At 69.8% G+C, this 115,343-nt stretch carries 92 protein-coding genes and 1 tRNA gene (2 of these 93 cut by a window edge); 42 read left to right on the forward strand and 51 right to left on the reverse strand.

What is annotated here, in order from left to right:
* Positions 1-432 carry the 3' portion of a glycosyltransferase WbsX family protein gene (locus tag AC07O8_RS16920; protein ID WP_495049156.1) on the forward strand. The gene continues 801 nt to the left of window position 1, outside the view, so only the last 432 of its 1,233 coding nucleotides appear in the window; the start codon falls outside the window, past its left edge; it ends in the stop codon at positions 430-432.
* A gap of 374 nt (positions 433-806) precedes the next feature.
* Here AC07O8_RS16920 and AC07O8_RS16925 read toward each other — a convergent pair whose 3' ends face one another.
* From AC07O8_RS16925 to AC07O8_RS16965, 9 genes are all read right to left on the reverse strand, one after another.
* The gene (locus AC07O8_RS16925) at positions 807-2,150 is read right to left on the reverse strand and encodes a 3-deoxy-D-manno-octulosonic acid transferase (RefSeq protein ID WP_495049157.1); all 1,344 of its coding nucleotides are present in this window, start codon (positions 2,148-2,150) and stop codon (positions 807-809) included.
* Entirely contained in the window at positions 2,143-3,597 is a 1,455-nt protein-coding gene (locus AC07O8_RS16930; protein ID WP_495049158.1) for a lipopolysaccharide biosynthesis protein, read from the reverse strand. The genes AC07O8_RS16925 and AC07O8_RS16930 overlap by 8 nt, the downstream gene beginning before the upstream one ends.
* The gene (locus AC07O8_RS16935; protein ID WP_495049159.1) at positions 3,594-4,754 is read right to left on the reverse strand and encodes a GNAT family N-acetyltransferase; all 1,161 of its coding nucleotides are present in this window, start codon (positions 4,752-4,754) and stop codon (positions 3,594-3,596) included. Before AC07O8_RS16935 ends, AC07O8_RS16930 begins: the two co-directional genes overlap by 4 nt.
* Entirely contained in the window at positions 4,751-6,004 is a 1,254-nt protein-coding gene (locus AC07O8_RS16940) for a glycosyltransferase (RefSeq protein ID WP_495049472.1), read from the reverse strand. Before AC07O8_RS16940 ends, AC07O8_RS16935 begins: the two co-directional genes overlap by 4 nt.
* A 25-nt stretch (positions 6,005-6,029) precedes the next feature.
* The gene (locus AC07O8_RS16945; protein WP_495049160.1) at positions 6,030-7,253 is read right to left on the reverse strand and encodes a DegT/DnrJ/EryC1/StrS family aminotransferase; all 1,224 of its coding nucleotides are present in this window, start codon (positions 7,251-7,253) and stop codon (positions 6,030-6,032) included.
* Between the two features lie 16 nt (positions 7,254-7,269).
* Positions 7,270-8,112 carry a hypothetical protein gene (locus AC07O8_RS16950; protein WP_495049161.1) on the reverse strand — a complete coding sequence of 281 codons (843 nt, stop codon included), beginning with the start codon at positions 8,110-8,112 and terminating at the stop codon, positions 7,270-7,272.
* Positions 8,113-8,151: 39 nt separating this feature from the next.
* On the reverse strand, positions 8,152-9,165 hold the full coding sequence (locus tag AC07O8_RS16955) for a hydrolase 1, exosortase A system-associated (RefSeq protein WP_495049162.1): 1,014 nt from the start codon (positions 9,163-9,165) through the stop codon (positions 8,152-8,154).
* Complete coding sequence (locus AC07O8_RS16960; RefSeq protein WP_495049473.1) at positions 9,162-10,097, reverse strand: hydrolase 2, exosortase A system-associated; 936 nt, start codon at positions 10,095-10,097, stop codon at positions 9,162-9,164. The genes AC07O8_RS16955 and AC07O8_RS16960 overlap by 4 nt, the downstream gene beginning before the upstream one ends.
* Before the next feature lie 130 nt (positions 10,098-10,227).
* On the reverse strand, positions 10,228-10,479 hold the full coding sequence (locus tag AC07O8_RS16965) for an acyl carrier protein (RefSeq protein WP_088382204.1): 252 nt from the start codon (positions 10,477-10,479) through the stop codon (positions 10,228-10,230).
* A gap of 119 nt (positions 10,480-10,598) precedes the next feature.
* On the opposite strand from AC07O8_RS16965, the gene AC07O8_RS16970 reads away from it, so the two are divergent.
* The 5 genes from AC07O8_RS16970 to AC07O8_RS16990 all read left to right on the forward strand — a co-directional run bounded on the left by AC07O8_RS16970 (position 10,599) and on the right by AC07O8_RS16990 (position 17,832).
* On the forward strand, positions 10,599-12,275 hold the full coding sequence (locus AC07O8_RS16970; protein ID WP_495049163.1) for an acyl-CoA ligase (AMP-forming), exosortase A system-associated: 1,677 nt from the start codon (positions 10,599-10,601) through the stop codon (positions 12,273-12,275).
* A gap of 149 nt (positions 12,276-12,424) precedes the next feature.
* Positions 12,425-13,630: a pyridoxal-dependent decarboxylase, exosortase A system-associated gene (locus tag AC07O8_RS16975; RefSeq protein WP_495049474.1), complete on the forward strand. Its 1,206-nt coding sequence runs from the start codon at positions 12,425-12,427 to the stop codon at positions 13,628-13,630.
* Entirely contained in the window at positions 13,627-14,661 is a 1,035-nt protein-coding gene (locus AC07O8_RS16980) for an acyltransferase family protein (protein WP_495049164.1), read from the forward strand. Before AC07O8_RS16975 ends, AC07O8_RS16980 begins: the two co-directional genes overlap by 4 nt.
* Before the next feature lie 280 nt (positions 14,662-14,941).
* A complete protein-coding gene (locus AC07O8_RS16985) occupies positions 14,942-15,829 on the forward strand; it encodes a sialate O-acetylesterase (RefSeq protein ID WP_495049165.1) in 888 nt (295 codons plus the stop codon).
* Between the two features lie 203 nt (positions 15,830-16,032).
* Complete coding sequence (locus AC07O8_RS16990; protein ID WP_495049166.1) at positions 16,033-17,832, forward strand: aspartyl protease family protein; 1,800 nt, start codon at positions 16,033-16,035, stop codon at positions 17,830-17,832.
* A 64-nt stretch (positions 17,833-17,896) separates the two neighbouring features.
* On the opposite strand, the gene AC07O8_RS16995 is transcribed toward AC07O8_RS16990, so the two are convergent.
* Positions 17,897-18,367, reverse strand: a complete 471-nt coding sequence (locus tag AC07O8_RS16995) for a DUF1203 domain-containing protein (protein WP_495049167.1) — start codon at positions 18,365-18,367, stop codon at positions 17,897-17,899.
* A 210-nt stretch (positions 18,368-18,577) separates the two neighbouring features.
* On the opposite strand from AC07O8_RS16995, the gene AC07O8_RS17000 reads away from it, so the two are divergent.
* Positions 18,578-19,228, forward strand: coding sequence for a GAF domain-containing protein (locus AC07O8_RS17000; protein ID WP_495049168.1), 651 nt, complete (start codon positions 18,578-18,580; stop codon positions 19,226-19,228).
* Between the two features lie 400 nt (positions 19,229-19,628).
* Here AC07O8_RS17000 and AC07O8_RS17005 read toward each other — a convergent pair whose 3' ends face one another.
* Together AC07O8_RS17005 and AC07O8_RS17010 are read right to left on the reverse strand one after the other, a co-directional pair.
* Positions 19,629-28,409, reverse strand: a complete 8,781-nt coding sequence (locus AC07O8_RS17005) for a GH36-type glycosyl hydrolase domain-containing protein (protein ID WP_495049169.1) — start codon at positions 28,407-28,409, stop codon at positions 19,629-19,631.
* 155 nt (positions 28,410-28,564) lie between these two features.
* A complete protein-coding gene (locus AC07O8_RS17010; protein WP_297528776.1) occupies positions 28,565-28,804 on the reverse strand; it encodes a hypothetical protein in 240 nt (79 codons plus the stop codon).
* Positions 28,805-29,298: 494 nt separating this feature from the next.
* Between AC07O8_RS17010 and AC07O8_RS17015 the strand changes: the two genes are divergently transcribed.
* The 4 genes from AC07O8_RS17015 (at position 29,299) to AC07O8_RS17030 (ending at position 33,081) form a co-directional block, all read left to right on the forward strand.
* Positions 29,299-29,919: a hypothetical protein gene (locus AC07O8_RS17015; protein ID WP_495049170.1), complete on the forward strand. Its 621-nt coding sequence runs from the start codon at positions 29,299-29,301 to the stop codon at positions 29,917-29,919.
* A gap of 144 nt (positions 29,920-30,063) precedes the next feature.
* On the forward strand, positions 30,064-30,807 hold the full coding sequence (locus tag AC07O8_RS17020) for a hypothetical protein (protein ID WP_495049171.1): 744 nt from the start codon (positions 30,064-30,066) through the stop codon (positions 30,805-30,807).
* Positions 30,808-30,830: 23 nt separating this feature from the next.
* Positions 30,831-31,907: a hypothetical protein gene (locus tag AC07O8_RS17025; RefSeq protein WP_495049172.1), complete on the forward strand. Its 1,077-nt coding sequence runs from the start codon at positions 30,831-30,833 to the stop codon at positions 31,905-31,907.
* 88 nt (positions 31,908-31,995) lie between these two features.
* Complete coding sequence (locus tag AC07O8_RS17030; protein ID WP_495049173.1) at positions 31,996-33,081, forward strand: MauE/DoxX family redox-associated membrane protein; 1,086 nt, start codon at positions 31,996-31,998, stop codon at positions 33,079-33,081.
* A 43-nt stretch (positions 33,082-33,124) separates the two neighbouring features.
* Here the strand turns inward: AC07O8_RS17030 and sodC are convergent, their stop codons facing one another.
* The 5 genes from sodC to AC07O8_RS17055 form a co-directional block, all read right to left on the reverse strand.
* Positions 33,125-33,652, reverse strand: a complete 528-nt coding sequence (gene sodC / locus AC07O8_RS17035) for a superoxide dismutase [Cu-Zn] SodC (protein ID WP_495049174.1) — start codon at positions 33,650-33,652, stop codon at positions 33,125-33,127.
* Positions 33,653-33,764: 112 nt separating this feature from the next.
* Positions 33,765-34,391: a LysE family translocator gene (locus AC07O8_RS17040; RefSeq protein ID WP_495049175.1), complete on the reverse strand. Its 627-nt coding sequence runs from the start codon at positions 34,389-34,391 to the stop codon at positions 33,765-33,767.
* 122 nt (positions 34,392-34,513) lie between these two features.
* A tRNA-Ser gene (locus AC07O8_RS17045) sits at positions 34,514-34,604 on the reverse strand.
* Between the two features lie 111 nt (positions 34,605-34,715).
* Positions 34,716-35,642, reverse strand: a complete 927-nt coding sequence (locus AC07O8_RS17050; protein ID WP_067274606.1) for an SPFH domain-containing protein — start codon at positions 35,640-35,642, stop codon at positions 34,716-34,718.
* Positions 35,643-35,721: 79 nt separating this feature from the next.
* A complete protein-coding gene (locus tag AC07O8_RS17055) occupies positions 35,722-36,153 on the reverse strand; it encodes an NfeD family protein (protein WP_495049176.1) in 432 nt (143 codons plus the stop codon).
* Positions 36,154-36,431: 278 nt separating this feature from the next.
* Here AC07O8_RS17055 and AC07O8_RS17060 point away from each other — a divergent pair, with 278 nt between their 5' ends.
* Positions 36,432-38,711, forward strand: a complete 2,280-nt coding sequence (locus AC07O8_RS17060; RefSeq protein WP_495049177.1) for an Orn/Lys/Arg family decarboxylase — start codon at positions 36,432-36,434, stop codon at positions 38,709-38,711.
* A gap of 164 nt (positions 38,712-38,875) precedes the next feature.
* On the opposite strand, the gene fabI is transcribed toward AC07O8_RS17060, so the two are convergent.
* The gene (fabI, locus tag AC07O8_RS17065; RefSeq protein ID WP_495049178.1) at positions 38,876-39,658 is read right to left on the reverse strand and encodes an enoyl-ACP reductase FabI; all 783 of its coding nucleotides are present in this window, start codon (positions 39,656-39,658) and stop codon (positions 38,876-38,878) included.
* Between the two features lie 199 nt (positions 39,659-39,857).
* Here fabI and rimP point away from each other — a divergent pair, with 199 nt between their 5' ends.
* From rimP to typA, 6 genes are all read left to right on the forward strand, one after another.
* Positions 39,858-40,550, forward strand: coding sequence for a ribosome maturation factor RimP (gene rimP, locus AC07O8_RS17070; RefSeq protein ID WP_495049179.1), 693 nt, complete (start codon positions 39,858-39,860; stop codon positions 40,548-40,550).
* On the forward strand, positions 40,547-42,025 hold the full coding sequence (gene nusA / locus AC07O8_RS17075; protein WP_297528754.1) for a transcription termination factor NusA: 1,479 nt from the start codon (positions 40,547-40,549) through the stop codon (positions 42,023-42,025). Before rimP ends, nusA begins: the two co-directional genes overlap by 4 nt.
* Before the next feature lie 80 nt (positions 42,026-42,105).
* A complete protein-coding gene (infB, locus tag AC07O8_RS17080) occupies positions 42,106-45,066 on the forward strand; it encodes a translation initiation factor IF-2 (protein WP_495049180.1) in 2,961 nt (986 codons plus the stop codon).
* A 75-nt stretch (positions 45,067-45,141) separates the two neighbouring features.
* Entirely contained in the window at positions 45,142-45,522 is a 381-nt protein-coding gene (rbfA, locus tag AC07O8_RS17085; protein ID WP_297528750.1) for a 30S ribosome-binding factor RbfA, read from the forward strand.
* A 49-nt stretch (positions 45,523-45,571) separates the two neighbouring features.
* Positions 45,572-46,531: a tRNA pseudouridine(55) synthase TruB gene (gene truB, locus AC07O8_RS17090; RefSeq protein WP_495049181.1), complete on the forward strand. Its 960-nt coding sequence runs from the start codon at positions 45,572-45,574 to the stop codon at positions 46,529-46,531.
* A gap of 85 nt (positions 46,532-46,616) precedes the next feature.
* On the forward strand, positions 46,617-48,440 hold the full coding sequence (gene typA / locus AC07O8_RS17095; RefSeq protein WP_297528746.1) for a translational GTPase TypA: 1,824 nt from the start codon (positions 46,617-46,619) through the stop codon (positions 48,438-48,440).
* A gap of 287 nt (positions 48,441-48,727) precedes the next feature.
* On the opposite strand, the gene xdp1 is transcribed toward typA, so the two are convergent.
* From xdp1 to AC07O8_RS17110, 3 genes are all read right to left on the reverse strand, one after another.
* A complete protein-coding gene (gene xdp1 / locus AC07O8_RS17100) occupies positions 48,728-49,573 on the reverse strand; it encodes an exosortase-dependent surface protein XDP1 (protein WP_495049182.1) in 846 nt (281 codons plus the stop codon).
* Between the two features lie 190 nt (positions 49,574-49,763).
* The gene (prsT, locus tag AC07O8_RS17105; protein WP_495049183.1) at positions 49,764-52,604 is read right to left on the reverse strand and encodes an XrtA/PEP-CTERM system TPR-repeat protein PrsT; all 2,841 of its coding nucleotides are present in this window, start codon (positions 52,602-52,604) and stop codon (positions 49,764-49,766) included.
* A gap of 121 nt (positions 52,605-52,725) precedes the next feature.
* Positions 52,726-53,220 carry a YajQ family cyclic di-GMP-binding protein gene (locus tag AC07O8_RS17110; protein WP_495049184.1) on the reverse strand — a complete coding sequence of 165 codons (495 nt, stop codon included), beginning with the start codon at positions 53,218-53,220 and terminating at the stop codon, positions 52,726-52,728.
* A 94-nt stretch (positions 53,221-53,314) separates the two neighbouring features.
* Between AC07O8_RS17110 and murB the strand changes: the two genes are divergently transcribed.
* A complete protein-coding gene (gene murB, locus AC07O8_RS17115; protein WP_495049185.1) occupies positions 53,315-54,385 on the forward strand; it encodes a UDP-N-acetylmuramate dehydrogenase in 1,071 nt (356 codons plus the stop codon).
* A gap of 6 nt (positions 54,386-54,391) precedes the next feature.
* Here murB and AC07O8_RS17120 read toward each other — a convergent pair whose 3' ends face one another.
* The 4 genes from AC07O8_RS17120 to AC07O8_RS17135 form a co-directional block, all read right to left on the reverse strand.
* On the reverse strand, positions 54,392-55,234 hold the full coding sequence (locus AC07O8_RS17120) for an HNH endonuclease family protein (protein ID WP_495049186.1): 843 nt from the start codon (positions 55,232-55,234) through the stop codon (positions 54,392-54,394).
* Entirely contained in the window at positions 55,231-56,661 is a 1,431-nt protein-coding gene (locus AC07O8_RS17125) for an AAA family ATPase (protein ID WP_495049187.1), read from the reverse strand. Before AC07O8_RS17125 ends, AC07O8_RS17120 begins: the two co-directional genes overlap by 4 nt.
* A gap of 94 nt (positions 56,662-56,755) precedes the next feature.
* Positions 56,756-58,681, reverse strand: coding sequence for an ATP-binding protein (locus AC07O8_RS17130; protein ID WP_495049188.1), 1,926 nt, complete (start codon positions 58,679-58,681; stop codon positions 56,756-56,758).
* Between the two features lie 2 nt (positions 58,682-58,683).
* Positions 58,684-59,214 (reverse strand): putative pterin-binding protein, encoded by a 531-nt coding sequence (locus AC07O8_RS17135; RefSeq protein WP_495049189.1) that lies wholly within the window; start codon positions 59,212-59,214, stop codon positions 58,684-58,686.
* Between the two features lie 255 nt (positions 59,215-59,469).
* On the opposite strand from AC07O8_RS17135, the gene AC07O8_RS17140 reads away from it, so the two are divergent.
* Positions 59,470-61,182, forward strand: coding sequence for a long-chain fatty acid--CoA ligase (locus AC07O8_RS17140; protein ID WP_297529597.1), 1,713 nt, complete (start codon positions 59,470-59,472; stop codon positions 61,180-61,182).
* A gap of 169 nt (positions 61,183-61,351) precedes the next feature.
* On the opposite strand, the gene AC07O8_RS17145 is transcribed toward AC07O8_RS17140, so the two are convergent.
* The 3 genes from AC07O8_RS17145 to AC07O8_RS17155 form a co-directional block, all read right to left on the reverse strand.
* The gene (locus AC07O8_RS17145; protein WP_495049190.1) at positions 61,352-62,200 is read right to left on the reverse strand and encodes a DUF924 family protein; all 849 of its coding nucleotides are present in this window, start codon (positions 62,198-62,200) and stop codon (positions 61,352-61,354) included.
* Complete coding sequence (locus tag AC07O8_RS17150) at positions 62,197-64,410, reverse strand: prolyl oligopeptidase family serine peptidase (protein WP_495049191.1); 2,214 nt, start codon at positions 64,408-64,410, stop codon at positions 62,197-62,199. Before AC07O8_RS17150 ends, AC07O8_RS17145 begins: the two co-directional genes overlap by 4 nt.
* Before the next feature lie 95 nt (positions 64,411-64,505).
* Complete coding sequence (locus AC07O8_RS17155; protein ID WP_495049192.1) at positions 64,506-65,066, reverse strand: YaeQ family protein; 561 nt, start codon at positions 65,064-65,066, stop codon at positions 64,506-64,508.
* Between the two features lie 197 nt (positions 65,067-65,263).
* Here AC07O8_RS17155 and AC07O8_RS17160 point away from each other — a divergent pair, with 197 nt between their 5' ends.
* The 6 genes from AC07O8_RS17160 to AC07O8_RS17185 all read left to right on the forward strand — a co-directional run bounded on the left by AC07O8_RS17160 (position 65,264) and on the right by AC07O8_RS17185 (position 69,909).
* The gene (locus AC07O8_RS17160) at positions 65,264-65,944 is read left to right on the forward strand and encodes a hypothetical protein (protein ID WP_495049193.1); all 681 of its coding nucleotides are present in this window, start codon (positions 65,264-65,266) and stop codon (positions 65,942-65,944) included.
* Positions 65,945-65,963: 19 nt separating this feature from the next.
* A complete protein-coding gene (locus AC07O8_RS17165; RefSeq protein ID WP_495049194.1) occupies positions 65,964-68,015 on the forward strand; it encodes a M3 family metallopeptidase in 2,052 nt (683 codons plus the stop codon).
* A 206-nt stretch (positions 68,016-68,221) separates the two neighbouring features.
* On the forward strand, positions 68,222-68,497 hold the full coding sequence (locus AC07O8_RS17170; RefSeq protein WP_495049195.1) for a hypothetical protein: 276 nt from the start codon (positions 68,222-68,224) through the stop codon (positions 68,495-68,497).
* Positions 68,494-68,748 carry a hypothetical protein gene (locus AC07O8_RS17175; protein WP_495049196.1) on the forward strand — a complete coding sequence of 85 codons (255 nt, stop codon included), beginning with the start codon at positions 68,494-68,496 and terminating at the stop codon, positions 68,746-68,748. Before AC07O8_RS17170 ends, AC07O8_RS17175 begins: the two co-directional genes overlap by 4 nt.
* The gene (locus tag AC07O8_RS17180) at positions 68,703-69,533 is read left to right on the forward strand and encodes an SDR family oxidoreductase (protein ID WP_495049197.1); all 831 of its coding nucleotides are present in this window, start codon (positions 68,703-68,705) and stop codon (positions 69,531-69,533) included. Before AC07O8_RS17175 ends, AC07O8_RS17180 begins: the two co-directional genes overlap by 46 nt.
* A gap of 58 nt (positions 69,534-69,591) precedes the next feature.
* The gene (locus AC07O8_RS17185; protein WP_495049198.1) at positions 69,592-69,909 is read left to right on the forward strand and encodes a hypothetical protein; all 318 of its coding nucleotides are present in this window, start codon (positions 69,592-69,594) and stop codon (positions 69,907-69,909) included.
* A gap of 132 nt (positions 69,910-70,041) precedes the next feature.
* On the opposite strand, the gene rsgA is transcribed toward AC07O8_RS17185, so the two are convergent.
* Complete coding sequence (rsgA, locus tag AC07O8_RS17190; protein ID WP_495049199.1) at positions 70,042-70,947, reverse strand: ribosome small subunit-dependent GTPase A; 906 nt, start codon at positions 70,945-70,947, stop codon at positions 70,042-70,044.
* Positions 70,944-72,206 carry a M48 family metallopeptidase gene (locus AC07O8_RS17195; RefSeq protein WP_495049475.1) on the reverse strand — a complete coding sequence of 421 codons (1,263 nt, stop codon included), beginning with the start codon at positions 72,204-72,206 and terminating at the stop codon, positions 70,944-70,946. The genes rsgA and AC07O8_RS17195 overlap by 4 nt, the downstream gene beginning before the upstream one ends.
* Positions 72,207-72,363: 157 nt before the next feature.
* On the opposite strand from AC07O8_RS17195, the gene orn reads away from it, so the two are divergent.
* From orn to AC07O8_RS17260, 13 genes are all read left to right on the forward strand, one after another.
* A complete protein-coding gene (gene orn, locus AC07O8_RS17200) occupies positions 72,364-72,975 on the forward strand; it encodes an oligoribonuclease (protein ID WP_495049200.1) in 612 nt (203 codons plus the stop codon).
* A gap of 16 nt (positions 72,976-72,991) precedes the next feature.
* Positions 72,992-75,031, forward strand: a complete 2,040-nt coding sequence (locus AC07O8_RS17205; protein ID WP_495049201.1) for a chorismate-binding protein — start codon at positions 72,992-72,994, stop codon at positions 75,029-75,031.
* On the forward strand, positions 74,973-77,219 hold the full coding sequence (locus tag AC07O8_RS17210) for a DEAD/DEAH box helicase (protein ID WP_495049202.1): 2,247 nt from the start codon (positions 74,973-74,975) through the stop codon (positions 77,217-77,219). Before AC07O8_RS17205 ends, AC07O8_RS17210 begins: the two co-directional genes overlap by 59 nt.
* A 528-nt stretch (positions 77,220-77,747) precedes the next feature.
* A complete protein-coding gene (locus AC07O8_RS17215; RefSeq protein WP_495049203.1) occupies positions 77,748-79,718 on the forward strand; it encodes a DEAD/DEAH box helicase in 1,971 nt (656 codons plus the stop codon).
* A 33-nt stretch (positions 79,719-79,751) separates the two neighbouring features.
* Positions 79,752-80,522: a DUF1294 domain-containing protein gene (locus tag AC07O8_RS17220; protein ID WP_495049204.1), complete on the forward strand. Its 771-nt coding sequence runs from the start codon at positions 79,752-79,754 to the stop codon at positions 80,520-80,522.
* Positions 80,522-81,040, forward strand: coding sequence for a GNAT family N-acetyltransferase (locus AC07O8_RS17225; RefSeq protein ID WP_495049205.1), 519 nt, complete (start codon positions 80,522-80,524; stop codon positions 81,038-81,040). Before AC07O8_RS17220 ends, AC07O8_RS17225 begins: the two co-directional genes overlap by 1 nt.
* 43 nt (positions 81,041-81,083) lie before the next feature.
* Positions 81,084-82,508: a hypothetical protein gene (locus AC07O8_RS17230; protein WP_495049206.1), complete on the forward strand. Its 1,425-nt coding sequence runs from the start codon at positions 81,084-81,086 to the stop codon at positions 82,506-82,508.
* Entirely contained in the window at positions 82,505-83,218 is a 714-nt protein-coding gene (locus AC07O8_RS17235) for a hypothetical protein (RefSeq protein ID WP_297529563.1), read from the forward strand. The genes AC07O8_RS17230 and AC07O8_RS17235 overlap by 4 nt, the downstream gene beginning before the upstream one ends.
* On the forward strand, positions 83,218-86,037 hold the full coding sequence (locus AC07O8_RS17240; RefSeq protein ID WP_495049207.1) for an ATP-binding protein: 2,820 nt from the start codon (positions 83,218-83,220) through the stop codon (positions 86,035-86,037). Before AC07O8_RS17235 ends, AC07O8_RS17240 begins: the two co-directional genes overlap by 1 nt.
* A 177-nt stretch (positions 86,038-86,214) precedes the next feature.
* Positions 86,215-86,610, forward strand: coding sequence for a type II toxin-antitoxin system RelE/ParE family toxin (locus AC07O8_RS17245; protein ID WP_495049208.1), 396 nt, complete (start codon positions 86,215-86,217; stop codon positions 86,608-86,610).
* Between the two features lie 22 nt (positions 86,611-86,632).
* The gene (locus AC07O8_RS17250; RefSeq protein ID WP_495049209.1) at positions 86,633-86,914 is read left to right on the forward strand and encodes a helix-turn-helix domain-containing protein; all 282 of its coding nucleotides are present in this window, start codon (positions 86,633-86,635) and stop codon (positions 86,912-86,914) included.
* Between the two features lie 3 nt (positions 86,915-86,917).
* Positions 86,918-87,298: a type II toxin-antitoxin system RelE/ParE family toxin gene (locus AC07O8_RS17255; RefSeq protein ID WP_495049210.1), complete on the forward strand. Its 381-nt coding sequence runs from the start codon at positions 86,918-86,920 to the stop codon at positions 87,296-87,298.
* Positions 87,291-87,623 (forward strand): helix-turn-helix domain-containing protein, encoded by a 333-nt coding sequence (locus AC07O8_RS17260; RefSeq protein ID WP_495049211.1) that lies wholly within the window; start codon positions 87,291-87,293, stop codon positions 87,621-87,623. The genes AC07O8_RS17255 and AC07O8_RS17260 overlap by 8 nt, the downstream gene beginning before the upstream one ends.
* 64 nt (positions 87,624-87,687) lie before the next feature.
* Here AC07O8_RS17260 and AC07O8_RS17265 read toward each other — a convergent pair whose 3' ends face one another.
* The 8 genes from AC07O8_RS17265 to AC07O8_RS17300 form a co-directional block, all read right to left on the reverse strand.
* Positions 87,688-88,458 carry an ABC transporter ATP-binding protein gene (locus AC07O8_RS17265; protein WP_495049212.1) on the reverse strand — a complete coding sequence of 257 codons (771 nt, stop codon included), beginning with the start codon at positions 88,456-88,458 and terminating at the stop codon, positions 87,688-87,690.
* A complete protein-coding gene (locus AC07O8_RS17270) occupies positions 88,458-89,594 on the reverse strand; it encodes a succinylglutamate desuccinylase (protein ID WP_495049213.1) in 1,137 nt (378 codons plus the stop codon). Before AC07O8_RS17270 ends, AC07O8_RS17265 begins: the two co-directional genes overlap by 1 nt.
* A gap of 25 nt (positions 89,595-89,619) precedes the next feature.
* Positions 89,620-90,306 (reverse strand): ABC transporter permease, encoded by a 687-nt coding sequence (locus AC07O8_RS17275; protein ID WP_495049214.1) that lies wholly within the window; start codon positions 90,304-90,306, stop codon positions 89,620-89,622.
* A 12-nt stretch (positions 90,307-90,318) separates the two neighbouring features.
* Complete coding sequence (locus tag AC07O8_RS17280) at positions 90,319-91,011, reverse strand: ABC transporter permease (protein ID WP_495049215.1); 693 nt, start codon at positions 91,009-91,011, stop codon at positions 90,319-90,321.
* Positions 91,012-91,110: 99 nt separating this feature from the next.
* Positions 91,111-91,917 (reverse strand): ABC transporter substrate-binding protein, encoded by an 807-nt coding sequence (locus AC07O8_RS17285; protein WP_297530747.1) that lies wholly within the window; start codon positions 91,915-91,917, stop codon positions 91,111-91,113.
* Positions 91,918-92,056: 139 nt separating this feature from the next.
* Complete coding sequence (locus AC07O8_RS17290) at positions 92,057-93,031, reverse strand: alpha/beta fold hydrolase (protein WP_495049216.1); 975 nt, start codon at positions 93,029-93,031, stop codon at positions 92,057-92,059.
* Positions 93,028-93,825 (reverse strand): sulfurtransferase, encoded by a 798-nt coding sequence (locus AC07O8_RS17295; protein WP_495049217.1) that lies wholly within the window; start codon positions 93,823-93,825, stop codon positions 93,028-93,030. The genes AC07O8_RS17290 and AC07O8_RS17295 overlap by 4 nt, the downstream gene beginning before the upstream one ends.
* 56 nt (positions 93,826-93,881) lie before the next feature.
* Positions 93,882-94,979, reverse strand: a complete 1,098-nt coding sequence (locus tag AC07O8_RS17300; protein ID WP_495049218.1) for a peptidylprolyl isomerase — start codon at positions 94,977-94,979, stop codon at positions 93,882-93,884.
* 59 nt (positions 94,980-95,038) lie between these two features.
* Between AC07O8_RS17300 and dnaE the strand changes: the two genes are divergently transcribed.
* Positions 95,039-98,602: a DNA polymerase III subunit alpha gene (dnaE, locus tag AC07O8_RS17305; protein WP_495049219.1), complete on the forward strand. Its 3,564-nt coding sequence runs from the start codon at positions 95,039-95,041 to the stop codon at positions 98,600-98,602.
* 144 nt (positions 98,603-98,746) lie between these two features.
* On the forward strand, positions 98,747-100,057 hold the full coding sequence (locus AC07O8_RS17310) for a patatin-like phospholipase family protein (RefSeq protein WP_495049220.1): 1,311 nt from the start codon (positions 98,747-98,749) through the stop codon (positions 100,055-100,057).
* Between the two features lie 89 nt (positions 100,058-100,146).
* Here AC07O8_RS17310 and AC07O8_RS17315 read toward each other — a convergent pair whose 3' ends face one another.
* The 6 genes from AC07O8_RS17315 to glf all read right to left on the reverse strand — a co-directional run bounded on the left by AC07O8_RS17315 (position 100,147) and on the right by glf (position 107,507).
* Positions 100,147-101,553, reverse strand: a complete 1,407-nt coding sequence (locus AC07O8_RS17315; protein ID WP_495049221.1) for an ATP-binding protein — start codon at positions 101,551-101,553, stop codon at positions 100,147-100,149.
* Positions 101,550-102,254, reverse strand: a complete 705-nt coding sequence (locus AC07O8_RS17320) for a response regulator transcription factor (RefSeq protein ID WP_495049222.1) — start codon at positions 102,252-102,254, stop codon at positions 101,550-101,552. Before AC07O8_RS17320 ends, AC07O8_RS17315 begins: the two co-directional genes overlap by 4 nt.
* 137 nt (positions 102,255-102,391) lie before the next feature.
* Positions 102,392-103,279 carry a dioxygenase family protein gene (locus tag AC07O8_RS17325; RefSeq protein WP_495049223.1) on the reverse strand — a complete coding sequence of 296 codons (888 nt, stop codon included), beginning with the start codon at positions 103,277-103,279 and terminating at the stop codon, positions 102,392-102,394.
* Positions 103,280-103,492: 213 nt separating this feature from the next.
* Positions 103,493-105,391 (reverse strand): ATP-binding cassette domain-containing protein, encoded by a 1,899-nt coding sequence (locus AC07O8_RS17330; protein WP_495049224.1) that lies wholly within the window; start codon positions 105,389-105,391, stop codon positions 103,493-103,495.
* An 8-nt stretch (positions 105,392-105,399) separates the two neighbouring features.
* Complete coding sequence (locus AC07O8_RS17335) at positions 105,400-106,308, reverse strand: DUF707 domain-containing protein (protein WP_495049225.1); 909 nt, start codon at positions 106,306-106,308, stop codon at positions 105,400-105,402.
* The gene (gene glf, locus AC07O8_RS17340) at positions 106,305-107,507 is read right to left on the reverse strand and encodes a UDP-galactopyranose mutase (protein WP_495049476.1); all 1,203 of its coding nucleotides are present in this window, start codon (positions 107,505-107,507) and stop codon (positions 106,305-106,307) included. The genes AC07O8_RS17335 and glf overlap by 4 nt, the downstream gene beginning before the upstream one ends.
* A gap of 112 nt (positions 107,508-107,619) precedes the next feature.
* Between glf and AC07O8_RS17345 the strand changes: the two genes are divergently transcribed.
* Positions 107,620-108,753, forward strand: coding sequence for a glycosyltransferase (locus tag AC07O8_RS17345; protein WP_495049226.1), 1,134 nt, complete (start codon positions 107,620-107,622; stop codon positions 108,751-108,753).
* A gap of 120 nt (positions 108,754-108,873) precedes the next feature.
* On the opposite strand, the gene AC07O8_RS17350 is transcribed toward AC07O8_RS17345, so the two are convergent.
* From AC07O8_RS17350 to AC07O8_RS17380, 7 genes are all read right to left on the reverse strand, one after another.
* Entirely contained in the window at positions 108,874-109,944 is a 1,071-nt protein-coding gene (locus tag AC07O8_RS17350; RefSeq protein WP_495049227.1) for a glycosyltransferase family 2 protein, read from the reverse strand.
* 10 nt (positions 109,945-109,954) lie between these two features.
* Entirely contained in the window at positions 109,955-110,716 is a 762-nt protein-coding gene (locus AC07O8_RS17355) for a glycosyltransferase (RefSeq protein ID WP_495049228.1), read from the reverse strand.
* 15 nt (positions 110,717-110,731) lie between these two features.
* A complete protein-coding gene (lapB, locus tag AC07O8_RS17360) occupies positions 110,732-111,889 on the reverse strand; it encodes a lipopolysaccharide assembly protein LapB (protein WP_495049229.1) in 1,158 nt (385 codons plus the stop codon).
* Positions 111,879-112,178, reverse strand: a complete 300-nt coding sequence (locus AC07O8_RS17365; protein WP_297530720.1) for a LapA family protein — start codon at positions 112,176-112,178, stop codon at positions 111,879-111,881. Before AC07O8_RS17365 ends, lapB begins: the two co-directional genes overlap by 11 nt.
* A 138-nt stretch (positions 112,179-112,316) precedes the next feature.
* The gene (locus AC07O8_RS17370; RefSeq protein ID WP_147242418.1) at positions 112,317-112,631 is read right to left on the reverse strand and encodes an integration host factor subunit beta; all 315 of its coding nucleotides are present in this window, start codon (positions 112,629-112,631) and stop codon (positions 112,317-112,319) included.
* Between the two features lie 174 nt (positions 112,632-112,805).
* Positions 112,806-114,491: a 30S ribosomal protein S1 gene (gene rpsA, locus AC07O8_RS17375; RefSeq protein ID WP_377161851.1), complete on the reverse strand. Its 1,686-nt coding sequence runs from the start codon at positions 114,489-114,491 to the stop codon at positions 112,806-112,808.
* 219 nt (positions 114,492-114,710) lie between these two features.
* A protein-coding gene (locus AC07O8_RS17380) for a bifunctional 3-phosphoshikimate 1-carboxyvinyltransferase/cytidylate kinase (RefSeq protein WP_495049230.1) crosses the window boundary here: on the reverse strand, positions 114,711-115,343 show its end. 1,389 nt of this gene lie beyond the right edge of the window; only the last 633 of its 2,022 coding nucleotides appear in the window; its start codon lies off the right edge, out of view — the gene reads right to left on this strand; the stop codon is at positions 114,711-114,713.

The raw sequence follows: 115,343 nt of genomic DNA on the forward strand, positions 1-115,343 counted from the left end.
GCGCCGGACTGGCGGCGCCTGGGCGGCAGGCACTTCACCGGCTGGAAGTCCAAGCTCGCGATGAAGCTGGGCTTCCTGCCCAAGGCTTATGGCAAGCACAACTTCTTCGATTACGACCGCATGGTCGACGGCGTGCTGGCCAAGCCCGTGCCGGACTATCCGTTCCTGCGCTGCGTCAGCCCCGGCTTCGACAACAGCGCGCGGCGCGCCAGCGGCGGTGCGACCATCCTGATGAACAACACGCCGCAGCGCTATCGCCGCTGGCTCGAGGCCGCGCTGGCGTGGACGCGCAAGCATCAGCCGCCGCGGCGTCAGGTCGTGTTCATCAACGCCTGGAACGAATGGGCCGAAGGCAATCACCTCGAGCCCGACGCGCTGAACGGCCGCGCGCTGCTGGAAGCGACGCGTGACGCGTTGAAGCAGAAGGGCTGAGCGGGTCCGTCGGTCCGGCCGACGAGGACTGCAGAGGCCGCTGGCCCTCACCCCCACCCTCTCCCGCAAGCGGGAGAGGGAGTCCGACCGGCTCCACTCGCAGCGCTTGCTCCTCTTTCCCCCTCTCCCGCTTTCTGGAGAGCGCCGCCTCCTCTTTCCCCTCTCCCGTTTTCTGGAGAGCGCCGACTCCTCTTTCTCCCTCTCACGCTTTCTGAAGAGCGCCGACTCCTCTTTCTCCCTCTCACGCTTGCGGGAGAGGGCAGGGGTGAGGGGCGCGCGCAGCGCGCGGGGTCCAGGCAGTCATGCGGCCTCTGACTCCCTCTCCCGCTTGCGGGAGAGGGTTGGGGTGAGGGCCAGCGGCCGTTGAAGGACGTTCAGCGCCCGATCCGGGCCGCGCACGCGGCCTGGTGCCGCGCCACCGACCCCCGCATCGACGCCAGCGCCTCTTCGGTGCGCCGTAGGTCGTCGGCAATGCGCGGCGCGCCTTCGATCGCGGCCAGCCAGTAGTCGCACATCGAGGTCGCGTCGTCGCACTCGTGCAGCACGCCGCGATCGCGCAGCAGTCGATAGACCGGGTACGACGGATAGGTCGTGTCCCAGCCGCCGCGGATCGTCAGCGGCTTGTTCAGCCCCAGTGGCTCCAGCACGTTGTGATCCACGCCCACATGCGCGACGCTGGCCGCCGCGTAGAAATCGCGCAGCTCGCCGACGGTGTCCAGCACCAGGCACTGCACCTCGGCCGCGAGCGGCGCGTCCTCGATCTGCGAGCGCCGCGTGACCCGCAGCCCAGCCCCGCCGAGCTGGCCCAGCAGCTCGCCCATGCGCTCGAGGTTCTCCGGATGCCGCGGTGCCAGGATCAGCAGCGCGTCGGGATGCGTGCGTCGCAGGCGCTCGAAAGCGGCCAGCACCTGATGCTGCTCGGCGAGCTCCGTGACGCAGCCGCCGACCACGATGGGCCGGGCCGAGGCGAGCAGATGGCCGAGCAGCCGCGGGCTGCGCGTGGCCTGCTCGACGCCCCAGTCGGCGCGGCGCATCGCGTCGAACTTCATGTTGCCGGTCACCTGCAGCCGCTCACGCGGCGCGCCGCGCGCCTCGAGCTGCCGCGCGGTCTCGGCGTCCTGCACGCACAGCACGTCGAAGGCATTCAGGAAGTCCCGCTCCAGCAACCGGCGCTCCATCTGGTCGAGTCGCGCCGGCGGGTCGTAGTGGTACAGCCAGCCGTTGAGCATCAGCGTCGCCGCGTTGTGGCGGCGGGCCTCGCGCAGGAAGGCGTAGGAGAAGCGGCAGGGCGCCTCCGACGGCAGGCAGGGGATCTCCGCCACCGCCAGCATCGCCGGCGGCAGCAGGCGGGCCAGACGGCGCGCGTCGGCGCTGTGGCCGCGGCTGGTGCAGACCACCGCCTGCGGCAAGCGCGCGAGGTAGGCGTCGCGGTAATGCGGATGCTCGGTGATCAGCACGGGCCGCAGATCCGGCCGCTGCGCGATCAGCCATTCGATCATCGGCGCGACCGCGTTCAGCTCGCCGATCGTGGTCACGTAGAACCACAGCGCCGGCCCCGACGCGTCGGCCGGCGTGACCGAGAACGCCCCCAGCGTGTTGTTGCCGCGCAGGTCGCTGAGGCGCTCCAGCGCGCGGAACATCGCCCAGCGCAGCGTCTCGCCGGGACGGATCGGCGCGGCGGTGGCGGGCGCGGCCAGGGACGGGGTCAGCTCAGGCATGGCGGCTCCGCAGATGGGTCAGGGCGCGACGGACCTCGGTCATCGCCGGATGCCGCAGCAGCGCGGCGCAGACCAGCCAGGACCCGGCGCCCGCGACGACGCACAGGGCGATGCGCGGGATCAGCGGCAGGCTCAATTCGTAGCCGACCAGCTGCGCCAGCCCGAGGCCGGCGCAACAGCCCAGCGTCAGCTGCACGCTGACCCAGCTGGGCGCGAACAGCTCGCGCGGCGTGGCCTTCAGCACCTCCGTCAGGTGGCGCGTGTACATCGCGACCTGCACCAGGTTGCCGATGACGAACACGGCCGCCACCGCATGCAGGTCCCAGAGCGCGGCCAGGCCGACGCAGGCCAGGTGCGTCGGTCCGTACCAGAGCGCCACCGACAGCCGGCGGCGGATCTGGCCGGTGGCCGCGAGCGCGTTGGGCGCGAGCATCGTCAGCGCGTAGGGCAGGCCGGCCAGCGCCAGTAGCGTGGCCAGCGGCGCGGCCTCGTGCCATTGCGGGCCGAACAGCAGCGCGATGATGTCGCCCGACATCAGCGCCACGCCGCCCATGAAGGGCCAGGCGATGCCGGTGAAGATGGCCGTGCCCTTCGCATACGGACCGACCAGGCTGTGCCCGGCGCGGTGGTCCGCCGCCAGCGCCGGCGTGGCGACGCGCAGGATGGCCGAGCTCACCGTCTGTCCCAGCAGGTCGATCAGCCCCGTCGCGCGGCTGAAGAGCCCCAGCGAGGTGAAGCCGAAGACCTTGCCGATGATCAGTTCATGGCCGTTGCGCGAGCCCGATTCCACCAGCCGCGAGCCGGTGAACATCGCGCCGAAACGCAGCTGCCGGCCCGCGCCGCGCAGGCGCGGCATCAGCAGCGCGTCGCGCGGCCTCAGCCAGACGAGGATCGCCACCTGCACCGCGATGCCGGCCACCGGCCCCCAGGCCAGGCTCATCGCGCCGTGGCCGCTCCAGGCCAGCGCGATGCTGGTGGCCGAGTTGGCGGCGTTGGCGCTGACCTGCACGATGAAGACCTTGTGGAAGGCCATCTCGCGGTTGAGCAGCGCGAAGGAGGGCGAGGCCAGCGGCAGCATCACGAAGTTGAGGCTCAGCACCAGCAGCAGGTCGGCCAGCAGCGGCTCGTGGTACCAGTCGGCCAGCAGGAAGCGGCCGCCCAGGATCACCAGCGCGATGCTCCAGGCCATCAGCAGCGTGATGGTGAAGGCGCTGCGCAGCTTCTCGCGGTCGAGCTCGCGCTCCTGGATGAGGTACTCGCTGACGCCGAAGTCGCGCAGGATCGAGGCCAGGTTCGTGACCACCGCGCACAGCGAATACACGCCCACCTGCGTGGGCGTCAGCAGCCGCGCCAGGATCATCGTGGTCGGCACGGTGATCAGCAGGCTCAGGTAGCGCTCGGCGAAGGACCAGGCCAGCGCGCCGCGCACGGTCGGGGCTTTGCTCATGCCGGGGCTTCTTCCGTCTTGGCGGTCGCCTCGTCCGTCTTGGCCGCCGGATCGGTGTCGCCGCGTCGCAGCAGGCGCTTGAGCGCCGGCACCCAGCCCCAGCGGTAGAGCGTGGCGTGGTAGACCGGCCGCGCGTCGGCGGTCCAGCGCGTGTGCCACTCCATGACCTTGCCGTAGAACTCGATGCGGCGGATCGGACCGCCCGCCGCCGCCGCGTCGAACAGCTGCTGGAACTGCAGCTGGCGCATCAGCGTCGACGGCGACACGGCCTTGTGCGCCTCGTCGTAGGCGGTCTTCAGGATCACGATCTTGCCGCCGGACTCGATGCACAGGTCCATCGCGACGACCGCGTCGTCGAACCAGTACTGGTACAGCCGGACGCGGCCAGCGCGCGCGAAGCCTTCCAGCATCGCGCGATAGAACGCGTACTGCGGATGGCCCGGCGCGATCGCCGTGCCCTCGGAGCCCTTCCAGCCGCTGGCCTCGAGCCGGCCGTAGTTCGCCAGCGCGGGTGCGACGTCCTCGGGGCGGGTCAGGCATTCGAGCCGCGTGACCGTGCCGGCGGTGTCCAGCTTCTTCTGCTGCTTCTTCAGGTTCTGGCGCAGGTTCTTGCCGCGCGCTTCCCAGTAGGTCTCGAAGTCGCCGCCCAGGTCGACCCAGGCGGTGGCGATGTAGTCCTGGCCGCGCCAGCGCGCGTTGTCGGCGCCGCGCGGATGGAACAGGCTGTCGATCTGCGTCAGGCCCAGCGCGAGGGCCGGCAGGGGCAGCGCACGCAGCAGGCCGTCGGCGAGCGGCTCCAGGGGCTCGCCGCCCGCGCTCAGCCAGGCGCCCAGCGGCAGCTGCGACGGCTGGAAGGTCGCCCATTGCGCGGTGCCCGCGGGCGTCACGATGGCGGCGGCCCGCGGCGCCTTCGGGTCGCCGAGCAGCGCCAGCCGTTCGCGGCCGGTGCCGAAGACGGTCAGCAAGGGCGCGAGGAAGGCGCTCTCCAGGAACGGCAGGCCGGCCACGCGCGCCTGCAGCGCGTCCCACGCGGCCGCATGCGGCGCGAAGGCGGCGGCGTCGGGCAGGGGCACCAGGGTCCAGCGCAGGGCGGCGGCCGAAGTCGGGGAAATCTGGGAAGTCGGTGGCGTCGGGGACATCGGGGACGGGGGGGTCATGGGCGCGCCTCGGCGATAGGCATCTGGGGGACGCAGGCCTCGTCGAGCACGCGGGCGAGTTCGCCGGTGCGGGACTCGCGCGAGGCCGCGGCGATGGCCGGCGGCGCGGGCAGCGCGGCACGGTCGTGGAACAGGTCGTCAAGGAAGCGGTCGAGCGCGGCGGCGACGCCGGGGCCGTCCTCCAGCGCCGCGTTGTAGGGCAGGCCGGCGCGGCGCATCAGCTGCGCGGTGTCGCCGGCCGGATCGGCCAGCGTGAGCACCGGCCGGCGCGCGCGCAGGTACTCATAGGCCTTGGCGGGGATCTGGTCGTTGCAGTCGTTGGACTGCAGCAGCAGCAGGCCGTCGGCGCGCAGCATCTCGGCCAGCGCGTCGGCGTAGGGGATCGGCGGGGCGATCTCGACCAGATCGCCCACGCCCAGCCGCTCGGCGAGGGCGCGGACGAAGTCGTCGTGCGCGGTCGCGCGCAGCCGCAGCCGCAAGGTCGAGGCATCGATGCGGCCCGCGGCCTTCGCGGCGGCCAGCGCCTCGAACAGCCGCGCCGGGCTGCGCCAGTCGGGATAGACGACGCCGCTGTGCAGCAGCACGCGCGGCCCGGCGGCGCCGTGCCCGGAGCGGACGCTGCGCTCGGCCTGCTGGAAGGCTTCCTCGCTGTAGCCGTTCTCGATCACGCGGATGCGGTCGGCGGCGGCGGGAAAACGCTTCGCGTAGAGCCGCGCCGCGCCGGGGGTCGTGAAGGTGAAGCGCGCCGCGCGCGCGAAGACCTTGCGCTCGACCGCCGCGAAGCTGCGCCACAGCACCGGGTCGGCCGGATAGCCGTCATGCGCCATCGGGTCGCGGAAGTCGGCCACCCAGGGCAGGCCGCTGAGCCGCGACAGCCAGTAGCCCACGAGGTGCGCGGTCGGGATCGGGTAGGTGCTCCAGATCGCGTCGGGGCGGGTCTCGCGGATCAGCTTCAACCCGGCCGGCACGGCGCCGAGCAGCCAGCTGTGCCAGCGGTCCGGTCGCGCGAGGAAACCGGGATACCGGCCCGCGATCGACAGGTGCCGCGCGGCGTCCAGCGCGAAGGCGCGCCGCACGACCAGCTCCGGCGGGATCTCCTCGAGCAGGTCGGTGCCCGTCTGCGCGTGCACGCGGGGATGCGCGGTCAGCAGGCTGGGCGCCCATCCGGAGGCGGGCAGCTGCTGCGCGAAGCGCAAGGCGCGCTGCACGCCGCTGGTCCCCGCCATCGGCGGGAACTGGAAGGAGACCATGAGCACGCGCCGCATTCCCCGGCTTTCAACGCGGCGGTGCCGAGGCGGGCGTGATGAACAGGCGCTCGACCTGCTCGACGATGCGGTGCAGGTCGGCCTCGCTGAGGTCCTGGTGGCAGGCGAGCTGCAGCACGTGGTGCGACCACGACTTGCCGGCGTCGCCGGGCAGCGCCGGCACGCCGGGCCAGAGCCGGTCCCAGCGCGACACCGGCACGCCGAGCCGGCGCATCTCCGCATAACCCGGATCCGGCGTGCGCACCCACAGCGGGAAGACGTAGGGCGCGCAGTCCGCGGGCAGCGTGGGCAGCAGCGGACGCACGCCCTCGCGCCCCGAGAAGGCCTCGGTGAAGAACGCGTAGTGGTGGCGGCGCGCCTCGACGATGCGACGCCGCGGCACGCGCCGCGAGATCCATCCGCTCGCATGCGTCAGCGCGCGGTGCGACAGCGGCAGGTCGATCAGCGCCATGTTGGCGTCGATCTCCTGGGCCTCGTCGAGCTCGCCGTGGCGGCTGGGCGGGGCCTGCGTGCCGGCGGACGGCGCGCCCTTCACCAGGCGGCGCAGGGCGCTCTTGAGCGCGAAGGCGCCGCGGATGAGCCGGTTCAGTCCGGTCAGGCGGTCGTGCGCGGCGCCCATGTGCAGGATGTCGGAGCCCGCCTTGATCTGGTCGATGCGGGAGGCCGGCGTCAGCGCTGGCATCGTCAGCCCGGCGCGGTTGAGCGCGAGGATGCCGCCCTCGGGCGTCGGGAAGAACTTGGTCAGGCTGGCGATGGCGACGTCGCCCCAGGCGCCGATCGGCCGAGAGCCGGCGCGACCGAACATCGCATGCGCGCAGTCCTCGATCAGCGCGATGCCGCGGGCGTCGCACCAGGCACGCACCGCCTCCATCGGCTGCGGCAGCCCGAAGTAGTGCGGCACCAGCAGCGCCTTGGTGGCCGCCGGCACATGGGCGGAGAGCCAGTCCAGGCGCGGCGCGCCGTGCTCGTCGATCGGATAGAAGGCGGCGTCCGCGCCGAGCGTCTTCACCGGCGAGACCATCGTCGGGCAGTGGTAGGTCGGCAGCAGCACGAGGTCGCCGGGACCGACGTGCAGACACTCCAGCGCCAGCAGGATCGCCGCGCGACCGCTGGTGGTGGGCAGGTGGCGCGGATGGTCGAGCAGGCTGTGCTGGTCGATGTGCGCGGCGCCCGCGAAAGTGGACCAGCCGATGACCGGAAGTCGCGGCGCGAGCAGGGTGGGCGGGGGGCTCAAGTCGACGGCCTCCCGGTCAGCGCGCCGTCGCCGGCGCCGCGGATTCGGGGGTGGAGGCGGAGGCGGCCGAGCCGGCGGGGGCCGACGCGGGCGATCCCTCCGGCGCCGACGCCGCCTCGCCCGGCATCCGCAGGTCGGCGGGCCAGCGGTTGATCGCCATCAGCCGCTGGCGCAGGATGGGATGCGTCATGCCGGCGCCGTAGGCGCGGCGCGCGGCGTCGACGGCCAGGTCGACCTCGTTGAGGTCCAGCGCGACCATGCCGACGTTGTAGACCGAGAAGGCGTTGTCGCCGCCCGCGGTCAGCTTGTTCGCGGCGTCCAGCTGTTCCTTGGCGGCGGCGGTCTTGCCCTTGCCGTTCAGGAAGCCGGCGTAGATCAGGCGCACGATGACGTCGTCCGCCTTCCAGGTCAGCGCGCGTTTGAAGTAGCAGTCGACGGTGAACAGCGCCTCGGGCGGCTGGTCGCGCTTGGTGCGCTCGCCGTAGAGCATCATCGCGATCAGCGCGCGGTGGTGGTTCGGGAAGGCGCGCAGCGTGTAGTCGATGTCGCTGCCGATGCTGCCGCGCTTGCACTTGACCAGCGCCTCGCAGGTGTCGATGAAGTGGGCCCCTTCCACCATCTGCAGCGGCGACATCTGCTTGGTCACCGGATCGATCTCCGGCATGTCCTTGTACTGGCGGTAGTCGTAGGGGCCGTAGTTGTTGGCCAGTCCGCCGCAGCCGATCCCCTGCGCGACGGCGGCATGGGCGGCGACGGCGCCGGCCAGCGCCAGGGCGACGGCGCGCCAGCGGGCGCGGGGGGCGCGGGGAGCGCGGAAGGAAGCGTGGACGGGTGCGCGGACGGGTGCGGGAACGGACATGGCGGGGCTCCGGTGGGGCCGGGTGTACCGGTCTGGCGGTCAGGCGGCGGCCGGCAGGCCGCGGACGAAGGCGGCGGTCAGCCCTTCGACGTGGGCGCGCCAGGCGGCGGTCGAGAAAGTATGGTCCGCGTCGGGCAGGTCTTCGCGGCGCAGTCCGGGGCGGTCCAGCAGGCCCTGCCAGGCAGGGCCGCCGTCGCGGCAGCGGTCCAGGAATTCATTGGCGCAGACGTCGTCGCCCGACAGGATCAGCAGCACCGGGCCGCCGAACGCGCGCAGGCCGTCGGCCATCTGCTCCGTGTAATGGCGGGTGTCCGCCGCGCGCGCCGCGTTCGACGAGCGCGCCGTGTTCGACGAACCCGCGGCGGACGCGGGCGCGCGGCTCTGCGCCAGCTTGCCCAGCAGTTCGCGCACGGCGCCCAGGCCGACGCGGCCGCTCAGCAGCTTGCGCCAGAAGGCGGGCTGGCGCAGCCGGTCGAGGTAGTAATGCTTGACCTGCGCGCGGGCCAGGCTGGTCGCGGTGCGGACCCAGGGATTGGCCAGGCACAGGCCGGCGACGCGCGGGTCGCGGCGACGATGCACGTACAGCAGCGCGGCGGACGCGGCATCGCAGAGGCCCCAGAGCACCACGCGCTTCAGCGTCGGGTGTTTGCGCTGCCAGGCGTCGATCGCGGCGGCGATGTCGTCGTCGACCGCCTCGAAGTCGCGCTGATCGCCCTGCGCATCGCCCATGCCGCGATAGTCCAGGCGCAGGCAGGGGACGCCCGCACCGGCGAGCGCGCGGCCCAGCAGCGTGAACTGGCGGTGACTGCCCACGCGGTATTGCGGGCCGCCGACGATCAGCAGCACGCCGGTGTCGGGGGCAGGTGTTGCGATGAGGTCGGATGCGGATGCGGATGCGGATGCAGATGCGGGCTCGCTCAACAGGCCGACCAGCGCCTGGCCGTCGCAGTCGATGCGCAGCACGCTGTCGCGATGCGCGGGTTGGATCGACGTGAGCGGCGTGATCCGCGTCAGCGGCGTCAGCGGCGTGGTGGGCGTGATCGTTGCGTTCATGCCGACACCCCCTCGACCGGTCGGGTCGCGAAGTCCGCGTCGGCCCCCAGCGCGGCGAGGCTGGCCTCGATCAGGCGCGGCGCCTCCTCGATCTCGGTGGCCGCCCAGAACGACGGGCCTTGGCAGACGGCGGCGCGCACCTCGGCGCCTTGCGCGGTCCAGGCCTCGACGGCCATCGCCGCGGCGGGAGTGAGCGTCGCGTCCTCGCGCGGCGAGACTTCCAGCCACGCGACGCGGCGCACGCGCGCCGACGGTTTCAGCTGGGCGGCCTCCAGGCCTTCGGCCAGCGCGGGCGCGAGCAGGTAGCCGGCGATCTCGACCGGCTCGCCGCGCGCGAGCTGGTCGCGCATCGCCTGGACAGCGCCCTTGGCCTGGCCGCCGATGAGGTCGGCCGCGACGCGCAGGCGCATGAATTGTTGGAGCTGGAGCTTGCCCGCCGTCATCGGCTGCCAGAGCAGCAGGTTCAGCGGCCGGTCGATCGATGCCTCGAAGGCTGCCGGCGCCAGCAGCGCGCCGGCGCGCAGGCCCCACAGCCACAGCGGCGGCTTCGCGCCGTCGGGGCCAGGTCGGGCGCGGGCGTCGAGCCAGTCGAGCGCCAGGCGCACATCGTCGTGCCAGGCCGCCCAGGAGGCGTCGCCGAAATCACCGCTGCTGTCGCCGCAGCCGAGCAGGTCGATCGTCAGCACCTCGAAGCCGGCGGCGGCGAACGCGCGCGCGGCGAGGGCGGTCATGCGGCGGGACTTGTTCATCTCCTCCGCGAAGGGCGGCAGGAGCAGGATCTGGCCGCGCGGGGCCGCGCCATCGCCAGCGTGAGCGACTGCGGCTGCGACTGCGGCTGCGGCTGCGGCTGCGGCTGCGCCGTGCGCGCCAGCGCGGTGGTCGGCGGCGGGATAGTGGACGCACAGCCGCTGACCGCCCGCGCCGTCATCCAGGAAGAACGGCGTGGATGGGGTCGGGGGCGGGGCGGCGGCGGCCATGGGCGGTTGACGCGGCGGGCGGGCGACGGGCGGGCGACGGTGGCTGCAGTGGCTGCTTGAACGGCGGCGGCGGTCGTGGCGCCCGTCAGGCGGCGAGCTTGCCGTTCACGAAGTCCAGCAGGGCGCCCACGGTGGCGAAGGTGGCGCCGTCGATCTCGTCGTCGTCGACGACGATGCCGAACTGTTCCTCGAGCGCGGTGATCAGGCTGACGACCGCCATGGAGTCGAGCTCCGGGATCGCGCCCAGCAGCGCGGTGTCGACGGTGAAGTCCTTCGCGCGGCCTTCCAGGCTGAGGACGTCGTCGAGGATGGCGAGCAGGTGTTGTTGGGTGTTCATGGTCGGGGAGGATCTTAACTGTCGCCCTCTGGGGGAACCCCGGCGGCGCCCCCTCATCCCAAGGGGATCCACCCGGCTCCGTGAGGGATTGCCGCGGGGCCGCGTGAGATACTTTTTTCATGACCGCCGCCACCGACAGCCACCTGCTTGCGCACCTGATCTGGCACAGCGCCGAACGCGATCCGGCGGCCCCGGCGCTGCGCGACGGCGCCCGCGCGCTGGACTACGCCGAACTCGCCGCGCAGGTGCGCGCGCTGGCCAACGGCCTGCTGTCGCTGGGCCTGGCGCGGGCCGAGCGCGTCGGCATCTACCTGGACAAGCGGCTGGAGACGGTGGTCGCCAGTTTCGCGGCGCCGGCCGCGGGCGGCGTGTTCGTGCCGGTCAACCCGATCCTGAAGCCGGAGCAGGTCGGTTTCATCGTGCGGGACTGCGATGTTCGCGTGCTGATCACCTCGCGCGACCGCTTCGCGTCGCTGCGCCCGGTGCTGGCGGCGTGCCCGTCGGTGCGGCACGTGGTGGTGGTCGATCCGGCGCCGGAGGCGTCCTCCAGTGCGTCCTCCGATGCGTCATCCGATGGGTCATCCGATAGGTCATCCGATAGGTCATCCGATGGATCAGCGGCCGGCTGGGTCCGCTACAGCGACCTGCTGGACGCGCCGGCGCAGGCCGCCCACCGCGTCATCGACACCGACATGGTGGCGATCCTCTACACCTCCGGCTCGACCGGCCGGCCCAAGGGGGTGGTGCTGTCGCACCGCAACATGGTGGCCGGGGCGAAGAGCGTCGCCAGCTACCTGGGCAACCGGCCGGAGGACCGCCTGCTGGCCGCGCTGCCGCTGTCCTTCGACGCCGGCTTCAGCCAGCTGACGACGGCCTTCCACGCGGGCGCGTCGGTGTCGCTGCTGAACTACCTGATGCCGCGCGACGTGCTCAAGGCCCTCGAGCGTGACCGCATCACCGGCTTGACGGCCGTGCCGCCGCTGTACATCCAGCTCGCGCAGCTGGAATGGCCGGTCGCGATCGACCAGCAACTGCGCTACTTCGCCAACACCGGCGGGCGCATGCCGCGCGAGACGCTGAACCTGCTGCGCCAGCGCGTGCCGTCGGCGCAGCCCTTCCTGATGTACGGCCTGACCGAGGCCTTCCGCTCGACCTACCTGCCCCCGGAGGAGGTCGACCGCCGGCCCGATTCGATCGGCAAGGCGATCCCGAACGCCGAGATCCTGGTGCTGCGCGAGGACGGCACACCGTGCGCGCCGGACGAGCCCGGCGAGCTGGTGCACCGCGGCGCGCTGGTCGGGATGGGCTACTGGAACGACGCCGAGAAGACGGCCGAGCGCTACAAGCTGCTCCCGCCGGGCGCGGCAGGCCGCGAAGCCGGGCTGCAGCTGCCCGAATACGCCGTGTTCTCCGGCGACAACGTGCGCATGGACGCCGAGGGCTTCCTGTACTTCATCGGCCGGCGCGACGAGATGATCAAGACCTCGGGCTACCGGGTCAGCCCGACGGAGGTCGAGGAGATCCTGTACGCGACGCAGCTGGTCGGCGAATGCGTGGCCTTCGGCGTCGACCACGCGACGCTGGGCCAGACCATCCAGGTGATCGCGACGCCGCCGGCCGGCGCCGACGCGCTGGACAGCGCCGCGCTGCTGGCGCAGTGCAAGGCCCGCATGCCCGCCTACATGATCCCGGCCGGCATCGAGGAGAAGGCCGGCCCGCTGCCGCGCAACCCCAACGGCAAGATCGATCGCAAGCTGCTGAGCACCGAGTGGGTGGCGCGACGGGAAGCCCTGTGAGCCCGCTGAAGAACCCGCTGAAGAACCCGCTGACGGACCCATTGACCCACCCGCCGACGACCCCGCTGACCAACCCGGTGACGACTCCCGTGAGCCACGACGACAAGATCCCCGCAGCGCCCGCCAAGGCCGCGCCGCAGCATGCGCCCATGGACCAGTTCGTCGCGCGCGACGGCGTGCTGCAGATCGGCGGCCAGCCGCTGACGCGGCTCGCGGACCGCATCGGCCGCACGCCTTTCTACGCGTACGACCGCGCGCTGCTGACGCGCCGCGTCGAGGAGCTCCGCGCCGCGATGCCGGCGAAGCTGGAGCTGCACTTCGCGATGAAGGCCAACCCGATGCCGGCACTGGTGGCGCACCTGGCGACGCTGGTGGACGGCATCGACGTCGCCTCGGCCGGCGAGCTGCAGGTCGCGCTGGACGCGGGCGCCGATCCCCGCGAGATCAGCTTCGCCGGTCCGGGCAAGAGCGTGCTGGAGCTGAAGCAGGCGCTGGCCGCGGGCATCCTGATCAACCTCGAATCGTTCCGCGAGGTCGAGCTGCTGCGCACGCTGTGCGCGGAGACCGGCTACGCGGCGCGCGTGGCGGTGCGCGTCAATCCGGACTTCGAGCTGAAGTCCTCCGGCATGAAGATGGGCGGCGGTCCGAAGCAGTTCGGCGTCGACGCGGAGCAGGTGCCGGAACTGCTGGCGCGCATCGGCGAGGCGGGTCTCGGTTTCGAGGGTTTCCATCTCTTCGCCGGCTCGCAGAACCTGAAGCCGGAGGCGATCGTCGAGGCGCAGCTCAAGAGCTTCGAGCTCGCGCTCCGCCTGGCGAAGGACGCGCCGGCGCCGGTGAAGGTGCTGAACCTGGGCGGCGGCTTCGGCATCCCTTATTTCCCCGGCGAGCAGCGCCTGGACCTGACGACGATCGGCGCCAATCTTGCCGCGTTGATCGAGCGCGCCGCGGTCGAGCTGCCGCAGGCGAAGCTGGTCGTGGAGCTCGGCCGTTACCTGGTCGGCGAGGCCGGCGTCTACGTGTGCCGCGTGGTCGACCGCAAGGTCTCGCGGGGGCAGGTCTTCCTCGTCACCGACGGCGGACTGCATCACCACTTGGCGGCGTCGGGCAACTTCGGCCAGGTGATCCGCAAGAACTATCCGGTCGCCATCGGCAACCGCATGGGCGGCGAGCCCGAAGCCGGCGTGTCGGTGGTCGGGCCGCTGTGCACGCCGCTGGACCTGCTGGGCGAGCGCATGACGCTGTCGCACGCCGAGCCGGGCGATCTGGTCGTCGTCTTCCAGTCCGGCGCCTACGGCATCACGGCCAGCCCGCAGGGCTTCCTGAGCCATCCCGGCGCGGCCGAGGTCCTGGTGTGAGTTCCGCCCCGCGCCTGGCGCAGCTCGATGCCCTGCGCGGCATCGCGGCGCTGGCGGTGGTGCTGTTCCACTACACGACGCGCTACGACCAGCTCTTCGGTCACGCGCAGCCGCCGGCGGTGTCGTTCCCATACGGGTACCTCGGCGTCAACCTGTTCTTCATGATCAGCGGCTTCGTCATCTTCATGACGCTGGAGCGTACCGCGCGGCCGATGGACTTCGTCGTCTCGCGCTTCAGCCGGCTCTATCCGGCGTACTGGGGCGCGATCCTGCTGACCTTCGCGCTGACCCATGCGATCGGCCTGCCCGGCAAGACGGTCGGCTGGGACGTGCTGCTGGTCAACGTGACGATGGTGCAGGGCTTCTTCGGCGTGGCGCACGTGGACGGCGTGTACTGGACGCTGGAAGTGGAACTGCTGTTCTACGCCTGGGCGCTGCTGAGCTTCCGCTTCGGCGGCGCGGCGGGGCTGAGGAACTTCCTCTTCGCATGCCTGGCGCTGCGGCTGGTTTATGCCGCGGCGAAGAGCTTCTGGGGCGTCGATCTGCCCTGGGTCGGGCAGCGCTGGCTGCTGCTGCCCTACATCTGCTGGTTCGCGCTCGGCGTCACGGTCTACCGCCTGAGCCGCAAGGACTTGGCGTCCCTGTGGGACTGGACCCTGGCCGCCGCCGCGCTGCTGGTGATCGGGGTCGTCGAGGCGTGGGGCCTCGCGGCGCTCGCGGTCGCGTTCTACACGGTGCTGTTCGGCGCGGCGCGCGGGCGCTGGACCTGGCTGGAGCACCGGGTGCTGCTCTGGCTGGGCGCCATCTCCTACACGCTGTACCTGCTCCACGAGAACATCGGCTGGGCCGTGCTGCGCCGGCTGGAAGCCTGGGGCGTGGAGGTCCACCTCGCCATCGTGTTGACCATGGCCGCATCGATGGCCCTGGCCCATGGGCTGACGACGCTGGTGGAACAACCAGGAATGCGTTGGATCCGCGACCGCTATCGCGCCCGGCGGCAGGGCGCCGCAACAGCCGCCGCGGGAGGGTGAGGCGCACTGCGCACTGCGCACTGCGCACTGCGCCCGCTTGAGGGCGCCGGTGCCCCTCTGCGCTCAATCGCCTGCGCATGCTCGGCATTCGCTTCGAGGGGCACCGGCGCCCTCAAGCTCGGAGCAAGGCGTGCAGCATGCAGCATGCAGCATGCAGCATGCGGCGTGTCTCGTGTCTCGTGTCTCGTGTCTCGTGTGGCGTGGGGCGGCCGGGGTGCGGCATGCCATTGCTGGGGCGGAGACAATGGGCGCTCCCCCTGCTCAGTCGACGACGCTCCTGATGACCGAAGAACGGAAGAATTCCCTGATCCCGCTGGCGATCGGCGCGGTGGCGCTGCTGTCGTGCGGCGGCATGATCGCGGCGGGCGTGGCGATGCTGCGCAACGGCAAGCCGTCGACGCCCGCGGACGACCTCGCGCAGCGGATCGCCGCCATCCACGACATGCCGGTGACGGCGCCGGACTGCGGCGCGGTGTTCAAGGACGAGCAGCCCGTGGTGATCGTGGTGATGGGCCAGTCCAACGCGGCGAATCACGCCGATCCGATCCCGCCGGCAGCCGCGCCGGTGCCGCCGATGCCGGTGCTGCACCTGGGCGGCTGCGGTCTGGCGAGTTCGCCGGTGCCGGGCGCGACGGGCACCGGTGGCAGCGTCTGGCCGGCCGTGAACCAGGCCCTGGGCGGGCGTTGGCAGGGCCATCCGATCGTGTGGGCGGTGGTGGCGGTGGACGGCAGCTCGATCGCCGAATGGACCGACCCGAACAGCGCGCTGCGCAGTTACTGGCAGACGCAGATGGACCGGATCAAGGGCACCCGCTGGCCGGTGGCCGCGGTGTTGTGGCAGCAGGGCGAGGCCGACGCGCGCGACCGCACGGCGATGGCCGATTACCGCGATGCGCTGGCGGCGCTGCGCGCCGGGGTGGCGATGCGGGGCATCGATGCGCCGTGGTGGATCGCGCGCTCGACCTACTGCCCGCCGCACGACGGCGGCCAGGTGCGCGAGGCGGTGCGGGAGCTGCTGGCGATCCCCGACAGCGGCTTCCGCGCGGGACCGGACACCGACACGATCAGCTTGCCGTTGCGCAACGGCTGCCATTTCACCGCGGAAGGCACGGCGCGCGCGGCAGCGCTGTGGGCGGAGGCGTTGAAGCCTGTGGCGACGCGGCGATAGGTCTGCAGACGGCGTGCGTGTTGCGACGACGTCGCGGGCGTGTGGAGCCGGCGTTGGAAAGCCGTTGAACCACGCCGTGCGCGTGTGGCACGCACGCCGATTCCCCCCTCGGTAGGAGCGTGTCCGGGCGGCGAGCCGGGTATCGTCGCCAGTCGCGACGGGCGGAGCACCGCCTGCGCGACTTCACGCCCAGGGAGGGACGATTGAACACACGCCGACTCGCACCGTTGCTGGCCGCCATCCTCGCGGTGCCGGCCCTGTTCATGGCGATGTCCACCGCCATGGCCGCCGAGGACGCGAACCGCTGCCGCATCGAGACGATGAGCATCCCGGTTCGACTGGTCGACCGCCGACCGGTCGCCACCCTTCAGCTCAACGGGGTCGCCGTGCCGATGCTGGTGGACAGCGGCGCGTTCTACAGTTTCCTGAGCGCCTCGACGGCCCAGCAACTGGGCCTGCCGCTGCGCAAGCCGCCGTCCCACCTGAAGGTGCAGGGCGTCACTGGCCCAGTGGAGGGCCTGCGCGTCACGACGGTCAAGAGCGTGCGCCTCGAAGAGGCGGAGCTGGAATACATCGAGTTCCTTGTCGGCGGCAGCGAGAACGGCGCCGGCATCATGGGCGTGCTGGGCCGCAACTTCCTGTCCATCGCCGACACCGAGTACGACCTGGCGCACGGCGTGGTGCGTCTCGTCTTCCCCAAGGGCGACTGCGACAAGGCGTCGCTGGCGTATTGGGCCGGCGATGCGCCGGTGATCGAGGCGACGATGCTGAGCTACAGCCGGTCCGACCGCACCGTGCGGGTCGAGGTGCAGGTCAACGGTCGCAAGCTCGAGGCGGTGATGGACACGGGCGCGACGAACACCGTGCTGACCTTGGGCGCGGCGCGCAAGGCCGGCATCGAGGAGAAGGACATGACGCCGGCGGGTCGCACGAGCGGGGCGGGCGCGGACCTGGCGCAGGCCTGGCTCGCGAACGTGGAGCGTTTCGAGTTCGGCGGCGAGAAGGTCCGCGACAACCGGCTGCTGGTGACGGACGTCAGCAGCCGGGATCAGGACATGCTGCTGGGCCTGGACTACTTCCTGGCGCACCGGGTGTATGTGTCGCGTCTGCAGGGCAAGGTCTACGCGACCTGGAACGGCGGCCGGGTCTTCGCGCCGAGCAGGCCCGGCAGCGAGGCCTACAACGCCAGTTATGCGGCGAAGGCCGACGAGATCGCGGCCGACGATGCCGACGGGTTCGCGCGACGGGGCAACGCGTCGCTGGTGGCGGGCGATGCGCCGCGCGCGCTGGAGGACCTGAACCGCGCGATCCAGCTGGCGCCGGCGGTGGCGGGCTACTTCGATGCGCGCGCGCGGGTGCGGATCGCGCTGAAGCAGGGGAAGGCGGCGCTGGCCGATCTGGACGAGGCCCTGCGCCTGGATCCGACGATGGCCGAGGCGCGGTTGCGCCGGGTGCCCTTGCGCCTGGCGGCCGGCGATCGCGAGGGCGCGGACGCCGACCTGAAGGAGCTGGACGCGAGCTTGCCGCCGGCGTCGAACCTGCGCGCGTCGATGGCGGTGAACTATGCGCGGCGCAACCTGGTGCCGGAGGCGATGCGCCAGTTCGATCTCTGGATCGGCAGCCATCCCAGGGACGTGCGTCTGGCCTCGATGCTGGGAGAGCGCTGCTGGATGCGGACGCGGCTGAACCTGGAAGCGGACAAGGCGGTCGACGATTGCAAGTCGGCGATCGATCGGGACGACGAGGAGGCGGCGTACCGCTGGCAACTGGGCTGGGCCTGGCTGCGCCAGGGCGACGCGTCGCGGGCGCGCAAGGCCTTCGACCAGGCGATCGAGAAGAAGCCGTCGGCCTGGGCCCTCTACGGACGGGGTGTGGCGCTGACCCGGCTCAACGAGACGGACAAGGCGCGCCAGGACCTGGAGGCCGCGCGCAAGTTGACCCCGGCGATCGATGAGAACGTGAAGAAGGCGGGGTTCGCGGCATTGGCGGAAGCCGCGCGCTGAGTCCGATGCCTCGTGAGAAGGGAACATCGATGGCGATACTTGGCACGAGGCACCTGATGTCGAGTCAGGTGCACCGTTCGATCCGCGCCGCATAGCAGCCACGCTTGGCGAAATGCACCTGGAGGTAGCTCGCCTCCGGATCACCGAAGAAGCGGTTGATGAGGACCTCGAGGCCGTCGCCGTCGACGAGGTCCGCGTCGACCATCATCCCGGCCGCGTCGAACGCCCGGACCGACAGCATCCGCCCGCGCAGCGCCTTCGGCACCTCGTTGACGCGATCGAAGCGTTCGGCGTCGGCCTCGCGGACGTAGATCGCATGCGTGCCGCGGTACGGTGTGTCGACGTCCAGGTGGACGTAGTTGAGCAGCAGCACCGTCTCGCCCGGCGCGGCGTCGTCCAGCGTGACGCGATCCGGCGCCGAGCGCGGGCTGTCGATGCGCACCCGTAGCACGCCTTGCTCGCGCAGTGTCGCGTCGGTCATGCGGAACATCGGGCGGAACGGGGCGGGGTCCAGGCCCAGGATTCGGAAGTCCATGTGAGCGCGGCGCGGTGGCCGTCCAAGTGGTCGAGGCGTCCACGATAAGGAAGCGGCCGGCCCCGGTCGCGCCGTTTCCGGACATGGAATTGCACGCCGCCTCACCGCTTTGCCGCCCTTCGTCCTGGGGGCTGGTCCAGTTCCCGGGATCGCGCGATCATGGGTGCTCATGCACGCTGATGCATATGCGCTGCCGCGCCGGAGGACTGCATGCCGACCCATTGCCTCGCCGATTCGGAACGCCTGTATGGCCGCTGGCAGCGCATGCTGGAAGTCCTGGCCCAGCAACTCGACATGCCGGTCGCGATGATCAACCTCGTCGACGGCAGCGACCTCGTGTTCTTCGGCGTGCGCGACGAGCAGCAGCGCTTTCCGCGCAACGGGCGCCTCGAACTCGCCGTCAACAGCTATTGCGCCAACGTGATCCGTCGCGGCGAGCACCTGCTCGTCGGCGACGTCCGCCGGCTGCCCGCGATCAGCGACGGCAACCCGACCGCGGCCCTCGGCCTGGTCCACTACTATGGCGAACCGATCCGCGATGCCGAAGGCACGGTCGTCGGCACCGTCTGCGTGATGGACGAGCGCCCACGCGAGACCTCCTCGGGCGTGCGCATGCTGGTCTCGCTGATGCGCGACGCCATCGAGGACGACCTGCGCGCCTGCACCGAGGTCGAGCGCTTCGAGGCGCGTCACGCCGAGCTGAAAACCTCGGCGCGTCGACTGCTGGACGCGATGGCGCGCTCTGGCCTGGGCGAGGCGAGGGCGCTGGAAGCGCTCGGATTCAGCGCCGACGATCTGGAGAACCACGAACGTCTGGCGCAACTGGCCCAACCGGTGCAGCCCTCCCAGCCGGCTCAATGAGCGGGACCGGTCTCTACGCGGGCAACTCGATCGTCAGCCAGGACCAGCGCCGCTGGTACGACGCCGCTTTCCGTTCGAAGAGCTGGCGATGCGGCCCCAGCGGATTCATCGTCAGCCTCCCCCGGTACGGTGTTCGATGGACATCGTGCCATTCTGGCCGCGCCGCCTGAGGCGCTCCGGTCAGTGGAATCCCTCTCTGGCGGGGGTACAACCCGTGTCCAGCATTCTTTGACTGCCACGGCCGCTGGCCCTCACCCCCGCCCTCTCCCGCAAGCGGGAGAGGGAGTGAGAAAGCACCGAGCCGGTCGGAGCAGGAGCACTGGGGTGGCTCCCTCTCCCGCACTGCGGGAGAGGGTGGGGGTGAGGGCCAGCGGCGGTGGAAAAGCTGAATCCCTGCGCCTCAACGTCCTGTCGTTCGCAGCTCCGCCGCTTCCGGCAGCCGCACCATCTCCGGCACGCTGACGACCACCAGCGCCTGGTCCGGCGACAACGAGGACAGCTCGATCGACTCGCCCGCGTTCTCGCGTCGCGCGCCGGGCTCGCGCGTCTGCGCGGCGCGGCAGGCCGTCTCATTGGCACAGACGATGATGCGCAGCCAGCGGCCCTCGTGACGGATGCGCACCTCGGCCTGGTCCCAGTGCACCGGCAGGCAGGCGTCGACGCGCAGGCGGCCCTGCTCGACGACGACGCCGCAGATCGACTCCAGCGACGCCCGCAGCAGCCAGCCCGCCGAACCGCTGTACCAGCTCCATCCGCCGCGCCCGACCCAGGGCGCGTGCGAGTAGATGTCGCCGGCCATCACGTAGGGCTCGATCGCGTAGATCGGCCCCAGCCGCGGATCGGCCCAGCGATGCGCTGGGCTCAGTCCGGTGTAGACCTGCCACATCGTGTCGCGCTGTCCCAGCCGCGCCAGCGCCATCAGCGCCCAGACCGCGGCATGGTTGTACTGGCCGCCGTTCTCGCGCACGCCGGGCGCGTAGGACTGGATGTAGCCCGCGCTTGGCTGCGCCGTCGCCAGCGGCGGATGCAGCAGCCGCGCCAGCTTCGCCACCGGATCGAGCAGGTGCGCGCAGGCGCTGGCCATCGCCTGGCGCGCGTGCGCCGGGTCGGCCGCCGAGGTCAGTACCGCCCAGCTCTGCGCGATCAAGTCGATCTTGCACTCGGCGTTCTCCGACGATCCCAGCGGCGAGCCGTCGTCGAAGAAGCCGCGCCGGTACCACTGGCCGTCCCAGCCGGGACCGTCCAGCGCCGCGACCCAGCCGTCGCGCGCCGCCTTCCAGCGCTGCACGCGTTCATGCTCGCCGCGCGCCGTGGCGACCGGCGCGAAGTCCTCGATCACCTGCGCCAGGAACCAGGCCATCCACACCGATTCGCCCTTGCCCTCGTGACCGACGCGGTTCATGCCGTCGTTCCAGTCGCCGGTGCCGAACAGCGGCAGGCCGTGCGGCCCGCTGCCCAGGCTGCGGTCGATCGCGCGGGCCGCGTGCTCGTAGACCGAGGCCATCGGGCCGTCGGTGCGCGGGCTCTCGTAGATGTCCTCGGCGCCCTCGGGCACCTGCTGCCCGTTGAGGAAGGGCACCGCGTCCTCGAGCAGCGTCAGGTCGCCGGTCCGGGCCAGGTAATGCGCGAGCGCGTACGGCATCCACAGGCGGTCGTCCGAGAAATGCGTCCGCACGCCCGCGCCCCCCGGTTCGTGCCACCAGTGCTGCACGTCGCCTTCGGGGAACTGGCGCGCCGCGCTGCGCCGGATCTGGTCGGCCAGCAACTGCGGCGCGACGTCCGTCAGCGCCATCGCGTCCTGCAGCTGGTCGCGATAGCCGAAGGCGCCGCCCGCCTGGTAGAAGCCGGCGCGCGCCCACATGCGGCAGACCAGCGTCTGGTACGGCAGCCAGTGGTTGGTCAGCGCGTCGAAGCGCGGATCGGGCGTGGACACCTGCATGCCGCCCAGCAGCTCCGGCCACTGCCGTCGCTGGCGGTCCAGCCGCACGGCCGGATCCACCCTCCAGGCCGATTCCATCAGCGCATGCGTCGCGTCCGGCGACGGGCCGTGACCCAGCAGCACGGTCAGTTCCGCCGGCTGCGACGCGTCGAGCTCGATGCGCGCGGCCAGCGCGGCGCAGGCGTCCAGGCCGCCGCCGCCGCGACGGCTCAAGGTCTTGGGCAGCACCATGCGGCCGGCGCTGTCGAAGAACTCCCGGCGGTCGCAGGTCCAGTCCTGCTGGTCGAGGCGCACCCGCAGCGGCACGGTGTCGGCGCCGCCCCGCGTGCCGGCGACGCGGTCGGCCGGTTGCCGCGGCCGGATGCACAGCGCCGCCGTCGCGTCGCCGAAACCGCCGAGATGATCGAGCTGCGTCGCCTGCAGCGTGAGCGCGCGTTCCGGCTGCGGCAGCCCGGCACCGAGCTCACCCACCGTCAGCCAGGCGCTCTGCGTCGCGACCGACAGCCGCTCGCTGCGGGCGCTGCCGAGTTGCCACTCGGCCAGCGCCACGAGCCGCAATCGCCGGCGCGATCGGGCCGCGGAGTCGATGCGCACCTGCACCTGCTTCACCGAGGCGTCGCGGTCCACGCACCAGCACAGCTCGACCTGCAGGTCGTCCAGCCGTTGCCGGCTGCGCGAGTAGCCGATGCCGTGCTCGATCGACAGCGGCGCCTCGCGGCGCAGTTGCCGACCCAGCGGCCACACGCGGTCGTTGTCCAGATCGTGCAGCAGCAGCCATTCGCCGGGCGGATCGATCAGCGGATCGTTGGACCAGGGCGTGACCTGGTGCATCCGGCTGTTGCCGGCCCAGGTGTAGCCCGCGGCGATCTCGGTGACCTGGCAGCCGAAATCACGGTTCGCGAGCACGTTGACCCAGGGCTTGGACGGATGCCGGTCCGGCGAGACCTCGAAGGAGAAGCCGCCGTGCTCGGGGTCGAAGCGGCCTTCCGGCGGACGCGGCGTCGCTTCCGGACGCGGACGCTCGGCCAGCGCGTGCGCCACCGGCAGCCGCTCCGAGTCGTTGGTCGGGGCCGTGTCCTCGATCCAGCGCTCGAGCTGCTGCGAGAGCGGGCGGCCGTCGGCCTGCAGGCGCAAACGCGTCAGCGTCTGCAAGGTGAAGCGTTCGTCGGGTTGCAGATCGCTCTCGCGCAGCACGTGCAGCGCCGAGCACAGGTGCCCCGGCCGACCCTGCGCCTGGCCTTGCAGGCGCGCCTGCAGGGCTTGAAGCGCCTGCTGCACCGGCGCGTTGTAGGAGGAGGGCTCCTCGTTGAGCACGACGAGGTCGATGCCGACCGCATGCGTGGTCCACATGCGCAGCGCCTTCTTCAGCGCGCGGATCAGGTCGATGCCTTCCTCGCCGGTGACCGTGACCATCAAGATCGGCCGGTCGCCGGAGATGCCGAAGCGGTAGAGCGCGCGGCGGTCGCAGCGGCCTTGCGGCGCGCGGACGTGCGCGGGCTCGCGCACCGCCTGGCCGGTGACCAGCGTGTTGAGCTGCAGCAGCGCGCCCCAGGTGGCGGTGTCGAACTGCAGTTCGCGCAGCCGGATGCCGCCCATCGTGTGCGACATCGACGCGGACCGCTCCACATGCGCCGGCTGGCGGTACTTGTCGACCAGCGCGCGCAGCAGGTCGCCGTCGCGGGCGGCCGCCGTGCAGAAGGTCAGCCGCACGGTCGCGCCCGGCGCCAGGTCCAGTCCCACCCGCAAGCCGGCGATCGGATCCAGCCCGGTGTCGAGCAGGCGACCCGGTTCGCCCGCGGCGGTCACGTCGGCCTCGTCATCGACGAACTCCGGCCGCGCGTCACCGACCGGACGCGTCGAGCTGCCGTAGCGGCCCAGCCAGCGCCCGCGATCGGCGATCGGCAGCACCTCGCGCACCGTGTAGTCCTCGGCGCGGAGGTCGCCCTCGGCGCCCGCGGCGCCGTTTGCGCCGCTTGCGCTGTTTGCGCTGTTTGCGCGCGCGTCGCGGCCATCGAGTGCGCGGTTGGCGGATGAGCCTCGTCCGTCGGCCCCGCGCGCGCCGTCACGACGCGCCGCCTTGCCGGAGGACGCCGAGCCGCCGTCCACGCGGGCCAGGAAGAACACCGCGCGCATCGCGGCCTCGTCGAAGAGCCGCGGCCGGCGCCGCAGATGCAGCGCATGTTCCGCCTCGTCCCACCGGGCCTGGATGAACAGGTTGGAGAAGGCCGGGTGCGCCTCGTCGCCGCGTTGCGGTGCCAGGGTGGCCTCGAAGGAGGACACCAGGTCCAGCACCAGCGGCTTGGCGCCGCGGTTGGTGAGCTCGATCTGACGCAGCTCGCAGTCGTCCTCCGGGCTCACCCACACCGTGGTGCTGCTGCGCAGGTCGGGCCAGGCGGCTTCGAAAAGCACGCGCTCGGCCTGCATGCGGGTCTCGTAGCGGGCGCGCGGATCGGGCGCCGGCCGGGCGGTGTTGCTGAACCAGTCCTCCTCGCCGGCACGGCGCAGCATCGTGAAGCTGCCGTGCTGGTCGCGCAGCAGGTCGTCGCGCCAGCGCGTCACCGCCACGCCGTCCCAGTTGCTGTAGCCGCCGCCGTGGCTGCGCAGCACCACCGAGTAGCGCCCGTTGGTCAGCATGTGCGTCAGCGGCAGCGTTTCCTCCAGCGGCGCGCTCTCGCGCACCATGCGCGTCTTGCGGACCTGGCGCGCGCGCGGCGTCGGATTCGTGATCTCGGTGGACAGCGGGGCCACCTCGCGCGGCGCGCGCTCGTGCAGCAGCGTGGCGACGGCCTTGACGTGCGGATCGCTCATCAGCCAGCGGCGTGGCGCGTCATCGGCCAGCAGGTTGGTCAGCGCCACGAAGCCCATCGCCTGATGGTGCGCCATGTAGGTCTGCACGAGCGTGAAGCCGGCGCCGGCGGTCTGCCGCTGCGGCGTGTAGTCGACCGCTTCGATGAAGCCGAACGCGCCGCGCGCGCCGAGCCGCTCGAACTCCTGCAGGTTGGCCACGACCCGCACCGGCGCCACGATCGCGGCCATCACCGCCGCGTAGGGGGCCAGCACGCGTTCGTCGACGGCCAGCCGCGCCAGCGCCAGCGTCTGCACGCCCTGCGGTCCGTACTGGTAGGCGAGGGTGTGGTCCTGCCCGGCGATCGCCGATTCGGAGATGCCCCACGGGGTGCCCTTGCCGTGGGCCTCGAAACGCTGCTCTGCCACCGCCGTGCGGATGGCGCGGCCCAGCGCGCTGTTGGCCGGCTCCCGCAGCACCAGCGAGGGCATGAGGTACTCGAACATCGAGCCGGTCCAGGACTTCAGGCCGAGCGAATCGCCGGCGCCGTCGCGCGAGAAGAACGGCCGGCCCAGGGCGCGCCAGTGCTCGGGCGGCAGGTCGCCCTTGGCGATCGCGATCAGGCTGGTGAGGCGCGCCTCGCTGGCGAGCAGGTCGTAGTGGTTGTCGTCGAGCTGCTGGGCGTCGCCGCGCCAGCCGATGCGCAGCAGGCGACGTTCGGGGTCGAACAGCGGGCGGTAGTCGGCCTCCAGGCCGAGCCGGCGTGCGCGCTGCGCGAGCTCGCGCAGCCGCAGGCGCGCCTCGGCGAAGCCCGCGCCGTGGTCGCGCCAGAACGATTCCAGCTGCGCGATCAGGTCGCGCAGCAGCCAATGCGCCGCGGTCGCTTCGTAGCCTTCCGCGCTGGCGAGGCCGTCGAGTTCCGCGCGGGCCGCCGCGACCTGCGCGCGCAGCACGGCCTGCTGCTCCTCGGCCCCGGCACCGGCGTTCTCGGGATCGATCAGGGACGCCACCAGCGCGGCGCCCGCGCCCAGCACCCCGTCGTTGGCCAGCGGCGGCTGCATCACGCGCAACCGGCGCAGCGTCTTCGTCAACGCGTCGCGCGGCGCGATGGCGAGCTGGTCCGGCGACATCTCGGCGGCGAGCTCGCAGGCCCGTGCCACCGTCAGCAGATGCGCCGAGCAGTTGCCGCTGTCGACCGCCGACACGTACCCCGGCGCCAGCACGGCCAGGGACTCGGTGTCGTACCAGTTGTAGAAATGGCCGTGCCAGCGCGGCAGGCGCTCGAGCGTGTCCAGCGTCGCCGACAGCCGCTCAGTCATGGTCACGACGCCGATGAAGCCCATCTCGCGGGCGCAGGCGACGGTCAGCAGGTACAGGCCGATGTTGGTCGGCGAGGTGCGGTGCGCGACGAGCAGGTGCGGCGTCAGCTGCACGTTGTCCGGCGGCAGGTGGTTGTCGGCGGCGCCGACGTGGGTGTCGTAGAAGCGCCAGGTGTCGCGCGCGAGCTGCCAGAGGTAGTCGCGGCCCTGCGGGTCGAGCTCGGCCTCGCGCTGCAGCAGCGGCGCGCGCGGCGCGCTGGTCCACCAGATCCACAGCGGCGAGAGCGCCCACACGGCCAGCAGCACGATCGCCACCGTGGCGTCGACCGGCGCTCCGGACAAGGCCGCCGCCGCCAGCAGGCCGCCGAGCACCCCGGCCGCGACCGGCACGCGCAGGTGCTGGCGGACGAGCGCGGACAGGTCCCGCTTGGCCGCGGCCTGGGCGGCGGCCGCGGTGGTCCATTCGAGCATGTGGCGGCCCGACACGGTCTGGCGCCACAGCGCGCGACCGATCGCGTCGAGGTACAGCAGCGACAGGTGCAGCAGCAGCGCGACATGCCAGGCCGCGAGGCCCAGCGCGCGGCGCAGGTCGAGCGCGGTCTCGCGGTAGAAGTGCCGCCGCGCCAGGCCGTCGCGGCTGGGCACCAGGCCGGCCAGCGCGCCGACCAGCGGTCCGATCGCGAAGGCGCCGGCGACGACCGCCAGCGTCAGCCCGAAGGGCAGCACCTCGGTGCCCAGCACCAGCAGCATCAAGCCCAGCGACATCGGCGCGACCAGCGAGCGGCGCAGGTTGTCGATCAGCTTCCAGCGGTTGATCGGCGCGATGCCGTAGCGGCCCGCGCGCGCGATGAAGGGCAGCAGCTGCCAGTCGCCGCGCGTCCAGCGATGCAGCCGCGCGTGCGCGACGTCCGCATGCATCGGCGAGTCCTCGACCAGCGTGATGTCGGAGACGCCGGCGCAACGCGCGATGCTGCCTTCCAGCAGGTCGTGGCTCAACACCTGACCCTCCGGCAGGCGGGCGTCCAGCACCGCATGGCAGGCGCGCACGTCCAGCAGGCCCTTGCCCGTGAAACTGCCTTCGCCGAACAGGTCCTGGAAGATCTCCGAGCTGACCGCGCTGTAGGGGTCGATGCCGAACTGGCCGACGAACAGGCGGTGGTACGGCGTGCTCTCCTTGTCGTCGGGCATGGGCGCGAGCACGCGCGGTTGCAGAATGGCGTAGCCCTCGGCGACGCGGCGCCGTTGGGCGTCGACGCGGGGGCGGTTCATCGGATGCGCGGCGGTGCCCACCAGCGCGCGCAGGCGGCCCGGCGGCATGTCGGTGTCCGCGTCGAGCGTGATCAGGTGGCGCACGCCGGCCGCGGGCTGCGACAGGGGACCGAAGTCGACGAAAGGCGAGGTGCCGGCCGGCGATGCCAGCGTGCGCAGCAGCAGCTCGATCTTGCCGCGCTTGCGTTCCCAGCCGATCCAGCGGCGCTCGGTCGAGGACCACTCGCGCTGTCGATGCAGGAGCAGGAAACGCGGCTGGCCGTCGGCCAGCGGCCCGTGGCGCTCGTTGAGCGCCGAGATCGCGTCCGCGGCGGTGACGACGATCATCGTGTCGCCGGGCTGGTGTTCCTCGTAGGCATCGGCGTGATCGCTCAGCAGCGCGAACTGCACCAGGCGTTCCGGGTTCGCGAGGTGGTGCTGTTCCAGCTGCGCGATCAGCGGCGCGATGGCGTCTTCATTGGGCAGCAGCACCGGCATCACGACGAGCGTGCGCTCCGCGTCGGGCAGGCCGGCGGAGAAGTCCAGGCGCGGCAGCCGCGCGGGGCGCGCGAGTTCGCTGATCCAGCGGTTCATCAACGCGACCACGGCCTCGCTGATCGGTCCGGCGGCGAGCACCGCGGCGGTCCACAGCAGCCAGGTCGCCGCGCCGGGGCGGGCCTGGCTCATCAGCCAGTACAGGCCGAGCAGCCCCAGCAGCGCCAGACCGCCCAGGTAGGCGACCGCCGCCCAGCGCTGGCCGGGCGCGGTGTCGTGCGGCGGCCAGCGGCGCTCGCGCAGGCCCAGCGCGGCGAGCAGCGTCGGCCGGCCGGCGCCGCGCCACCAGTAGACCGGCGCGCTGCGGCGGTCGGGCTCGCCGTCCTCCGGCGGGCCGGCGCGTTGGGTCAGTTCCAGCAGCTGGCGGGCGATGTCGAGCTCGCTCTTGTCGCATTTGCGCGCGAGCTCCTCGATCTCGTGCAGCGTCATGTCCTGCGTGTCCGCGGCCTCGGCGGCGAAGACCGGCGACTGGCCCAGCGTCTGCATCACCGGACTGACGGCCTGGATCAGCCGTCGCCAGTCGGCCTGGTCGATGTGCCGGAGCGCGGTGATCGCGTTCCGGATGCTCTGCAGGTCCCGGATCGATTCGTCCTGCTGGCGCGCGAGCGCCTGCGCGGGCGCCGGCTGTCGCGTGCTGAGCCAGGCGGCCAGCTCGCCCATCAGCGGCTGGGGCAACTCCTCGAGGCGATGGTCGAGTTGCAGCCAGAAGGCCTCGACGACGCCGCGTTCCTTCATGCGCGGCTCGAGCCGCGTGATCGCCTCGATGCCGGTCTGCGTCGGATGACCGTCGAACCAGTGGTGGACCACGTCGCGCGCGGCCTGCAGCGTCGCGAAGCGCTCCGCCAGCCGGCGCAGGTTCTCGACCAGCACCACGCGCAGCGTCGTCGGCAGCGCCCACAGCTCGGCCAGGGACAGCGCGCGCTCTTCCTGGTAGGCGCGCAGGTAGGCTTTCAACAGCTCGGTGTCGAAGCCGCCGTCCGTGTGCGCGACCCAGGCCCAGGCGACGCCGTAGATGCGGGGCAGACCGGCCAGCGGCTCGTCGCGCAGCCGCGGCAGCAGCCGGAAGAAGCCGCGCGGCAGGCCGCGTCGCACCTGGTGGGTCTGCTCGTCGATCAGCGCGGCGTTGTCCAGCAGCCATTTGCCGGCGGCGCCGAGGTGGCGGAAGTCGCGATGACGTTTCTCGATCAGGCGCCGCGTCTGCTGCAGCATCGCGACGTTGTCGTCGAGCCGCGGGAAGAACTGGCCGGCGCCGGCCGTGCCCTGCACCGCCTGCGCCTGCGCGAGGCTGCGGCCGTGCTGCTCGAAGCGCGCCTGACCGAACAGCACGGACCGCACCGGCGGCTCGATCGTGCCGAGCGCCGGGTCGAGTAACGCAAGTTCTTCCGCAATTTCCGGGGAGCGCTCGGGCCCCGGTTCGGTAGAGCGATCCGACGGGGGCTCCGGCGCGGCCGGAGGCGGTCGGGGGAGGTCGTTCGCTCTCCGGACTTCGCTCATAGCCAATGGGCGAACAGACCGAGGGTGATGGCGCTCAGGGCGGCGGTGGTGGCCAGACGTGGCAACACGAGGCCACGTGCACGTTCAGCGAACAGCGCGAGGCCGAACCATCGCCCTCGGGCCTTCGCGCACTGGATCAGGTGGCGCTGCAACGCCTGTTCGTAGAGGTGCGGGACGGCGGTGCCGACCGGGCCGACCTGGACGATCGGACGGAGCGGGCCGACTGGGCTGTTCATGGTGGGAACCTCTCTGCAAGTGGATGAAGCGGTCTGAAACCGGACGTGTCAGAGTGGCAAGCACCATGCCTGCGCAAGCATGTCGTCCGGCCCGCCGCCGATGGCCATCCACCTACCCATGCCAGGGCATGAATCCGCGCGCGATGTCAACCGCGGGCGAAGACCCTTCGTGTCCCTGCCTTGTCCCTTGAAGGGACATCGGCCGTCCCTGGCCTGTCCCCGGCTTGTCACCCAGCGGATGGTCGCGCCTGTCCCTTCCGCGCGCCGTCCGGCTCGCGCCGCTCGTCCAGCCGCCCAGGGTGTCGAGGCACCGTTCCAGAGGAGAGGCGATGCCCTGCAACCCCGATCGGCACGGGCTTCGGCGGCAGGTTGCCTCACTTGAGGGGGGCTGTCCCCGCTTAAGAGATAGGGGGTGCTGCGGCCGTGCATCGACTCCTAGACTTCGCAGCAATCGCATCGCAACAGGGGCGCCATCGGCGCAGAGGAGGGTGATCATGCTCATGACGACCTGGTTCCAGGAAAGTCGACACATTGGCACGCGACTCTGGGCACGAGGGGCCCTCCTGGCCGCCGCCGCCTCGGTGGCCGGCCTGCTCGGCCTGTGCGCTGCGCCCGCGGTGGCGGCGCCGATCACGCTCACGCCGACGCAGACCTCGGTGGTGCTGGACGCCGGCGACAGCGTCGTCATCACCGGCCAGATCACCAACGTCAGCGGCGGCCCGCTGCTGACCACCGACTTCTTCCTGTCCCTGAGCGGCTACCCGTTCCCGTTCGTGGACGTGACGCCGCTGCTGGGCGATCCCGAGATCGTGATCCCGGACCGCACGATCAGCCCGGTGCTCGATCTGCTGATGATCGCGACGCTGCCCGACCTCCTCGCGGATCTGAACTTCAACCTCGCCATCCTGCTGTCGGACATCAACGGCAACTTCGCCGACGAGGTGTCCGTGGCGGTGACCGTGCGCGCCGCGGCGGCCAGCGAGGTGCCGGAACCCGGCACGCTGGCCCTGGCGCTGATCGCGCTGGTGCCGCTGGTGGTGCGACGCGCCGGACGCCGGCCGGGTTCGTCCGGCCCGTCCGCGACGCTGTCGTCGCCGCCACGCGCCGGCACCTGAGAACGGACCGTCGGCGGCCATCGCGCCGCCGACCGGTTTTCTCTCCCGTCCCCAGCAGCGACCGGCCACCAGGCATCAGGCGGACGCGCCCGGACACGACGGGTCCACATCGACTCTCTCTTCGAGACATCACAAGGGGCAGGCATGGCCACAGTCGTCTCCGCGCGCGTGACCCTCGGCGCGCCATTCATCCAGCGCTTCGCCGGTCAGGTGAGGTTGAACATCCCGTTGATGAACATCGGTGAATCGGCGCTGCAGGGCGTGCAGATCACCAGCATCACCTACGGCAACGCCACGCGGCAGAGCCCGCCCAACGCGCCCATCGTGCTGGGCACGCTCGGGGCCTCGTCGTCCACGACCTTCGCCGGACGTTTCTCCGACGCCGGCCTGGTCGACAACGCGAACCTGCTGCTGACGGTGCGCGGCTCCTACCTGGTCGCCGGCGTGGCCTACGGCCTGACGGTGAGCCGCTACGTGAAGGTGCCGCCGGCGGGGAGCTTCCCGGCCAGCGAGCTGCGCGCCACGCTCGCGGTCACGACCACGCCCAGCTACTGGAGCTATGCGCTGACCAACAACGAGTCGGCGGGCAGCGGCCAGTACATCGCGACGCTGTCGCTGTCGGTGAACGCGCCGGTGACGGTGACGGGCACGCCGCCGGGATGGGAGGCGGACACCGACGGCATGACCTACGTGACCTGGGTCGCCTCGGACCTGGTGCCGCCGTATCCGAACCACGTGGCGCCGGGGGCGTCGCTGTCCGGGTTCCAGTTGATGAGCCCGCGCACGAGCTCCGAATCGACCGGCGCGAGCCTGGTCGCCTGGGACCACGCGGCGGACGACGCCGGCAAGGTGGCGGCCGACTACACGCTGACGCCGTCGCGCGCCTGAGCGGCGCCAGCAAGGAGTGATCCATGACAGAACGCACCTTCGGTTTCGGGCAACGCGTCGCGGCGCTCTTGCGGCGCGGCATGGGCGGTTTCTCCGCCAGCGATTCGCCCGCCCTGCGCTCCGATGACGCCATCGATGTCCAGGGGCTCCAGGGACATCTGGCCGACAACGCCTTCGACAACTTCACCCGCTCGCTGGGCAGCCAGGGCTCGCGCCGCGACGTGCTGAAGGTGTCGGTGCTGGGCGTGTTCTCGACGCTGGCGGGCGGCCTGCTGCCGCGACCGGCGCAGGCGGCGGCCGACTGCCTGTGCGGCCGCCAGCTCTACGACCCGGCGCTGCAGTGCTGCCTGCCCAGCGGCGCCATCGCCAACAAGCATCCGGTGGCGGATCTCGCGGCGTGTCCCAACAAGGTCGCGCATCCCGGGTACAGCTGCACGCCCAACGGCTGCGGCGCCGCGGGCGGCACGCAGTACCCGTCGCAGTACGGCGCGGCCAGCTTCCTGGGCTGCTGCAACGGCCATGACTGCTGCTACGGCGAGTGCAACCAGGCCAAGGCCGGCTGCGACAACACCTTCTACAGCTGCATGACCGGCTCCTGCGACGCGGCGTACCCGGTCACCCTGGTGCAGGTCGGACCGATCACGGTGGACAGCAACAAGGTCAAGCGCGCCGCGTGCAAGGCGGCCGCGGGTGCGTACTACCAGGCGGTCAACCAGGCCGGCGGCGATGCCTTCACGGCCGCGCAGCAGGCCGGTTGCGATTGCTGCGGCACGCAGCCTTGCCCGACCTGCCCGGGCGGCACCTGCGGCGCGCTGCCGAGTTGCCAGGACCCCGGTTGCGTCTGCTTCCAGACCATCGAGGGCCGCGGCTTCTGCCACCTGCCGCAGTCGTGCGCGGGATTGCCGACCTGCTCGTCGTCGGCCGGTTGCCCGTCCGGATGGGCCTGCGTGAGCGTGACCTGCTGCGGCTCGACACCGATCTGCATCCGACCGTGCTTCGTCGTGGGATCGAGCCTGGCCAGCCGCTCGGCGTCGGTGCCCAGCTTTGGCATGACGACGGCCGGTCCGGCGCAGGGCTCCGGAGAAATGCGGGCGAAGTAACGCAGGGCCTTGTCATGTCGCCCGGCCGCTCGGCCGGGCGCAACCTTTGGTGGCGACACCGGAATCGGAACGGGAAGGGAGACGCATCGTGGACATCCTGATCGTGTTGGGGGGCTGGTTCCTGGCGGGCGTGTTCGCGCTCGCGGCGTGGTCCAAGCTCGCGGAGCCGGATGCGACCGCGCAGGCCTTGCGCAGCTTCGGCGTGCCGGCGGCGGTGGCGCGTTCGGGTGCGTGGCTGCTGCCGCTGCTGGAATTCGCGGTGGCGCTGCTGGTGGTGCTGCCCTGGGCCCCGGCGCTGGGCATCGCGCTGGCGGCCGGCCTGCTGACCGTGTTCGCCGCGGCGATGGCGGTGCAGCTGGCGCAGGGCAACAAGCCCTCGTGCAATTGCTTCGGCCAGACGCGTTCGCAGCCGATCTCGTGGGCCAGCGTCGTGCGCAACGGCCTGCTGGTCGCGCTCGCGGCCTGGCTGCTGGCCAGTGCGTTGGCCGTCGAAGGGGCGGCATCGTTGACCGGCACGCTGGTCTCGGGCGGGCGGGGGCAGGTCTTGCTCTCCACCGTGCTGGTGCTGGCGGTGGGGCTGCTGGGCTGGCTGGTCCTGCACCTGGCGCGCCAGCAAGGCCGTCTGCTGCTGAAGATCGACCACCTGGAACTGCGGCTGCAGTCGCTGGGCATCGAGCCCGCCGGCGGCGTGCCTAGCCTGGAGACGCTGGTGTCCAACCAGGTGCTGCATGTCGGCCAGGCCGCGCCGGCCTTCGCCGCGCCGACGGTGGCGGGCAACACGCGCACGCTGGCGGAGTACGTCGCGCAGTCGGGCTCGCAGCTGCTGGTCTTCGTCGGGCCGCAATGCGCGCCGTGTCACGAGGTGATGAAGGAGATGGCGTCCTGGCGCCGTCAGGACGGCGAGCCCGTGCATTGGCTCACCATCAGCAGCGGCAGCGCCGAGTCGAACCGCACGACCTTCAACAACCTCGCGCCGGATCGCGTGGTGCTGCAATCGGGGCAGGACATCAACCAGCTCTTTGGCGTGATCGCCACGCCGAGCGCGCTGTGGGTGGGCGCCGACGGCCGCATCCTGAGCACGGTGGCGGTGGGGCGCGACGCGATCCGCGCGTTGTACGACGCGCCGGTGCTGTCGCATGGCGAGGGGCACGCGCTGCCGCTGGCCTCCGCGTGATCGGCTGGCCCCGGCACAGGCCGGGGCGGTCTTTCTTATCCGATCATTGGATCACGCCGCAGGCGATGCGGGCGCCGCCACCGCCCAGCGGGGCGGGATGGTCGGCATGGTTGTCGCCGCCCGCGTGGACCATCAGCGCATGTCCCTTGACGTCCGCCAGCTTCAGGCGCGGCGCGAGCACGGGTTGGCTCGCTTCGCCTTCCCCGTTGACGAACATCGGCGGCAGGTCGCCCAGGTGGCCGTCGCCCCAGGGCTCGCCGTGCTTGCCCGATTTCTTCGGATCGAAATGGCCGCCAGCCGCTTCGGCAGGCGAGGGCTTGCCGTCCTTGTCGGCAGCCGCGCAGGACGCATTCGCATGGACGTGGAAGCCGTGCAGCCCGGGCGGCAGGCCGGTGAGCTTGGGGGTGAACACGAGGCCGTACTTCGTGTCCTCCATCGTCACGGTGCCGACCGGGCCGCCGTCCCCCTGAGGGGTGGCGACCTTCAAGGTGACGGTGGCTTCGGCCGCGAACGCGGCGGTCACGGGCAGGCAGGCCACGAGGGCGGCGGCCAGCAAGGGGCGAAGGGTCATGCAAGTCTCCTGACGAGGGGGTAGGGGGCGGACGGCAATCCGTGTGCCGCCGATGCCGACGGCACCGGTGCCGGTGGGCCGCGCCCGTCGTCCGATTCCCCTTCAGCGGGGCTCAGCGCGCCACGATCAGGCGCAGGCCCAGCGCCATGAACACCGCGCCGGCGATGCGGTCCAGCCAGAGTCCCGCACGCGGCTTGCGCTGCAGCCACTGGCCGATCGCGCCGGCGAAGTAGCCCAGCAGTCCGAACAGCACCGCCGCCTGGAGTGTGAAGGTCAGCCCGAGCAGGGCCGTCTGCGCCGCGACATGGCCTTGGGCAGGCACGACGAACTGCGGCAGGAAGGACAGGAAGAACAGCACGACCTTCGGGTTGATCGCGTTGGCGAAGACGCCTTTGAAGAACAGGCGCGAGAGCGAATCCTCGACCTGCGACGCGTCGCCGACCGTCGCCCCGCCGCGGCTGCGCAGCGCCTTGATGCCGAGCCAGATGAGGTAGAGCCCGCCGCAGACCTTCAACGCGGTGAAGGCCACCGGCGACGCCGCGATCAGCGCGCTGACGCCGATCGCCGCCAGGACGGTGTGGCTCAGGCAGCCGAGCGCGCACCCGAGGCCGAAGGCCATGCCGTGGCGGCGTCCCTTCGAAATGCCCATGCCGAGCACCATCAGGTTGTCGGGGCCCGGCGACGCCGTGATCAGCGTGGCGGCGAGCAGGAAACCGAAGAACTGTTCGAAGGTCAGCATGGGGCGGGATGATAGATCGCGCCCTCAAGACTGCGGGGAAGAGCACCCTGCAAACTGCGCCTGAACAGCGCCTTGAAAAGCAAACGGGCCTCGATCACTCGAGGCCCGTTGTACTGGATGTCTGGCGGAGAGAGAGGGATTCGAACCCTCGGTAGGCTATTAACCTACACACGCTTTCCAGGCGTGCGACTTAAACCGCTCATCCATCTCTCCGAAGCCTGCCATCATAGCGCAGATTTTCAGGTCCGAATCAAAGTTGCGGAGCAAGTTGCCCGCGCACTTCGCAGAGGTCCGTCGACGGGCTCAGGGCAGGGCGGTCGACGCTCAGCGGCCCGGCTGGATCACCTTGTCGCTCTTGATCAGCGCCATCGCCGTGCCGATCAGTCCCGAGACCTCGCTCATGTTGGCCGGCACGATCATCGTGTTGTTCTTCTGGGCCAGTTGCGAGAAGGCTTCCACCGCCTTCTCCGCGACCTTCAGCTGCACCGCGTCGCTGCCGCCGGGCTGCTGGATCGCGGCGGCGACCTTGCGGATCGCCTCCGCGCTGGCCTCGGCCACGGAAAGGATCGCGGCGGCCTCGCCCTGCGCCTTGTTGATCTCGGCCTGCTTCTCGCCCTCGGAACGGGCGATCGCGGCCTCGCGTTCGCCGGTCGCGATGTTGATCTGTTCCTGGCGGCGGCCTTCCGAGGCCGCGATCAGCGCGCGCTTCTCGCGCTCCGCCGTGATCTGCGCCTGCATGGAGCGCAGGATCTCCGCCGGCGGCGTCAGGTCCTTGATCTCGTAGCGCAGCACCTTCACGCCCCAGTTCAGCGCGGCCTCGTCCAGCGCCTGCACGACGGAGCTGTTGATCACGTCGCGTTCCTCGAAGGTGCGGTCCAGCTCCATGCGGCCGATCACCGAGCGCAGCGTCGTCTGCGCCAGCTGGGTGATGGCGATGATGTAGTTGCTCGAGCCGTAGCTGGCGCGCATCGCGTCCGTCACCTGGAAGTACAGGATGCCGTCCACCGTCAGCTGGGTGTTGTCGCGCGTGATGCAGACCTGGCTGGGGACGTCCAGCGGGATCTCCTTGAGCGAATGCTTGTAGGCCAGCCGGTCCACGAAGGGCACCAGGATGTTCAGGCCGGGCGTCAGCGTGCCGTGGTACTTGCCGAGCCGTTCAACGACCCACGCGTTCTGCTGGGGCACCACCTTCACCGACTGGATGACGAAGACGATGGCGACGATCAAGATGACCAGGGCGATGATTTCCATGAGCGGGTGTCTCCTCCGGGGATTGGAACCAAAAACGTGTTCGAGCGTATTCAGGCAGCTTCAGGCGGGTCAGGCAACTTCAGGCGGGCTCGACGAGCAGGCAACTGCCCTCGATGGCGCGGATGACATGGCGACCGACCGCCGGCGCGCCCGTGCCGACGAAACGCGCCTGCCAGGCGGCGCCGCGGTAGCGGACCTCGGCGGTGCCGTCGGCGCGCCAGTGCGCCACCTCCAGGCTCTGGCCGATGTCGAGGTTGACGTTGGGGTTCTCCGCGGCCGGCAGTCTCGGATGGCGACGCAGGCGCAGATGCCACCAGGTCACCGCGCCGCCGCCGATCGCTGCGGCGACGACGAGCTGCGCCCAGAACGGCGTGCCGACATGGGCGGTCAATGCCGCCGCGGCGGCGCCGAGCGCCAGCATCAACAGGTAGAACGTCGTGCCCGTCGCGAGCTCCGCCGCCACCAGCACGCCGCAGATCACCCACCACCAGGTGGCGAGACTCCAGTCCATCGGTTCCTCCTAGCTGCACGCCGGGCGATCCGTGAATCGCCCGGTCCTTCGAGTCGGGTCAGTGTACGCCCGGGGTCGGTGCTTGCCAGGGCGCTCCAAAGGGGGCTTGCCGCCTGCTTTTCCGGGCTATCGCCGTGTCATGCACGGGCCATTGACGGGGCGCGCACGGCATGGCCGTTCTGTTTCTGCGACAACGCCCGATCAACACTTGCGTGACACGGCTGTAGCCCTACACTTCGCGCCTTTCTTGTTTGACCTGCCCCGATCCGGAGGCCTTCATGACGCCGCGTTTCCGCTTTCCCATCGTCATCATCGACGAGGACTATCGCTCCGAGAACACCTCGGGTTTGGGCATCCGCGCGCTCGCGGAGGCCATACAGAAAGAGGGCTTCGAAGTCCTGGGCGTCACGAGCTACGGCGACCTGAGCCAGTTCGCGCAGCAGCAGAGCCGCGCCAGCGCGTTCATCCTGTCGATCGACGACGAGGAGTTCTCCGGCAACGGCGACGGCGCGGAGCTCGACCCGGCGGTCCTGAACCTGCGCAAGTTCATCCAGGAGATCCGGTTCAAGAACGCGGACATCCCCATCTACGTGTACGGGGAGACGCGGACCTCGCAGCATCTGCCCAATGACGTCCTGCGCGAACTGCACGGCTTCATCCACATGTTCGAGGACACGCCGGAATTCGTGGCGCGTCACATCATCCGTGAATCGAGAAGCTACCTCGACGGCCTGGCGCCGCCGTTCTTCAAGGCGCTGATGGCCTATGCGCAGGACGGCTCGTACTCGTGGCACTGCCCGGGGCACTCCGGCGGCGTGGCCTTCCTGAAGAGCCCCGTCGGCCAGATGTTCCACCAGTTCTTCGGCGAGAACATGCTGCGCGCCGACGTCTGCAACGCGGTCGAGGAACTCGGCCAGCTGCTGGACCACACCGGCCCGGTCGCCGAGAGCGAGAAGAACGCCGCCCGCATCTTCAATGCGGACCACTGCTTCTTCGTCACCAACGGCACCTCGACGTCCAACAAGATGGTCTGGCACCACACGGTGGCGCCGGGCGACATCGTGGTCGTGGACCGCAACTGCCACAAGTCCATCCTGCACAGCATCATCATGACCGGCGCGGTGCCGGTCTTCATGACGCCCACGCGCAACCACTACGGCATCATCGGCCCGATCCCGGAGAGCGAGTTCTCGCCCGAGACCATCCGCAAGAAGATCGCGAAGAATCCGCTGCTCAAGGGCGTGGACGCGAAGAAGGCCAAGCCGCGGATCATGACGCTGACGCAGAGCACCTACGACGGCGTGCTCTACAACACCGAGACCATCAAGTCCAAGCTGGACGGCTGGATCGACACGCTGCACTTCGACGAGGCGTGGCTGCCGCACGCGGCCTTCCACAACTTCTACGGCTCGTACCACGCGATGGGCAAGCACCGCCCGCGGCCGAAGACCGCGATGGTCTACGCCACGCAGTCGACGCACAAGCTGCTGGCCGGCATCTCGCAGGCCTCTCAGGTGCTGGTGCAGGACTCGCAGAACGTCAAGCTGGACAAGCACCTGTTCAACGAGGCGTACCTGATGCACACCTCGACCAGCCCGCAGTACTCGATCATCGCCAGCTGCGACGTCGCGGCCGCGATGATGGAGCCCCCGGGCGGCACGGCGCTGGTGGAGGAGTCCATCAGCGAGGCGCTGGACTTCCGCCGCGCGATGCGCAAGGTCGAGAAGGACTACGGCAAGGACTGGTGGTTCAAGGTCTGGGGTCCGGACAAGCTGGCGACCGACGGCATCGGCAAGGCCGCCGACTGGATGCTCAAGGCCAACGAGAAGTGGCACGGCTTCGGTCCGATCGAGGCCGGTTTCAACATGCTGGATCCGATCAAGTCCACGGTCATCACGCCGGGGCTGGACATGAGCGGCAAGTTCGCCAAGACCGGCATCCCGGCGAGCATCGTCACCAAGTTCCTGGCCGAGCACGGCGTGGTGGTGGAGAAGACGGGGCTGTACTCGTTCTTCATCATGTTCACCATCGGCATCACCAAGGGGCGCTGGAACACGCTGCTGACCGCGCTGCAGCAGTTCAAGGACGACTACGACCGCAATGCGCCGATCTGGCGCATCCTGCCGGACTTCGTGGCGGCCTTCCCGCGTTATGAGCGCATGGGCCTGCGCGACCTGAGCCAGAGCGTGCACGAGGCCTATGCCTCGGGCGACATCGCGCGCCTGACCACCGAGGTCTACCTGTCCGAGCTGGAGCCGGCGATGAAGCCGTCGGACGCGTATGCGCACATCGCGCATCGCAAGACGGAGCGCGTCGAGATCGACAAGCTGGAAGGCCGTGTCACGACCGCGCTGCTGACGCCGTATCCCCCGGGTATCCCGCTGCTGATCCCGGGCGAGCGCTTCAACAAGCGCATCGTGGACTACCTGAAGTTCACCAGGGACTTCAACGCCAAGTTCCCGGGCTTCGCCACTGACGTCCACGGCCTGGTGGCAGAGAAGGGCGAGGACGGCATCACACGCTACTACGTGGACTGCGTGATCGACACGAAGCAGTAATCTGCGCCCCACAAACGCCAACAGGCCCCGAGGGGCCTGTTGTCGCTCGTGAACCTCAATCGGAGCCGGCGGAAGCCGGGCCGGGGTCGACGATTTGTGGAGCCTGCGAGACGTATGAGGAGACCCCGGCCCGGCTTCCGCCGGCGATCGGAGTCAGCCGACTCTCACTCCGTGCCCGCCATCGCGCCATGGCTGAAGCCGCCATCGACGTAGACGATTTCCGAACTGATCCCACCCGCCAGGTCCGACAGCAGGAAGGCGGCGGTATTGCCGACGTCCTCGATCGTGACGTTGCGCTTGATGGCGGCGCTGTCGGCGAACTGCTTGAGCAGCTTGCCGAAATCCTTGATGCCCGAGGCGGCCAGCGTCTTGATCGGGCCGGCGGAGATGCCGTTCACCCGGATGCCCTTGCCGCCCAGGCCGTAGGCGAGGTAGCGCACGCTGGCTTCCAGAGAGGCTTTGGCCAGGCCCATCGTGTTGTAGTTGGGAACGAAGCGATCCGCCCCCAGATACGACAGCGTCAGCAGCGCCGAGCCCGCGCGCAGGCGCGGCTGGGCGGCCTTGGCCATGGCCGGGAAGCTGTAGGCGGAGATGTCGTGCGCGATGCGGAAGTTCTCGCGCGTCATGCCGTCCAGGAATTCGCCGGCGATGGCTTCGCGGGGCGCGAAACCGATTGAATGGACGAAACCGTCGAATTCCGGCCAGTGCTGGCCGAGGTCGTCGAACAGCCGATCGATCTGGGCGTCGTCGCTCACGTCGCAATCGAACACCAGTTTGGAGCCGAATTCGGCGGCGAATTCGGTGATGCGATCCTTGAAGCGCTCGCCCTGGTAGCTGAAGGCCAGTTCAGCGCCTTCGCGGTGGCAGGCCTTGGCGATGCCGTAGGCGATCGAGCGGTTGGACAGCACGCCCGTGATCAGCAGTCGCTTGCCAGCGAGAAATCCCATGTCTGCTCCTGGTATTCATAGATTCGAGGGAGGCAGGGATTCTCGCACGCCACGCTGTGACGGATGACGCAGCCTTGTCGGCATGCTGTTTGCATAGTACACTTCTAGCTTCGCTGAAAAGTGAACGGTGGGCGGATTCATCCAGCCCATTTTTTTTGGCTGTTCCTACGCGCCTGTTACAAGGCAAATACTTTCGTCGATGAATTTGAGCTGGCAAGCCGTTGTTGAGAAAACCGTGACCGGGCTGGGTTACGAGGTAGTGGGCTGCGAACGCAGCGCCGGGGGCTTGCTGCGCGTGTACATCGACAAGCCGCTCGTGAACGGCCAGGAACCGGAGACGCCGGTCAACGTCGAGGATTGTGAGCGCGTCACGCGCCAGCTGCGCTACGTGATGGAGGTCGAGGAAGTCGACTACACGCGCCTGGAAGTGTCGACCCCCGGTCTCGACCGTCCGCTGAACAATGCCGGCGACTACGCCCGGTTCAGTGGTCACGAAGTGGAAATCACATTGCGCGAGGCTTTCCAGGGTCGCAAGAAGTACCGGGGTGTCCTGGTCGCGGCCGAAGGCGTGGCGCAGGACGACTTTGACGCGCTGGCGCGCAATACCGCCTGGCGCGTGATCTTCATGGACGGCAAGACCGAGCAGGTGCTGGACTTCGCGCTCGACGAGGTGCGCTCGGCCAAGCTGGTGCCGGAGATCGTTTTCAAGGGTCGCCCGCCGAAGCCGGCGGGTGGCGCTGCCGCGGATGCGGCGGCAAAAAAGAACACGGGCTTGGCGCCCGGATCGGAATCGGCTGACGGAACGGCTGCGAAGCCCAAGGCGTCGAAGAAGAAGAGCAATGCCAAGTCCCGGCAGACGGATGACAAGGTTGACGGAGGTCTCGATCAATGAACCGCGAACTGTTGATGCTGGTGGACGCCATCTCGCGCGAGAAGAGCGTGGAGCGCGATGTGGTGTTCGGCGCCGTCGAGGCGGCACTGGCCTCGGCCACCAAGAAGTTGTATGGCGGCGAGGTCGATATCCGCGTGGCCATCGATCGCGACACCGGCGAGTATGAGACCTTCCGCCGTTGGCACGTCGTGCCCAACGAGGCCGGCCTGCAGAACGCCGATTCCGAGATCCTGCTGTTCGAAGCGCAGGAGCAGATCGCCGACATCGAGGTCGACGACCACATCGAGGAAGGCGTCGAGTCCGTGCCGATCGGCCGGATCGGCGCGCAGGCCGCCAAGCAGGTCATCCTGCAGAAGATCCGCGACGCCGAGCGCGAACAGCTGCTGAACGACTTCATGTCGCGCGGCGAGCGCATCTTCGTCGGCACGGTCAAGCGCCTGGACAAGGGCGACATCATTGCCGAGTCGGGCCGCGTCGAAGGCCGACTCAAGCGCAACGAGATGATCCCGAAGGAGAACCTGCGCACCGGCGACCGCGTCCGCGCGGTGATCCTGGGCATCGACCCGACGCAGCGCGGTCCGCAGATCATGCTGTCGCGTTCGTCCGGCGAGTTCATGAAGGAACTCTTCGCGCAGGAAGTGCCGGAGATCGAGCAGGGCCTGCTCGAGATCAAGAGCGCCGCCCGCGACGCCGGCAGCCGCGCCAAGATCGCCGTCGTCTCGTACGACAAGCGCGTCGACCCGATCGGCACCTGCGTCGGCGTGCGCGGTTCCCGCGTCAACGGCGTGACCAACGAGCTGGCCGGTGAACGCGTGGACATCGTGCTGTGGTCGGAAGATCCGGCGCAATTCGTGATCGGCGCGCTGGCGCCGGCGAACGTCCAGTCCATCGTCGTGGACGAGGAGCGCCATGCGATGGACGTCGTCGTCGACGAGGAGAACCTCGCGATCGCGATCGGCCGCGGCGGCCAGAACGTGCGCCTGGCCTCGGAGCTGACCGGCTGGAAGATCAACATCATGACGGCCGAGGAATCCGCCGCCAAGCAGGCCGAGGAATCCGACGGCGTGCGCAAGCTGTTCGTCGAGAAGCTGGACGTGGACGAGGAAGTCGCCGACATCCTGATCGCCGAAGGTTTCGCCTCGCTGGAAGAAGTCGCCTACGTGCCGATGCAGGAAATGCTCGAGATCGAGTCCTTCGACGAAGAGACCGTGAACGAGCTGCGCACCCGCGCCAAGGATGCGCTGCTGACGATGGAAATCGCCCGCGAGGAAAAGGTCGAGGAGGTCTCCCAGGACCTGCGCGACCTGGACGGCGTGACCCCCGAGCTGATCGCCAAGCTGGCGGCCGGCGACATCCATACCCGTGACGACCTGGCAGACCTGGCCGTTGACGAACTGGTCGAGATTTCGTCCCTGGACGAGGCAGCGGCACGCGCTTTGATCATGAAGGCGCGCGAGCACTGGTTCAACGCATAACGCCCGAGCAGACACGCTCTGAAGCGAATTCAAGCGAAACCAGACCGCTCCGCCCCACACAAGATTTAAGGATTTCAACAATGGCCGTGACCACCGTCGCCCAGCTGGCCGCAGAGCTCAACAGGCCTGCGACCACGTTGCTGGAGCAGCTCCAAGCTGCGGGCGTCAAGAAGGCGTCCGCCGAGGACACCTTGAACGAAAGCGACAAGGAACGTCTGCTGGATCACCTGCGCACCGCGCACGGGACCGCCGGCGGCGCCGAGCGCAAGAAGATCACGCTGACCCGCAAGTCCACCAGCGAGATCAAGCAGGCCGATGCCTCGGGCAAGGCGCGCACGATCCAGGTCGAGGTGCGCAAGAAGCGCGTCTTCGTGAAGCGCGAGGACGGTGTCGATGACGCCACCGCCGCCGCCGCCGAGGAAGCCGAACTGAAGCGCCGCGAGGAAGAAGTGCAGGCCCAGGCCGAAGCGCTGCGTCAGCAGGAAGAAGAACTCGCCCGCAAGGTCCGCGAGCGGGAGGACGCCGAGCGCGCCGCCCGCGAAGCCGAAGAGAAGCGTCGCGAGGAAGAGCGCGCCGCGCGTGAAGCGGCTGAACAGGCTGCTGCCGAAGCCGCGGCCAAGGCCGCCGCCGAGGCGGAAGCGCGCAAGATCGCCGACGCCGCCAAGTCCAAGGCCGAGAAGGCCGCCGACAAGGCCGCGGAGAAGGCTGCGGCCGCCGCCGCGGCCCCCGCGCCGGCCCCCGTGGTCGCCGCGCCGGCCCCGGCGCCGGTCGAGCCCGCCAAGCCCGTGCTGCGCGTGGTGAAGGCCGCGGACGTCGCCGCCGACGAGAAGGCCCGCCAGAGCGAGCTGGAGCGCCGCCGCAAGGCCGCCGAGGCCGAGGCCGCCGCCATCCGCGCGATGATGAACGCGCCCAAGAAGGTGCTCGTCGCGAAGAAGGAAGAACCCAAACCCGAGGCCGCGCCGGCCGCCGGCATCAAGGGCACCATCCACAAGAAGCCGGGCGGCGCTCCTGGCGCTGCCGGCACGACGGCCGCCGCGGGTGCGAAGCCGGGCGACAAGAAGTCGGTCAAGTCCGAGAAGCTGTCGTCCAGCTGGGCCGATGACGCCAAGAAGCGTGGCGCCGCCGGCAAGCCGGGTGGCGGCCGCACCGACGGTCCGGCACGTCCGGGCGGTGGCACCAGCTGGCGCGCGCCGGGCCGTGGCGGTCCTTCGGGCCGCCGTGGCGGTCGCGACGATCGCGGCGCCTCGCCCTCGAATTTCCAGGCTCCCAACGAGCCGGTGGCGCAGGAAGTCCACGTCCCCGAAACCATCTCGGTCGCCGATCTGGCGCACAAGATGTCGGTGAAGGCCTCCGAGGTCATCAAGCAGCTGATGAAGCTGGGTCAGATGGTCACCATCAACCAGCAGCTGGACCAAGAGACGGCCATGATCCTGGTCGAGGAAATGGGCCACAAGGCGTTCGCCGCCAAGCTGGACGATCCGGACGCGTTCCTCGAGGAAGAGGGCGCCGCCGCCGAAGGCCAGCACGAGCTGCTGCCCCGCGCGCCGGTCGTCACCGTCATGGGTCACGTCGACCACGGCAAGACCTCGCTGCTGGACAGCATCCGCCGCGCCCGCGTGGCGGCTGGCGAAGCCGGCGGCATCACGCAGCACATCGGCGCTTATCACGTCGACACGCCGCGCGGCATGATCACCTTCCTCGACACCCCGGGTCACGAGGCCTTCACGGCCATGCGTGCCCGCGGTGCGCAGGCGACGGACATCGTCATCCTGGTCGTGGCCGCGGATGACGGCGTCATGCCGCAGACCAAGGAAGCGATCCACCACGCGAAGGCTGCCGGTGTGCCGATCGTGGTCGCGATGAACAAGATCGACAAGCCCGACGCCAACGCCGAGCGCGTCAAGAGCGAGCTGGTCGCCGAGCAGGTCGTGCCGGAAGAGTTCGGCGGCGAATCGCCGTTCGTCCCGGTGTCGGCCAAGACCGGCCAGGGCATCGACGCGCTGCTGGAGCAGGTCCTGCTGCAGGCCGAAGTGCTGGAACTGAAGGCCGCGAAGGATTCGATGGCCAAGGGTCTGGTCATCGAAGCCAAGCTGGACAAGGGCCGCGGCCCGGTCGCGACGGTGCTGGTGCAGTCCGGCACGCTCAAGCGCGGCGACGTGGTGCTGGCCGGCTCGACCTACGGTCGGGTCCGCGCCATGCTGGACGAGGACGGCAAGAACGCCACCGAAGCCGGCCCGTCCATCCCGGTCGAGATCCAGGGTCTCACGGAAGTGCCGCGCGCCGGTGACGAGTTCATGGTGCTGAGCGACGAACGCCGCGCCCGTGAAATCGCGACCTTCCGCGCCGGCAAGTACCGTGACGTCAAGCTGGCCCGCCAGCAGGCCTCGAAGCTGGAGAACATGTTCGCCGACATGACCGCTGGCGACGTGCAGACGCTGCCGCTGATCATCAAGGCCGACGTGCAGGGTTCGCAGGAAGCGCTGGCGTCCTCGCTGCTCAAGCTGTCGACCGACGAGGTCAAGGTGCAGATCGTGCACGCCGCGGTGGGTGCCATCAGCGAGTCCGACATCAACCTGGCGATCGCCTCCAAGGCCGTCGTGATCGGCTTCAACGTGCGTGCCGATGCCGGCGCGCGCAAGGTGGCCGAGCACAACGACGTCGACCTGCGCTACTACAACATCATCTACGACGCCGTGGATGAGGTGAAGGCGGCGATGGCCGGCATGCTGGCACCGGAGCAGCGCGAGGAGATCATCGGTACCGCCGAGATCCGCACCGTGTTCGTGGCGACCAAGATCGGCACCATCGCCGGTTCGATGATCACCAGCGGTCACGTGACGCGCAACGCGCGCTTCCGTCTGCTGCGCGACAACGTCGTGGTCTACACCGGCGAGATCGAGTCGCTCAAGCGCCTGAAGGACGACGTCAAGGAAGTCCGCGAAGGCTTCGAGTGCGGTATCAAGCTGAAGAACTACAGCGACATCAAGGAAGGCGACCAGCTGGAAGTCTTCGAAATCAAGGAAGTGGCGCGCACGCTGTAACCCAGCCTGCCGTCGCTCCACGCCCGGCGGGTCGTACCGCCGGGCTTTGTTGTTTGAGAGAGTGAGGAAAGAGCCATGCGTCACAAGCGATCTATCCCCAACCGCGGTCTGCGCGTGGCGGACCAGATCCAGCGCGACCTGGCCGAGCTGATCCGGGACCTGAAGGACCCGCGCGTCGGCATGGTGACGATCAACGCGGTGGAGGTCACGCCCGACTATGCGCACGCGAAGGTCTACTTCTCGCTGCTGGTCGGCGATCCGGAAGCGACCGGCGCGGCGCTGAACGAGGCGGCGGGATTCCTGCGCAACGGCCTGTTCAAGCGGCTGCAGATCCACACCGTGCCCAGCCTGCATTTCCATTTCGACCGCACGATCGAGCGCGCCGCCGAGATGAGCGCGCTGATCAACCAAGCGAACCTGTCCCGAGCCAAGGACGACGAGACCACCGAGGACTGAGGTCCTCCGAGCCAGAAAGACGGCGTCCCGAGAGGGCCGCCGCGTAGTGATGAGCGCAGTAGCCCCCCGCCCCAAGATCGTGAAGCGCGCCGTGCACGGCGTGTTGATGCTGGACAAGCCCATCGGCCTGACCAGCAACGACGCATTGCAGAAGGTCAAGCGCCTGCTGCGCGCGGAGAAGGCCGGCCATACCGGCACGCTGGATCCGCTGGCGACCGGGCTGCTGCCGCTGACCTTCGGCGCCGCGACCAAGTTCAGCCAGGTCTCGCTGGAAGCCGACAAGGGCTACCGCGCGACGCTGCGCCTGGGCATCACGACCACGACCGGCGACGGCGAGGGCGAGATCCTCGAGCAGCGCGACGAGGTCGCGAAGTCGCTGGACCTGGACGCGATCCGCGCCGCCTGCGAAGGCTTCCGCGGCGCGATCTCGCAGCTGCCGCCGATGTATTCGGCGCTGAAGCACCAGGGCCGTGCCCTGTACGAGCTCGCCCGCGAAGGCGTGACCGTCGAGCGCCAGCCGCGCAACGTGACGATTCATGCGCTGGACATCGTCGAATGGCATCCTGCCGAGTTGCTGCTGGTGATCGACGTGCGCTGCACCAAGGGCACCTACATCCGCACGCTGGGCGAGGACATCGGCGCGAAGCTGGGCTGCGGCGCGCACCTGGCCGGCCTGCGCCGCACGGCCAGCGGCCCGGTGTCGATCGAGCGGGCGGTGACGCTGGAGCAGATCGAGGCGCTGGACGAAAATGCCCGCCTGTCCTTGCTGACCGCGCCGGACAGCCTGCTGGGCGAGTGGCCCGAGGTCGAGCTGAGCAACGACGAGGCCGGCCGTTTCCTGTCCGGCATGCGCCGGCGCGTGACGCTGACCGACATGCCGCAGGTGCGTGTCTACGGTCAGGCGCCTCGCGCCTTCCTGGGCAGCGCCCACGTGGCCGGCGGCGAGCTGATCGCCGACCGCCTGCTGAGCCCGACCGAAATCGCTTCCATGCTGATGCAGGCCGCCTGAGCCCGCATCGCCTAAAAGATCCGAGACATCCCGAGTTCCCCGACTTCCTCCGAATCCAGAGAAAGCCCCTAGCGAAAGCCGCCCCATGAGCAAGCAAATCCGCAACATCGCCATCATCGCCCACGTCGACCATGGCAAGACCACCATGGTGGACCAGCTCCTTCGCCAGAGCGGCACCTTCGCCGAGCACGAGAAGGTCGTCGACACCGTGATGGACAACAACGCCATCGAACGCGAGCGCGGCATCACCATCCTGGCGAAGAACTGCGCGGTCAGCTGGGAAGGCACGCACATCAACATCGTCGACACCCCGGGACACGCGGACTTCGGCGGTGAAGTCGAGCGCGCGCTGTCGATGGTCGACGGCGTGGTGCTGCTGATCGACGCCCAGGAAGGCCCGATGCCGCAGACGCGCTTCGTGACCAAGAAGGCGCTGGCGCTGGGCCTCAAGCCCATCGTCGTCGTGAACAAGGTCGACAAGCCGGGCGCCAAGCCGGACGCCGTCATCAACGCCGCGTTCGACCTGTTCGACAAGCTCGGCGCCACCGACGAGCAGCTGGACTTCCCGGTCGTGTACGCGTCGGGCATCAACGGCTGGTCGTCGCTGGAAGAGGGCGCGCCGGGTGAGAAGTGGGGCGAGGACATGTCCGCCCTGTTCAACACCGTGCTGAAGCACGTGCCGGCCCAGAAGGGCGATCCGGACGCGCCGCTGCAGCTGCAGATCTCCGCGCTGGACTTCTCGACCTTCGTCGGCCGCATCGGCGTGGGCCGCATCAGCCAGGGCACGATCAAGCCGTCGATGGACGTGGTCGTCATGGAAGGTCCGGACGGCAAGGCCACCAAGGGCCGCATCAACCAGGTGCTGACCTTCCAGGGTCTGGACCGCGTGCAGGCCACCGAAGCCGGCCCCGGCGACATCGTGCTGATCAACGGCATCGAGGAGATCGGCATCGGCGTGACCGTCACCAGCCCGAGCAACCCGGCCCCGCTGCCGATGCTCAAGGTCGACGAGCCGACGCTGACGATGAACTTCTGCGTCAACACCTCGCCGCTGGCCGGCCGTGAAGGCAAGTTCGTCACCAGCCGCCAGATCTGGGACCGTCTGCAGAAGGAACTGCAGGCCAACGTCGCGCTGCGCGTCAGCGAGACCGACGAGGACGGCATCTTCGAGGTGATGGGCCGCGGCGAACTGCACCTGACCATCCTGCTGGAAAACATGCGCCGCGAAGGCTACGAGCTGGCCGTGTCGAAGCCGCGCGTCGTGTTCCAGGACATCGACGGCGTGAAGTGCGAGCCGATCGAACTGGTCACCGCCGACGTGGAAGAAACCCACCAGGGCGGCGTGATGCAGGCGCTGGGCGAGCGCAAGGGCGAACTGGTCAACATGGAGCCGGACGGCCGTGGCCGTGTCCGCCTCGAGTACCGCATCCCCGCCCGCGGCCTGATCGGCTTCTCGAATGAATTCCTGAACCTGACGCGCGGTTCGGGCCTGATCTCCAACATCTTCGACGGCTACGAACCCCACAAGGGCGACATCGCCGGTCGCAAGAACGGCGTGCTGATCTCGATGGACGCGGGTGAAATCTTCACCTACGCGCTGGGCAAGCTGGACGACCGCGGCCGCATGTTCGTGAAGCCGAACGATCCCGTCTACGAAGGCATGATCGTCGGCATCCACAACCGCGACAACGACCTGATCGTCAACGCCACCCGCACCAAGCAGCTGACCAACTTCCGCGTCAGCGGCAAGGAAGACGCCATCAAGGTGACGCCGCCGATCGACCTGACGCTGGAATACGGCGTTGAATTCATCGAGGACGATGAGCTGGTCGAGATCACGCCGAAGTCGGTGCGGCTGCGCAAGCGCCACCTGTCGGAAAACGAGCGCAAGCGCGCGTTGCGGAGCTGATCTCCGGGGCGCCTGGACTGCGAAGGTCCGGGCGCTGGCCGCCAGTGCATGGGGCCTTGCCGGCAAGCGGCAAAACCCCAAGCACAGCCGTCCCCAACCACTGTCTCACTTCCTCGGTTTTGCGACCGAGGACGAGGGGAAATGAAAACGCCCGGTGCATCGTTGCATCGGGCGTTTTCTTTTGAGCGCATCCACATCCGCATTCGCATCCGCATTCGCGGATGGGGGGCGGGCTCGGGCAAAAAGAAAGGCGACCCATCGGGTCGCCTTTCGCGGAGCAGGGAGGCTCAGCTTTGGGATTGCTTGCGGCGACGAACGCCGACCAGGCCGAGCAGGGCGACGGAGGCCAGGGCCAGCGAAGCCGGTTCCGGGACGTTGCCGTTGTTGCTGCCGCCGCCGGGCGCCTTGTTGCCCGAGACGGAGAACAGCTTGACGAAGTCGTAGCCGTTAGCGGTGCTGGTGCCCAGACCGCGGGTCAGGCCGTTGATCGTGCCGTCGGCCTTGGTCGTCGTGCCGCCCAATTGCGTGTTGTACGCGGTGACGATCCACCAGCTCGAGGTCATCGAGGTGTTCAGGTTCAGCGTGCTGGTGCCAACGTCCGCGTAGCTGTTCACCAGCGACCAGCCGTTGGCCGACTTCAGGTTCGCCGCCGTCTTGTTCAGGAGCGTGTTGGCGACGTCCACGCCGCTGGTCGTGCCGGTGTAGGCCAGCACGGTGATGTCGCTGTCGGTCTCGGTCCAACCCAGCTTCAGCTGCGTGAGGTTCACAGCGGTGTCGAACTTCAGCAGGATCAGGTCCTGGTAGCCGTAGTTGTCCATCGAATGCTGCGGCGAACCCGTGTCGGTGCCGGACGCCTGCACGCCATACCCGCCGTCGTAGTACTGCAGCGTGCTCTTGTAGAAGCCGTTGGTGCTCGAGTACGCGGTCGAGCTGCCGGAGCCCGTGGTGTTGATGACCGCGGAGTAGGCGGAGAAGCTCACGTTCGGCGCCGGATCGCCGGATTCGCTGCAGCTGCTGCCGTTCGCACAGCCGGAGCTGGCCGTCCAGGTGGACAGCGCGTGCGCGCTCAGCGGGAGCATCGACGCCGCCGCCAGGGCGGCCATCCCGATCAGGCGTTGTTGAACTTTTTGCATGGTTTCCCCTCGATGCCCCCGACTCGGTCGGAGTGTCAGATTCGTTGGACCCACTGTTAGCAAGGCCCGGGCCAACGTCTTGAATCCCTTGCGGCACAAGCACTTGCCGTGGCATGTGTCCGTCTCTGGAACAGGACTGTAAGTTCTTCCGACAGGCGCAGGAACCCCTTACCAGAGGGGCTTTGCGGTGTCAGCGCAGCGTCTGGCTCAAGGCCAGCGCTTCCTTGTGACTCTCGAACGCCGTGCTGCGCAGTGCGGCGTCCAGTTCCTCCTTGGCTTCGCTCTTGCGGCCGGCCTTGGCCAGGGCCGCGGCGAGGTGATACCGGATGTCCGGGCTGTCCGGTTCGCGCAGGCGTGCATCGCGCAGCAACTGCAGCGCGCGGTCGGCGTTGCCGGACAGGTGATAGGCCCAGCCGGCGGTGTCGATCGCTGCCGCGTGGCGTGGATCCTTGGCCAATGCGCGTTCCGCCACCACGGCGGCGGCGGCGGGCTCGCCCTGGCGGATCATCGTGCTGGCCAGGTTGTTGAGCGACTCGACGTCGTCGGGCCGCAGCTTGAGCGCGGTCTCGTAGCTGCGTCGCGCCGCCGGGAACGAGCCCGTGCGCGCCTGCGCGTCGCCCAGCGCCTTCCACGCGGCCAGATCGGCAGGATGTGTCTTGAGCCAGCGCTCGGCGACGTCCTGCGGCGCCTTGCTGGCGGGATCCTGCAGGCCGAGACCGCGCATCAGCGCGAGCAGGCTGCCGCTGGTGGGTTGCACTTCGTGCGCCTTGCGTAGCGCCTCCACAGCCTGCGCCGGCTGGCGACGGGCCTGGGCGACGTCCGCCAGCAGCGAATACCCGATCGCCGCCTGAGGCCGGAGCTGGACCACCAGCCGCGCCTGCTTCTCAGCCTGCGCGACGTTGCCTTGCCGCAGCGCGACCGTCGACGAGAGGGCGAGCGCCGAGACATGCTGCGGCGCGGCCTGCAAGGCCTTGTCCAGGCTGTAGGCGGCGCCTTGGAGATCGCGCGCGTCGAGCTGCAGCGCCGCGATCTGCGCCAGCGGATCGGCGCCGAAACCGGAGCGCCGCGCCGCGTTGGTCAAGGTCGCGCGCGCACCGTTGACATCCCGATTGGCGAGTTGCGCCTGGGCGTAAGCGATCAAGGCCTGCGGATCGTCCGGCGTCTTGCCCAGCAGCCGCTTGGCTGCCTCGAGCGCGGGTGCCGGCTGGTCCTGCCGCAACTGCCATGCGATGAGCGCCAGGTCGGCGCGCGTGTTGCGCGCGGTGCTGACGTCGGTCGCCTTGGCCAGCCAGCGCGGTACCTCGGCCGTCTGGCCGCGTGCCTCGCTCAGCAGCGCCATTTCGTAGAGCACGTCGACGTTCTTCTCATTGGCCGTGAGCAACGCGGCCAGCCGCACCTGCGCCGCATCGAACTTGCGCTCGCCGATGTCGACGCGGGCCTGGCCCAACTGGGCCTCGACCAGGTTGGGATCGAGTTCCCCGGCCTTGCGATAGGCCTCGCGTGCGCCCGCCAAGTCGCCGACCGCCCGGCGCGCCATGCCCAACTGCATCCACATCGTCGGATTGCCCGGCGACTGCCTGACCAGCTTGTCCGCGGTGGCGACCGCCTTGGCCGACTGACCGCCGCGCAGGTACAGCGACACCAGCGCCATCCCGGCATAGGTCTGGCGCGGGTCGCGCTGGAACGCCTTCTCCAGTTCGCCGATCGCATCGCCGGACTGGCCGCCTCGCAGCAGCGACAGCCCCAGCGCCGTGCGGAATTCGGGCGCGTCTTTGGCCTTGAGCGCCTCCTGCATCAGCGTCGCGGCGCGCGCATGGCGGCCCTGCGCCATCTGCAGCGTGGCCATCATCACCAGCGCCTGGCCGTCGCCGGGGTAGGCCTTCAGGTAGGACTCCAGCACGTCCGCGGCGCGGTCCAGGTTGGGCTCGGCCACATAGACCTGCGCCAGCAGCTTGGACAGCGGGCTGTTGGGTGTCTGGCGCTGCGCGTATTCGAGGTAGGGCTTGGCCTTCTCCAGTTGACCCAGCCCGAAATGCGCCAACCCGTTGAGCATCAGCGCCTGGGGACGGTAGCGAATGAATTCGATCGGAACCGGGTCAAGCGCCTCCGTGACCGACTTGAGCGCCTTGCGGGCGTTGGCTGCGTCGCCGCGCCGCTCGGCCAGCACCGCGGTCAGGTAGAGCGCGCGTGGCTCGGTCGGCGCGAGCTTCAACGCCGACTGCGCTTGCGCGAGCGCATCGGCATCGCGGTTCAGGTCGATCAGCAGGCCGGCGCGCGCGAGCTGCGCCTCCAGATGGCGGGGATCGGCGGCGAGCGCGCGGTCGTAGGCCTTGAGGGCTTCCTCGAGCCGGCCCTGCACATGAGGGATCGTGGCGCGCTGGTAGAGCGCCTCGCCGCTGCCGGGCGCCAGTGCCAACGCGCGGTCGGCGGCAGCCGTGGCGGGTTCGAACTGGCGCGCACGCAGTCGCAGCGGCACTTCGGCCAGCCAGGATTCGGCATTGTCGGGCGGGATGGCGCGCGCCTGCTCGATCTGCGACTGCGCGCGCACGGGATCGCCCATGTCGGACGACGCGCCGGCGCGCACGAGCAGCAACTGCTTGCGCACGGCGTCGGGCAGGCCGTCGGGCACCAGCGCCGGCTGCTTGAACACCTCGGCCTGCTTGCCCTGCGCGACCAGCGCCTGCGCCAGCGGCACGGCCACTTCGGCGCGGTTGATGCCCTGGGAGAGTGCCTCGTTGAACTCGATCTCGGCGGCCGCGGCCTCGCTGCGCATCAGCAGCGCCTTGCCCAGCAGCACGTGTACGGACAGCATCCGGGTGTCCTGCTGCAGCGCGTTCTTGAGCTGGATGACGGCGCCGTCGAGGTCCTGGCGCTCGAAGCGCTTGAGCGCGTCCTCGTAGTAGCGCGCGGCCTTGACGCTGTCCGCGCGCGCGGTCGAAACGCCCATCGCCAGCAGCGCCGCCACCGCGGCCAGCGTCGTGAACGCGGCGGCGACGGGACGTCGCCGGCCGGTCCTGCGAAGAGTGTTCATCTCGTCCCCCGGGAATGTTGTTCTGACGCGCGGCCGATGCCGTCGCGGCGCGCAGGCGGGCAGGGCGCCCGCGTGGCGGAGCGGGACCGGCGCCGGATCGACGCGCGGTCCGCGCCGAGGATCACTTGCGGTAGTTGTCGAAGCTCAGCGGCAGGTCGGGCAGTGCCTTGCGCAGCGCGGCCTGCGCACCCTGCAGGTCGTCCAGCGACTTGCCGGTGATGCGCACGATGTCGCCCTCGATCTGGGCCTGCACCTTGAGCTTGCTGTCCTTGATCGCGGCGACGACCTTCTTGGCCTCCGGCGCCTCCAGGCCGTTCTTGATCTTGTAGACCTGCTTGACGCGGTCGCCCCCGAGCTTCTCGATCTTGTCCTGCTTGTCGACGAAGCCGAGCACGACGCCCTGCTTGGTTAGCTTCGAATACAGCACGGCCTCGATCTGCTCGAGCTGGAACTCGGCGTCGCCGGTGGCGTGGACTTCCTTTTCCTTGTCCTTCCACTCGATGGCGGCGCTGGTGCCCTTGAAGTCGAAGCGGGTCGCGATCTCCTTGGCGCTGGCGTCCACGCTGTTGCGGACCTTCACCATGTCGGGTTCGAGGACGGTGTCAAAGCTGGGCATGTGTGTACGACTCTTTCAGAGGGGCGGGCGACGACCGATTGTCGGGCGCCGGCCGCCGAAGGGGTCCTGGGGGATATGGGCGAGAATTCTAGCCATGCAGTCTCCCGCCATCCCCCCCTCGACCGAGCGCCGCGACGGCGTCGTCATCGAGCACGACGTCAACCTCAAGCCGTACAACACCTTCGGCCTGCCCGCCACCGCGCGCCGGCTGGTGCGCATCCGCGAGGAACTGGACGTCCGTCGCGTCGTCGACCACCCCGAGCTGGGCCGCGCGCCGAAGTTCGTGCTGGGCGGCGGTTCGAACCTCGTCCTGACGAAGGACGTCGATGCGGTCGTGCTGAAGATGGAGATCCAGGGCCTGAGCGTCGAGGAGCGCGACGACTGCTGGATCGTCGAGGCCGGCGCGGGCGTGCCCTGGCACGAGGCGGTGGCGGGGGCGCTGGCGCTGGGCGTGCCGGGACTGGAGAACATGGCCCTGATCCCCGGCACCGTCGGGGCGGCGCCGGTGCAGAACATCGGTGCGTACGGCATCGAGCTGAAGGACCGGCTGGAGAACGTGGACGTCGTCGACCTGACGACCGGCCGGCGCGTCACGCTGCCCGCGGCGGTGTGCCGCTTCGGCTACCGCGACAGCGTCTTCAAGCAGACGGGCTACGGCGGCTTGGCGGGCAAGAGCGTGATCACCAAGGTGCGACTGCGCTGCCCCAAGCCCTGGCAGCCGCAGCTGGGTTACCTGGATCTCGAACGCAAGATGGCGGAGACGGGCATCACCTCGCCCGACGCACGGCAGGTGTTCGAGTGGGTCTGTGAGATCCGCCGCGCCAAGCTGCCGGATCCGGCGCGCATCGGCAATGCGGGCAGCTTCTTCAAGAACCCGGTGGTCAGCGCGGAGCAGTGCCGCGACATCATCGCCCGGGACCCGCACATCGTGCATTACCCGATGGCCGACGGCAGCTTCAAGCTGGCCGCGGGCTGGCTGATCGACGCTTGCGGATGGAAGGGCAAGAGCGTCGGCGGCGCGGCGGTCTACGAGAAGCAGGCGCTGGTGCTGGTGAACCGCGGCGAGGCGCGCGGCGCCGAGGTCGTCACACTGGCACGCGCGATCCAGGAAAGCGTCTACGGCCGTTTCGGCATCCGGCTGGAGCCGGAGCCGGTGGTCGTCTGATCGGGCTCAGGACGAGAGCAATCCCCACGTCCGCAGGAAATGCCGCGTCATCCCCGCGAACGGCTGATCGCCGTCCGCGCGGCGGCGGATGCCGGCGAGGACCTTGGCCGCGGTCGGTGACACCGGGTCCATCTCCTGGAACGCCAGCGCCAGGGTGCGCAGCAGGTCGTAGTGGTTCCAGCGCAGCCGCAGCAGCTCCGTGCGGTTGAGGCCGAGCACCTCTTCAGCGGCTTTCGCAGCGGCCTTGGCTTTCGCCGAGCGTCCGCGCGCGATGAGCCAGACCTCGTGCGTTTCCTCGATCGCGTTCCACGACAGCAGCTTCTCGGGATCGACGAGGTAGGGGTCGGGCAGATGCGGCTGCTCGCCGGCGAAGAAACGCTTCAGCGTCGCGTCCGTGGCAATCGCCGGATCGAGGCAGAAGGTGGCCGCGAGCGCCGCCGCCTTGGCGGCATCCGCCGGCTGCGCCGCGGGCATGCGCGGCGGCTTCAGGCGCGCGCCGGTGACCGGGAAGGTGTTGCCCTTGTAGACCTGGTTGCAGACCTGGCAGCTGAAGGTGTAGTTGTCGACGCAGTAGGCGAGCCACCAGTACAGGTCCTTGGGGCGGAAGTGCTCGACGTCGCCATGCGCGACGACGGTCGTGTCGGCCTCGCAGTACGCGCACTTGCCGGCTGAATCGAGCTTCAGCGCGGCCTTGGCCGTCGACCAGATCTGGCGCGCTTTGGGCTTGAAGTCGACCTTCCCGCCGTCCTCGTAGAAGTAGCCTTCGAGCTTGAGCAGCCGCTGCTGCAGCTTGGCGCCGGTGAACGCGCCCAGGCTCGCGGCATCCCGGCCGCGCCGCAGCCGGATCACTTCGAGCGCTCCACCCGCTTCACTGCCGCCTTCAGCTTGGTCGGCGACAGCGCGGGCGCCGGCGCGGCGGGCTTCGTCGGTCCCTTGGCAGCGGACTTCTTCGCAGGCGCTGCCTTCGCTGACTTCGTCGATGCCGCCACCTGCTTCGCGATCGTCGTCTTGAGTTCCTTCAGCAGCGCGGTCTGCTGGCGCGCGTAGTCGGGCACGGCGTCCCACTCGGGCGCGGCGCGCAGGACCTCGGCGCTGCGCTGCAGCTGCGAGCGCTCGCGCGTGGTCAGCGCCTTGCCTGTCGTCTTCGTCTTCGTGTGCAGCTTGCGCGCCGTGTTCCGCGCGGCTTCCACCGCCACGGAGTCCATCGACTCGAGTCCGAACATCGGGCTCATCAGCAACTGATGCAGCATCATGAGTCGCGGCTCGCCGACGAAGGGCACCAGCGTGGGCCGCTGCGTCGGGCCCTCGCGGCGGATGACGAAGAGCTCGCCTTCGCCGCTCTGCTGCGCGGTCAGCGCGGAGTGCGTCGTGGCGATGAACTGGAAGTGAGGCAGCAGGGCCGACAGGAAATCCACCAGCTGCCGGCGCCAGACCGGATGCAGGTGCAGGTCGATTTCGTCGATCAGCAGCACGCCGCGCGTGGCCAGCGGGTCCTTGCGATCGGGGAAGGCCTCGGTGATGCGGAAGAGCAGGTCGCCGCACCAGGCCGCCATGTTCTGATAGCCGTCGGACAGCTGGTTCAACGGCACCTCGCCGTCGACCGTCTTGAACATCAGCTGGCCCGACGCCTTGTCGATGCGGGAGAAGTTCATGCCCCGCATCAGTTGGTTGAGCGCCGCGCGGATCGGCGCCAGCGCCGCCTCGCCGCGCCGGTAGTCGAGGTCCATGGCCCAGCGCTGCAGCGACACCAGCGACGCCTCCGGCGAGAACATCGAGGCCAGCGCGCGGGCCCGCGACGAGCGCGCCGGATCGTCCAGCGGGCCGCTCATGCGATTGCCGCCTTCGGGCGGCCGGCGCGAGACGCCGTAACCCAGCACGAAGTAATTGCGGTCGGCGTGGCGGATCGCCGCGTCCAGCGCCTCCAGCGTCTGCGCGTTGCGCTCGAAGATCTGGCGCAGGCCGTCGCCGCGATGCAGCTCCAGCGCGATCTCGCGCGGCTCGCCCTTGGCGGTCACCAGCGTGCCGGCGATGCGGCATTGCCGCGCGCCGTTGCGGATCCAGGCGTCCGCGTCGCCGAGCAGGTCCGGCAAGGCCTCGCTGCCCGCGAGCAGCAGGCCGATCGCGCGCAGCACGGTGCTCTTGCCACAGCCGTTCTCGCCGAGCAGCAGCGTCCAGCGCCGGTTCGTGCCGGCGGGCGCGCCCGGACCGGCGCCGAAGTCGATCGCCAGCGACGCCATCGAGCGCACGTTGGTCAGCGCGATCCGGGACAGGTACATGGGCGGGGCTCTCCGTGGTGGAGAGCAACTATAAGAGACCGATTGCCGGCTTCAGCACAGGTGATCGGCCGTGCGCTCTCCGAGGTGGCGCGAATCAGGCGGCCTCGGGCCGCGCCGGCGACGCCGTCAGCGTCTGCAGGCACGCGCGCAGCGTCTCCAGCTCGACCGGCTTGGCGAGGAAGGCGCTGATGCCGGCCTCGTCGGCCTTCTGGCGCGACTCCTCGAACGCGTCCGCCGAGAACGCGACGATCGGCAGCCGTCCGCGCGGCGCCGGCAGTTCGCGCATCAATCTCGTCGCCTCGAAGCCGTCCATCTGCGGCGTGTGCAGGTCCATCAGCACGAGGTCGAAGGGCTGCTGCCGCAGCGCATGCAGCGCCTGCAGGCCGTTCTCGCACAGCGTCGGATGATGGCCGAGCCGCTCCAGCATCGCCTCGATGACGATGCGGTTGGTCGGGTTGTCTTCGCTGACCAGCACGCGCAGCCCGCTGACGGGCACCTCGGGCACAACGGGCGCCGCCGGCGCCGCGGTGGTCGACACCGCCGGGCCCGCGTTGGCGGCGGCCTTGCCGCCCGGCAGCATGCGCCCCGGCGGCAGGTCCGCGCCGGCGCGCAGCGGCAGCGCCAGCGTGAAGCGCGCGCCCTGGCCGAGGGCGCTCTGCACATGGATGTCGCCGCCCATCGCACGCGCCAGCCGGCGCGAGATCTCCAGCCCCAGCCCCGCGCCGCCGTGTCGCCGGGAGGTGCTTGCGTCGCCCTGGCTGAAGCGCTGGAACAGCCGCGCCTGCGTTTCCGCGTCGATGCCCGGGCCGGTGTCGCTGACCTCGACCATCAACAGGTCCTCGCCCAGCGCGCCGACGCCGCGCCGCATCTGGCAGCCGACGTGACCCCGGTCGCAGAACTTCAGCGCGTTGCTCAGCAGGTTCAGCAGGATCTGGCGCAGCCGCGTCGGATCGGCCAGCACCCAGCCGGGCACGTCGTCGTCGACGCCGAAGTGCAGCGACAGCCGCTTCGCCGCGGCCTGCGGCCGGCTCAAGGCCTCGAGCTCCTTCATCAGCGCGCCCGGCTGCAGCGGCTCCGGCGCGATCGACAGGCCGCCCGCCTCCATGCGCGTCACGTCCAGGATGTCGCCGAGCACGGCCAGCAGATGCCGCGCGCAGTCGTTCGCGGCCCTCAACTGGTCCTGCTGCGCGGTGGTCAGCGGCGCGTCCTTGATCAGGCCCAGCATGCCCAGCAACCCTTGCAGCGGCGTGCGCAGCTCGTGGCTCATGTTGGCGAGGAAGACCGTCTTGGCGCGGTTGGCGGCGTCGGCCTCGCGCTGCGCGTCGATGAGCCGCGCGGCCAGCGCCTTCTGCTTGTCGCCGTAGCGCTCCAGGCCGCGGAACTGGCGGTAGATGACGGCCGCGAACAGCAGCGTCATCGCCGACAGCACCGCCGTCAGGCCCAGGCTGATGCGGCTCTGGTTACGCACGATCTCGTTGCGCTGCGTCACGTCCTCGGCGACGTGGTGGGTGGAGGTCAGCGACAGGTCGCGGATCGGGTCGGCCAGCGGCTCCAGCCGGTCGATGATCTCGGCGATGCGCTCCGGGTGCTCGCGGATCAGCGCGCCGTTGAGCGGCAGCGCATCGGCCCAGCGCACGAAGTCCTGCGTGCGCGTCAGCGTGCGCTGGTAGTCGGGGTGATGCGCCAGCACGAGCGCGGCGTGTTCGCTCTCCACCAGGTTGAGCCGGCTGACGAAGATCTCATAGCGCTGCGCGACCTGGTCGGGATCGACCGCCACGCTCGGCCCGGCGGCCTGTTCGAGCGACAGGCGCAGCTTCAGGTATTCGGTCTCGAACTGGAACAGGCTCCAGACCAGGTAGTCGTCCTGGTAGCGCCGCGTGCCGTTGAGCGCCTCGTACTGGCGCGCCTGCAGCCAGGCCACGCCCGCGAGCGCCAGCACCAGCAGCAGGCCCATCGAGGAGACGGCGATGCGCCAGCGGCGCTGCTTGGCCGAAACGATGCGGGCGGCGTCGCGCGACATGCTCAACGCAGCTCCAGGTGGGTGAGCTGCCACGCCGAGCGCCCGTAGAAGACGCTGTTGCGCAATTCGGGCGCGCGGTCGAACGGATAGATCAGGAACAGCGGGCCCTTGTCGCGCACGGCCATCGGCTTGTCGTCGATCAGTCGCGCGACGATGACGTCGTAGCGCGCGCTGTCGTCGATGGGGATGCTGACGCGGTAGTCGTTGAGCGCGCGCGCCTCGATGGTGCGGCCCTGCGCGCCGGCGGCGGCCAGCACGTCGCGCAGCAGCGGACCGGTGAACTTGCGCGGGCTCGGGTACCAGGGGGTCTGGGTGCTGAAGCTCACCTGCGGGAGCTTCTCGAGCATCGCCATGTCGAAGGCCGCGCGGCCGTCGCGGTTGGCGTTGCGCAGCGCACCGCCGACGGTCAGCACGACCGGGCCGGCGGGCAGGTCCAGCGTCTGCTCGGCGGGAATCGCCCACGCTGTGGCGGCAGTGGATCCCAGGACACAGGTCAGCAGCCCCAGCAGGGCGGAACGGCGCGCGATCAGCATGGACGGAGGCACGGCCCGATGGCACGCCAAGGCCGCCGGGTCGGAGGCGCGTGCCGCAGGGGCATTGGTAAAAGCCCGCATGCTACGCGCGGGGGTGGGGAGGAGCATCTACGGGACCACCCCAATGGCGGGGACCAGTCTGCTTTACGCCACACCGCCCAGCGCCCGGCTTGACCGGTCCCTTGTCGCTGCTGTGACAAGGCAGGCGGAGAGACCGACTGAAGATCGGTCCAAACAAAGACAGGAGACAGATCGATGACGCGCGTGGTCACCCCCCGTCCCGAGAACGCCGACGTGCAGTACAGCCACTGGCCGGCCCGCTTGCCGCGGCGGCTGGCGATCCCGCGGACCTCGCTGTGGTTCAACCTGGAGGTCGCCGCGAACCGCTATCCGGACAAGGCGGCGACGCAGTTCCTCGGCGCCACGCTCAGCTTCCGCGAGATGCGGCGGCAGGCCGAGGCGCTCGCCGGCTGGCTGCGCGCGCAGGGCGTGGGCAAGGGCGATCGCGTCGCGCTGTTCCTGCAGAACTGTCCGCAGTACCTGATCGCGTTCTATGCGATCAACCGCGCGGACGCGGTCGTGGTGCCCGTCAATCCGATGAACCGGGAGGACGAGTTCGGCCATTACCTGACGGACCCCGAGACCAAGGTCGTGATCTGCAGCGGCGAACTCGCCGGCATCGTCGCCCGGGCCGCGGAGAAGCTGCCCGCGTCGCAGCGGCCCCGCGCGGTGCTGGTGACGCAGTACTGGCAGATGCTGCCGCCCGCCGGCCCGGATCCCGCCTGCGATGCGCCGGAGGCGATGCGCCAGTGGCTGACCGCCGTGCACGAGTTGCCGCCGGGCGCGACCGACTGGCGCGAAGCGATCGCCGCCGGCCTGACGCCGGGACCGCACACCGCGGGTCCGGACGACCTGGCGATGCTGCCTTACACCTCCGGCACCACCGGGCTGCCCAAGGGCTGCGTGCACACGAACGCGACACTGATGTCCAACAGCTGCGGCGGGTGCCAGTGGGGCTACGCCAGCGCGGAGTCGGTGGGCCTGGCGGTGGTGCCGATGTTCCACATCACCGGCACGCTCTACGGCGTGCTGGGCCCGGTGTTCATCGGCATGACGCTGGTGATCATGCCGCGCTGGGACCGCGAGCTCTGCGGGCGGCTGATCTCGCGCTACCAAGTCACACACTGGACCTGCATCCCGACGATGATCATCGATCTCTTCGCGAGCCCGAACTACAAGTCCTTCGACCTGCGCAGCCTGCGATACCTCAGCGGCGGCGGCGCGGCGATGCCCAAGGCGGTGGCGGAGCGGCTGCAGGCCGAGTTCGGCCTGACCTTCGCGGAAGGCTACGGCCTGACCGAGACCGCCGCGCCCAGCCACGGCAATCCGCCCGAGCGCGCGAAGCTGCAGTGCCTGGGCATCCCGATCTTCGGCGTCGACTCGCGCATCGTGGATCCGACGACGCTGGAGGAGCTGCCCGTCGGCGAGGTGGGCGAGATCATCACGCATGGCCCGATGGTGTTCCAGGGCTATTGGCGGCAACCGGAGGCGACCGACGCGGCCTTCGTCGAGCTGGACGGCAAGCGCTTCTTCCGCACAGGCGACCTCGGGCGCATGGACGAGGAGGGCTACTTCTTCATCACCGATCGCCTCAAGCGGATGATCAACGCGAGCGGCTACAAGGTCTGGCCGTCAGAGGTCGAGATGCTGCTGTACCGCCACCCGGCGGTGCAGGAGGCCTGCATCATCGCGGCCAAGGACGCTTACCGCGGCGAGACGGTGAAGGCAGTCGTGGTGCTGCGCGCCGAAGCCAAGGGCAAGACCACCGACAAGGACATCATCGATTGGGCCCATGAGCACATGGCCGCCTACAAGGCGCCGCGCATCGTCGAGTTCGTCGATGCGCTGCCGAAGTCGGGCTCGGGCAAGGTCATGTGGCGGCTGCTGCAGGAGTTGGAAACCAGGTAGAGGACTGCGCGGACCGCCCTCGGGCAGGGCCGGGGCAGGCGACTCGCGTCGTGCCTGGGGCGCTCAACTCCCTTCGCTCACCTTCGGTTCGCTGCGGTCAGACAGAACGCGCCCGGTCAGTGTTTGATGGCACGACTTCGTCGCCTGCCCCGGCCCTGCCCGAGGGCGGTCAGAACCGCGAACCGGGCTGCGTCAGGAATGCGCGTTCCTCGTCGGTGCTGGCGCGGCCGAGGATCTCGTTGCGGTGCGGGAAGCGGCCGAAACGCGCGATGACGTCGCGGTGCTTGTGCGCGTAGTCGAGGGCATCCTTGAGGCGCTCGTCCTCGGCGGCCAAGGCCTCGAAGGTCGCGACGCTGCGATCCTGCATCGCCAGGTCCTCCGCATGCTCCAGCGGCATCGCGACGAACCAGCGCTCCAGCGTGCCGAGGTCTTGCGCGCGAGGGAGCAGCGCCAGTGAGGCCTCCAGCGCAAGCGCGTCGCCGGCGAAGGACGTGGGCGTGTCGCGATGGACGTTGCGCGTGAACTGGTCCAGCACCAGGATCCTCGCCAGCGCACCCCAGGCCGTGGAATCCCATTCGCGCAGACCGCCTTGCAACGCCTGGTCGATGACGGGGCCGAAGCGCTCGCGCAGCGCCGCGTCGAAGGCGGCATCCTTCTTGAACCACTTCATCTGGACCTGGCCGTCCTGCGCGCTGCCCGGCAGGCCGAACCATTCGTTGAGCACGCGCTGCGCCGGCGCGGGCGTCAGCAGACGCTGCCAGCGCGGATGCCGCAGCAGCCAGTGCCGCACGTAGCTGCAGCCGGGCACGAGCTGCAGCGGGAATTCCGCCAGCCAGCGCGCCGCCGCCTCCACCAGCGCGGCGGCGAGGCCCTGCCCCGTCAACTGCGCCGGCACGCCGGTGTGCGTGATGATCAGCTGCTCGCCGTGACGTTCGTAGTCGAGCCGGCATTGCAGCCCAGGGTGCGGCTGCGCCAGGAAGCATCTCGCGTCAGGATGATGCTGGATGACGAAATTCAAGATGCGTCTCCACGAGAGGCCTCCCTGCCGAGTTGACGCCACAAGTAGGCGAACTCGAGGGCTTGCAACAGCGCCCGCTGCTGGTTGTCCGCAGCGCCGCCATGGCCGCCCTCGATGTTTTCGTAATAGAAGCACGCCTGCCCCAACGCCTGCAGGCGAGCCGCCATTTTCCTCGCATGGCCGGGATGCACGCGGTCGTCGCGCGTCGAGGTGGCGAAGAGCGCCCTCGGATAGGTCACGCCCGGCTTCAACTGCTGGTACGGGCTGTACGCGGCGATGTGCGCCCAGTCGTCGGGCTCGTCCGGATCGCCGTACTCGGCCATCCACGACGCGCCCGCCAGCAGCAGGTGGTAGCGCTTCATGTCGAGCAGCGGCACCTGGCACACGACCGCGCCGAACAGTTCCGGCCGCTGCACCATGCAGGCGCCGACCAGCAGCCCGCCGTTGCTGCCGCCCATGATCCCGAGCCGTTCAGGCCGCGTCAGGCCGTGGGCGATCAGGTCCTCGGCCACGGCGATGAAATCGTCGAAGCTGCGTTGCTTGTGTTCGAGCGTGGCCGCCTGGTGCCAGCGCGGGCCGTATTCGCCGCCGCCGCGGATGTTGGCCACCACCAGTTGCCCGCCGCGTGCCAGCCACGCGCGGCCGTTGCCGCCCGAGTACCAGGGCTGCAGCGAGACCTCGAAGCCGCCGTAGCCGTAGAGCAGCGTCGGCGTCTCCTTCTGCGCCCGTGCGTCGTTGCCGCGCTTGCCGATCACGAAGTAGGGCACGTTCTCGCCGTCCGCGCTGGTGGCGAAGCGCTGCTCGACCGTCATGCCGTGGGCGTCGAACTGCGCGCCGCGCTGCTTCAGCGTCTCACGCGCATCAGTGCCGGCCCGCGCCAGGCAGACGACGTCCGGCGTCAGGAAGTCGCAGTAGTGCAGCAGGTAGGCGTCGCCCAGCGCGTCCTCGCGCAGCTCGGGGTCGTGCAGGCTCTGCACGCTCAGCGTGCCGGGGAAGGGCGCCTTGACCTGGCGCAGCGTCGGCGGCCGGTGCGACAGGTCCCACTCCTCCAGCCGGCTCGCGACATGCTCGCTGACGTTGATCAGCAGGTGATGGTGGGTCAGCGTGTAGTCCTCGAGCGAGCGCCCCGCCGTCGGCGAGAACATCACCCGGATGTGCTTGTCGTGCCGCTCGTTCTTCCAGAAGGCGGCCTCCTCCATCAGCAGCAGCGAGCCCGACGGGTAGGTCGGTCCGTGCGGGATGGCCCAGTCGGTGCGCGGACGCAGCAGCATCCACGGACCTTCCAGGTGGACGCTCATGTCGCTGGGCAGGTCGATCGGGACGAACTCGCCGTCCTTCCAGAGGAAGCGCGACTCGTTGTAGAAATCCAGCGCGCGGCTGAAGACGACGCGCTCGAAGCCCGGTGTGCGGTCGACCGACACGGACACCGACACGTCGGCCTTCTCGCCTTCGAAGATCACCGGCGCCGCCGCCAGCGGCGTGCCGCGCGCCCAGCGCCGGACCTGCCTCGGATAACCCGACTCGGTCAGCGAATCAGGCCCGAAATCGCTGCCGACCAGCAGCGTGTCGACGTCCAGCCACTCGACGTCGCTCTTCGCCTCGGGCACGAAGAAGCCGCCCTCGGCCGGCGCCACGAAACGCAGCGTCTCGAGGTCGAACTCGCGCAGCTCGTGCGCGTCGGCGCCGCCGTCGGACAGCGAGACGAGGCAGCGCCGGTAGTCGGGCGCCAGCGCCGTCGCGCCGTGGAAGACCCAGCTGCGGCCCTCGTCGCGGCCCAGCGCGTCCAGGTCCAGCACCAGGCGCCAGGGCGGCTCGGCGAGCTGGTACTCCTCCAGCGTGCAGCGCCGCCACAGGCCGCGCGGATGGGCCTCGTCCTGCCACAGGTTGTAGAACCAGTCCCCGCGCCGCGCGACATGCGGGATGCGGTCGCGGGCGTTGAGGATCTGCAGCAGCTCCTCGCGCAGCGGTTCGAACTCGGGCTCGGCCTTCAGCGCGGCGAGGGTGGTCTCGTTGCGCTCGCGCACCCACTGCAGCGCGCGTTCGCCCTCGTCGCCCTCGAGCGCTTCAAGCCACAGGAACGGATCGTCCCCGGCCAACGAGGCCGCGGTGTCGTCAGCGACGGAGCCGGAGGCCGCGAAGGACGCGGTGGGTTCGGTGGGCTCGGTGGCTTCGGTGTCTTCGGTGGAAGAGGACGGCACGGATTGCGGCACAACGAACTCCTGATCGATGTCTTGCTCCCTCTCCCGCTTGCGGGAGAGGGCGGGGGTGAGGGCTGGGGTCTCCGCACCTCACCTTACTCCAGGTCTCAGGCCTCGCGTTCCTTCAGCACCTGCGGCGTGATCTCCACCGCGCCCTTCTCGGTGCTGACGTACGCCGTCCCGTCCTGGATGCTGACCTGCCACTGCATGCCGCGTTCGGCCAGGGCGGCCAGGGCCTGCGCCTGCTCCGCCGGGATCTGCCACACCGCCAGATTGGGCGTGCGCTGCAGCTTGTTCTGGATGCCGGCCCACCACACCGGCGTGCTGGACGCGTAGCCGATGACGGTGACGCGATCCGCCCGGCCGTGCGCCTGGCGCAGCCGGCGCTCGTCGGGCTGGCCGAGTTCGATCCAGTGGACGACCTGACCGGTCAGGTCGAGCTGCCACAACGGCGGCTCGTCGACATCGGACAGGCCCTTGCTGAACTCCAGCTTGCCGTGCAGGTCGTCGGCCGGCACGTTCAGCGCGTAGGCGAGGATGCGCAGCATCATCCGCTCGTCGGTCTCCGACGGGTGGCGGGCGACGGTCAGGGAGTGCTCGCCGTAGACATGGCGGTCCATGTCGGAGAGTTGCAGCTGGGCTTTGTGGATGGTGGCCTTGAGCGCCATGGTGGGGTGCCGCCTGAGGCGGTCGTGGTCGGGGTGGACGGCCTGCCGTGCGGGCTGCACGCGGGCCGGAAACGATCTGAAGCGGCGCATTATCCGGGTCGTGGCATCATGCCGACCCGCACCTCGGACCGGCCGCGAGCCGGACGGTCCGTACCGACGAGACAGCGCCCCTGCGGCGCAATGACTTGAGAGACGACATGAACACTCTTCGCACCTCCCTCGCCGTCGCGGCACTGCTGGCCTGCGGCCTGGCCTCCGCCCAGACGAGCGGCCAGACGGGCACGCCCGCCAAGCCCGCCGCCAAGCCGGCCACGTCGACGCCCGCCGCTGCCCCGGCCACGAAGGGCGGCAAGGGCAAGCTGATGACGCGCGACGAGCTGCGCACCTGCATGACTTCGAACCAGCAGAACGAGGAAGCCGCCGCCGAGCTGGACAAGAAGAAGGCCGTGGTCCTGAAGGAGCGCGACGAACTGAAGGCGTCCAAGGCGGAATCCGACAAGTTCGAATCCGACATGCAGGCGCAGGGCGCGGCCTTGAAGGCCGAGATCGACGCGGTCAAGGCCTTCGGCGCCGAGATCGAGGCCGGCGCGTCCAAGATGGAGAAGGCCGACCTGAAGGCCAAGCAGGAGGAGTACCAGGCCCGCGCCAACGCCCTGCAGCCGAAGATCGACGCCTTCAACAAGTCGCGCAACGACCGCGTCGAGGTCAACAAGGCCTTCAACGCCCGCGTGGATGCGCACCAGAAGATCGCCGACGACTTCAACGAGGCTGTCGAGGACCTGAACGACAAGCGCAACGACTGGAAGTTCAAGTGCGCCAGCCGCTCGTACGACGAGGCCGACGAGATCGCGATCAAGAAGGAACAGAACAAGAAGTGATGAGGCAGGGGCAGACCCGATGAGCACCAATCCGCTGCTGTCCGCCTGGACCGGCCCGTACGGGCTGCCCCCGTTCGACGCGATCCGCGCCGAACACTTCGAACCCGCCTTCGAGGCCGCGCTCGCCGCGCATCGCGCCGAGCTCGACGCGATCGCCGCGAATCCGGCCGCGCCGGACTTCGACAACACGCTGGCCGCGCTCGATCGCGCCGGCCGCGCGCTGACCGCGCTGGAACACCTGTTCTCGACGCTGAGCGCCTCGGCCAGCTCGCCCGAGCTGCAGGCCGTGCAACGCCGCATGGCTGCGCCGTTGGCGGCGCACACCAACGCGATCTACCTGAACGCCGCGCTGTTCGAGCGCGTCGAGCGGCTGCACGAGCGGCGCGCGTCGCTGGGCCTGCCGCCCGAATCGTTGCGGCTGCTCGAGCGCGTGCACCTGGACTTCGTCCGCGCCGGCGCCCGGCTGCAGGGCGAGGCCCGCGCGCGCTACGCCGCCAACATGGAGCGCCAGGCGGAGCTCAACACCCGCTTCGCGCAGAACGTGCTCGCGGACGAAAGCAGCTACCAGCTCGTGCTGCGCGGCGAGGCCGAACTGGCCGGCCTGCCGGACTTCGTCCGCGCCGCCGCGCGCCAGGCCGCGCTGGACCGCGGACAGACGGAGGCGGACGTGCACGTCGTGACGCTGTCGCGCTCGCTGATCGTGCCTTTCCTGACCTTCAGCGAACGCCGTGACCTGCGCGAGTCGGCCTGGCGCGCCTGGGTCGGCCGCGGCGAGATCGCCGGCGAGACCGACAACCGGGCGCTGGTGCGGGAGCTCCTCGCGCTGCGCCATGAGCAGGCCGCGCTGCACGGGCATCGCAGCTTCGCGGACTACGCGCTCGCCGACACGATGGCCGGCCGTCAGTCCGCCGTGCAGGGCCTGCTGGACCAGGTCTGGGAACCGGCCAAGGCGGCCGCGGCGCGCGAGCGGGCGATGCTCGACGAAGTCCGCGCGCAGCTCGGCCACGACCTGACGATCGAGGCCTGGGACTGGCGCTGGTACGCGGAGAAGGTCCGCCAGCAGCGCTTCCAGCTCGACGAGGCCGAGGTCAAGCCCTACTTCCCGCTGGACGCGATGGTGCAGGCGATGTTCGACTGCGCCTCGCGCCTCTACGGCCTGCGCTTCGTCGCACAGCCGCAGGTCGCCGGCTACCACCCCGACGTGAAGGTCTACGAGGTGCAGCGGCCCGACGGCTCGCTGCGCGGGATCTTCGTCCAGGACAACTTCGCGCGTCCGACCAAGCGCAGCGGCGCCTGGATGAACGCGCTGCGCTGGCAGGCGCGCAACGGCATGGCCGCGCTGCCGATCATCCTGAACAACAACAACTTCGCCAAGGGCGCGCCGGGCGAGCCGACGCTGCTGTCCTTCGACGACGTGCGCACCCTGTTCCACGAATTCGGCCACGGCCTGCACGGGCTGCTCTCGGACGTCGAGTTCGAGCGCCTGTCCGGCACGCAAGTGCTGCGCGACTTCGTCGAGCTGCCTTCGCAGCTCATGGAGCACTGGATGGCCGAGCCCGAGGTGCTCAGGCGGCATGCGCGGCACTGCAAGACCGGCGAGGCGCTGCCGGGCGCGCTGCTCGACCGCCTGAAGGCGGCGGCGACCTTCAACCAGGGCTACGAGACGGTGCGTTACTGCGCGTCGGCGCTGGTGGACCTGGCGCTGCATGGCCGGGAACAGGCGGACGTACCAGATCCGGTCGCCTTCGAGCGCGAGACGCTGGAGCGCCTGGGCCTGCCGCCGGCGATCGGCCTGAACCACCGGCTGACGCATTTCCAGCATCTGTTCTCGGGCAGCTATTACGCATCCGGCTACTACGTCTACCTGTGGGCGGAAGTGCTGGACTGCGACGCCTTCGAGGCCTTCGTCGAGGCGGGCGACCCGTTCGACGCGGCGACCGCGCAATCGGTGCTGGACAACATCCTGTCGGTCGGCAACAGCCGGGAGCCGGGCGCGGCCTATCGCGCCTTCCGCGGTCGCGATGCGAGCGTCGTGCCCATGCTCAAGGGACGCGGCCTCGTTCCTGCCTGATCAGGCACCGCATCCGTCCGACGAGGGGCCCCGGAAGGGGCCCCTAATTCTTGGCGTAAACCCTTTTGAAGGGGGTCATTCATCGCGTCCAGCCGCAGTTCATCGCCGGCAGGCACGGATTGGTCGCAGCCGGCTTTCGTTCGGGGTTAACCCTTGGAATCATTCGTCCCGTGCCGCAAGAACAACCCGCGGCCCCGGAGAACGAGATGAACACCATTCGCTGCTACGACCGATTCACGAACGTCAAGCGCGTCGCCGCGCTGATCGGCGTCGCGACCGGCATCGTCGCCGGCCTGTTGCTGGCGCTGCCCAGCCGCGCCGAAGCGCCGCAGCGACTGCCCACGGTGGTCATCAACGGCAAGTCCACCACGACCCTGGCCGCGCTGCGCGCTGCCGGCGAGCTGCAGACGCTGCCGACGGTGGTGGTCACGTCCCGCCGCGCGGACCGCGCGATGGATGGCGAACAGGTGGCCGCGCGATGAGCGAGCACGACGCGCTGTCCGGCATCCGCCTGTCCTGGCCGGCTCCGCTTCAGGCGGTGATGCAGGGCGTGGCGCAGGGGGTGGTGCGGGGGGTTGTGCTGGGGGTCGTGCAGGACGCGATGCCCGGGATGACTGCGGGCGCAGATCGCGCCGCCGCTTCAGCCTCGGGTCAGCCGATGTCCGCCGTGCTCCCTATGATGCGGGGATGGACTCTGCCCACGCCGCCCTCGATCCCGTCGCTGCCGACGTGACCGCTTCGCCCGAGGTCGTCCCGCTCGCCGCGGCGACGCCCTCCAAACTCCGTTTCGCCGCCGTCACCGGGGCCGGTTCGGGCATCGGCCGCGCCGCCGCGCACGCGCTGATGCAGGCCGGCTGGCAGGTCGCGCTGCTCGGCCGCCGCGACGAGATGCTGCGTGAGACCGCCGCGTTCGCGCCCGAGCGCGCGCTCGTGCTGCCCACGGATGTCGCCGACGAGGCGCAGGTGGCGGCCGCCTTCGATGCGATCGAGCGCCGCTGGGGCCGGCTCGATTTCCTGTTCAACAACGCCGGACGCGGCGCGCCCGCGTCGGACATCGACGAGCTCAGCATTGAGACCTGGCGGGCCGTGGTCGACATCAACCTGACCGGCAGTTTCCTGTGCGCCCGCGCGGCCTTCGGCCTGATGAAGCGGCAGTCGCCGCGCGGCGGACGCATCGTCAACAACGGCTCGATCTCGGCGCACGCGCCGCGGCCCGGATCCATCGCCTACACGGCGACCAAACACGCCATCACCGGCCTGACGAAGACGCTGGCGCTGGACGGTCGCCGGCATGACATCGCCGCCGGCCAGCTCGACATCGGCAACGCCGAGACCGACCTGACCGAACGCTTCGTGCACGGCGTGCCACAGGCGCACGGCGGCACGATGGTCGAACCGCGGATGGACGTCGCCCATGCCGCCAGCGCGCTGCTCTACATGGCGGAGTTGCCGCCGTCGGCCAACGTGCCTTTCCTGACGGTCATGGCCACCAAGATGCCCTACATTGGCCGAGGCTGACCCCGGGGGATCGTCGCGCGCACTTGAAACCGCCCGATCGCCCCGATCTGAAAGACCGATGAACCTGCTCTCCACGCTTTTCTCGATCGCCGCCCGCCTCGTGCTGGCGGCGGCTTCCATCGTGCTGTTCCTGGTGGTGCTTGCCGCCGGACTGGTGATCTTCGGCGTCGTGCTGCTGTGGAGCCTGATCCGCGGCCGCAAGCCGACGCTGCACACGGCCACGTTCCGCCGCGCGGCGCAGTTCCGTTCGCAGGCCTTCCGGCCGGGCGGGATGAACGGCATGAGCGGCATGAACGGCAGTCGTGCGCCGCAAGGTGAAGTGATCGACGCGGAAGTCCGCGAAGTCCCCAACGTCGATCCGCGCCTGGAACGCTGACGGCGTGAGGCCGCTGGCCCTCACCCCGCCCTCTCCCGCAAGCGGGAGAGCGTGTCCCACCGAGCGCCGTTCTTACGCCCTCTCCCGCTTGCGGGAGAGGGTGGGGGTGAGGGCCAGCGGCCGTCGCCCCGCTCAGTACTTCGGCGGCGCGCTGAGCTCGTCCCAGAGCTCGTCGTAGATGCGGTAGCGCGACGGGCTGATCTTGCCCGCTTCGACCGCGACCAGCACCGCGCAGCCCGGCTCATGCCGGTGGCTGCAGTTGTGGAAGCGGCACTCGCCCAGATACGGCTGGAAATCGGGCATGTAGCTCGCCAGGTCCGGCGCCGCGATCTGCCGCAGGCCGAATTCCTGGAAGCCCGGCGAATCGAGCAGCGCCGCCTGCCGCTGCGCGTCCATCCAGTACCACTGCGTCGTGGTCGTCGTGTGGCGCCCGGAGTTCAGCGCCTGGGAGATCTCGCCCACCTGCGCCTTCGCGTCGGGCACCAGCAGGTTGATCAGGGTGCTCTTGCCGGTGCCGCTGGGACCCAGCACCAGCGTCGCCTGGCCGTGCAGCAGTGGCCGCAGCGTGTCGCTCGCCTCGTCGGGGCGGCCCTTGAAGCTGAGCTCCATCACGCGCTGGCCCATCGCCTTGTACGGCGCCAGGCGCTCGCGCGCCGCGTCCGCACCGGGCAGGTCGGTCTTGTTCAGCACGATGTCGGCGGTGATGCCGGCGCTGCGCGCCGCGATCAGCGCCCGCGTGAGCTGCGACTCGGAGAACTGCGGATCCACCGCCACCAGGATCAGCAGCCGGTCCAGGTTGGCCGCGAAGCTCTTGGTCTTCCACTCGTCCTGGCGGAACAGCAGGTTGCGGCGCGGCTCGACCTTCTCGATGACACCTTCGTGATCGCTGCTGCGCAACCAGCGCACGCGGTCGCCGACGACGCAATCGCTCTTCTTGCCGCGGGTCAGGCAATGGATGCGCTGGCCCTCGCTGTCCTCGATGACGTAGTGACGGCCGTGTCCGCGCACCACCAGCCCGGTCTGGATGTCCTTGCTCATGCCGCATGCCCCGCGGGGGAGGACAGCGTCGAGGGCCTCGTGAGCGAGGCGATCGCCGCCAGCCGTTCGCTGGCCGGCGGGTGCGAGTAGTAGAAGCGCGCAAACACGGGGTCCGGCGTCAGCGTGCCGGCGTTGTCCTCATGCAGCTTCAGCAGCGCGTTGGACAGGTCGGCACCGCTGGCCTGCGCGCAGGCGTAGGCGTCGGCCTCGAACTCGTGCTTGCGCGACCACAGCGACATCAACGGCGTCAGGAAGAAGGCGAAGGGCGGCAGCGCCAGCATGATCAGCAGCAGCGCCAGCGCGTCGTTGGGGGCGTCCAGGCTGGGGTGCACGCCCAGGCCGAGGTAGAAGCCCGCCCGTGCGCTCAGCCAGCCCAGCAGCGCGAAGCCCGCCAGGCTCAACGCGAACATCAGGACCATCCGCTGCGGCACATGGCGGCGCTTGAAGTGGCCCAGCTCGTGCGCGAGCACGGCCTCGACCTCCGGCGGGTTCAGCCGTTCCAGCAGCGTGTCGAAGAAGACCACGCGCTTGGCCGCGCCCAGGCCGGTGAAGTACGCGTTGCCGTGCGCCGAGCGCCGGCTGCCGTCCATCACGAACAGTCCCTTGGCCGCGAAGCCGCAGCGCTGCATCAGCGTCTGGACGCGCTCGCGCAACGCGGCGTCCTCGAGCGGCTGGAACTTGTTGAACAGCGGGGCGATGACGGTGGGATAGACCACCAGCATCAGCAGGTTGAAGCCCATCCACGCGCCCCAGCCCCACAGCCACCAGAGACTGCCGGCCTGGGCCATCAGCCACAGGATCAACGCCGCGATCGGCAGGCCCAGCAGCGCGCCGACCGCCAGTCCCTTCGCGCCGTCGACCAGGAACAGCTTCAGCGTCGTGCGGTTGAAGCCGAAGCGCTCCTCCAGCCGGAAGGTGTTGTAGAGCGTCCAGGGCAGGTCCAGCACGCCGGAGAGCAGCGAGAACACCGTCAGCAGGCCGAGCTGGTAGCCCATGTCGCCGAGCGCGGGCCGCCACGACAGCGCCCACTGGTTGAGCAGGTCCAGGCCGCCCAGCAGCGTCCAGCCGATCAGCAGGGCGGTGTCCCAGGCCAGGTGCAGCGTGCCGAAACGACCGCGGGCGATCGTGTAGTCGGCCGCCTTCCGGTGCGCCGACAGCGGCACGGTGCCGACGAACGCGGCCGGCACCGCGCCGCGATGCCGCGCCACATGGCGCATCTGGCGCGAGGACAGCCAGAGCTTGACCAGGAAGGACAGCATGACCGCAGCGACGAAGGCCGCAGTCAGCACCAGCGGGGAGGGGCTCAGCGCCGAGGGCGCCGGAGCGGCGGCGAACGCCGCGGGAGGGATCTGCATGGACGCAAGTGTAGAGGGGCCCGACTCGGCGACAATCGCGCCCAATCTGAAGGACAACCCCATGACCACCGACACCAGCGCCGCCCCCGCCACCCCCGCCGCGGGCTCCGGTGCCAATCCCGTGCTGCCCCTCAATGACCAGAACCTGATCTGGATCGATCTGGAAATGACCGGCCTGTATCCGGACAAGGACCGCATCATCGAGATCGCCGTCGTCGTGACCGACGCCCAGCTGACGGTGCGCGTCGAGGGCCCGGTCTTCGCGGTCCACCAGTCCGACGCGATGCTGGACGGCATGGACGCGTGGAACAAGGGCACGCACGGCAAGAGCGGCCTGATCGACCGCGTCAAGGCGTCGACGATCAGCGAGGCCGACGCCGAGCAGCAGGTCATCGATTTCCTCAAGGCCTACATCCCGGCCGGCAAATCGCCGATGTGCGGCAACTCGATCTGCCAGGATCGCCGTTTCCTGGCCAACTACATGCCCAAGCTGGAAGACTTCTTCCATTACCGCAACCTGGACGTGTCGACGCTCAAGGAACTGGCGCGCCGCTGGAAGCCCGCCGCGATGGAAGGCTTCAAGAAGGCCCAGAAGCACACGGCGATGGCCGACATCCACGAATCCATCGACGAGCTGCTCCATTACCGCGAGCATTTCCTGAAGCTGGATTGAGTCCGGCGAGGCACCGATGGACACCTCGCGTCGCCCGCAAGACCTGTGGGCGGCTTTCGACTTCCCGCGCCATCCGCTGGCGCGCGAGGACGGCGAACGCCTGCGTGGCGCCTTCTTCGCGCCGCCCGCGGAGCGCCTGATCGCACGCGACCCCGATCGGCTGCGCGCCGTGCTGCGCCTGGCGCATGCCGCTGCGCGCGCCGGGGCGTGGGTGCTGGGCGGGCTGCGGTACGAGGCGGCGGGGGCGCTCGACGCGGTGCTGCGCACGCGGCCGGCGGAAGAGGCGCCGCTGGCGGAATTCCATGTCTGGCACGACGCGCCGGCGCCCTGGCCGGAAGACCTCTCGGCGGGAGGCGCCAATCGCGCGCACCCGATGACGGCGTGGCGCGACACGCAGGCCGACGCCGATGAACAGGCGCAGGTCGAGCGCATCCGCGACTACATCCAGGACGGCGACTGCTACCAGGTCAACCTCACGACGCGACTGGGCGCCGAGGCGCTCGACGGCTTCGACGAGGTCGCCCACTTCTTCGCGCTGCACGCGTCGCAGCCGGGCGGGTTCTCGATGTTCCTGCGGACCGGGGCCGGCGCGGACGGCGACGGCGGCGCCGTGGCCAGCGTGGCCAGTGTGTCGCCGGAGCTCTTCTTCGACTGGCGGCCGCTGCCCGAGGCGCCGCAGGCCAGCCACACCTGGCTGCTGTCGGCGCAGCCGATGAAGGGCACGGCGCCGCGCGGCCGCGACCGCGCCGGCGACGAGGCCGCGCAGGCCTACCTGCGCACCAGCGCCAAGGAGCGTGCCGAGAACCTCATGATCGTCGACCTGCTGCGCAACGACCTGTCGCGCGTCGCGGTGCCCGGCTCGGTGCGGGTGCCGCGGCTGTTCGAACTGCTTGCGCTGCCGACGGTCTGGCAGATGACGTCGACGATCGGCGCGGTCACGCGCGGCGGGCTTGCGCTGGACGAGGTCATGACCGCGCTGTTCCCTTGCGGGTCGATCACCGGCGCGCCGAAGAAACGCGCGATGGAAGTCATCGACGAACTCGAGCCCGGCCCGCGCGGCTGGTATTGCGGCGCGCTCGGCCTGCTGCAGCCGGGCGGGGCGGTGACCTTCAACGTCCCGATCCGCACCGTCGAGCAGACGGGGCGGGCGCTGCGCTGCGGCGTGGGCAGCGGCATCACGCTGGACTCGCGGCCAAGCGAGGAGATCGACGAGTGGCGCGCGAAGGCCCGCTTCCTGGCGCGCGCCCAGGCGCCCATCGAGGCTCTGGAAACGATGCGGCTCGAGGACGGCGAGTTCGCCCGCGCCGGCCGGCATCTCGCGCGGATGCAGCGCACGGCGCGGCACTTCGGGCTGGCCTGGTCGGCGGACGCGGCGAAGGCCCGCCTCGTCGACATCGCGCGGCGCCATCCGCGCGGCATGTGGCGCGTCCGGCTGACGATGGCGCGCGATGGCAGCTTCAATGACACGGTGCAGGTCCTGCCGACATCGGCACCGGCATCGGCACCGGCATCGACACCGGCATCGACACCGGCATCGTTACCGGCATCGGGACCACCGCTGGCGACGGAGGCGACACAGGGAGTCTCATCCAACCCGGTCGAGTCACCGACCGTGGTGCTCGCGCGGACTCCGATCGACACGCGCGGTCCGGCGGCGGAATTCATCCAGCACAAGACGACGCGCCGCGAGGTGTACCAGGCCTTCCTGGACGCCAAGCCGGCGGATTGCTTCGACGTGCTGCTGTTCAACCGGGACGGCGAGCTCACCGAGGGCTGCCTGACCAACCTCGCGCTGCAACGGGCGCCGGACGGGCCGTGGCTGACGCCGCGCGCCGAAGCCGGCCTGCTGCCCGGCACGCTGCGGGAGGAACTCCTGGAACAGGGCCGGTTGCGCGAGGCGCGGCTGACCCTGGACGATCTGCGGCGGGCGCATGCGCTCGCCATCTTCAACGGTGTCCGCGGCTGGCGTGAAGTGCGGCTGCGGCACGAGGACTCTCATGACGACGACTTCCCAACGACGCCGCCCGGCGGCGCGCAAGACCCGAGCGGTCGATGAAGCGGCCGTGCCGGCCGCGGCCGATGCCGCCGTGGACACGGTGAGCGAGCCGGTGACCGACACGGCAACTGATGCGGCACAGGCGTCCAAGCCGGCGCGCAAGCGGCCCTCGCGCGCGAAAGTGACGACGGAGGTGGCACCGGACGTGGCCGCACCCGCCGAGGTGCCCGCTGAACCTGCTGAAACGATCGGATCGCCGCCGAAGAAGCGACCGGCGCGCAAGCGCGCGCAGGTCGCGGTCGATGCGACCGTCGACGCTGCGGCGGAAGCGGTCGCCGTAGCGGTGATCGACGCGCAGACTGCGGAGGTCGAGGCAGCGCCTGCCCGCAAGAGCCGCCGCAAGCCCAAGCCCGGTCCGGTCGAGGAGGAAGCGCCGGCTGAGCCGCCGCGTTTCACGCTCGGCGCGCGCGAGGAGGACGGCGTGTTCGGCGACTACGAACTGCGCGACGGCGAGACCGGCGGCACCTTCCGCCTGCGCCTGCTGGGCCGCAAGACCTGGCGCTGCGACTGCGCGGGCTATCGCGATCAGGGGACGTGCGAGCACGGTGACCAGCTGCTGTCGCTGTTCGACGGCGCTCGGCACGAGGCGCTCGATGCCGGCTGGCCGGCACGCGAGGCCGAGGTCTGGCTCGTGCCCGGCGACGAGCGCGAACTGCAGTGGGTCTGCGGCCGCGAGGTGCCGCAACGACTGCGCGAGCAGGCGGGTCTGGACGATCAGCAGCGTCGCCGCGCCGAAGGCGGCCATGCCTGGCTGCAGCAGGTGCTGGGCGACGCCCGCGCGCTCGGCGTCACGCTGCGCGTCGATGCGCCGGTGTGGCCGCAGCTGGCCTGCGGTCGCGACGCGCAGGCCCGCGTGCAGCGCCTCGAGACGCTGATGGCCGACGGCGCCGCGATGCGTGCGCTGCTGCGCGATGAGCTGAGCATCCATGCCTGGGAAGCTGCGCTGTTTGCCGTCTGCGCCGGCCGTGCGCTGATCTCCGACGACCTCGGACTGGGTCAGCGCGGCGCGGCGATCGCGGCGATCCAGCTGTGGGCGACGCTCTTCGGCGTGAAGCCGGCCGTCGTCATCGCGCCGGAAGCGGCGCATGCGTCCTGGCAGCGCGATCTGAAGCGCTGGCTCGGCGACGACGCGAAGTCGGTGACGGTGGCCGCCGCGCCGCCCGCGAAGCCGCAGCCTGCGCTGCTGGTGGTCGACGGCATCGAGTTGATGGATGCGGATCGTCTGGCCGCGCTGCGTGCGCTGCCGGCCGCCCAACTGCTGCTGATCGCGCACGAGGAGCCGCTCGCCGATGCGCGTCTGGGCGAATGGGTCGACTGGCTCGACTACATGCGCCGCGGCCCGCTCTCCGACCTGCGGGTGCTGCCCGAGGACGCCGGCAAGAAGGTCAGGCGCGACGCGCTGGAACCGGTGCTGCTGTCGCGTCGCAAACGCGAGCTGGAAGAGCAGTTGCCTGCCGCGCTGCTGACGCCGCTGTGGCTGGACGGTGCCGCGTCGACCGGCGCCAGCCTGCCGGCCGCGCCGCTGAAGCAGCTGCGCCAACTCGTCGAGCGCTGGCGCGCGCTGCGCTTCCTGTCGAGCGCCGACCAGCAGCAACTGCTGGAGGCGCTGGCCCTGCTGCCGCCGGCATCGCGCCAGGCGCTGGCGGCCAAGGCCGAGGCGGTGCTGGCGCTGCGACGGGACTGGATCCAGGCTGCAGCCGTGCCTGCCGCGCGGCGGCTGGTGATCTGCGCGCGGTCGGAGACGCTGCTGGACAGCCTGTCGATGTCGCCGCAGTTGCGCCGCCTGCCGCCGCAGCGCCTGCGTGCCGGCGACACGGCCGAGGTCCGCGAGGCCGCCCTGTCGGCCTGGCGCGGCGCCGAAGCCGGCGTGCTGCTGGCCAGCGACGACGCACTCGGCAGCCTGGAGGAGGGGGCGCTGGCCCACGACCGCGTCGCGATCGTCCATGCGGACCTGCCGTGGCAGCCCGCCGTCCTGGTGCGCCGCATCGAGGCGACCTGCGGCGGCGACGCCCGGGGCGTGCCGGCCGCGCTGCTGCTGATCGAGGAGTCCCTCGACGCGGCCGTGCTGCGCGTGCAGCGCGACGGCGTCGTCTTCCCCGATTGGCTGGATGCCACCCCGGCGTGGCTGGATGGCGATCAGTTGGAGGCGCTGATGGCGGTCCTGCCGAAGCTGCTGGAAGGGCTGTGAGGCACCGCGAGGCGCTGTGAGGCACCCAGGGGGCACTGTGAGTGCCCCGACCGGCCTCACAGCGCCCCGAGAGCAATTCCTCCACGATGTGCTAGGTGAAAACCCCGAATGCTGTTATAGTCGTGGGCTTCACCGCTTCTGGCGGTGCTTCGTACGTCTCCTCTGACCTCTTGCAGACCGCTGCGCCGGGCATCCGAACGGACTCCCACGCAGGCTCCGGCTCTCCGCCGAAGCTGTTTCCCGCCACGGGGAGCGCGCACTGCATGCCCTCGGGTTCGGTCGGCGGCGATGCCGTCGCTTTGACTGTTCCCCGGCGCCTCACCAGGCCCTTCATGCCGACCACGGCGGTTGCTCTGCAATCGCGCCGCGCATGTGTCTTTCTTTCCTGGTGATCGACGCGAGCTTTCTCCCAGCGACATCACGGTTCTGCCGCGATCACATCGATCTTGCGCGGCGACCAGGCGCTCCGGCGCAGACGCCGTCCTGACGGCGTCGGCCCGGCTGTGCACCTTTGGATTGCAAAGACAAATGAGTTTCGACCACGACAAGAACGCCGCCGATACCCTGGACACGAACGAGACGCTGGACAGCGGGCTCGAGCAGGTGATCGAGGCCGTTGAACTGGCCGCCGACGCGGAGACCACCGGCACCCCGTTCTCGGCCCTGGGCCTGCACGACGCGCTGCTGCGCGCCGTCAAGGATTCCGGCTACGAGAACACCACCGAAGTGCAGGCGCAGGCGATCCCGCCGGCGCTCGACGGCAAGGACCTGATGGTCTCGTCGCGCACCGGTTCGGGCAAGACCGCCTCGTTCATCCTGCCCGCGCTGCAGCAGGTGCTGAACGCCCGCGCCGAGCGCGCCGCCACCAACAACAAGACCCGGACCATCGGCCCGCGCGTGCTGGTGCTGGCCCCGACCCGTGAACTGGCGATGCAGGTCGCCAAGGCCGCGATGACCTACGGCCGCCACATCCAGGGCCTGCGTGTCGCGACCGTGCTGGGCGGCATGCCCTATGCGCAGCAGCTGCGCGCACTGAGCGGTCCGCTGGACGTCCTGATCGCGACCCCCGGTCGCCTGCTGGACCACATCAACAGCGGCCGCTGCAAGCTGGACAACGTGACGATGTTCGTCCTCGACGAAGCCGACCGCATGCTGGACATGGGCTTCATCGACGACATCAACTTCGTCGCCCAGCAGATCCCGTCCGAGCGCCAGACGCTGATGTACAGCGCGACCTTCGCCGGCAACACGGGCCGCCTGGCCTCGCAGCTGATGAAGGACCCGCAGCGCATCGACGTCTCGGGCCACACCGACTCGCACGAGAACATCGAGCAGCGCCTGCACTGGGCCGACAACGGCCAGCACAAGCGCAAGCTGCTGGAACACATCCTGGGCCTGAAGGACGTCGACCAGGCGGTCGTCTTCACCAGCACCCAGCAGGACACCGAGTGGCTGGCCGAGCAGCTGGAGGCCATCGGCCACCGCGTCGCCGCGCTGCACGGCGGCATGCCGCAGGGCAAGCGGACCCGCACGCTGATGGCGCTGCGCCGTCGCGACCTGCGCGTGCTGGTCGCCACCGACGTGGCGGCCCGCGGCATCGACGTGCCGACGATCTCGCACGTCATCAACTTCGGCCTGCCGATGAAGGCCGAGGACTACGTCCACCGCATCGGCCGCACCGGCCGTGCCGGCCGCTCCGGCCTCGCGGTGACGCTGGCCGAGCGTGGCGACATCTCCATGATCAAGCGCATCCAGCAGTTCACGACGCAGGCCATCCCGGTCTCGCGCATCGAGGGCCTGGAGCCGCGCAACGAAGAGCCGAAGATCTACCCGTCGCGTCCCGGTTTCGACCGTGGCGATCGCGGTGGTGACCGCGGCGGCTTCGGCGGCAACCGCGGCGGCTACGGTGGCAACCGTGGCGGCTTCGGCGGCAACCGTCCGCAAGGCGGCGGCTACCGGGGCGGCGACAACCGTTTCGACAGCAACGCCCGTTTCGAGCGTCCGGAAGGCCAGGGCCGTCCGCCGTTCGGCGAGCGTCGTGAAGGCGGTCAAGGTGGCCCCGGTGGTTTCGGCGGCGGTCAGCGCTTCGAGCACCGCAACGAGCGCCCGCAAGGTGACCGTCCGTTCGGCGATCGTCCTCAAGGCGACCGTCCGCGTTTCGGTGATCGTCCGCAAGGGGGTCAAGGCTTCGGCGGCGCGCCGCGCAGCTACGGCGACCGTCCGCAGCGCGACTTCGGCGCCCCGCGCGACGGTGGTCATGGCGGCAACGGCGGTGGTTTCGACCAGCGTCGTCCGGACCCGCGCTTCGACCGTTCGGCCGAGAACAACGACCGCTACGCACCGCGCGCCGAGCGTCCGGCCTTCAACAAGGGCGACGACAACCGCTTCGAAGGCCGTCCGGCCAAGCCGGCGTTCAGCAAGGGCCCGCGTCCGCAAGGCGGCGACGACCGCAGCGAGCGCGGTGGTTTCGTGCCGCGCAAGGGTCCGCGCAAGTTCTGAGCCCCCGGCTCGGCTGACGAGGGGCGCTGAGGGATGCGCGTCGAGGGTCGGATCGTCCAGTGGGACGACGCGAAGGGCTACGGCTTCATCGCGCCGTCCGACGGCGGACCGAAACGCTTCGCGCACATCAGCGCCTTCGGCATGCGGCCCCGCCGACCCTTCGTCGGCGAACGCGTCGACTACGAGCCCGGAACCGATGCGCAGGGCAAGCCCCGCGCGCTGAAGGTCCGCAGCCTCGAGCCCAAGCCGGCGCCAGCCGGCCCCGCGCCCCGGCGTGGTCCGTCGTCCGGTGCTGCCGACGCGGCCCGCGCTGGTGCGCGATCCAAGCCCGCGCCGTCTGCGACGTCTGCGACGTCCGCGCGCGGTGCTTCCGCTGCTTCCTCCCCCAAGACCTCGGCCGACACCGGCGCCTCGCTGTGGCTGGTGCCAGGCTTTGCCTCGCTGGTGCTGCTGACGCACCTCGCATGGCCCTTGCCGCGCGGCTTGTGGGGCGTCTATGTCGCGATGAGCTTCGCGACCTTCATCGTCTACGCGCTGGACAAGCGCGCGGCACGGCTGGGGCAATGGCGCGTCAAGGAATCGACGCTGCATGTGCTCGCGCTGCTGTGCGGCTGGCCCGGCGCGTTGCTGGCACAGCACTTGCTGCGGCACAAGAGCGCCAAGCCGACCTTCCGGCGGGTGTTCTGGTTGAGCGTGGCGCTCAACATCCTGGCCTTCGTCTGTCTTTTCACGCCGCTGTTGACGCCGTTCTTCTCGGGGATCTCCGACCACTGGAACGCGCGATCGGCCGGCTCATTCGTCTGATGCTGCAGTTGAAAGTGATTGGCACCGAGGACGTCCCGCACGTGCTCGCGTTGCAGGCCCAGTGCTACGGGCCCGAGTTCCTGGAAAGCGCCGAGGCCTTCGAGGCCAAGCTGAACGCGGCGCGTCATCTCCACTGTTCCTACCTGGCCGTCGAGGCCGGCGAGCCGCTGGCCTACGTCGTCAGCCTGCCGGTCGACGACGGGCAGCTGCCGGCGCTCGACGCGTCGTCGATCGCACCGGCGCGCGCACCGCGCACGCTGTACCTGCACGACCTCGCGGTCTCGCCCGCCGGCCGCGCGAAACGCCTGGGCCACAAGCTGGTGCAGCAGGTGGTGCATCGCGCCCAGGACATGGGCCTGACGCAGGTCGCGCTGGTCGCGGTGCAAGGCTCGCGGGCGTACTGGGAGCGGCACGGTTTCTCCGACGCCGAGGCGCCCTTGAGCGCCGCGTTGACCGAGAAACTCGCCAGCTTCGGCTCCGGGGCAACCCTGATGCGGCGGTCCCTGACCCCCGTGTGACGGCGGGCCGGGAAGGGGGCTCCCAGGGGCGATAATCCGGCGCATGACAGTGACCCCGGGAGGCGTGGACGACGCTCTGCGCGACGATCTCCCCGACCCCTCTTCCGAAGACCATTTCCGCGAAGGTCAGCTGCCGCAGGATTCGCTCCTGTGGTGGCAGCTGGACCGCAACGAGGCCCTGCTGGGCGCGCAGCGCGCGCTGTTCCACGGCCCGGCCACGCTGGTGCGGCTGCGCGTCTGGGTGTTCATCGAGCTGATGAGCCTGCCGCACTCGCGGCTCTCGCGCGACGACCTGAACCGCCACTTCCACGTGCTGCGCGACGAGGCGCTGGAGCTGGTGCTCAAGCGCCTGCGCGACGCGCAGTTGCTGGCCTGGGACGCGTCCAACCAGCAGTACGGCGTGACGCCGCTGGCGCAGCAGCTGATGGCCATGGTGTCGCCGCTGACGCAGGGCCAGGCCGCGGACGAGGACGGCGACCTCGCCGGCCTGCTGGCCAACGTGGCCGGCGCGCAGCAGCTCGGCACGCTGGAGCCGGCGCAGCTGCAGCATCTGCTGGCGCAGCTCTCGCGCCTCTACAACGAATTCGCCGACGCGATCGCGTCCGGCTCCGAGTTCCACCTGCGCCGCGCGCGCATGCGCTTCGAGCGTGCGCTCAAGCTGGTGGAACGGGCCAGCGAGGCGCTGTCCGCGATCATCCGCCAGGCGGAGGACGACGGCAACGCGCGGCTGGAGCGGCTCGCGCGCGAGCTCGGTCTGGCGCAGGCGCGGCTGCTCGCGATGGCGAGCCAGTTCAACCGCGCGCTGCAGCAGGCCGACCGCCAGCGCGTCACGCTGGGCTCGACCGGCATCACGACCACCGACGTGCGGCGCTGGCTGCAGGACGTGCCGTTCCTGGAGAACCTCGCGCTGGGCGCCTTGTCGCGGCCCGTGCACCCGGTCTTCGTCGCGCAGCACGAGCTGCTGGACGGCTGCGAGGCCGAGTTCGAGCGCGACCGCCCGGTGCCGCCGACGCCCGAGCCGCTGCCGACCGGCCTGGCCGCGCCGGAGGGCGAGCTCGCCGTGATGAGCCTGCCGCCCGAGATGAACCAGCTGCAGGCGCTGCTGGGCCTGTGGACCGGCGACAAGGTGCAGACCAACGACCTGCGTCCCGCCGTGCTCGGCGGCAGCTATGCGCGCGCGGCCTACCGCGCGCAGCTGCTGCCGTTGCTCGGCGACGTGCAGGCCCAGCATCTGGCCGGCGCGACCGGCGACATGGCGCGCCAGCCGTGGCGCGTGCGCTGGTCCGCGCAACAGTGTGAGATCGACGATGAATTCGTCCGCTGGATGAGCCAGGGTGTCCTGCACTCGACCGAGGTCGAGCCGCCCGTCGAGCCCGACCCCGAACCCAAGTGGCGCCCGCCCGAGCCGCCCGCGCCCAAGCGCGGCCGCCGCAAAGCCGACCCTTCTTCCGAGACTCCCCAGGCATGAGCAATCAACTCGACGACGCCGCCCAGCTGGCGGCTCAACTGCTGGCGCGCCGCTGGCTGCCGCGCAACCAGCCGCTGGTGCGCCGCGCGCTGATCGACCAGGAACTCTGGCGCGCGGTCAACGAGCGCGTGGCCGCCGTCGGCCTGCGCGTGGTGGACAACGTCTACGCGGACCACATCACGCTGGCGATGCTGCGCCCGGCCGAGGTCGCCGTGTTCGGCGAGACCGGCCTGGCGTCCAACAACAACCTCGACCTGCCGCGCGACGGTGTTGCGCTGCTGGTGGTCGTGTGGGCGCTGATCGTGCTGCCCAAGCGCCAGCGCCAGCTCTCGCGCGCCGAGGAGGCCGCCGAAGGGCAGGGCGAGATGTTCTCCAAGGACAAGCCGCTGCCCAGCGCCGCGAGCAGCGCGCCGACGCTGTCCTACCGAAGCCTGCTGGCCGACTTCGGCAACCAGCTGGGCAAGAAGATGCGGCTGGATTCCAACCTCAAGCTGCTCGAGCGGCAGGGCTTCATCACCCGCAAGGGCGAGGACATCTGCGAAGGCCCGCTGCTGGACCTGCTGCTCGACTACGACACGCTGGCGCCGCGCATCCTGGACGGGGCGCTGGCCGACGTGCTCGCGCGCAGCACCGACGCCGAGTCCGGTCCGATGCTCACCGCCATCCTGGCGGCCCGCCACAACGAAGAATCCGATCTGAGCGACGCCTGATGTTTCACCTGCAATCCCTGGAACTGCTGCACTGGGACTACTGCCGCCGCGTCTCGATGCCGCTGGACGGCAACATCATCACCATCGCCGGGCCCAACGGCTCGGGCAAGACGACGCTGCTCGACGCGATGCGGACGCTGCTGGGGCTGGAGTGCTCCGGCGGCCGGACCTACAAGACCTACGCCCGCCACGCCAACGCCGAGCACGCCTGGCTGCGCGCGCTGGTGGACAACCGGCCGCGCAACCGCCAGAACAGCAGCCGGCCGTTCGCGAGTTCGCTGCTCTATTCGGACCAGGTGACGCTGGCCTGCCGCATCTCGCGCCAGGGTGGCGACTGGGTGCGCCGCTACACGCTGGTCGACGGCGTGCAGGAGATCGAGGAGCTCGACACCAAGGCCGACAAGGACTGGCTGGGCATCGAGGCCTGGAAGAAGCGCCTGGAGGCCGCCGGCCTGACGCGCGCGATCGGCCGCGTGCTGGCGCTGGAACAGGGCCAGACGGACCGCCTGTGCGAGCTGTCGTCCAAGGAACTGCTGCGCCTGGTGTTCGAGGTCTTCGGCGACCAGGAGGTGCTGGACCGTTACGAGCTGGCGCGCAATCACCAGCAGCAGCTGCTCAAGGAAGTGGATCAGTCCACGCATGAGCTGTCGCACGCGCAGGCGCAGCTGTCGGACCTGGCCAACCGCGTCAACAGCTACCAGCAGTACCAGCTGCGGCTGAAGGAGCGCGAGCGGCTCGCGACCGAGGTCGTGCCCGTGTTGCAGTGGAGCGAGCAACGCCAGCGCACCGCGCAGCAGTTGCGCGAGCTGCATCGGCAGCGGCTCTTCGCCCGCTCCGACGAGCGCGGCATCAGCGACAAGCGCGCGCATCTGCTGGCGCTGTTCAAGGCGCAGGAAGCGTCCAGGGACAAGCTGTCCGAGCTGGAGCAGCAGCGCAAGGAAGCGCGCCAGGCCTTCGAGGCCGCGCGCGACGGCGAACGGCCGATGGAACAGCTCGCCAAGCGCGAGGAGGACCTGAAGGCGCTCGCCGCGGTCGAGACCGACGGCGCGGCGCTGACGGCGAAGCTGGAGGAGCTCGGCACGCGCCAGCACCAGCTGCGCGAGAGTTTCACGCGCCAGAACGACCAGCAGCGCAAGGCGCAGGCGGCGATGGACGAGCTGACCGGGCAGCGGCTGCCGCCGCCGCCGGTCGAGGTGACGCGTTTCCGCAAGGCGCTGGACGAGGCCGGCATCGCGCACCACGTGCTGGCCGACGCGATCGACATCGCCGACGACCAGTGGCGCGCCGCCGCCGAGGGCTTCCTGCGGCCGTCGCGCTGGGTGGTGGTGCTCGCGCATGCGAGCGACGAGGGCCAGGCCTACCGCCTCGCGTCGCGCGAGCGCTACCGGCACTACGTCGTCGCCGACGGCGAGTTCGCGCCGACGGTGAGCCCGAAGGACAGCCTGCTGTCCGTGCTCAAGTTCAACGCGAAGGCGCCGGGCTGGCTGCTGCGCCAGCTGGCATCGATCCGCTGCGTCGCCGACACCGACAAGGGCGCGCAGTCCGGCGGCGAATGGATCACGCCGGAGGCCTACTACCGCGACGGCCGCGGCGGTCGCAGCCTGTGGGTCGAGCCGCGCGAGTACCAGTTCGGCGACTCGGCGCTGGACACGCGCCGCGCCTCCCTGGACAAGGAACTGACGCGCTACGACCTGGAGCTGTCCAAGCTCGCCAAGGAGCAGCTCGAGATCGAGCGCCAGCTCAAGGACGCACAACGGGCGGCGCAGGGCCACAAGGCGGCGCAGGAACTCGTGGAGCGCGCCGAGGAATTCGCCGAGGCGCGTGCGCGCCTGCCGGGACTGCGCCAGTCGCGGATCGAGGCGGCGACGCGCATGGGCGCGCTCGACCAGGAGCACGACCGCACGGTCGCCGCGGCGACGCGCACCGAGCGCGACTACGAAGCCGCGCAGGCCAGCCTGAAGGCCAGCGAGGACAACGTGTCGCGCGCCGAGCGCGACTGGGCGTCGCGGCGCGACGACCTGATCGCGACGGCGAAGGCCTCGCGCGAGGCCCGGGCGAAGTTCCCCGCGCTCTGGGTGCACCCGATGCGCCTGAACGCGCTGCGCGATGAATTCGAGAACGCCAAGCAGGCGGAGATCGCGTCGCGCCATGTGCAGCAGGAACTCGACACCGGCGTGTGGGAGACCGATCCCGGCGTGCAGGAGCGCCATGCGCGGATGCAGATGGCGGTGCTGGAGCAGACCACGCAGCTCGACGACCGCCGGGCGAGCAACGAGATGGCGCGCATCGCCGCGTTCAACGCGCGCGAGCGCTACATCGACGTGCTGCGCGCGACCGTGCGGCGCTACAAGAAGAACGTGCAGGAGCTGGGCGAACTGGCCGGCGTGCATGCGCAGGCCGAGCTGCCGCACCTGGACAACGACGACACGGTGCTGGCGCAGGCGGGCTTGCACGTGAAGTTCAACTTCGACGGCAAGGGCGAGGTCGGCATGAACGACGGCGAGGCCTCGGGCGGGCAGCAGGTGCTCAAGAGCCTGATCCTGCTGGTGGGCCTGATGAAGGACGATGACGCGCCCGGCGGCTTCGTCTTCATCGACGAGCCCTTCGCCCACCTGGACGTGCGCAACATCCAGCTGGTCGGCCACTTCCTGAAGAGCACGCGGGCGCAGTACCTGCTGACGACCCCGATCACGCACAACGTCGAGGTCTTCGAGCCCTCGGAGATCACGCTGGTCACGAGCAAGAAGCCGCGCGGCGAGCGCTGGGCGCCGCCGATCGCCGTGCTGGCGCGCCGCCCGGAGAAGTCGGTCTACGGCTGATCCATCGATTCCTCGATCTCACGAAAGCCGCGCCTCTGCGCGGCTTTTCTTTTGCACGTCTGCGCGTCTGCGCGGCCGTGACACCCCCATCGGTGGGCCGTCTTCAGGACGAGATTGCAGACGGCAAGACATGGCACTGACGCCTGTCGCAATGAGGCGGGGAGGTCCACGTGACGAGTGCTGTCTATCTGGTCGAAGGGTTTCAACGCTGGATGCGTAGGCAGGCATTGGAAAGACAGCGACCTGTGCCGCGCCGTGACTGAAATGACACGCGGGCTCATTGATGCAAATCTCGGTAGTGGACTGTTCAAGAAACGGATCGGACGATCCGGGGCTGGCAAACGCGAGGGCTATCGCGTGATCGTCGCGAGGCATCCCGCAGGACCGTGGTTCTTCGTGGATGGATACGCAAAGAATCAACGGGACAACATCGAGCCGAAGGCGCTCCGCGCCTTGCGCGAGGAAGGTGCCTGGCTCGCCGATTTGTCGCAGAAGGAATTGGCCGTGATCGTCGGCCATGGCCACCTGAAGGAGGTGAGGTGTGATGAGGAAAAGGAAGTCGGCCATCGTTGAGCGCGTCCTTGCAGAAGGACGCTTGTGGCACGCTCACGGACTGATCAGCGATGAGCGTCGTCGGTCCTGCGAGATCATCTGCATGCCCGCGCCCATGCCGTTGGAGCCGGAGGAAGTGCGCGCCATCCGCGAGCGGGACCAGTTGGAGCTGGCCGTGTTTGCAGATCTGATCAATACGACGTCGAAGCAATTGCGACGCTGGGAACAGGGCTTGGGCCGTCCCCATGGGCCCGCGCTGCGCCTGCTACATCTGGTCCGGGAGCGTGGCGTCCACGCGGTCTTCCTGCCGGCGGAGCTTCAATGAGTCTTGCGAGCACCGTCTACCTGGTCGAGGGATTTCAACGCTGGATGCGCAAGCAGGCGCTGGCAAGACAGCGACCTGTGCCGCGCCGTGACTGAAATGACACGCGGGCTCATCGATGCAAATCTCGGTAGTGGACTCGTGAAGAAGCGGATCGGACGATCCGGGGCTGGCAAACGCGAGGGCTATCGCGTGATCGTCGCTCGCCGCGGGGACGGACCATGGTTCTTCATCGAAGGCTATGCGAAGAACGAGAGGGAGAACGTCGAGCTCGATTCGCTCGACCTGATCCGACGTCACGCCAAGGCGCTGACGGCGATGTCGCTCCCGGAGCGGGACGCTGCGGTGGAGCAGGGACGTTTGAAAGAGGTGACGTGTGATGCGTAAACGGAAGTCGGCCTTGGTGGAGCGGCTGCTGAACGAGGGTCGTCAGTGGCATCGGGCAGGGTGGATCAGCGATGAGGACCGTCGCGGCTACGAGATCGACGGCATGCAGATGCCCGATCCGCTGCTCCCGCACGAGGTGCGAGCCATCCGGGAGAGGAACCGCCTGGAACTCGCGCGATTCGCGGTGCTGATCGCGACGACGCCCCGGCAGCTACGTCGCTGGGAGCAGGGCTTCGGGCGACCCAAGGGGCCGGCCCTGCGCCTGCTGCATCTTGTCCGCGATCGCGGGCTTCACGCGGTCTTCCTGCCGGCGGAACTCCAGTGAGCCGGTCGACATGAACGAAAGCCCGGGCATGCCCGGGCTTTCTTGCGGAAGATGCGCGTGAGGGCTATTTCAGCCCGCCGCTCAGGAACGCCTTCAGGCGCTCGCTCTGCGGCTTGGCCAGCACCTCGCGCGGATCGCCTTGTTCCTCCACGCGGCCCTGGTGCAGGAACATCGTGTGCGACGACACCTCGCGCGCGAAGCCCATCTCGTGGGTCACGACGATCATCGTGCGGCCCTCGGCCGCCAGGTCGCGCATCACCTTCAGCACTTCGCCGACCAGCTCCGGATCCAGCGCCGAGGTCGGTTCGTCGAAGAGCATCACCTCCGGTTCCACCGCCAGCGCGCGCGCGATCGCCACGCGCTGCTGCTCGCCGCCCGAGAGCTGCGCCGGATAGACGCCCTTGCGGTGCGACACGCCCACGCGCGCCAGCAGCGCCTCGGCCTTCTCGATGGCCTGCGCGCGCGGCTGCTTCAGCACGTGGATGGGCGCCTCGATGACGTTCTCCAGCACCGTGCGGTGGCCCCACAGGTTGAAGTTCTGGAACACCATCGCCAGCCGCGCCCGCCACCGCTGCAGCTGCGCGGCGTCGGCGGACTTGAGGCTGCCGTCGCGGTCGCGGACCAGCTTGAGCTCTTCCGCGCCCAGCTTCAGCGTGCCCTCGAAAGGCTGCTCCAGCAGGTTGATGCAGCGCAGGAAGGTGCTCTTGCCCGAGCCGCTGGATCCGATCAGCGTGATCACATCGCCCGGCTTCGCGGCCAGGGACACGCCCTTGAGCACTTCGCGGTCGCCGTAGCGTTTATGGAGGTTGTCGACAACAAGACTGGCCGCGGACATCAACGGGCTCCCAGGAGTTTTCCGGTGCGGGTCGCTTCGCGCCCCGCGACTTTCGCGACCCGCGCCCCGGCCGTGACCAGGCGCAGCGTGTCGCGTGCAAACAGCAGCCCGTCGATGGGGCTCTTCAGGTCGGTCACCGACCCGCTGATCGGATCGATGACCTGCGCGATCACGTCGCCGGCCTTGACGGTCTCGCCGACCTCGCGCAGGAAAGTCAGCACGCCGCCGACCGGCGACGGGACCGGGATCGAACCCGCCAGCGGGCGCGCGTCGCCGACCGGCGCAGGCACCGGCGGCGTCGCGCCGTCCGGGGCGTCGGACGCGATCACGCCGCGGTGGATCAGGAAGTCCACGATCGCCTGCGCGTCCTTGGCCGCCAGGTCGTGGTGCACGTCCTGCTGGCCGCGCAGCTCCACCGTCACCGACAGGCAGGCCTGGGGGATCGGGAAGCGGTCGCCGAAGTGCGTCGCCCATTTCCGCCAGACCTGCGAGCAGGCTTCGTCGAACGGGTTGTCGCCCGAGTCCGTCGCCAGCAGCGTCACGCCGGCGCCGAGGAAGGCGGCCAGCGGCTCGCATGCCGGCCAGCACGGCGTCTCGGTGTAGAGGTGCATCACCGCCTGCGCGTCGCAGTGCAGGTCCAGCACCACGTCCGCGTCGCAGGCCATCAGCATCAGCGTCTTGCGCAGCGCCTTGAGCTCGGTGTCGGCGGGCGAGGCCTGCACCTCGGTCTTCAGCGCGGCGCGCAGCACCGCGACGTTGCGCGCCGGGTCGTCACCCAGGTGCGGCTCGGCGTGACGCGCGGCGGCCTCGATGTGCTCGGGGTAGTGGCGGTTGAAGTTCTCGCCCGACAGGCCTTCAAAACGGCCCAGGTGCGACTGCAGCCACCATTGTGAGAGACCGATCGGATTGGCCATCGGCACGAGGATCACCTCGCCGCGCAGGCGGCCGGCGGCCTCCAGCGCATCGAAGTGGCGGCGCAGGTGCCAGGCCGTGAGCATGCCGGGCAGTTCGTCGGCGTGCAGCGAGGCCTGGATGTAGACCTTCTGGCCCTGGCCGGCCTGGCCGTAGTGCAGCGAGACGAGCTCGCGCTGCGTGCCCGGTGTCGGGCTCGGGAGCGGATGTTGTCGGAGTTGCATGGGGAGTGTCCGGTTCAGCCGGGCTTCAGCGCGGCATCAGCGGCTTGAGCCAGCGCTTCTCGGCCTGGTGGAAGAGACCGACCAGCACCAGCGTCATGGTGAAGTAGAAGATCGCGGCGGTGATGAAGGCCTCGAACGGGATGTAGTAGGTGGCGTTGACGTCGCGCGCGACGCCGGTGACGTCCATGATCGTCACCAGGCTGGCCAGCGCGGTGCCGTGCAGCATGAAGATGACCTCGTTGCTGTAGGCCGGCAGCGCGCGGCGCAGCGCGTGCGGCACGACGATGCGGCGCAGCATCACCCAGCGGCTCATGCCCAGCGCCTTCGCGGCCTCGACCTCGCCGTGCGGCAGCGAGCGGATAGAGCCGGCGACGATCTCCGTCGTGTACGCGGCGGTGTTCAGCACGAAGGTCAGGCAGGCGCAGAACCACGCCGAGCTGAACAGCGGCCACAGCGCGCTCTGCTGCATCCACTCGAACTGGCCCAGCCCGTAGTAGATGAGGAAGAGCTGCACCAGCATCGGCGTGCCGCGGAACACGTAGGTGTAGGCCCAGACCGTGCGCGACAGCCACTTGATCGGCAGCGTGCGCAGCACGCCGAGCGGGATGGCCAGGGCCAGTCCGATGAACAGCGAGATCGACAGCAGTTCGAAGGTGATGAGCGCGCCCTCGAAGTAGCGCGGGAGGTTCTCGACGATGGCGTCCAGGTTCATGGGGGATCGTGATTACAGCGAGTGGCGACGCACACCGATGGACAGGCGCTTCTGCAACTGGTCGAAGACCAGTTCGGACACGGAGGTGAAGAGCAGGTAGATCAGCGCCACGGCGAGATAGAACACGAAGGGCTCGCGGGTGCCGGCGGCGGCCTGCGAGCCGCGCATCATGAGGTCGTGCAGCCCGATGACCGAGACGATGGCCGTGCTCTTGATCAGCACCAGCCAGTTGTTGGACAGCCCCGGCAGCGCATGCCGGAACATCTGCGGGAGCGTGATGCGCCACGCGACCTGCGCGGGGCTCATGCCGAAGGCCAGGCCCGCCTCGCGCTGCCCCGGCGGCACGGCCAGGAAGGCGCCGCGGAAGGCCTCGGTGAGGTAGGCGCCGAAGATGAACGCGATCGTCGCCACGCCGGCGACGAAGGGGTTGATGTCGACCGGATCCTCATGTCCCAGCGACAGCGCGATGGCGTTCACCGCGACCTGTCCGCCGAAGAAGATCAGCAGGACCAGCACCAGGTCGGGCACGCCGCGGATCAGCGTCGTGTAGACGGTGGCCAGGCCCTTGGCGACGCGGGACTTCGACAGCTTGGCCATCGCGCCGACCAGCCCCAGCGCCATGGCCAGCACCATCGAGCTGAGGGCCACGCCCAGGGTCAATACGGCGCCCTCGAGCAGGCTGGGCAGATAACCGTGCAGGAACATTCGACGGACCTTGTTCGTTCTGAAGGGACGTGGCCTGGCGGTGCCGGGCCACGACGCACAGGGGACGGAGACACCGCGAGCGCGGCGCCTCCGGTGGGATCACTTGCCCGTCTTGCCGGAGATGTCGTACTCGAAGTACTTGTCGTTGAGCTTCTTGAAGGTGCCGTTGGCCTTCACCGCCGCGATGGCGTCGTTGAACTTCTTGCCCAGCGTCTTCTCGTCGGCCTTGCGCATGCCGACGCCGCTGCCGACGCCGAAGTACTTGACGTCGTCGTAGCTCGGGCCCACGAAGGCGTAGCCCTTGCCGGCCGGCGTCTTCAGGAAGCCCATGTCGGCGGCCACCAGGTCCGCCAGCGTCAGGTCCACGCGGCCCGACTTCAGGTCCAGGAAGGCCTGGTCCTGCGTCGCGTAGCGGACGATCTCGCTCTGCTTGAAGGTCTCGGCGGCGAACTTCTCATGGATGGTCGCGCGCTGCACGCCGATCTTCTTGCCCTTCAGGCCGGCGGGCGAGAAGTCGAACTTCGCGTCGGCCTTGGCGGTGAAGCGGGCCGGCGTGTTGTAGTACGGATTGGAGAACGCGATGACCTTCTTGCGTTCGTCGGTGATCGACACCGACGCGATGATCGCGTCCACCTTGCGCGACTGCAGCGCGGGGATCAGGCCGTCGAAGTCCTGCTGCACCAGCGTGCACTCGGCCTTGATCTCGGCGCACAGCGCCAGGGCCAGGTCGATCTCGAAGCCCTTGAGCTTGCCGTCCGCGCCGACTTCGGAGAACGGGGGGTAGGCGCCCTCGACGCCGATGCGGATCTTCTTCCATTCAGGGGCCTGGGCGTGCGCGGCGCCGGCGGTGGCCAGCAGGGCGCAGGCCGCCAGGGCGGCGCGGGCGATCAGTTGTCGTCGTTGCATGAAGGCTCCTCGTGATTGAGCAGGGGATCGTGGAATGGACATCCGGTGACGACCTCGGGCGGTTCGAGCCCGCCTCGCAGGGAGGTCGTCCGGACTGGGGGGCATTGTTGCAATGCCGCACGGGCGGCGGCCATCAGGGTTAAGGAGAGTGCAAAAACGTGTGAACCGCCTGGACGGTGGACGCGGGGTCCTCCTCCTGGGGGACATGCCCTAATTCGGGGAAGACCTGCACGGTGCTGTGCGCGATGCCCTGATGGAAGCGTTCGGCCGCGACGGGCGGGATCAGGCGGTCCCTGCCGCCCCACAGGATCAGCGTCGGGGCCTGGATGCGGGGCAGCAGATCGGCGTGTCGACCGGGCGCGCGCTGGGCCAGTCGTTGCGCCAACGCCGCGCGGTTGCCTTCGCGCAGCGTCAGTTCGAAGTAGCGGTCCACCAGGGACGCGGTGACCTTGGACGGATCGCCGTAGAGCTCGCGCAGGCTGCGGTCCACGAAGGGCCGCGGCAGGAACACGCCGGCCAGCCACTGCAGCACGCGCGAGTCGGGGATGCGGAACGCGTCGGGCATCAGCTCGCTGCGGACATCGAGGCCGTCGGCGTCGACCAGCACGAGCGCCGCGACCTGTTCCGGATGCCGCGCCGCGAACAACCAGGCCAGTTCGCCGCCCATCGAGTTGCCGCCGAGGACCATGCGGTCAATCTGCAACTGTCGCAAGAACGACAACAGGAACGAGTCATAGGCATCGCTGCCGTAATCGCCTAGAGGCGAGGGGCCGGTGAGTCCGAAGCCGGGCAGGTCGAGCGTGATCACGCGGCGCGTCGCGCTGAGCGACTTCACCCAGCCTTCCCAGGTGTGCAGGCTGGCGCCGGCGCCGTGCAGCAGCACGACGGGCGTGATGTCGGTCTTCGGGCCCTCGTCGCGGAAATGGACCAGCTGGGTCTGACCGCCGGACAGCTTCAATTCGAGGAAGTCGGACGGCGGCGGACCCCAGCGGGCGACGAGGCTTTCCAGGGGCCGGTCCGGCGCGCGGAAGGCCATCGCGAGCAGCGCCGTCGCCAGCACGGCGAATCCCAGCAGCTTCATCAGCCGGGCGCCGAGGGTGGGACGGTCGTTCATTCGACGACCGAGTCGGGCGAGGGCGCCAGTTCGGGATCGACCGCGCGGCGCTCGTCGAAGACGAAGCAGTCGCCGTGGTAGTGCGCGTCGCCGACTTCCTCGAAGTACTTGAGGATGCCGCCCTCGAGCTGGTAGACCTTCGCGTCGAGGCCGTGGCGGACGGCTTCCTGGTCGAGGTAGAGCGCGGCCTTCTCGCAGCGGATGCCGCCGGTGCAGTAGCTGACGACGGTCTTGCCGGCGAGCTCGGCCCGGTGGGCCTGGAAGGCGTCGGGGAACTCGCTGAACTTCGTGATGCGCCAGTCGATCGCACCGTCGAAGGCGCCGACGTCGACCTCGAAGCCGTTGCGCGTGTCGAGCGTGACGACCGGGCGGCCGTCATCGTCGTGGCCCTGGTCCAGCCAGCGCTTCAGGGTCCGCGCGGGCAGGGCGGGCGCGCGCGGCGCCTGGTCCGGGCGGATGGTCGGGTGATTCATCCGGATGATCTCCGGCTTCACCTTCACCAGCAGCTTGCGGAACGGGACCTCGTCGCTCCAGCTCTCCTTGGGCGCCAGCGCCGCGAAGCGCCGGTCCTCGCGCAAGGCGTCCACCCAGGTCTTCACCGCGTCCGACGCGCCGGCGAGGAACAGGTTGATCCCTTCCTCCGCGATCAGCACGGTCCCCTTCAGGCCCAGCGCGTGCGCGCGCTCGTGCAACCGGTCCCGCAGTGCGTCCGGCGCCTCGATGGCGACGAACAGGTAGCAGGAAATGTTGAGGACGGAATGGGCGTGGGAATCGGTCGGGACAACTGTGTTCATGCCGTTGCGAGGGCCTGTGGCCGCGCAGGGTCAGGAGAACGGAAGATTGTAGGTTCTCATCGTCTGGCTTCTGGGGACTGGGGCTCGCTGAGCTTCACGTCCGGCGCGGGCACCGGCTTGATGCGCACCGGCACGGCGGCGCTGCACAGGTCCGTGTAGCCCGGGCTGTGGACGAACCAGCCGCCGCGGTGGCGGCGCGCGTTCAGCAGCTCGCTCCACGTCGGCGTGTCGGTGCGCAGCACCTGCAGCGCGGGGCGCTGCTCGGCCGGCAGCGCCGAAGCCAGCGACACGCGCTCGATGCCCAGCCGCTGTTCAGGCTTGTCGTAGAAGCCCATCGCCGCGCCGCCGCGCGGCAGCGCCGACAGGAACTCCATGCCCTTGAGCACGCGCCCGACGACCGTGATGTTGAGGTCCAGCCCGCGCGGCGCATGGCCGATCACGGCATACAGCTCCGCCCCCGTGCTGGAATCCTTCGCGTTGCCGCGACCGGCACCGACCGTGCCGTAGCAATGCGCCAGCCAGGCCTGGCCGGTCTTCGGGTCGGCGGCGGCCGGGAATCCGTCCACCTGGCCGGCGCGCGGCGCCCAGCCCTCGACGTCCGGCAGCACCGTCATCGGCACGCCCTTCAGGGGGATGGAGAACTCCGCCGGAAGATGGGATTTCGCGCCGGCGGGGAAGGGCTTGCCCTTGCCCTTGAGGCCCGTGTCCTCGTCGTCCGCATTGGGGTCGCCCCATTGGGTGACGAAGTTGTCCTGGACGCGGACGATCGCCAGCCCGTCGTAGTAGCCGCCGCGGGCCAGCGCGCGGATGTTGTCGACATGCGCCGGCGCGAAGCGCGGCGCCAGTTCGATGAAGACCTGACCCTGCGGCAGCGCCATCACCAGCAGGTTGTCCGGATCGACGTCGCGCCAGACGGCCGCCGGCGCGGTGGCGAGGATGTCGGCGCTGCTGCGCGGCGGCGGGGCGGGCTTCCTGGCAGATGCAGCCGATGCGGCAGATGCAGCCGATGCGGCTGGTGCTGCCCGTGCGGCGGCGGCCTTGGCGGCCTTGGCCCCGTTCTCCGCGGGCTCGGCCGCGTGGGACAGCAGCGGCACGCACAGCGCCAGGGCGGCCATCAGGGGCAAGGCCTGCATCGTCGTCTTGTCCATCGTCATCCGGGCGCTCCGCGAGAGTGTTCGATGGGGGGCGAGCATAGCCTTCTTACAATCGGCCGATGGCTTTCGTTCACCTCCGCACCCACACCGAGTTCTCCGTCGTCGACGGCACGCTGCGCATCGACGACGCCGCCGCGGCGGCCGCCAAGGACGGCCAGGTCGCCCTGGCCCTGACCGACCTCGCGAACCTGTTCGGCGGGGTGAAGTTCTACAACGCCTGCCGCAAAAAGGGCGTGAAGCCCATCCTGGGCGTGGAGGCCTGGCTGGAGCCGGAAGCGGCCGACCGTCCGCCCTCGCGCGTGCTGCTGCTGGTGCAGGACATCCAGGGCTACCTGAACCTGAGCGAACTGCTGTCGCGCGCCTGGATCCAGAACGTGCAGCGCAACCAGGCGCTGCTGAAGCTGGAGTGGATGCAGGAGCTCAACGCCGGCCTGATCTGCCTGGGCGGCATGCAGTTCGGTCCGATCGGCCAGGCGCTGATCGCGGGCGACGAAGCGCGCGCGCTGGACGTGGCGAAACGCCTCGCCGCGATCTACCCGAACCGCTTCTACATCGAGTTGCAACGCGCCGGCCTGCCGGGCCAGGAAGCGCTGCTGCGCCAGCTGGTGCCGCTGGCCGCGAGGGCGGGTCTGCCGGTGGTGGCGACACACCCGATCCAGTTCCTGGAGGAGGACGACTTCGAGGCGCACGAGGCACGCGTGTGCGTGGCCGACGGCGAGACGCTGTCCAATCCGAAGCGGGTCAAACGCTTCCTGCCCAGCCAGCATTTCAAGAGCCAGGCCGAGATGGAGGCGCTGTTCGCCGACATCCCCAGCGCCATCGCCAACACGGTGGAGATCGCGAAGCGCTGCAGCCTGACGCTGGTGCTGGGCAAGCCGCAGCTGCCGAACTTCCCGACCCCGATCCAGGCCGACGGCACGCCGATGCCGATGGAGCAGTACTTCCGCATGCTCTCGCACGAGGGCCTGGAGGACCGGCTGCAGCTGCTGTATCCCGATCCCGCCAAGCGCGAGGCGGTGCGCCAGCGCTACGTGGACCGGCTGGAGTTCGAGCTCGAGACCATCATCAAGATGGGCTTCCCCGGCTACTTCCTCATCGTGGGCGACTTCATCCGCTGGGCGAAGAACAACGGCTGCCCGGTGGGCCCGGGACGGGGCTCGGGCGCGGGCTCGCTGGTCGCCTACGTGCTGCTGATCACCGACCTGGACCCGCTGCAGTACAACCTGCTGTTCGAACGCTTCCTGAACCCGGAACGGGTCTCGATGCCCGACTTCGACATCGACTTCTGCCAGGGCAACCGCGACCGCGTCATCGAGTATGTGAAGGACAAGTACGGCCGCCCGGCGGTGAGCCAGATCGCGACCTTCGGCACGATGGCGGCCAAGGGCGCGCTGCGCGACATCGGCCGCGTGCTGGGCATGGGCTTCGGCCATGTCGACTCGATCGCCAAGCTGGTGCCCGCGCCGCCGGGCAAGACGGTGACGCTGGCCAAGCTGCCGCCGGGTTTCGATCCGGACAAGGCCAAGATGGTCTACGCCCGTCACGAGTCGCCCGAGATCGAGGAACGCGAGGCGCAGGACGAGGAAGTCGCCGGCCTGCTGGAGATGGCGGCGCGCGTGGAGGGCACGGTGCGCTCGATCGGCATGCACGCCGGCGGCGTGCTGATCGCGCCGGGCAAGATCACCGACTTCTGCCCGCAGTACCAGCAGCCGGGCTCGACCTCGGCGGTCAGCCAGTACGACAAGGACGACGTCGAGGCCATCGGCCTGGTGAAGTTCGACTTCCTGGGCCTGGCGACGCTGACCATCCTCGAGCTGGCCAAGGACTTCATCGTCGCCCGGTATCCCGAGCACAAGGACTTCGCCTTCGAGACCATCCCGCTGGACGACAAGCGGACCTACAAGCTGTTCTCCGACGGCCTGACGGAGTCGGTGTTCCAGTTCGAATCGAGCGGCATGCAGCGCATGCTGAAGGACGCGAAACCGTCGCGCCTGGAAGACCTGATCGCGCTGAACGCGTTGTACCGGCCGGGGCCGATGGACCTGATCCCCAGCTTCGTCGCGCGCAAGCATGGCAAGGAGGTGGTCGAGTACCCGCATCCGCTGGTGGAACCGGTGCTGTCCGAGACCTACGGGATCATGGTCTACCAGGAGCAGGTGATGCAGACCGCGCAGGTGCTGGGCGGCTACTCGCTCGGCGGCGCGGACATGCTGCGCCGCGCGATGGGCAAGAAGAAGGCCGAAGAGATGGCCATGCACCGCGACCTGTTCCGGAAGGGCGCGGCCGAGAAGGGCATCGATCAGAACAAGGCCGACGAGGTCTTCGACCTGATGGAGAAGTTCGCGGGCTACGGCTTCAACAAGTCGCACGCGGCCGCGTACTCGCTCCTGGCGTATCACACGGGCTGGCTGAAGGTGCATTTCACGGCGGAGTTCTTCGCCGCGAACATGACCATCGAATCGGACGACACCGACAAGCTCAAGGTGCTGATGAACGATGCCAAGCTGTTCGGCATCGAGTTCGAGCCGCCCAACATCAACCTCGGCGTCGGTCGTTTCGAGCCGATGGCCGCGGACGAGGGCACGTCCAGGACGGTGGCCAAGGAAGGCAAGGCCGGTACCACGCCGCGTGCGCGCAAGATCAACTACAGCCTGGGCGCGATCAAGGGCACGGGCGCTGGCGCGATCGAGGCGATCGTGCGCGCGCGCACCGAGGGCGGACCGTTCACGAGCTTCTTCGACTTCTGCGCGCGCGTGGACCGCAAGGCGGTCAACAAGCGCGTCGTCGAGGCGCTGATCAAGGCCGGCGCCTTCGACCGGCTGCACCCGAGCCGCGCGCGGCTGCTGGCGAGCGTCTCGCTGGGCTACACCTACGCGGACAACCTGGCGCAGAACGTCAACCAGGGCGGGCTGTTCGACTTCGACGGCGGGCACGGCTCGTCGACGGCGGAGCCGGACTTCGTCGAGGTGCCCGAATGGGGCATCAAGGAACGCCTGAGCCTGGAGAAGACGGCGATCGGCTTCTACCTGTCGGGCCACCTGTTCGACCAGGCGGAGACGGAGCTGCGCCGGATGGTGAAGCGCCGGATCGTCGATCTCCAGGACAGCCGCGAGCCGACGACGGTGGCGGGCATCGTGTCGGACATGCGGGTGATCAACGGCTCGCGCGGCCGGGTGGCGATCTTCAAGATCGACGACAAGACCCATGCGATCGAGGCGGTGGCCAACGAGGAGATGCTCAACGCCAACAAGGAGCTGCTGGCGGAGGACGAGCTGATCATCGCCGTGGGCAAGGTGCAGAACGACCGCTTCTCGGGCGGGCTGCGGATGAACGTGCAGCAGGTGTTCGGCCTGGCGGCGGCGCGGGCGCGTTTCGGGCGCTACCTGCGCACGGCGCCCAACCTGCCGGCGGCGACCGTGCTGGAGCTGGTCCGGAGCTGGCCGGCCAAGCGCGTGGAGACGGAGCAGGGCGTGCTCAGCCAGGGGCTGGAGTTGCGCATCCCGATCAGGCGCGACGGCGCGACGGCGGAACTGGGCCTGGGCGGCGCGGGCAAGTTCTGGCCCAGCGACGAGGCGCTGGAGCAGCTCAAGCCGGCGGAGATCGTGTACGACGCGGGGGGGTGAGAAACGCCGCGGCGCTCGCGTCACGTCCCCGGCGCCGCCTGAGCAGGCAGACGCCCGGCTTCGTTGCCCGGAAACGCCACCATCCCCCATTTGGCGGGTGCTTCCCCCACCCCACGCCGGGGGTGTCAGGCGTAAGCTGCCTCCATGCAGGATGCCAAGCCCCGGACCGGCCTGATCCTCACCGGAGGAGGCGCACGCGCGGCCTATCAGGTCGGCGTGCTGGCCGCCATCGCGCAGTTGCGCCGCGACGCCTGCACCACCGGCGACAACCCCTTCCAGGTGATCTCCGGCACCTCGGCCGGCGCCATCAACGCCGCCACGCTCGCCTGCCAGGCCGACGACTTCTGCTCCGCCGTCGACGGCCTGATGTACATCTGGCAGAACATCCACGTCAACCAGGTCTACGCGGCCGATTCCTTCGGCGTCATCCGCTCCGGCGCGAAATGGCTCAGCATGCTGTCGCTCGGGTGGGCGCTCAACCGCTGGCGCCGCACCCGCCCGCGCAGCCTGCTCAACAACACCCCGTTGCGCGGCCTGCTCAGCCAGTGGATCAAGTTCGACCGCCTCGACGAGATGCTCGCCAAGGGCTACATCGACGCGCTCGCGGTGACCGGCTCCAGCTACACCTCCGGGCACCACGTCACCTTCTATCAGACGCATCTGCAGCGCGATCCCTGGGTCCGCACGCAACGCATCGCCACCCGCATCCCGCGGCTCTCGATCGAGCACCTCGTCGCCTCGTCCGCGATCCCCTTCATCTTCCCGGCCGAGCCGCTGGACCTCGGCGGCGAGGTCGAATGGTTCGGCGACGGCTCGATGCGCCAGACCGCACCGATCTCGCCCGCCGTGCACCTGGGCGCGGAGAAGGTCCTCGTGATCGGCGCGGGCCGCATGCACGAGGCCGGCGGCGAGGGCCAGCACGGCCCGGCGCCCACCGGCCATCCCAGCCTGGCGCAGATCGCCGGGCACGCGCTGTCCAACATCTTCCTGGACGCGCTGGCGGTCGACATCGAGCGCCTCAAGCGCATCAACAGCACGCTCGCGCTGCTGCCGGAAGAGGCGCTGCGCAACACGCCGCTCAAGCCGATCGAGGCGCTGGTGATCGCACCGAGCCGGCCGCTCGACAGCCTCGCCGCCGAGCACCAGGGCTCGCTGCCGCCGCCGATCCGCGCGCTGCTGCGCAGCGTCGGCGTGTCGGGGGAGGGCGCCACCGCCAGCGGCTCGGCGCTGGTCAGCTACCTGCTCTTCGAGCCCGAGTACACCAACGAGCTGATCACGCTGGGCATGTCGGACACGCTGGCCCGTCGCGTGGAGATCCAGAAGTTCTTCGACTGGCCGGCGCAGGCGCCGCAGATGGACCCCGCCGCGATGCGCAAGCGCGCCGGCGGCTTCGCGCTGCAGGTGCCGCCGAATCCGCCCGGCCCGCCCCGGCTGGTGGCGTCCTCGCGAGCCTGAGAGGCGCTCGATCGGGCAGACGCGCCCGCCGCGGGCCTGGACCTGCGCGCATGCACCTCCCGGCGCGTGCGGATGCTCTCGGGACGCCCTCAGGCGGGAATCAGCCGGAGCTCCGCCAGGAGGCCCCCTTCCGGGCGATTCGACAGCGTCAGCGATCCGCGCTGCCGCAGCGTCAGCTCCCGCGCGATGTAGAGGCCCAGTCCCGCGCCGCCGGTGTGGCGGTTGCGGGAATCCTCCAGGCGGAAGAACGGTTCGAAGACCGCTTCCAGCTTGTCCTCCGGAATGCCGGGACCCGGATCGGTCACGCGCAGCCAGACGCCCTGCGCGTCGCGGCCGACCCGGACTTCGGCGCTGCCGCCGTAGCGCACCGCGTTGCCCACCAGGTTGCCCAGCACGCGCCGCAGCGCCATCGGCTGGCCCTGGGCCAGCACCGCCTCGCCGCCGTCCTCGAAGCGCACCGGCATGGCCTGCTCGATCAGGTCGTCCGTCAATGCCTGCGCCAGCGCCCCGAGATCGACGTCGACGAGCGGCTCGGCCGCGCCCGGTCCGTCGCCGCGGAACAGCTCCATCACCGCGTCCACCAGCGCATTCATCTCGCGGATGTCCTCGACGGAGCGCTGACGCTGGACGTCCTCGATGTCCAGCGTTTCCAGCCGCATGCGCAAGCGCGTCAGCGGCGTGCGCAGGTCGTGCGAGATCGCCGCCACCATCAGCCCGCGCTCGTTGAACTGCCGCCGCAACTGGCGCGCCATCGCGTTGAAGACCTGGGCGCTCTCGCGGACTTCCAGCGTGCCGCGCTGCTCGTCGAGCAGCGGCAGCCGGTCCTGCTTGTGCAGCGACTGACCCAGGGCCTGCGAGGCGCGCACCAGGTCGCGCATCGGGCTCGACAACCAGCGTGAGGCGATCCACGCCGCCAGGCCGGTGACGAGCAGGCGGATGCCGTAGTCGAGCGTCAATTCCCACGCGGTCAGTGCGCGGAAGGGCCCGCGCCACGGCGGCTGCGGGCCTTGGCCCTGGGGCCACGGCGATCCTTGCGCGCCGGGCTGTCCGGGCTGGCCCGGCTGGCCCGGCTGTTCCGAGATCTGCGAGGACGGCGGAAAGCCGCGGAAACCGTCGCGCGGCGGCATCGGGACGTCGCCCGGAAGCGGAGGATCATCGCGCAGCCCGGCTTCGGCGCCCATGTCCTGTGGTCCCGGCCCTGGCCCCGGACCTCCTTGCGGTTGGAACTGCGGTCCGCGCACGAGTCCCGGCATCGGCGGCAGCGACGGTGCGCCGTGCATGCGCATGACGTAGGTGTCGCCGCGCGACCAGGTCACGACGCCGATCGCCAGCGCCTGCGCGGCCACCAGCGTGACCCACAGCAGCAGGAAGATCCGCCGCGCCAGCGTGTCGCCGAAGGTCCGCGCCAAGCGGTCGCGCATCGCGACGACCTGACGCTTCACGCGATGCGTCAGGCCACCCGCCCCGCCGTCCGTCCTGGGATTGCGGGCGCTCAAGCCTGCACCTGGGCGTCGAAGAGATAACCTTCGCCGCGCATCGTGCGGATCAGGCGCGGCTCCTTGGACGAGTCGCCCAGCTTCTGCCGCAGCCGCGAGATCGTCAGGTCCACGCTGCGATCGTTGACCTCGACGCCAGGCGCGCGTGTGAGCTCGATCAGCTGCTCGCGGCTGAGCACGCGTCCCGGGCGCTCGACCAGCGCGCTCAGCATGCGGAACTCCGCGCTCGACAGCGGCACCACCACCTGCCGCGGCGACACCAGCTGGCGCAGCAGGCGGTCGAAGGCCCAGCCTTCGAAACGGAACTCGCGGCGCGTCTGCGCCTCGTTCTCGCCGCGACGCGCGCGACGCCGGATGGCATGGATGCGGGCCACCAGCTCGCGGGGTTCGAAGGGCTTGGACAGGTAGTCGTCCGCGCCCATCTCCAGGCCGAGCACGCGGCTGATCGGATCGCCGTGCGCCGTCAGCATGATCACCGGCACCGAGGGGTGGTGCTGCTGGATCCACTGGCACAGGGTGAGGCCGTTCTCGTCGGGCAGCATCAGGTCCAGCACGACGACGTCGAAGACCTGCGTCGCCATCTGCCGGCGCATTTCGCGGCCGTCGCCGGCGGCGCTCACCGCGACGCTGAACTTCTGCAGATACTCCTCGAGCGACCTGCGGATCTCCGCATCGTCGTCGACCACCAGACACCGCGTCATGCAACTCTCCACCGCCGGGCTCGGCGGCATGCCCAGCCCTGCCATGGACGATACACCGCGGTCCTGGCTGTTGGCGCCGTGCAAGCCGGGAGAGCCGTCCGAGCGCGGGGAAGGGATATGGCGCGGCATGGGGCAGTTCAGGCGGCGATGCCGACGGTCAGCGTCGCGGCATACCCGCTCGCGACGTCGCCGGTGAGCGTGGCCAGTTGCGTCGCGTAGCCGTCGCTGAAGACGTTGTCGGAGGCGAAACTGATGCGGTTGAAATTCGTCAGGCTGCTGCCGTATTCCGAGGCGGTGCTGTAGACCGTCGTGCAGACCGCCGTCGGGAACGCGATCTGCGAGGTCTTGATCTTGTTGGCGTAGGAGGTCGCGGCGCCGGCGTTGCGGTAGACCTCGAAGTGCATGTGGGGCATGCGGCCGTCGTAGCAGCCGGGGAAGATCGTGGTGAAGCTGACCGTGCCGTCGCTGCCGGTGCCCTGCACGCCGCGCAGGTAGTTCTCGTTGACGACGCTGGCGCTGTAGAGGGAGTAGCGGCCCTCGCGGTCGCAGTGCCAGAGGTAGATCGCGTAGCCCGACAGGTCGGCGCAGCTGCTGTTGGCGTTCACCAGCTTCAGCGTGAGGGTCAGCGGCACGCCGCCGGCGGTGCCGCTCGCGGTACCGATGCTGGTGCGGATGTCGCTGCGCACGATGCCGCTCAGCGCGAGCGCGTTGGCGGTCCCGCTGCCGTTGCTGTTGGAGCCGTCGCCTGGGTAGGGGCCTGCGGTCTCCTCGGGGATGACCGAACAGCTGCCGGTCGTGCCCGTGGTGCCCGTGGTACCCGTGGATCCCGAGCCCGAACTCACGGTGCTGGTCCCGGCGTCGGAGCCCCCGCCGCCGCAACCCAGCAAGGTCAGGCCGCCGAGACCCACAACGCCAGCGAACAGCCCCAGCGCACGGCGGCGCTGCTGCAGCACGGCGAGGTCGTGCGTCAGGCCTCGATCGTGGTCGTGGCTGGATTCGTGAGCATCGTGGCGAGGCGGCTGCATGGCGGAACTCCTGAACGGGATGCTCCGCATTGGACCGACCGGCCTTGTCGGGGGCTTATCGTCTTTGTGTCAGGGCTGACAAGCCTCCCTGCGCTACCTTCGCTCGCCATCGGAAGCCGGCCCCGGGGTCTGCTCCCACGCTGGCGGGGCTTAACCGCAGGTCGCATCCCCCGGGGCCGGCTTCCGATGGCTCGGACCGAGTAGGGCTCAGGGTCAGTGCTGGACTTTCACCATGCTGGCGTAGACGCCGTCTCTGGCCATCAGCGCGTCGTGATCGCCGGATTCGACGACCTGACCATCCGCCATGACCTGGATGCAGTCGGCGCGGCGGATCGTCGACAGGCGGTGCGCAATCACGATCAGCGTCTTGCGGCCCTGCCATTGCTCCAGTGCCTGCTGCACGGCACGCTCGCTCTCGGTGTCCAGCGCCGAGGTCGCCTCGTCGAAGATCCACACCGGCGCATCCTTGTACAGCGCACGCGCGATCGCCAGGCGCTGGCGTTGGCCGCCTGACAACTTGCTGCCGTTGGCGCCGACCGTCGTGTCCAGCCCCTCAGGCAGCGCCTGCGCGAAGTCCCACAGCGCCGCGGCACGCAGCGCCTGCTCCAGCTTCGCCTCGTCGCGTTCCTGGCCGTAGGCGATGTTGTCGGCCACCGAGGCGTCGAACAGCACGATGTCCTGGGACACGACGGCGAACTGGCGCCGCAGGTTGGCCTTGGTCAGTTCATCGATGGCGACACCGTCCAGCAGGATGCTGCCGCTGTCCGGACGCTCGAAGCCAAGCAGCAGGTTGACCACCGAGCTCTTGCCCGCGCCCGAGCTGCCCACGAGCGCCGTCGTCTTGCCCGCCGGGATGTGCAGGTTCAGCGCGGCGAGCGCGTCGCGGTTCGCGCCGGGATAACGCAGCGTGACCTGCTGCAGCGCGATGTCGCCGCGCACGTCGGTGAGCTCGCGCGTGCCGGTGTCGGGCTCGGCCGGCGTGTCCAGCAGCCCGATGCAGCCGCGCGCGACCACGAGCGCATTGGTGATGGGCTGCATCACGTCGCTCAGGTGGCGCAGCCGCGAGCTCATGAACAGCAGCGCCGCGACGAAGGAGGCGAACTCGCCCACGCCGGTGCCGTTCACCCGCGACTGGTAGAGCGCCAGGCTGACGATGATGGAGATGCCGACGCTGGCCATCAGCTGCGACAGCGGCTGCGCCATCGCGTTGGAGGCCGCCGTCTTCAACATGCTGCGCTGCACCTCCCGGGCGCGCTCGGCGAAGCGGCGCGTCTCGTAGTCGGCGGCGTCGAAGCTGCGCACGACCCGCCAGGCGCGCGTGACGTCCTCGATCACCGAGACCAGGCGCAGTTGCGCGTCGTAGGCCCAGGTGCCCATGCGCCGGACCCGCTTGTTGACCTTGCGGACGACGAAGGCCAGTCCCGGCACCGTGATCAGCGACAGCAGCGTCAGCTTCCAGTTCAGGACGAACAGGTAGCCCATCAGCGCGAGCGCCGGCAGGCCGTCGCGCAGGATCGTCACCAGCGAACCGGCGATCAGCGTCACGACATGCTGCGGGTCGTTGACGACCTTGGTCACGGCGGTGGCGGGCTGCAGGCTCGTGTAGACCCGCGCGTCGGCGCGCAGCAGGACTTGCAGCAGCGCGGTGCGGATGTCCATCACCGTGCGCGAGATGGTCCAGTTCAGCATGTACTGGCCGCAGAAGGTGAACAGGCCGCGAACGGCGAACAGGCCGATCAGCACGATCGGCACCATCCAGATCGGGAAGCTGTAGTCCAGGTTGACCGAGGCCATCGAAGGCGCGGCGGATGCGGTGGTGGAGGCCGCCGGCGCGACCGACATGGCCGGGGCCGCTGGCACCGCCGATACCACCGACGCTGCCGGCGCAGCCCCCGGCAGGCCGATCACCGACGTGGTGGCCGGCTTGGCGTTGAAGCCCTCGCCGAGCGCATAGCCCAGCAGTTTCGGGATCATCGGTTCGGTCGTCGCGACCAGCACGAAGGCCAGCACCGACAGCATCAGCCCCCAGCGGTGCGGCTTCATGAAGCGCCACAGACGGCTGGCGGTCTCTCGCAGGGGGGTGTCGTCCGAGGGCGTCGAAGGGGTCGTCATTGATCGGATCAGGTCGGGGCGATGGGCTGCGTCACGCGGCCCTTGCGGAGCGCCCGCTTGTAGCGGTGCGTCGCCTTCAGGCGATTGAGCGCCATGCGCCAGCGGTCGCCCAGCGATGGCGGCCGGCGGGCGATCACACTGTACACGCGGAACTTGCCCGACCAGCGGTGCTTGACCAGGTCGAACTCGGCCAGCAGACGCGCCTCGTCCTGACGCGGATCGAGCTCGGGATGGTTGCGGTACAGGTCGCCGCCGAGCGGGCGCGTGTGACGCACCGGCGTGGCATCGATGATCGCGATCGAGTCCGTGCGTCCCTTGCCGGCCATGGTCGGCCAGATCCAGTCCAGTCCCCAGCCGCTGCGGCTCATCGAGAAGGTCTTGAGGCAGGCCCGCAGCGTGGCGCGGTCGAACAGCGGGGCCATGACCTCGACGAAGTCGACGTGGCGCATCACGCAGTCCGGACGTTCCAGCACGATCGGCCACGTGTGGTACGAATCCCGCGTCAGCGCCGGCTGGGCGAGCGACAGGCTGAAGCCGCGGAACAGCGCGAACATCCGGTTCACCGTGTCGGTCGTCGCGGCCAGGTCGTCGTCCGGAAACCAGAAGGCGTCGTAGCGGTCGATCAGCGACGGATGGTCGGCCAGCAGTTCCCCGATGCAGGACCATTTCGGTCCCGGCCGGTGTTCGTAGTAGTCGGCGTCGGCCTGGTGCATGCCCGGCTGCTTGCCGAAGTAGCTGATGAACAGGTCGAAGTCGCGATCGGGCTGGGCGATCCAGCCCGCATGCAGCGAGGCGTCCCCTGCGCGCAGGACCACGAGGTTGCGGATGCCGCGCCGGGCGCGCGTCGTATCCGGCGCCGCATTCGCCGTCGTATCCGACGTTGTGCTCGGCGTCATGTCCGGAGTCTCACCGCTCATGCAGCCGCACTCCCGTCCAGCAGCTCCTGCGCGGTCTTCAGCGCGGCCGCCACGATCTGGTCCATGTTGTAGTAGCGGTACTGCGCCAGGCGGCCGACGAAGGTCACGCCCTCGGCCTGCTCGCCCATCTCGGCGTACTTCTTGAAGAGGGCCTCGTTCTCGGGCCGCGGCACGGGGTAGTAGGGATCGCCTTCGGCCTGCGGGTACTCGCGCACGATGGAGGTGCCCGCATGCGTCTCGCCGGTCAGGTGCTTGAACTCGGTGATGCGGGTGTAGGCGTGGTCGTTCGGGTAGTTGACCGTGCCGACCGCCTGGACCTGCGCCGTGGTCGGCAGGTGCTCATGGTCGAAACGCAGGCTGCGGTAGGGCAGGGCGCCGTGGCAGTGATCGAAGTAGGCGTCGATCGGGCCGGTGTAGATGATGTGCGCGCCGGGGAAATCGCCTCGCACGTCCTGGAAATCCACGCCGGTGCGCACCGTGATGCCGGGATGGTCCAGCAGGCGCTGGAACATCGCCGTGTAGCCGTCCGCCGGCATGAACTGGAAGGTGTCGCCGAAGTAGCGGTCGTCGTCGTTGCTGCGCGTGGGGATGCGCGCGGCCACGCCGGCCGACAGCTGCGACAGGTCCAGCCCCCACTGCTTCAAGGTGTAGCCGCGGAAGAACTTGTCGCACAGGTCGCGGCCGACGCTGTTCAGCACCACGTCCTCGCTGGTCTGGATCGGGTCGCGGGGTTCGCGCACCGTCTCGAGGTAGCCCTGCACCTCGTCCTCGGTCAGCGACAGGCCGTAGAGCGTGTTGATCGTCGTGCGGTTGATGGGGATGGGCACCAGCTGCTCGCCGACCTGGGCCAGCACGCGATGCTCGTAGAAGCGCCAGGTGGTGAAGCGCGACAGGAACTCGAAGACCTTCTTCGCGTTCGTGTGGAAGATGTGCGGCCCGTAGGGATGGATCAGCACGCCGTGGGCGTCGCGCTCGTCGTAGGCGTTGCCGCCGATGTGCGGACGCTTGTCGATCAGGTGCACCGTCTTGCCGGCATCCGCCAGCACGCGCGCGCAGACCGAGCCGGCGAAGCCGGCGCCGACGATCAGGTAGTCAGTCTTCATGGTGGAAGCCCTCCGGGGCCGTCTCCTGTTCATGGTTCGCAATTGCCCGCGATTGTGATCGCGGCCGCCTGGTGATCTTCCCGGATCAACCCAAATTTACCGTGGCTTCTCGGTCGAGGGCGCACGCGGGCACTGACCGCGGCCGGCGGACCGCGGCCTGCGGCCGTGGCGCGCCGGTAACCGGATGTGCCCCGCATACACTGCCGCGATGTCTGAGATTTCCCCGAGCGCTCCGTCGGCGCCCGCGCGCCGCCGCGTGCTGCACTTCGTGACCGGGGGCTTCTCCGGCGCCACGCAGGTGGCGGTCGATCTGTGCCTGGCGCAACTGAAGAGCGAGCGCATCGCGCCCGTCCTGGTGCTGCGCCGCAAGATGCGCACCGAGAACGCCGCCAAGCTGGCCCGCATCCAGGCGCTGCGCGAGCAGGGCCTGCCGGTGTATGTCGTGCCCGGCTGGGCGCATCTGGCGACGATCTGGGCGCTGCGTCGCCTCTGCGAGCAGCTGCACCCCGATGTCCTGATGGCCCATGGCTTTCCCGAACACCTGCTGGGCCGTCGCGCCGGGCGTCTGGCTGGCGTGCCGGTGCTGGTGCAGGTGGAGCACAACTCGCGCGAGCGATACACGCGCTTCAAGCGCGCGCAGGCGCGTCGGCTGAGCGAGGTCAGCGCGCGACTGGTCGGCGTGTCGGAGGGCGTGCGCAGGCGTCTGGTCGATCTGGGCATGCCCGAGGACAAGACGACGGCGATCCCGAACGGGATCCGGCTGGAGCGCTTCGCCGCCGCTGACGAGCATCCGGTCGCGGGGCGGGAGCCGGGCATCGTGATGTCGGCGCGCTTCGCGCGGCAGAAGGATCCTCAGACCTTGATCCGCGCGCTGGCGCTGCTGCGCGAGCGCGGGCTGCGGCCGGTGCTGCACCTGGCCGGCGGCGGCAAGGAGGCCTACCGGCGCGCCACCGAACACCTGACCCGGCAACTGGGCCTGGAAGAGCAGGTGCGCTTCCTGGGCCATCACGGGGACATCCCGGGCCTGTTGATGAGCCAGCGGATCTTCGTGCTGTCGACGCATTGGGAAGGCATGCCGCTGGCGCTGCTGGAGGCGATGGCTGCGGGATGCGCCTGCGTGGCGTCGCTGGTGCCCGGTGTCGAGGGCGTGATCGAGGACGGGCGCACGGGCCTGATGGTGCCGGAGGCGGATCCGGCGGCGCTCGCCGGGGCGCTGGAGCGGCTGCTGCGCGATCCGGCGCTGGCCACGCGCCTCGGCGCCGCCGCGCGCGCGCGGGCGATCGAGGAGCATGGCGTCGACCTCATGATGCGGCGCTACGAGGACATGCTGATGGCGCTGTGACGCCTGGACGCCTGGACGCCCGGACGCCCGGACGCCCGGACGCCCGGACGCCCGGACGGCGCGGCGGCCGATCACCGGGCACCGGGGGCCGATGCCCGCGGACCTGCCGGCCGGTCGCCCTCAGGCTGCGGCGGCGCGATGCTGGTCGTCGGCCCGGCGCAGCCAGTAGCGCAGGCGCATCGCGCGGATGTACCAGCCCCGGCGCTTGTAAGCGCGATCGAGCTCGCGCAGCGGGATCGGTGACGCTTCCTCGAAGGCCTGTCTGAACATCGCCACCATGCCGGCGCAGCCGTCGGGCATGGCCTTCTCGACCATGCGCGAGGCGCCGATGAAGTTGCGCGCCGCGAAGTGCGCCCAGGCGAAACGCGCGGCGTCGTCCAGCGTCGCGCCCGCGGGGGCGTCGCGCAGGTTCGCGAGCGCATGGGCCAGGTGCTCCGCCTTGGTCGTGTTGGGCGTGCTCAGGATCGAACCGGCCCGTTGGCGATAGGCCACCCAGACTTCCGGCTCGTACCACGCGCTCTCGGCGAGCAGCGCGAGCAGGGGCGTGGTCGCCATGTCCTCGAAATATCGGCCGACCGGGAAGCGCACCTGCTCGCCCCAGACGCTGCGTCGCGCGATCTTGGACCAGCTGTGCATCTGGCCCGCTTCGAACAGCCCTTGCATCAGCCGCGACGGGTCGCGCATCAGCTGGCGTTCCGGACCCGCGAAGGTGTGCCGGTGCAGTTCGCCGCGCAGCCGGTGCTTGAGCTTCATGCGTTCGCGCAGCATGAAGAAGTCGCACAGCACCAGCGCCGGGGCGTGGCCCTGGATCACCTGGCGCAGTCGCGGGATCGCGCCAGGCATCAGGTAGTCGTCGGAGTCGAGGAACCAGACGTACTCGCCGCGCGCCGCCTGCAGCATCGTGTTGCGCGCGCCGGAGAGCCCCTGGTTCTGCGCATGGAACAGGCCCTGCACCTTCACCGGACCATGGGCGTGCTCGGCGACCAGCGTGCGCACGAGTTCGTCGGACCCGTCGGTGGAGCAGTCGTCCACCATCAGCACCTCGACGCCGGCATCCGCCTGCGCGAGGACCGAGTCCAGGCATTCGCGCAGGTAGTCCCTGACGTTGTGCACGGGGATCAGGACCGACAGCCAGAGGGCGCCCGCGCCGGGCGGCGGTTCCTGAAGACGGGGCGCAGGGGAGGCGCTCATCGTGTCTCGCTCACTCGTGCCAGTGATCGGCAATCCAGGGTGCCGGTTTCGGACGACGCCAGTTGCCGTTGCTGCGTCCGGCCAGCGCATCGGGCGGGTTCATGACGCCGTGGAAGATCAGGATCCGCGCGCCGTCGGGGATGAAGGGCGCCTGGAAGTAGTTCATCGGCCAGCGCGGGATGCTGTGGTACTTGAAGCTGGCGCACCAGCGATCGTCCCAGTACTTCAGCAGTCCCTTGCGATGCATCTCGTCGGAGAGGTAGGCCTGCTCGTTGCGGAACTGCTGCCGGATCGCGTCGAACTCGCGCCGGAACTTGGCCAGCACGTCGGGGTGGGCGCCCAACGTGAAGCGGTAGACCGAGGAGTTGCCCGTGATGCGCCAGGGACGCTTCCAGTCGTGGATGATGAGGAACTCGCCGGGCTCCTCGAAGAACGGGGTGATGTCGTCGACGATCACCACGTCGAGGTCGAGGAAGAGGGCCGTGCCGCGCAGGCCGTACTTCTGCACCAGGTCGTCGCTGAAGGTCGTCAGCTTGGTCCAGCCGCGCTCCGGGCTGCCGGGCGGCAGGTCCAGCGGCGGGATCGGCAGGCACTCGACCTCGGCCCGCACGCCTTCGCCGCGATCGGTCAGGCAGACGAAGCGGAAGTCGCCGCGCAGGTGCCGGCGCACCATCGCGTAGAGGCGGTTGACGTACTCGGGGCCGTACTTCGTGCCCCACTTCATGCAGAGAATGACGCGGTCGCCGGACGTCGGCGCCGGAGCGGAGCTCATCGGGGTGTTCATCGGTCAGAGCTCTTCGACGTGGCGGGGAGGGTAGCTGTCCCAGCTGAGGCAGCCCGGGCATTGCCAGAAATAGTGCTGCGACTCGAAGCCGCAGGCGGCGCAGCGGTAGCGCTGCAACGGCCGCACGGCGCGTTGCAGCGCGGTGCCCACCAGTTGGGCCTCGTCCTCGTCGAGCGGCTGCTGGCGCGCGTGGCTCTGCTGCAGCAGCAGCGTCGCGGCGGACAGGGCCGGCTCGACGCGGAGGTGGTCGGCCAGGCGGCGGCGCTGTGCCTCGGGCGCGGGTTCCAGCAGCGCGATGGCCTGCAGCAGTGCCATGCTCGGATGGCGGCGGTAGTGGGCCTCGATCAGCGCGAGCGCCTGCGCGACCGTGCCGGTGGCCTGGGCGGCCTGCGCGTAGTCGCGCGCGACGAGGTTGAAGGCGTCGGGATTGGCCCTCAGCAGCTCGCCGTACAGGCCCATCGCACCGACCTGGTCGCCCTGTCGCGCCAGCATCTGGCCCAGCAGCACGTAGGCCCGCGCCGATTGCGGTGCGCGCTCGCGGGCCTGGTCCAGCCAGCGACGCGCCTGGGGCTCGTCCTGGCGGGCCTGGGCCTCGAGCGCCAGCTCGCACCAGTAGTTGGCGATGCGGCTCGCGAAGCTGCCGGTGCCGGCCGCCTCGAGCTGCTCGGAGACCTCCGCCGCCTTCGCCCATTCGCGCGAGCGCTCGTACAGCGACAGCAGCGCCAGCGCGGCCTCGTGGTCGAAGACCGTGCCCTTGAGGGCCCCGTAGGCGGACTCGGCACGGTCGAACAGGCCGGCCTTGAAGAAGTCCTGCGCCAGCGCGTACTGCGCGCGGTCGCGCTCGGACTTCGGCAGGTCGCCGCGCGACAGCAGGTGCTGGTGCACCCGCACGGCGCGTTCGTACTCGCCGCGGCGGCGGAACAGGTTGCCCAGCGCGAAGTGCAGCTCCGAGGTGTCGGGATCGGCCTGCACCGCTTCGATGAAGGCGTCGATCGCCTTGTCCTGCTGCTCGTTGAGCAGCAGGTTCAAGCCCTTGAAGTAGGCGCGCGGCGCGTCGCGCTGCTCGCGTTTCCATTGGCGCGCGTCCAGCTTGGAGGCCAGCCAGCCCAGTCCGAAAACCAGGGGCACGCCGATCAGCAGCCAGCTGAGATCAAATTCCATCGGGGATCTTGGGGTCGTTGGCGGTCGCAGTCGCCGAAGAGGGCGGCAGGTCGTCCGCCGGAGGGAGCGATCGCGCGGCGGCGCGCTTGTGTCGCCACCACGCCGGGACCATCGCCAGCACGCCGAAGGCGCAGCCCAATCCGAAGGCCAGCAGCACCACGATCACCAGCGGAGATCGCCAGGACTGGCCGAAGAACCAGTGCACGACGACCTCCTGGCTGTTGTTCAGCGCGAAGGCGAAGAGACAGAAGAACAGGAATGCTCGGAAGAGCCAGACCAGGATTCGCATGGGGGGCGATTCTAGGCGCGTGCGGAGTACGCCATGACCGATGGCAGGGCGAGTTAACCCCTGAATACATTCGTCCGCCGACGGACGAAAAAAAAGCGCCGCGGTTCGCGACGCCTTCGGTCATGGGATGCGGGGCGCTCAGGCGGCCTGCTGGTCCTCGTCCGCGACGGGCAGTTGCGCGTCGACGGCTTCGCGCAGGGCCTTGCCCGGCTTGAAGTGGGGCACCAGCTTCTCGGGGATCAGCACCTGCTCGCCGCTGCGCGGATTGCGGCCCATGCGCGGCGGACGGCGGTTGATCGAGAAACTCCCGAAGCCGCGGATCTCGATGCGGTGGCCGCGGGCCAGCGCGTCGGACATCGCGTCCAGGATGGTCTTGACCGCGAACTCGGTGTCTCGTTGCGTGAGCTGGCCGAAGCGCTCGGACAAGTGGGCCACCAGGTCGGATCGGGTCATGGTCGTCGGCATCTGAAGAAAAACAGGCTCGCTGCGGAGCGAGCCTGTCGAAGCGCTTGTGCGTCGATTTGGCGTCTGGGAAGGCAGGCTAACTCAGCCGGCCTCCGACCAGAACAAGGGATTCTCTTGAGACCGGGCGCGACGCTGACGCGCCACGCCCGGCGTCCAAGAAGATCAGCCGTTGTTCTGGTTGTCCAGCTTGGCGCGCAGCAGGGCGCCCAGGCTGGTCGTGCCGGCGTTCTCACGCTCGTTGTTCTGCGACAGACGCTGCATGGCTTGCTGTTCGTCGGCGCTGTCCTTGGCCTTGATCGACAGCTGGATGCTGCGCGACTTGCGGTCGACGTTGACGATCACGGCGGAGACTTCGTCGCCTTCCTTCAGCACGTTGCGGGCATCTTCCACGCGGTCGCGGCCGATTTCCGAAGCACGCAGGTAGCCGGTGACTTCCTCGCCCAGGTCGATCTCGGCGCCACGGGCGTCGACGGTCTTGACCTTGCCGGTCACGATCATGCCGCGGTCGTTGACCGAGACGAAGGTCGTGAACGGGTCGCCGTCCAGCTGCTTGATGCCCAGCGAGATGCGCTCGCGCTCGACGTCCACGGCCAGAACGATGGCGTCGACTTCCTGGCCCTTCTTGTAGTTGCGGACGGCGGTTTCACCCGGCTCGTTCCACGACAGGTCGGACAGGTGCACCAGGCCGTCGATGCCCTGGGCCAGGCCCACGAACACGCCGAAGTCGGTGATCGACTTGATCGGGCCCTTGACGCGGTCGCCGCGCTTGACGTTCTCGGCGAACTCTTCCCACGGGTTGGCGCGGCACTGCTTCATGCCCAGCGAGATGCGACGCTTGTCTTCGTCGATCTCCAGGACCATGACTTCCACTTCGTCGCCCAGCGAGACGACCTTGGAAGGCGCGACGTTCTTGTTGGTCCAGTCCATTTCGGAGACGTGCACCAGGCCTTCGATGCCGGGTTCGATCTCGACGAACGCGCCGTAGTCGGCGATGTTCGTGACCTTGCCGAACAGGCGGGTGTTGGCCGGGTAGCGGCGCGACACGCCGAACCACGGGTCGTCGCCCAGCTGCTTCAGGCCCAGCGAGACGCGGTTCTTCTCGGCGTCGAACTTCAGGACCTTGGCGGTCAGTTCCTGACCGACCGTCACCACTTCGCTCGGGTGACGGACACGGCGCCAGGCCATGTCGGTGATGTGCAGCAGGCCGTCGATGCCGCCCAGGTCCACGAACGCACCGTATTCGGTGATGTTCTTGACCACGCCGTTGACGATGGCGCCTTCGGTCAGCGTTTCCAGCAGCTTGGCGCGCTCTTCGCCCATCGAAGCCTCGACCACCGCGCGACGCGACAGCACAACGTTGTTGCGCTTGCGGTCCAGCTTGATGACCTTGAACTCCATGGTCTTGCCCTCGAACGGGCTCATGTCCTTCACCGGGCGGGTGTCGAGCAGCGAACCGGGCAGGAAGGCGCGGATGCCGTTGACCAGGACGGTCAGGCCGCCCTTGACCTTGCCGGAGACGGTGCCGGTCACGAACTCGCCGGATTCCAGCGCGTTCTCCAGCGACAGCCACGAGGCCAGACGCTTGGCCTTGTCGCGCGACAGGATGGTGTCGCCGTAGCCGTTTTCGATGGCGTCGATCGCCACCGAGATGAAATCGCCGACCTGGACTTCGACTTCGCCCTGGTCGTTCTTGAATTCTTCGACCGGCACGTAGGCTTCCGACTTCAGGCCGGCATTCACCACCACGAAGTTGTGCTCGATGCGGACGACTTCAGCCGAGATGACCTCGCCGGTGCGCATGTTGGCCTTCTGCAGCGATTCCTCGAACAGGGCGGCGAAAGATTCCATTTGGGACATGTGAGATTTCCTTGCCAGGCACAGAGCGTCCGGCGGCTTGATCACTGGACAGTGACTCAGGCAGCCTGATCCGAGAGGTGCGCGGGCGTGTGTTGCAAGCGGACTTGCGGGTTAGGTTGTAGAACGTGTCACCCCCAGTGGACTGACGTCCGGAGGGAGGGGTGACACTCCTGTCTTGCGTGCGGAACCTGTGATTCCGACCCGTGAGGGTCAGGCCTTGAACGGACGCCGTTCGTTCCACCAGCTCAGCACCAGGTCACGGGATTCCCCGATGGTCTGTTGCGAGTTGTCCAGTTCGATCGCATCCGCGGCGGCCTGGAGCGGCGACGCGCTGCGACCCTTGTCGCGAGCGTCCCGCGCTTCAAGATCAGCGCGCAAGCTCTCGATATTAGCCGGAATTCCCTTGGAAATCAATTGCTTGTAGCGCCGCTCCGCCCGCGTGGCGGCGCTGGCGGTGAGGAAGACCTTGAGCGGCGCGGCAGGGAAGATCGCAGTGCCCATGTCGCGCCCGTCGGCGACCAGGCCGGGCAGGCGGCGGAAGTCCAGCTGCAGCTGATGCAACGCGCGGCGCACCGCCGGATGGGCGCCGACCTGCGAGGCCATGAGGCCGGTGGCCTCCTGACGCAGATCGCCGGACACGTCCTCGTCGTCGAGCAGCACGCGGCCGGCTTCGAACTTCAGGTCCAGCGTCGAGACCATGGCGGCCACGGCCTCGCCGTCGTCCAGCGAAATGCCCTTGCGGGATGCCGCCAGGCCGGTCACCCGGTACAGCGCGCCGGAGTCGAGCACGTCGTAGCCCAGCGCCTGGGCGACCTCGTCCGTCAGTGTGCCCTTGCCGGAGGC

The sequence above is a fragment of the Roseateles sp. GW821-FHT09G09 genome, from assembly GCF_059415965.1.

What these genes read in the sequence shown, in the direction of transcription:
- truB (WP_495049181.1), top strand. Translation starts at nt 45,572, where the DNA reads ATGAGCGCAGTAGCCCCCCGCCCCAAGATCGTGAAGCGCGCCGTGCAC.
- sodC (WP_495049174.1), bottom strand. Translation starts at nt 33,652, where the DNA reads ATGACCCTTCGCCCCTTGCTGGCCGCCGCCCTCGTGGCCTGCCTGCCC.
- AC07O8_RS17285 (WP_297530747.1), bottom strand. Translation starts at nt 91,917, where the DNA reads ATGCAACGACGACAACTGATCGCCCGCGCCGCCCTGGCGGCCTGCGCC.
- AC07O8_RS16940 (WP_495049472.1), bottom strand. Translation starts at nt 6,004, where the DNA reads ATGGTCTCCTTCCAGTTCCCGCCGATGGCGGGGACCAGCGGCGTGCAG.
- rbfA (WP_297528750.1), top strand. Translation starts at nt 45,142, where the DNA reads ATGCGTCACAAGCGATCTATCCCCAACCGCGGTCTGCGCGTGGCGGAC.
- AC07O8_RS16985 (WP_495049165.1), top strand. Translation starts at nt 14,942, where the DNA reads ATGACCGAAGAACGGAAGAATTCCCTGATCCCGCTGGCGATCGGCGCG.
- orn (WP_495049200.1), top strand. Translation starts at nt 72,364, where the DNA reads ATGACCACCGACACCAGCGCCGCCCCCGCCACCCCCGCCGCGGGCTCC.
- rimP (WP_495049179.1), top strand. Translation starts at nt 39,858, where the DNA reads ATGAATTTGAGCTGGCAAGCCGTTGTTGAGAAAACCGTGACCGGGCTG.
- AC07O8_RS16965 (WP_088382204.1), bottom strand. Translation starts at nt 10,479, where the DNA reads ATGAACACCCAACAACACCTGCTCGCCATCCTCGACGACGTCCTCAGC.
- AC07O8_RS17290 (WP_495049216.1), bottom strand. Translation starts at nt 93,031, where the DNA reads ATGAACGACCGTCCCACCCTCGGCGCCCGGCTGATGAAGCTGCTGGGA.
- AC07O8_RS17165 (WP_495049194.1), top strand. Translation starts at nt 65,964, where the DNA reads ATGAGCACCAATCCGCTGCTGTCCGCCTGGACCGGCCCGTACGGGCTG.
- AC07O8_RS17225 (WP_495049205.1), top strand. Translation starts at nt 80,522, where the DNA reads ATGCTGCAGTTGAAAGTGATTGGCACCGAGGACGTCCCGCACGTGCTC.
- AC07O8_RS17025 (WP_495049172.1), top strand. Translation starts at nt 30,831, where the DNA reads ATGACAGAACGCACCTTCGGTTTCGGGCAACGCGTCGCGGCGCTCTTG.
- nusA (WP_297528754.1), top strand. Translation starts at nt 40,547, where the DNA reads ATGAACCGCGAACTGTTGATGCTGGTGGACGCCATCTCGCGCGAGAAG.
- AC07O8_RS16970 (WP_495049163.1), top strand. Translation starts at nt 10,599, where the DNA reads ATGACCGCCGCCACCGACAGCCACCTGCTTGCGCACCTGATCTGGCAC.
- AC07O8_RS17270 (WP_495049213.1), bottom strand. Translation starts at nt 89,594, where the DNA reads ATGCAACTCCGACAACATCCGCTCCCGAGCCCGACACCGGGCACGCAG.
- fabI (WP_495049178.1), bottom strand. Translation starts at nt 39,658, where the DNA reads ATGGGATTTCTCGCTGGCAAGCGACTGCTGATCACGGGCGTGCTGTCC.
- lapB (WP_495049229.1), bottom strand. Translation starts at nt 111,889, where the DNA reads ATGGAATTTGATCTCAGCTGGCTGCTGATCGGCGTGCCCCTGGTTTTC.
- AC07O8_RS17160 (WP_495049193.1), top strand. Translation starts at nt 65,264, where the DNA reads ATGAACACTCTTCGCACCTCCCTCGCCGTCGCGGCACTGCTGGCCTGC.
- AC07O8_RS17355 (WP_495049228.1), bottom strand. Translation starts at nt 110,716, where the DNA reads ATGAGCTCCGCTCCGGCGCCGACGTCCGGCGACCGCGTCATTCTCTGC.
- AC07O8_RS17060 (WP_495049177.1), top strand. Translation starts at nt 36,432, where the DNA reads ATGACGCCGCGTTTCCGCTTTCCCATCGTCATCATCGACGAGGACTAT.
- AC07O8_RS17130 (WP_495049188.1), bottom strand. Translation starts at nt 58,681, where the DNA reads ATGTCGCGCGACGCCGCCCGCATCGTTTCGGCCAAGCAGCGCCGCTGG.
- AC07O8_RS17275 (WP_495049214.1), bottom strand. Translation starts at nt 90,306, where the DNA reads ATGAACCTGGACGCCATCGTCGAGAACCTCCCGCGCTACTTCGAGGGC.
- AC07O8_RS17310 (WP_495049220.1), top strand. Translation starts at nt 98,747, where the DNA reads ATGCAGGATGCCAAGCCCCGGACCGGCCTGATCCTCACCGGAGGAGGC.
- murB (WP_495049185.1), top strand. Translation starts at nt 53,315, where the DNA reads ATGCAGTCTCCCGCCATCCCCCCCTCGACCGAGCGCCGCGACGGCGTC.
- AC07O8_RS17185 (WP_495049198.1), top strand. Translation starts at nt 69,592, where the DNA reads ATGAACCTGCTCTCCACGCTTTTCTCGATCGCCGCCCGCCTCGTGCTG.
- AC07O8_RS17155 (WP_495049192.1), bottom strand. Translation starts at nt 65,066, where the DNA reads ATGGCGCTCAAGGCCACCATCCACAAAGCCCAGCTGCAACTCTCCGAC.
- AC07O8_RS17020 (WP_495049171.1), top strand. Translation starts at nt 30,064, where the DNA reads ATGGCCACAGTCGTCTCCGCGCGCGTGACCCTCGGCGCGCCATTCATC.
- AC07O8_RS16925 (WP_495049157.1), bottom strand. Translation starts at nt 2,150, where the DNA reads ATGCCTGAGCTGACCCCGTCCCTGGCCGCGCCCGCCACCGCCGCGCCG.
- AC07O8_RS17350 (WP_495049227.1), bottom strand. Translation starts at nt 109,944, where the DNA reads ATGAGCGCCTCCCCTGCGCCCCGTCTTCAGGAACCGCCGCCCGGCGCG.
- AC07O8_RS16935 (WP_495049159.1), bottom strand. Translation starts at nt 4,754, where the DNA reads ATGACCCCCCCGTCCCCGATGTCCCCGACGCCACCGACTTCCCAGATT.
- AC07O8_RS17345 (WP_495049226.1), top strand. Translation starts at nt 107,620, where the DNA reads ATGTCTGAGATTTCCCCGAGCGCTCCGTCGGCGCCCGCGCGCCGCCGC.
- prsT (WP_495049183.1), bottom strand. Translation starts at nt 52,604, where the DNA reads ATGAACACTCTTCGCAGGACCGGCCGGCGACGTCCCGTCGCCGCCGCG.
- AC07O8_RS17210 (WP_495049202.1), top strand. Translation starts at nt 74,973, where the DNA reads ATGACGACGACTTCCCAACGACGCCGCCCGGCGGCGCGCAAGACCCGA.
- AC07O8_RS17195 (WP_495049475.1), bottom strand. Translation starts at nt 72,206, where the DNA reads ATGCTGTCCTTCCTGGTCAAGCTCTGGCTGTCCTCGCGCCAGATGCGC.
- AC07O8_RS17335 (WP_495049225.1), bottom strand. Translation starts at nt 106,308, where the DNA reads ATGAGCGGTGAGACTCCGGACATGACGCCGAGCACAACGTCGGATACG.
- AC07O8_RS17240 (WP_495049207.1), top strand. Translation starts at nt 83,218, where the DNA reads ATGTTTCACCTGCAATCCCTGGAACTGCTGCACTGGGACTACTGCCGC.
- rpsA (WP_377161851.1), bottom strand. Translation starts at nt 114,491, where the DNA reads ATGGAATCTTTCGCCGCCCTGTTCGAGGAATCGCTGCAGAAGGCCAAC.
- AC07O8_RS17370 (WP_147242418.1), bottom strand. Translation starts at nt 112,631, where the DNA reads ATGACCCGATCCGACCTGGTGGCCCACTTGTCCGAGCGCTTCGGCCAG.
- AC07O8_RS16950 (WP_495049161.1), bottom strand. Translation starts at nt 8,112, where the DNA reads ATGTCCGTTCCCGCACCCGTCCGCGCACCCGTCCACGCTTCCTTCCGC.
- AC07O8_RS17260 (WP_495049211.1), top strand. Translation starts at nt 87,291, where the DNA reads ATGCGTAAACGGAAGTCGGCCTTGGTGGAGCGGCTGCTGAACGAGGGT.
- AC07O8_RS16995 (WP_495049167.1), bottom strand. Translation starts at nt 18,367, where the DNA reads ATGGACTTCCGAATCCTGGGCCTGGACCCCGCCCCGTTCCGCCCGATG.
- AC07O8_RS17140 (WP_297529597.1), top strand. Translation starts at nt 59,470, where the DNA reads ATGACGCGCGTGGTCACCCCCCGTCCCGAGAACGCCGACGTGCAGTAC.
- AC07O8_RS17330 (WP_495049224.1), bottom strand. Translation starts at nt 105,391, where the DNA reads ATGACGACCCCTTCGACGCCCTCGGACGACACCCCCCTGCGAGAGACC.
- AC07O8_RS16975 (WP_495049474.1), top strand. Translation starts at nt 12,425, where the DNA reads ATGGACCAGTTCGTCGCGCGCGACGGCGTGCTGCAGATCGGCGGCCAG.
- AC07O8_RS17235 (WP_297529563.1), top strand. Translation starts at nt 82,505, where the DNA reads ATGAGCAATCAACTCGACGACGCCGCCCAGCTGGCGGCTCAACTGCTG.
- AC07O8_RS17175 (WP_495049196.1), top strand. Translation starts at nt 68,494, where the DNA reads ATGAGCGAGCACGACGCGCTGTCCGGCATCCGCCTGTCCTGGCCGGCT.
- xdp1 (WP_495049182.1), bottom strand. Translation starts at nt 49,573, where the DNA reads ATGCAAAAAGTTCAACAACGCCTGATCGGGATGGCCGCCCTGGCGGCG.
- AC07O8_RS17205 (WP_495049201.1), top strand. Translation starts at nt 72,992, where the DNA reads ATGGACACCTCGCGTCGCCCGCAAGACCTGTGGGCGGCTTTCGACTTC.
- infB (WP_495049180.1), top strand. Translation starts at nt 42,106, where the DNA reads ATGGCCGTGACCACCGTCGCCCAGCTGGCCGCAGAGCTCAACAGGCCT.
- AC07O8_RS17000 (WP_495049168.1), top strand. Translation starts at nt 18,578, where the DNA reads ATGCCGACCCATTGCCTCGCCGATTCGGAACGCCTGTATGGCCGCTGG.
- AC07O8_RS17265 (WP_495049212.1), bottom strand. Translation starts at nt 88,458, where the DNA reads ATGTCCGCGGCCAGTCTTGTTGTCGACAACCTCCATAAACGCTACGGC.
- AC07O8_RS17320 (WP_495049222.1), bottom strand. Translation starts at nt 102,254, where the DNA reads ATGACGCGGTGTCTGGTGGTCGACGACGATGCGGAGATCCGCAGGTCG.
- AC07O8_RS17365 (WP_297530720.1), bottom strand. Translation starts at nt 112,178, where the DNA reads ATGCGAATCCTGGTCTGGCTCTTCCGAGCATTCCTGTTCTTCTGTCTC.
- AC07O8_RS16930 (WP_495049158.1), bottom strand. Translation starts at nt 3,597, where the DNA reads ATGAGCAAAGCCCCGACCGTGCGCGGCGCGCTGGCCTGGTCCTTCGCC.
- typA (WP_297528746.1), top strand. Translation starts at nt 46,617, where the DNA reads ATGAGCAAGCAAATCCGCAACATCGCCATCATCGCCCACGTCGACCAT.
- AC07O8_RS17215 (WP_495049203.1), top strand. Translation starts at nt 77,748, where the DNA reads ATGAGTTTCGACCACGACAAGAACGCCGCCGATACCCTGGACACGAAC.
- AC07O8_RS17125 (WP_495049187.1), bottom strand. Translation starts at nt 56,661, where the DNA reads ATGTACCTGTCCCGGATCGCGCTGACCAACGTGCGCTCGATGGCGTCG.
- AC07O8_RS17220 (WP_495049204.1), top strand. Translation starts at nt 79,752, where the DNA reads ATGCGCGTCGAGGGTCGGATCGTCCAGTGGGACGACGCGAAGGGCTAC.
- AC07O8_RS17040 (WP_495049175.1), bottom strand. Translation starts at nt 34,391, where the DNA reads ATGCTGACCTTCGAACAGTTCTTCGGTTTCCTGCTCGCCGCCACGCTG.
- rsgA (WP_495049199.1), bottom strand. Translation starts at nt 70,947, where the DNA reads ATGAGCAAGGACATCCAGACCGGGCTGGTGGTGCGCGGACACGGCCGT.
- AC07O8_RS17325 (WP_495049223.1), bottom strand. Translation starts at nt 103,279, where the DNA reads ATGCAGCCGCCTCGCCACGATGCTCACGAATCCAGCCACGACCACGAT.
- AC07O8_RS17135 (WP_495049189.1), bottom strand. Translation starts at nt 59,214, where the DNA reads ATGCTGATCGCGCGCCGTTCCGCCCTGCTGGGGCTGCTGACCTGTGTC.
- AC07O8_RS17295 (WP_495049217.1), bottom strand. Translation starts at nt 93,825, where the DNA reads ATGAACACAGTTGTCCCGACCGATTCCCACGCCCATTCCGTCCTCAAC.
- AC07O8_RS17015 (WP_495049170.1), top strand. Translation starts at nt 29,299, where the DNA reads ATGCTCATGACGACCTGGTTCCAGGAAAGTCGACACATTGGCACGCGA.
- AC07O8_RS16955 (WP_495049162.1), bottom strand. Translation starts at nt 9,165, where the DNA reads ATGAACGCAACGATCACGCCCACCACGCCGCTGACGCCGCTGACGCGG.
- AC07O8_RS17110 (WP_495049184.1), bottom strand. Translation starts at nt 53,220, where the DNA reads ATGCCCAGCTTTGACACCGTCCTCGAACCCGACATGGTGAAGGTCCGC.
- AC07O8_RS17050 (WP_067274606.1), bottom strand. Translation starts at nt 35,642, where the DNA reads ATGGAAATCATCGCCCTGGTCATCTTGATCGTCGCCATCGTCTTCGTC.
- AC07O8_RS17010 (WP_297528776.1), bottom strand. Translation starts at nt 28,804, where the DNA reads ATGAACAGCCCAGTCGGCCCGCTCCGTCCGATCGTCCAGGTCGGCCCG.
- AC07O8_RS17180 (WP_495049197.1), top strand. Translation starts at nt 68,703, where the DNA reads ATGGACTCTGCCCACGCCGCCCTCGATCCCGTCGCTGCCGACGTGACC.
- AC07O8_RS17280 (WP_495049215.1), bottom strand. Translation starts at nt 91,011, where the DNA reads ATGTTCCTGCACGGTTATCTGCCCAGCCTGCTCGAGGGCGCCGTATTG.
- AC07O8_RS17230 (WP_495049206.1), top strand. Translation starts at nt 81,084, where the DNA reads ATGACAGTGACCCCGGGAGGCGTGGACGACGCTCTGCGCGACGATCTC.
- AC07O8_RS17300 (WP_495049218.1), bottom strand. Translation starts at nt 94,979, where the DNA reads ATGACGATGGACAAGACGACGATGCAGGCCTTGCCCCTGATGGCCGCC.
- AC07O8_RS17170 (WP_495049195.1), top strand. Translation starts at nt 68,222, where the DNA reads ATGAACACCATTCGCTGCTACGACCGATTCACGAACGTCAAGCGCGTC.
- AC07O8_RS17055 (WP_495049176.1), bottom strand. Translation starts at nt 36,153, where the DNA reads ATGGACTGGAGTCTCGCCACCTGGTGGTGGGTGATCTGCGGCGTGCTG.
- dnaE (WP_495049219.1), top strand. Translation starts at nt 95,039, where the DNA reads ATGGCTTTCGTTCACCTCCGCACCCACACCGAGTTCTCCGTCGTCGAC.